The sequence below is a fragment of the Streptomyces sp. GQFP genome (assembly GCF_021545335.1).
In the GTDB taxonomy this organism is placed as follows: domain Bacteria; phylum Actinomycetota; class Actinomycetes; order Streptomycetales; family Streptomycetaceae; genus Streptomyces.
Genome location: NZ_CP089312.1, coordinates 4924423 through 5039765, shown reverse-complemented (window position 1 = coordinate 5039765; position 115343 = coordinate 4924423). Strand labels below are relative to the sequence as shown.

95 protein-coding genes and 4 pseudogenes (2 of these 99 only partly in view) are annotated in these 115343 nt (G+C 70.2%); 51 read left to right on the top strand and 48 right to left on the bottom strand.

Features of this window, described 5'->3' with window-relative positions; all coding sequences use genetic code 11:
* From aspS to LUX31_RS22265, 3 genes are all read left to right on the top strand, one after another.
* On the top strand, nt 1-1156 hold the 3' portion of the coding sequence (gene aspS, locus LUX31_RS22275) for an aspartate--tRNA ligase (RefSeq protein ID WP_235476743.1). 608 nt of this gene lie to the left of the window's left edge; 1156 of the gene's 1764 nt are visible here — the last part of the coding sequence; its start codon lies beyond the left edge, outside the window; it ends in the stop codon at nt 1154-1156.
* Nucleotides 1157-1276: 120 nt separating this feature from the next.
* A complete protein-coding gene (locus tag LUX31_RS22270) occupies nt 1277-2179 on the top strand; it encodes an intradiol ring-cleavage dioxygenase (RefSeq protein WP_235476742.1) in 903 nt (300 codons plus the stop codon).
* Nucleotides 2180-2332: 153 nt separating this feature from the next.
* Nucleotides 2333-3328: an intradiol ring-cleavage dioxygenase gene (locus LUX31_RS22265; protein WP_235476741.1), complete on the top strand. Its 996-nt coding sequence runs from the start codon at nt 2333-2335 to the stop codon at nt 3326-3328.
* A 230-nt stretch (nt 3329-3558) separates the two neighbouring features.
* Here the strand turns inward: LUX31_RS22265 and LUX31_RS22260 are convergent, their stop codons facing one another.
* Nucleotides 3559-3924 (bottom strand): PH domain-containing protein, encoded by a 366-nt coding sequence (locus LUX31_RS22260; RefSeq protein ID WP_235476740.1) that lies wholly within the window; start codon nt 3922-3924, stop codon nt 3559-3561.
* 227 nt (nt 3925-4151) lie between these two features.
* Here LUX31_RS22260 and LUX31_RS22255 point away from each other — a divergent pair, with 227 nt between their 5' ends.
* Nucleotides 4152-4604, top strand: a complete 453-nt coding sequence (locus LUX31_RS22255) for a hypothetical protein (RefSeq protein WP_235476739.1) — start codon at nt 4152-4154, stop codon at nt 4602-4604.
* A gap of 9 nt (nt 4605-4613) precedes the next feature.
* Here LUX31_RS22255 and metG (LUX31_RS22250) read toward each other — a convergent pair whose 3' ends face one another.
* On the bottom strand, nt 4614-6338 hold the full coding sequence (metG, locus tag LUX31_RS22250; RefSeq protein WP_235476738.1) for a methionine--tRNA ligase: 1725 nt from the start codon (nt 6336-6338) through the stop codon (nt 4614-4616).
* 123 nt (nt 6339-6461) lie between these two features.
* Here metG (LUX31_RS22250) and LUX31_RS22245 point away from each other — a divergent pair, with 123 nt between their 5' ends.
* The gene (locus LUX31_RS22245) at nt 6462-6671 is read left to right on the top strand and encodes a type II toxin-antitoxin system VapB family antitoxin (protein ID WP_164312127.1); all 210 of its coding nucleotides are present in this window, start codon (nt 6462-6464) and stop codon (nt 6669-6671) included.
* Nucleotides 6668-7087 carry a PIN domain nuclease gene (locus LUX31_RS22240; RefSeq protein WP_235476737.1) on the top strand — a complete coding sequence of 140 codons (420 nt, stop codon included), beginning with the start codon at nt 6668-6670 and terminating at the stop codon, nt 7085-7087. Before LUX31_RS22245 ends, LUX31_RS22240 begins: the two co-directional genes overlap by 4 nt.
* Nucleotides 7088-7111: 24 nt before the next feature.
* Here LUX31_RS22240 and metG (LUX31_RS22235) read toward each other — a convergent pair whose 3' ends face one another.
* Together metG (LUX31_RS22235) and LUX31_RS22230 are read right to left on the bottom strand one after the other, a co-directional pair.
* Nucleotides 7112-8752 (bottom strand): methionine--tRNA ligase, encoded by a 1641-nt coding sequence (gene metG, locus LUX31_RS22235; RefSeq protein WP_235476736.1) that lies wholly within the window; start codon nt 8750-8752, stop codon nt 7112-7114.
* An 81-nt stretch (nt 8753-8833) separates the two neighbouring features.
* Nucleotides 8834-10480, bottom strand: a complete 1647-nt coding sequence (locus LUX31_RS22230) for a VWA domain-containing protein (RefSeq protein WP_235476735.1) — start codon at nt 10478-10480, stop codon at nt 8834-8836.
* Between the two features lie 322 nt (nt 10481-10802).
* On the opposite strand from LUX31_RS22230, the gene LUX31_RS22225 reads away from it, so the two are divergent.
* Nucleotides 10803-12872: a PhoX family protein gene (locus tag LUX31_RS22225; protein ID WP_235476734.1), complete on the top strand. Its 2070-nt coding sequence runs from the start codon at nt 10803-10805 to the stop codon at nt 12870-12872.
* A gap of 26 nt (nt 12873-12898) precedes the next feature.
* Here the strand turns inward: LUX31_RS22225 and LUX31_RS22220 are convergent, their stop codons facing one another.
* On the bottom strand, nt 12899-13852 hold the full coding sequence (locus LUX31_RS22220; protein ID WP_235476733.1) for a LysR family transcriptional regulator: 954 nt from the start codon (nt 13850-13852) through the stop codon (nt 12899-12901).
* Between the two features lie 215 nt (nt 13853-14067).
* On the opposite strand from LUX31_RS22220, the gene snpA reads away from it, so the two are divergent.
* Complete coding sequence (snpA, locus tag LUX31_RS22215; protein ID WP_235476732.1) at nt 14068-14703, top strand: snapalysin; 636 nt, start codon at nt 14068-14070, stop codon at nt 14701-14703.
* Nucleotides 14704-14795: 92 nt separating this feature from the next.
* Here snpA and LUX31_RS22210 read toward each other — a convergent pair whose 3' ends face one another.
* Genes LUX31_RS22210 through LUX31_RS22200 form a run of 3 tightly spaced genes read right to left on the bottom strand, consistent with a single transcriptional unit; the run spans nt 14796 to nt 18570 of the window.
* Complete coding sequence (locus LUX31_RS22210) at nt 14796-16742, bottom strand: FUSC family protein (protein ID WP_235476731.1); 1947 nt, start codon at nt 16740-16742, stop codon at nt 14796-14798.
* A gap of 30 nt (nt 16743-16772) precedes the next feature.
* Entirely contained in the window at nt 16773-17750 is a 978-nt protein-coding gene (locus LUX31_RS22205) for an endonuclease/exonuclease/phosphatase family protein (protein WP_443045987.1), read from the bottom strand.
* Nucleotides 17751-17778: 28 nt separating this feature from the next.
* The gene (locus LUX31_RS22200; protein WP_235476730.1) at nt 17779-18570 is read right to left on the bottom strand and encodes an alpha/beta fold hydrolase; all 792 of its coding nucleotides are present in this window, start codon (nt 18568-18570) and stop codon (nt 17779-17781) included.
* A 101-nt stretch (nt 18571-18671) separates the two neighbouring features.
* Here LUX31_RS22200 and LUX31_RS22195 point away from each other — a divergent pair, with 101 nt between their 5' ends.
* Nucleotides 18672-20030, top strand: a complete 1359-nt coding sequence (locus LUX31_RS22195) for an aminotransferase-like domain-containing protein (protein ID WP_235476729.1) — start codon at nt 18672-18674, stop codon at nt 20028-20030.
* Here the strand turns inward: LUX31_RS22195 and LUX31_RS22190 are convergent.
* Complete coding sequence (locus LUX31_RS22190; protein WP_235476728.1) at nt 19936-20892, bottom strand: hypothetical protein; 957 nt, start codon at nt 20890-20892, stop codon at nt 19936-19938. The two genes, LUX31_RS22195 and LUX31_RS22190, sit on opposite strands and share 95 nt — an antisense overlap.
* 156 nt (nt 20893-21048) lie before the next feature.
* On the opposite strand from LUX31_RS22190, the gene LUX31_RS22185 reads away from it, so the two are divergent.
* Entirely contained in the window at nt 21049-21480 is a 432-nt protein-coding gene (locus LUX31_RS22185; RefSeq protein ID WP_235476727.1) for an SH3 domain-containing protein, read from the top strand.
* A 74-nt stretch (nt 21481-21554) separates the two neighbouring features.
* On the opposite strand, the gene LUX31_RS22180 is transcribed toward LUX31_RS22185, so the two are convergent.
* Nucleotides 21555-21968, bottom strand: coding sequence for a hypothetical protein (locus LUX31_RS22180; protein WP_235476726.1), 414 nt, complete (start codon nt 21966-21968; stop codon nt 21555-21557).
* 99 nt (nt 21969-22067) lie between these two features.
* Here LUX31_RS22180 and LUX31_RS22175 point away from each other — a divergent pair, with 99 nt between their 5' ends.
* Together LUX31_RS22175 and LUX31_RS22170 are read left to right on the top strand one after the other, a co-directional pair.
* A complete protein-coding gene (locus tag LUX31_RS22175) occupies nt 22068-23255 on the top strand; it encodes a PP2C family protein-serine/threonine phosphatase (RefSeq protein WP_235476725.1) in 1188 nt (395 codons plus the stop codon).
* 95 nt (nt 23256-23350) lie between these two features.
* Nucleotides 23351-24985: a hypothetical protein gene (locus LUX31_RS22170; RefSeq protein ID WP_235476724.1), complete on the top strand. Its 1635-nt coding sequence runs from the start codon at nt 23351-23353 to the stop codon at nt 24983-24985.
* Nucleotides 24986-25188: 203 nt separating this feature from the next.
* Here LUX31_RS22170 and LUX31_RS22165 read toward each other — a convergent pair whose 3' ends face one another.
* Nucleotides 25189-26445 carry an amidohydrolase gene (locus tag LUX31_RS22165; protein WP_235476723.1) on the bottom strand — a complete coding sequence of 419 codons (1257 nt, stop codon included), beginning with the start codon at nt 26443-26445 and terminating at the stop codon, nt 25189-25191.
* A gap of 233 nt (nt 26446-26678) precedes the next feature.
* On the opposite strand from LUX31_RS22165, the gene LUX31_RS22160 reads away from it, so the two are divergent.
* The gene (locus tag LUX31_RS22160; protein WP_235476722.1) at nt 26679-27476 is read left to right on the top strand and encodes a mechanosensitive ion channel family protein; all 798 of its coding nucleotides are present in this window, start codon (nt 26679-26681) and stop codon (nt 27474-27476) included.
* A gap of 112 nt (nt 27477-27588) precedes the next feature.
* Here LUX31_RS22160 and LUX31_RS22155 read toward each other — a convergent pair whose 3' ends face one another.
* A complete protein-coding gene (locus LUX31_RS22155) occupies nt 27589-28449 on the bottom strand; it encodes an NPP1 family protein (RefSeq protein WP_235476721.1) in 861 nt (286 codons plus the stop codon).
* A gap of 409 nt (nt 28450-28858) precedes the next feature.
* On the opposite strand from LUX31_RS22155, the pseudogene LUX31_RS37925 reads away from it, so the two are divergent.
* A pseudogene (locus tag LUX31_RS37925) lies at nt 28859-30070 on the top strand (nSTAND1 domain-containing NTPase); the annotation flags it as partial.
* Here the strand turns inward: LUX31_RS37925 and LUX31_RS37920 are convergent.
* On the bottom strand, nt 30035-30829 hold the full coding sequence (locus LUX31_RS37920; protein WP_443046068.1) for a pentapeptide repeat-containing protein: 795 nt from the start codon (nt 30827-30829) through the stop codon (nt 30035-30037). The pseudogene LUX31_RS37925 and the gene LUX31_RS37920 overlap by 36 nt on opposite strands.
* Before the next feature lie 210 nt (nt 30830-31039).
* On the opposite strand from LUX31_RS37920, the gene LUX31_RS37915 reads away from it, so the two are divergent.
* On the top strand, nt 31040-33127 hold the full coding sequence (locus LUX31_RS37915) for a WD40 repeat domain-containing protein (protein ID WP_443046067.1): 2088 nt from the start codon (nt 31040-31042) through the stop codon (nt 33125-33127).
* Here the strand turns inward: LUX31_RS37915 and LUX31_RS22145 are convergent.
* A complete protein-coding gene (locus tag LUX31_RS22145) occupies nt 33120-34316 on the bottom strand; it encodes a glycoside hydrolase family 64 protein (RefSeq protein WP_235476719.1) in 1197 nt (398 codons plus the stop codon). The two genes, LUX31_RS37915 and LUX31_RS22145, sit on opposite strands and share 8 nt — an antisense overlap.
* Before the next feature lie 191 nt (nt 34317-34507).
* Here LUX31_RS22145 and LUX31_RS22140 point away from each other — a divergent pair, with 191 nt between their 5' ends.
* Complete coding sequence (locus tag LUX31_RS22140; RefSeq protein WP_235476718.1) at nt 34508-34921, top strand: hypothetical protein; 414 nt, start codon at nt 34508-34510, stop codon at nt 34919-34921.
* 46 nt (nt 34922-34967) lie between these two features.
* Here the strand turns inward: LUX31_RS22140 and LUX31_RS22135 are convergent, their stop codons facing one another.
* Nucleotides 34968-35288, bottom strand: coding sequence for a DUF6401 family natural product biosynthesis protein (locus LUX31_RS22135; RefSeq protein ID WP_235476717.1), 321 nt, complete (start codon nt 35286-35288; stop codon nt 34968-34970).
* A 57-nt stretch (nt 35289-35345) separates the two neighbouring features.
* A complete protein-coding gene (locus LUX31_RS22130) occupies nt 35346-35726 on the bottom strand; it encodes an ATP-binding protein (protein WP_235476716.1) in 381 nt (126 codons plus the stop codon).
* A gap of 119 nt (nt 35727-35845) precedes the next feature.
* On the opposite strand from LUX31_RS22130, the gene LUX31_RS22125 reads away from it, so the two are divergent.
* Together LUX31_RS22125 and LUX31_RS22120 are read left to right on the top strand one after the other, a co-directional pair.
* On the top strand, nt 35846-36694 hold the full coding sequence (locus LUX31_RS22125) for a helix-turn-helix domain-containing protein (protein ID WP_235476715.1): 849 nt from the start codon (nt 35846-35848) through the stop codon (nt 36692-36694).
* On the top strand, nt 36654-36941 hold the full coding sequence (locus LUX31_RS22120; RefSeq protein WP_235476714.1) for a DUF397 domain-containing protein: 288 nt from the start codon (nt 36654-36656) through the stop codon (nt 36939-36941). The genes LUX31_RS22125 and LUX31_RS22120 overlap by 41 nt, the downstream gene beginning before the upstream one ends.
* Nucleotides 36942-37128: 187 nt before the next feature.
* On the opposite strand, the gene LUX31_RS22115 is transcribed toward LUX31_RS22120, so the two are convergent.
* Nucleotides 37129-38076, bottom strand: a complete 948-nt coding sequence (locus LUX31_RS22115; protein WP_235476713.1) for an SDR family NAD(P)-dependent oxidoreductase — start codon at nt 38074-38076, stop codon at nt 37129-37131.
* A gap of 117 nt (nt 38077-38193) precedes the next feature.
* Between LUX31_RS22115 and LUX31_RS22110 the strand changes: the two genes are divergently transcribed.
* Nucleotides 38194-38859 carry a TetR/AcrR family transcriptional regulator gene (locus tag LUX31_RS22110; protein WP_235476712.1) on the top strand — a complete coding sequence of 222 codons (666 nt, stop codon included), beginning with the start codon at nt 38194-38196 and terminating at the stop codon, nt 38857-38859.
* 176 nt (nt 38860-39035) lie between these two features.
* On the opposite strand, the gene LUX31_RS22105 is transcribed toward LUX31_RS22110, so the two are convergent.
* From LUX31_RS22105 to LUX31_RS22095, 3 genes are all read right to left on the bottom strand, one after another.
* On the bottom strand, nt 39036-41369 hold the full coding sequence (locus LUX31_RS22105) for an FG-GAP-like repeat-containing protein (RefSeq protein ID WP_235476711.1): 2334 nt from the start codon (nt 41367-41369) through the stop codon (nt 39036-39038).
* 164 nt (nt 41370-41533) lie between these two features.
* On the bottom strand, nt 41534-43789 hold the full coding sequence (gene helR / locus LUX31_RS22100) for an RNA polymerase recycling motor ATPase HelR (protein ID WP_235476710.1): 2256 nt from the start codon (nt 43787-43789) through the stop codon (nt 41534-41536).
* A 4-nt stretch (nt 43790-43793) separates the two neighbouring features.
* Complete coding sequence (locus LUX31_RS22095; RefSeq protein ID WP_235476709.1) at nt 43794-45038, bottom strand: glycosyltransferase; 1245 nt, start codon at nt 45036-45038, stop codon at nt 43794-43796.
* Nucleotides 45039-45291: 253 nt separating this feature from the next.
* Between LUX31_RS22095 and LUX31_RS22090 the strand changes: the two genes are divergently transcribed.
* The 15 genes from LUX31_RS22090 to LUX31_RS22020 all read left to right on the top strand — a co-directional run bounded on the left by LUX31_RS22090 (nt 45292) and on the right by LUX31_RS22020 (nt 66886).
* Entirely contained in the window at nt 45292-46827 is a 1536-nt protein-coding gene (locus LUX31_RS22090; protein ID WP_235476708.1) for an NCS1 family nucleobase:cation symporter-1, read from the top strand.
* Nucleotides 46828-46946: 119 nt separating this feature from the next.
* On the top strand, nt 46947-47612 hold the full coding sequence (locus LUX31_RS22085) for a Uma2 family endonuclease (protein ID WP_443045986.1): 666 nt from the start codon (nt 46947-46949) through the stop codon (nt 47610-47612).
* 103 nt (nt 47613-47715) lie between these two features.
* On the top strand, nt 47716-50034 hold the full coding sequence (locus LUX31_RS22080; protein WP_235476707.1) for a hypothetical protein: 2319 nt from the start codon (nt 47716-47718) through the stop codon (nt 50032-50034).
* 295 nt (nt 50035-50329) lie between these two features.
* Nucleotides 50330-51673: a helix-turn-helix domain-containing protein gene (locus LUX31_RS22075; protein WP_235476706.1), complete on the top strand. Its 1344-nt coding sequence runs from the start codon at nt 50330-50332 to the stop codon at nt 51671-51673.
* Nucleotides 51674-51752: 79 nt separating this feature from the next.
* A complete protein-coding gene (locus LUX31_RS22070; protein ID WP_235476705.1) occupies nt 51753-52790 on the top strand; it encodes a permease in 1038 nt (345 codons plus the stop codon).
* Complete coding sequence (locus LUX31_RS22065) at nt 52787-53539, top strand: TIGR03943 family putative permease subunit (protein ID WP_235476704.1); 753 nt, start codon at nt 52787-52789, stop codon at nt 53537-53539. Before LUX31_RS22070 ends, LUX31_RS22065 begins: the two co-directional genes overlap by 4 nt.
* 77 nt (nt 53540-53616) lie before the next feature.
* The gene (locus LUX31_RS22060; protein ID WP_235476703.1) at nt 53617-54225 is read left to right on the top strand and encodes an RNA polymerase sigma factor; all 609 of its coding nucleotides are present in this window, start codon (nt 53617-53619) and stop codon (nt 54223-54225) included.
* Nucleotides 54222-54890 (top strand): hypothetical protein, encoded by a 669-nt coding sequence (locus LUX31_RS22055; RefSeq protein WP_235476702.1) that lies wholly within the window; start codon nt 54222-54224, stop codon nt 54888-54890. The genes LUX31_RS22060 and LUX31_RS22055 overlap by 4 nt, the downstream gene beginning before the upstream one ends.
* A 117-nt stretch (nt 54891-55007) precedes the next feature.
* A complete protein-coding gene (locus LUX31_RS22050; RefSeq protein ID WP_443045985.1) occupies nt 55008-57071 on the top strand; it encodes a TerD family protein in 2064 nt (687 codons plus the stop codon).
* 102 nt (nt 57072-57173) lie between these two features.
* Complete coding sequence (locus LUX31_RS22045; protein ID WP_235476701.1) at nt 57174-58034, top strand: ANTAR domain-containing protein; 861 nt, start codon at nt 57174-57176, stop codon at nt 58032-58034.
* Nucleotides 58035-58146: 112 nt separating this feature from the next.
* Entirely contained in the window at nt 58147-61353 is a 3207-nt protein-coding gene (locus LUX31_RS22040) for an ATP-binding protein (RefSeq protein ID WP_235476700.1), read from the top strand.
* A 261-nt stretch (nt 61354-61614) separates the two neighbouring features.
* Nucleotides 61615-63228 carry a carboxylesterase/lipase family protein gene (locus LUX31_RS22035; protein ID WP_235476699.1) on the top strand — a complete coding sequence of 538 codons (1614 nt, stop codon included), beginning with the start codon at nt 61615-61617 and terminating at the stop codon, nt 63226-63228.
* A 77-nt stretch (nt 63229-63305) separates the two neighbouring features.
* The gene (locus LUX31_RS22030) at nt 63306-64583 is read left to right on the top strand and encodes a tryptophan dimethylallyltransferase family protein (RefSeq protein WP_235476698.1); all 1278 of its coding nucleotides are present in this window, start codon (nt 63306-63308) and stop codon (nt 64581-64583) included.
* 22 nt (nt 64584-64605) lie between these two features.
* Entirely contained in the window at nt 64606-66000 is a 1395-nt protein-coding gene (locus tag LUX31_RS22025) for a tryptophanase (RefSeq protein ID WP_235476697.1), read from the top strand.
* Nucleotides 66001-66031: 31 nt separating this feature from the next.
* Nucleotides 66032-66886: an SAM-dependent methyltransferase gene (locus tag LUX31_RS22020; RefSeq protein WP_235476696.1), complete on the top strand. Its 855-nt coding sequence runs from the start codon at nt 66032-66034 to the stop codon at nt 66884-66886.
* A 38-nt stretch (nt 66887-66924) separates the two neighbouring features.
* Here the strand turns inward: LUX31_RS22020 and LUX31_RS22015 are convergent, their stop codons facing one another.
* Nucleotides 66925-67932 (bottom strand): hypothetical protein, encoded by a 1008-nt coding sequence (locus LUX31_RS22015; protein WP_235476695.1) that lies wholly within the window; start codon nt 67930-67932, stop codon nt 66925-66927.
* Between the two features lie 173 nt (nt 67933-68105).
* On the opposite strand from LUX31_RS22015, the pseudogene LUX31_RS22010 reads away from it, so the two are divergent.
* A pseudogene (locus LUX31_RS22010) lies at nt 68106-68501 on the top strand (nucleoside hydrolase); the annotation flags it as partial.
* A gap of 357 nt (nt 68502-68858) precedes the next feature.
* Entirely contained in the window at nt 68859-70541 is a 1683-nt protein-coding gene (locus LUX31_RS22005; RefSeq protein WP_235476694.1) for a glycoside hydrolase family 13 protein, read from the top strand.
* Between the two features lie 13 nt (nt 70542-70554).
* Here the strand turns inward: LUX31_RS22005 and LUX31_RS22000 are convergent, their stop codons facing one another.
* Nucleotides 70555-71241: a DUF4142 domain-containing protein gene (locus tag LUX31_RS22000; protein WP_235480008.1), complete on the bottom strand. Its 687-nt coding sequence runs from the start codon at nt 71239-71241 to the stop codon at nt 70555-70557.
* Between the two features lie 276 nt (nt 71242-71517).
* Between LUX31_RS22000 and LUX31_RS21995 the strand changes: the two genes are divergently transcribed.
* From LUX31_RS21995 to LUX31_RS21985, 3 genes are all read left to right on the top strand, one after another.
* Nucleotides 71518-72729: a helix-turn-helix domain-containing protein gene (locus tag LUX31_RS21995; RefSeq protein ID WP_235476693.1), complete on the top strand. Its 1212-nt coding sequence runs from the start codon at nt 71518-71520 to the stop codon at nt 72727-72729.
* Between the two features lie 94 nt (nt 72730-72823).
* Nucleotides 72824-73312 (top strand): hypothetical protein, encoded by a 489-nt coding sequence (locus LUX31_RS21990; RefSeq protein ID WP_235476692.1) that lies wholly within the window; start codon nt 72824-72826, stop codon nt 73310-73312.
* On the top strand, nt 73309-73773 hold the full coding sequence (locus LUX31_RS21985; RefSeq protein ID WP_235476691.1) for a DUF7848 domain-containing protein: 465 nt from the start codon (nt 73309-73311) through the stop codon (nt 73771-73773). The genes LUX31_RS21990 and LUX31_RS21985 overlap by 4 nt, the downstream gene beginning before the upstream one ends.
* Before the next feature lie 324 nt (nt 73774-74097).
* On the opposite strand, the gene LUX31_RS21980 is transcribed toward LUX31_RS21985, so the two are convergent.
* Entirely contained in the window at nt 74098-77442 is a 3345-nt protein-coding gene (locus tag LUX31_RS21980) for an NACHT domain-containing protein (RefSeq protein ID WP_235476690.1), read from the bottom strand.
* Nucleotides 77443-77617: 175 nt separating this feature from the next.
* On the opposite strand from LUX31_RS21980, the gene LUX31_RS21975 reads away from it, so the two are divergent.
* The gene (locus tag LUX31_RS21975) at nt 77618-77812 is read left to right on the top strand and encodes a hypothetical protein (RefSeq protein ID WP_235476689.1); all 195 of its coding nucleotides are present in this window, start codon (nt 77618-77620) and stop codon (nt 77810-77812) included.
* Between the two features lies 1 nt (nt 77813).
* On the opposite strand, the gene LUX31_RS21970 is transcribed toward LUX31_RS21975, so the two are convergent.
* A complete protein-coding gene (locus LUX31_RS21970; RefSeq protein ID WP_235476688.1) occupies nt 77814-78188 on the bottom strand; it encodes an ArsR/SmtB family transcription factor in 375 nt (124 codons plus the stop codon).
* A 535-nt stretch (nt 78189-78723) separates the two neighbouring features.
* On the opposite strand from LUX31_RS21970, the gene LUX31_RS21960 reads away from it, so the two are divergent.
* From LUX31_RS21960 to LUX31_RS21950, 3 genes are all read left to right on the top strand, one after another.
* Nucleotides 78724-78927: a cold-shock protein gene (locus tag LUX31_RS21960; protein ID WP_006373337.1), complete on the top strand. Its 204-nt coding sequence runs from the start codon at nt 78724-78726 to the stop codon at nt 78925-78927.
* 319 nt (nt 78928-79246) lie between these two features.
* Nucleotides 79247-80797, top strand: coding sequence for a DEAD/DEAH box helicase (locus LUX31_RS21955; RefSeq protein ID WP_235476687.1), 1551 nt, complete (start codon nt 79247-79249; stop codon nt 80795-80797).
* 62 nt (nt 80798-80859) lie between these two features.
* A complete protein-coding gene (locus LUX31_RS21950) occupies nt 80860-81147 on the top strand; it encodes an SCO5918 family protein (protein ID WP_235476686.1) in 288 nt (95 codons plus the stop codon).
* A 92-nt stretch (nt 81148-81239) separates the two neighbouring features.
* Here LUX31_RS21950 and LUX31_RS21945 read toward each other — a convergent pair whose 3' ends face one another.
* Complete coding sequence (locus LUX31_RS21945; protein WP_235476685.1) at nt 81240-84368, bottom strand: beta-N-acetylglucosaminidase domain-containing protein; 3129 nt, start codon at nt 84366-84368, stop codon at nt 81240-81242.
* A 95-nt stretch (nt 84369-84463) separates the two neighbouring features.
* On the opposite strand from LUX31_RS21945, the gene LUX31_RS21940 reads away from it, so the two are divergent.
* On the top strand, nt 84464-85375 hold the full coding sequence (locus LUX31_RS21940; RefSeq protein WP_235476683.1) for an NAD(P)-dependent oxidoreductase: 912 nt from the start codon (nt 84464-84466) through the stop codon (nt 85373-85375).
* A 25-nt stretch (nt 85376-85400) separates the two neighbouring features.
* On the opposite strand, the gene LUX31_RS21935 is transcribed toward LUX31_RS21940, so the two are convergent.
* From LUX31_RS21935 to LUX31_RS21895, 9 genes are all read right to left on the bottom strand, one after another.
* Nucleotides 85401-85661 (bottom strand): hypothetical protein, encoded by a 261-nt coding sequence (locus tag LUX31_RS21935; RefSeq protein ID WP_235476682.1) that lies wholly within the window; start codon nt 85659-85661, stop codon nt 85401-85403.
* A gap of 197 nt (nt 85662-85858) precedes the next feature.
* Nucleotides 85859-86497, bottom strand: coding sequence for a YdeI/OmpD-associated family protein (locus tag LUX31_RS21930; RefSeq protein WP_235476680.1), 639 nt, complete (start codon nt 86495-86497; stop codon nt 85859-85861).
* 109 nt (nt 86498-86606) lie between these two features.
* On the bottom strand, nt 86607-87377 hold the full coding sequence (locus LUX31_RS21925; protein WP_235476679.1) for a hypothetical protein: 771 nt from the start codon (nt 87375-87377) through the stop codon (nt 86607-86609).
* A gap of 381 nt (nt 87378-87758) precedes the next feature.
* The gene (locus tag LUX31_RS21920) at nt 87759-90053 is read right to left on the bottom strand and encodes an MFS transporter (RefSeq protein WP_235476677.1); all 2295 of its coding nucleotides are present in this window, start codon (nt 90051-90053) and stop codon (nt 87759-87761) included.
* Nucleotides 90054-90162: 109 nt separating this feature from the next.
* On the bottom strand, nt 90163-90555 hold the full coding sequence (locus LUX31_RS21915; protein WP_235476675.1) for a hypothetical protein: 393 nt from the start codon (nt 90553-90555) through the stop codon (nt 90163-90165).
* A 76-nt stretch (nt 90556-90631) separates the two neighbouring features.
* A complete protein-coding gene (locus tag LUX31_RS21910; RefSeq protein WP_235476674.1) occupies nt 90632-91969 on the bottom strand; it encodes a DUF3500 domain-containing protein in 1338 nt (445 codons plus the stop codon).
* A 202-nt stretch (nt 91970-92171) separates the two neighbouring features.
* Nucleotides 92172-93647 carry a sensor histidine kinase gene (locus LUX31_RS21905; protein ID WP_443046066.1) on the bottom strand — a complete coding sequence of 492 codons (1476 nt, stop codon included), beginning with the start codon at nt 93645-93647 and terminating at the stop codon, nt 92172-92174.
* 5 nt (nt 93648-93652) lie between these two features.
* On the bottom strand, nt 93653-94393 hold the full coding sequence (locus LUX31_RS21900) for a response regulator transcription factor (protein WP_235476670.1): 741 nt from the start codon (nt 94391-94393) through the stop codon (nt 93653-93655).
* 87 nt (nt 94394-94480) lie between these two features.
* The gene (locus LUX31_RS21895; protein WP_235476668.1) at nt 94481-94894 is read right to left on the bottom strand and encodes an SsgA family sporulation/cell division regulator; all 414 of its coding nucleotides are present in this window, start codon (nt 94892-94894) and stop codon (nt 94481-94483) included.
* Between the two features lie 157 nt (nt 94895-95051).
* On the opposite strand from LUX31_RS21895, the gene LUX31_RS37510 reads away from it, so the two are divergent.
* From LUX31_RS37510 to LUX31_RS21880, 3 genes are all read left to right on the top strand, one after another.
* A complete protein-coding gene (locus LUX31_RS37510) occupies nt 95052-96743 on the top strand; it encodes a sigma-70 family RNA polymerase sigma factor (protein ID WP_268828178.1) in 1692 nt (563 codons plus the stop codon).
* A gap of 195 nt (nt 96744-96938) precedes the next feature.
* Nucleotides 96939-98666, top strand: coding sequence for a lysyl oxidase family protein (locus tag LUX31_RS21885; RefSeq protein WP_235476667.1), 1728 nt, complete (start codon nt 96939-96941; stop codon nt 98664-98666).
* A gap of 163 nt (nt 98667-98829) precedes the next feature.
* Entirely contained in the window at nt 98830-99045 is a 216-nt protein-coding gene (locus LUX31_RS21880; RefSeq protein WP_235476666.1) for a hypothetical protein, read from the top strand.
* Between the two features lie 89 nt (nt 99046-99134).
* Here LUX31_RS21880 and LUX31_RS21875 read toward each other — a convergent pair whose 3' ends face one another.
* The 4 genes and pseudogenes from LUX31_RS21875 to LUX31_RS21855 form a co-directional block, all read right to left on the bottom strand.
* A complete protein-coding gene (locus LUX31_RS21875; RefSeq protein WP_235476664.1) occupies nt 99135-100010 on the bottom strand; it encodes a calcium-binding protein in 876 nt (291 codons plus the stop codon).
* 530 nt (nt 100011-100540) lie between these two features.
* Nucleotides 100541-100912 (bottom strand): hypothetical protein, encoded by a 372-nt coding sequence (locus tag LUX31_RS21865; protein ID WP_235476662.1) that lies wholly within the window; start codon nt 100910-100912, stop codon nt 100541-100543.
* A 151-nt stretch (nt 100913-101063) separates the two neighbouring features.
* Nucleotides 101064-101222: pseudogene (locus LUX31_RS21860) on the bottom strand (DUF1152 domain-containing protein); the annotation flags it as partial.
* Between the two features lie 166 nt (nt 101223-101388).
* The gene (locus tag LUX31_RS21855) at nt 101389-101757 is read right to left on the bottom strand and encodes a hypothetical protein (protein ID WP_235476661.1); all 369 of its coding nucleotides are present in this window, start codon (nt 101755-101757) and stop codon (nt 101389-101391) included.
* 365 nt (nt 101758-102122) lie between these two features.
* Here LUX31_RS21855 and LUX31_RS21850 point away from each other — a divergent pair, with 365 nt between their 5' ends.
* The 3 genes and pseudogenes from LUX31_RS21850 to LUX31_RS21840 form a co-directional block, all read left to right on the top strand.
* Nucleotides 102123-102839, top strand: a complete 717-nt coding sequence (locus LUX31_RS21850) for a DUF5919 domain-containing protein (protein ID WP_328285684.1) — start codon at nt 102123-102125, stop codon at nt 102837-102839.
* Complete coding sequence (locus LUX31_RS21845) at nt 102832-103299, top strand: NUDIX hydrolase (protein ID WP_235476658.1); 468 nt, start codon at nt 102832-102834, stop codon at nt 103297-103299. The genes LUX31_RS21850 and LUX31_RS21845 overlap by 8 nt, the downstream gene beginning before the upstream one ends.
* A gap of 42 nt (nt 103300-103341) precedes the next feature.
* Nucleotides 103342-103482, top strand: a pseudogene (locus LUX31_RS21840) (helix-turn-helix domain-containing protein); the annotation flags it as partial.
* A gap of 164 nt (nt 103483-103646) precedes the next feature.
* Here the strand turns inward: LUX31_RS21840 and LUX31_RS21835 are convergent.
* The gene (locus LUX31_RS21835; protein WP_235476657.1) at nt 103647-103985 is read right to left on the bottom strand and encodes a MerR family transcriptional regulator; all 339 of its coding nucleotides are present in this window, start codon (nt 103983-103985) and stop codon (nt 103647-103649) included.
* A gap of 612 nt (nt 103986-104597) precedes the next feature.
* On the opposite strand from LUX31_RS21835, the gene LUX31_RS21830 reads away from it, so the two are divergent.
* Nucleotides 104598-104957 carry a hypothetical protein gene (locus LUX31_RS21830; protein WP_235476656.1) on the top strand — a complete coding sequence of 120 codons (360 nt, stop codon included), beginning with the start codon at nt 104598-104600 and terminating at the stop codon, nt 104955-104957.
* A gap of 105 nt (nt 104958-105062) precedes the next feature.
* Here LUX31_RS21830 and LUX31_RS21825 read toward each other — a convergent pair whose 3' ends face one another.
* The 9 genes from LUX31_RS21825 to LUX31_RS21785 form a co-directional block, all read right to left on the bottom strand.
* Complete coding sequence (locus tag LUX31_RS21825) at nt 105063-105374, bottom strand: SCO5918 family protein (RefSeq protein WP_235476655.1); 312 nt, start codon at nt 105372-105374, stop codon at nt 105063-105065.
* Nucleotides 105375-105488: 114 nt separating this feature from the next.
* Nucleotides 105489-107003 (bottom strand): DEAD/DEAH box helicase, encoded by a 1515-nt coding sequence (locus LUX31_RS21820; RefSeq protein WP_235476654.1) that lies wholly within the window; start codon nt 107001-107003, stop codon nt 105489-105491.
* A 235-nt stretch (nt 107004-107238) separates the two neighbouring features.
* Nucleotides 107239-107442 (bottom strand): cold-shock protein, encoded by a 204-nt coding sequence (locus LUX31_RS21815; protein WP_235476644.1) that lies wholly within the window; start codon nt 107440-107442, stop codon nt 107239-107241.
* Nucleotides 107443-107730: 288 nt separating this feature from the next.
* Nucleotides 107731-108141 carry a hypothetical protein gene (locus tag LUX31_RS21810; protein ID WP_235476643.1) on the bottom strand — a complete coding sequence of 137 codons (411 nt, stop codon included), beginning with the start codon at nt 108139-108141 and terminating at the stop codon, nt 107731-107733.
* Nucleotides 108142-108419: 278 nt separating this feature from the next.
* Nucleotides 108420-109772 carry an alpha/beta fold hydrolase gene (locus LUX31_RS21805; RefSeq protein WP_235476639.1) on the bottom strand — a complete coding sequence of 451 codons (1353 nt, stop codon included), beginning with the start codon at nt 109770-109772 and terminating at the stop codon, nt 108420-108422.
* A gap of 222 nt (nt 109773-109994) precedes the next feature.
* Nucleotides 109995-110528: a hypothetical protein gene (locus LUX31_RS21800; RefSeq protein ID WP_235476638.1), complete on the bottom strand. Its 534-nt coding sequence runs from the start codon at nt 110526-110528 to the stop codon at nt 109995-109997.
* Nucleotides 110529-110580: 52 nt separating this feature from the next.
* Nucleotides 110581-112464 (bottom strand): hypothetical protein, encoded by a 1884-nt coding sequence (locus LUX31_RS21795; protein WP_235476637.1) that lies wholly within the window; start codon nt 112462-112464, stop codon nt 110581-110583.
* The gene (locus LUX31_RS21790) at nt 112461-114686 is read right to left on the bottom strand and encodes a hypothetical protein (RefSeq protein WP_235476636.1); all 2226 of its coding nucleotides are present in this window, start codon (nt 114684-114686) and stop codon (nt 112461-112463) included. Before LUX31_RS21790 ends, LUX31_RS21795 begins: the two co-directional genes overlap by 4 nt.
* Nucleotides 114683-115343, bottom strand: partial view of a hypothetical protein gene (locus tag LUX31_RS21785; protein ID WP_235476635.1) — the final stretch only. Its footprint extends 1979 nt past the window's final position; the window shows 661 of its 2640 coding nt (coding positions 1980-2640); the start codon falls outside the window, past its right edge; the stop codon is at nt 114683-114685. The genes LUX31_RS21790 and LUX31_RS21785 overlap by 4 nt, the downstream gene beginning before the upstream one ends.

Here is a 115343-nt window from a genome sequence, read left to right as displayed (position 1 = left end):
GCTGCTGATGATCTCGGGTTTCGACCGCTACTTCCAGATCGCGCCCTGTTTCCGTGACGAGGACGCGCGCGCGGACCGTTCGCCGGGCGAGTTCTACCAGCTCGACGTCGAGATGAGCTTCGTGGAGCAGGAGGACGTCTTCCAGCCCATCGAGAAGCTGATGACGGAGCTGTTCACGGAGTTCGGCAACGGCCGTGAGGTCACCTCGCCGTTCCCGCGCATCCCGTTCCGCGAGTCGATGCTGAAGTACGGCTCCGACAAGCCGGACCTGCGGGCTCAGCTGGAGCTGGTCGACATCACCGACGTCTTCGAGGGCTCAGAGTTCAAGGCCTTCGCCGGCAAGCACGTACGCGCTCTGCCGGTGCCGGACGTGGCGTCGCAGCCCCGGAAGTTCTTCGACCAGCTCGGCGACTTCGCCGTCACGCTGGGCGCGAAGGGCCTGGCCTGGGTGCGGGTCACCGAGGACGGTTCGCTGTCCGGGCCGATCGCGAAGTTCCTCACCGAGGAGAACGTCGCCGAGCTGACCAAGCGCCTGTCGCTGTCGGCCGGTCACGCCGTGTTCTTCGGCGCGGGCGAGTACGACGAGGTCTCGAAGATCATGGGCGCGGTGCGCGTCGAGGCCGCCAAGCGGGCCGGGCACTTCGAGGAGAACGTGTTCCGGTTCTGCTGGATCGTGGACTTCCCGATGTTCGAGAAGGACGAGGACACCGGAAAGATCGACTTCTCGCACAACCCGTTCTCGATGCCCCAGGGCGGCATGGAGGCCCTGGAGACCCAGGACCCGCTGGACATCCTGGCCTGGCAGTACGACATCGTCTGCAACGGCACGGAGCTGTCCTCCGGCGCCATCCGCAACCACGAGCCCGACATCATGCTGAAGGCGTTCGGCCTCGCGGGCTACGACGAGGAGACCGTCGAGCGCGAGTTCGCCGGCATGCTCCGCGCGTTCCGCTTCGGCGCCCCTCCGCACGGCGGGATCGCGCCCGGCGTCGACCGGATCGTCATGCTCCTCGCGGACGAGCCGAACATCCGCGAGACGATCGCGTTCCCGCTCAACGGAAACGCCCAGGACCTGATGATGGGCGCGCCGACGGAGCTGGAGGAGACGCGGCTTCGGGAGCTGCACATTTCGGTGCGGAAGCCGCAGCCCAAGTAAAAGGGCGGTATTTTCGGGTGGCTCGGAATCGGCGGCGATTCCGAGCCATTCTCATGCGGTGCTCAGGAAACCCGGGAAATCACAGCTCTTTGACAGCTCCCATTCATAATCTCCGGGTCCATGACTGACACCCCCCAGCAAGAATTACGGGAATTGACGCGCCGCAGAGTCGTCGTCGCCGGTGGCGCGACGGCCGTGACGGCCACGGCGGTGGCGGCCCTGGGCGCCGGGCTCGCCTCCGCACAGGGAACGCCCGAGGTGACCGGGGCGCACGGCTCCGGCACCCCCACCGGCACGCCCGAGGCCTGCTACGTACTGACCACGGAGACCACCGAGGGCCCGTACTACATCGACGCCGACAAGCTCCGGCAGGACGTCACCGAGGACGAGGAGGGCATCCCCCTCACCCTCAGGCTCAAGGTGATCGACGCCGAGACCTGCAAGCCGGTGCGGAACGCGGCCGTCGACATCTGGGCCTGCTCGGCGCTCGGCATCTACTCCGGCTACGAGGCCATGGGCAACGGCGGTGGCGGAGGCGGCGGCACCCCGCCCACCGACGCGCCGACGGACATCCCCACAGGTCCGCCCCCCACGGACGGCCCCGGCGGCCCCGGCCACCAGGAGCCGACCGACGACGAGCGCTATCTGCGCGGTACGTGGAAGACGGACCGGCGCGGCTTCGTCACCTTCAAGACGATCTTCCCGGGCTGGTACCGGGGCCGCTGCGTCCACATCCACGTCAAGGTGCACGTGGACGGCACCTGGACCGACGCCGGCTACGAGGGCGGGCACACCTGCCACACGGGCCAGCTGTTCTTCGACGAGGAGTCGGTGCTGCTCTCGGCGGTGGTGGAGCCGTACTCGACGAACACGGCCACCCGGACGACCCTCGACGAGGACACGATCTACCCGGACAACGGGGCCGAGGGCGGGCTGCTGCGGCTGCGCTACAAGAAGACGGACATCGGGCGCGGAGTTCTCGCCGAACTGACGATGGGCGTGGCACCGGAGGAGGAAAATTAATTAGGCAAGCCTTACCTAATTAATGCAGGGGGGCGGGAAATAGACGGTTATTTCTCGCCCCTTTTGCGGATTCTCCGAAGATCCATGAAAAGGCAAAGGAAAGCACAGTCCTTTCCCATGGTCCTGACAGGCGTCTTACCTAGGTTCCGAGCCATGACAGAGAACCAAGGGCCGAAGCACAAACGGGATCTGACGCGTCGCAAGGTCGTCGTCACCGGCGCCGGCGCGGTCGCCGCGGTGGGCGTCGCGGGCGGAGTCGCCGCGGGCGCGTTCGCGGGCGGGACGGGGAAGAAGACCCCCACCCCCAAGGCCTCCAGCACCAGCTCGGAGGTCTGCTACACGCTCACCTCGGAGACCACCGAGGGCCCCTACTACATCGACGCGGACAAGCTCCGCCAGGACATCACCGAGGACAAGGAAGGCATCCCGCTGACCCTGAGCCTCCGGGTGATCGACAACGAGACGTGCAAGCCGATCGTCAACGCGGCCGTCGACGTCTGGCAGTGCGACGCGCTGGGCCTGTACTCCGGCTACGAGAGCCTCTCCAGCGGCGGCGGCGGTGGCAGCGCCCCGACCGACGCCCCCTCGGGCACCCCGACGGGTGAGCCGCCGACCGACGCGCCGTCCGGCGCCCCCTCCGGCGGTACGGGCGGTGGCGGTGGCCACGAGGAGCCCACCGACGACAAGCGCTACCTGCGCGGCACCTGGAAGACGGACCGGCAGGGCCGGGTCACCTTCAAGACGATCTTCCCGGGCTGGTACCGGGGCCGCTGCGTCCACATCCACACGAAGGTGCACGTGGACGGCACCTGGACGGACGCCGGCTACGAGGGCGGCACCACCTGCCACACCGGTCAGTTCTTCTTCGACGAGGAGTCGGTGCTCGCCTCCGCCGAGGTCGAGCCGTACTCGACGTCGACGACCGAGCGTACGACGCTCACCGACGACACGATCTACGACCAGAGCGGGACCACGGGCGGTCTGCTCAAGCTGAAGTACGACAAGAAGAACATCGCCAAGGGTGTGATCGGCTCCATCACCATGGGCGTCGACCCCGAGGCGACCCACACCGGCACGGACGACGCGGTGCAGCCGGGCGCGTCCGAGTCGGCGACGGACACGGCTTCGCCCTCCGCTTCCGCGAGCTGACGGACGTACAGCCCGCGAAGGGCGGCCCGGAACCCTCCCCCAGGTTCCGGGCCTTCGTCGTGACGGGCCCCATCACGGGCCGGGTTCTTCCTGGTCTTCCGCATCGAGGACGCCCGCCGGCTGACTCCGGTCATCCCGCACCCCCAGGTCGCCCTGCTGACCGGCGCCTCTTCACGAACGGCGGCTACACGCTCTCCGCCGCGTCACTGCTCGCGCTGTTCCGCACGTGCCTACTTGGCCACGAACTGCGTCAGGATCGCCTGTACCTCGTAGATGTCGACGCCCTTGGTGAACGTCTTCTGGACCGGGGTCGGGGAGCCGGAGATCCAGATCTTGAGTTCGGCGTCGAGGTCGAAGGTGCCCGCGGTCTCCACCGCGAAGTGGGTGATGCTGCGGTACGGAACCGAGTGGTACTCGACCTTCTTGCCGGTGATGCCCTGCTTGTCGACCAGGAGGAGCCGGCGGTCGGTGAACAGGATGGTGTCGCGGACCAGCTGGTACGCGGCGTGCACCTGCTCGTTCTGGCCGAGCAGCCGGGCGTAGTCCTGCTGGGCGGCCGTCGGGTCGACGGTGTGCGCGTTGCCGAAAAGTGCCATGGCTGTGTCCCCCAGTGGGCAGACGGAAATCTCTGCCCATGTCTCGGTAATTGACTGACTTCACATGATCTTCGGCCTGTATATCCCCCGAAAGAAGCGCCTGCCTAGAGGAGCCGGAGATTCCGGACACCGGAGGTTCGCAGGCGGCGCACAGACTTCTCGTCGGGAGTGCACAGAGGGGGGACGTTCCATGGGGACTGTCGTACTCGCACCCGCTGGAGGAAGCCATGGGAATCGTCGTTCCGCTCACGCTGCTGCTGATTGTCGGAGCGGTGGCTTCCGTTGTGCTGCTGCGCAGGCAGGCGGGGGTGTACGCGGTTCCGTCCGGGCTGTCCGGGCTGGACGCGGAGGTCGAGGCCAACCGGTGGGTCGTACGGCTCGGGGGAAGTCTGGCCGGGCTGCGGCCGGGCGCCGACGAAGCCGCCGCGCAGGCGCTGGCCGAGGCGACCGGACGGCACCATGCCGCCCGGGGCCAGCTGGCCACCGCCCGTACTCCCGCCGAGTACGCGCTCGCACGGCAGACCGCTGTGGAGGGGCTCCAGTACGTACGGGCCGCCCGCGCCGCTCTCGGGCAGGCGTCCGGTCCGCCGGGTGCCGATGTCGATGCCGACGACGAGGCGGTAGCCAGAACCGCCTGTCGACTCCGGGGAGTCCACGGGCGGTTCGGGGTCACCGCGTGACCTGTGCGGTTACTCGGACGCGCCGCCGAAGCGCTCCTTGTACGTCTCCAGGTCCTCGTCCGTCAGCTTCGCGAACAGCACCGGCGGGACCGTGAAGGCGGTGCCGGCGGGGACGGCGGACAGGGACCTGGCCTCCTCGGCCGTGATCCACGTCCTGGTGTCGTCCCCCAGCGCGAACGCGGCGCGCATCGTCGCCGACGACGTCGGGATGAAGGGCTCCGAGACCACCGAGTAGAGGTGGATGAGGTTCATCGCCGTACGCAGGGTCAGGGCCGCGCCGTCCTGGTCGGTCTTGATCTCCAGCCAGGGGGCCTTCTCCTCCAGGTAGGAGTTGCCCGCCGACCAGAGGGCGCGCAGGGCTGCCGCCGCCTTGCGGAACTGGAGCGCCTCCAGCTGGTTCTCGTACTCCGCGAGCAGCTCGGCGATCTGCTCGCCCAGCTTCGTCTCCGCCTCGCCGGCCGCCGCGCCCGCCGGGACCTCGTCGCCGAAGCGCTTCTTCGAGAAGGAGAGGACACGGTTGACGAAGTTGCCGAGGGTGTCCGCCAGGTCCTTGTTCACCGTGGCGGTGAAGTGCTCCCAGGTGAAGGAGGAGTCGTCGGACTCGGGGGCGTTGGCGATCAGGAAGTAGCGCCAGTAGTCGGCCGGGAGGATGGCCAGGGCCTGGTCGGTGAAGACGCCCCGCTTCTGGGACGTGGAGAACTTTCCGCCGTAGTACGTCAGCCAGTTGAAGGCCTTGACGACGTCGACCTTCTTCCACGGCTCGCGGACGCCGAGTTCCGTGGCCGGGAACATGACGGTGTGGAAGGGGACGTTGTCCTTGGCCATGAACTCCGTGTACCGGACGGGGTTGTCGCCGCCGTCCGCCCCGTACCACCAGGACTTCCAGTCCCGGTTCTCCGGGTCGAGGTCCGACCACTCCTTCGTCGCGCCGATGTACTCGATCGGGGCGTCGAACCAGACGTAGAAGACCTTGCCCTCCGCCGCCAGCTCCGGCCAGGTGTCCGCCGGGACCGGGACGCCCCAGTCGAGGTCGCGGGTGATCGCGCGGTCGTGCAGGCCCTCGGTCAGCCACTTGCGGGCGATCGAGGAGGCGAGGTGGGGCCACTGGCCCTCGTGGGCGGCCACCCACTCCTCGACCTCGTGCTGGAGCTTCGACTGGAGGAGGAAGAGGTGCTTGGTCTCGCGGACCTCCAGGTCCGTGGAGCCGGAGATCGCGGACCGGGGGTTGATCAGGTCGGTCGGGTCGAGGACGCGGGTGCAGTTCTCGCACTGGTCGCCGCGCGCCTTGTCGTAGCCGCAGTGGGGGCAGGTGCCCTCGACATAACGGTCCGGGAGGAAGCGGCCGTCGGCGGGGCTGTACACCTGCCGGATCGCGCGTTCCTCGATGAACCCGTTCTCGTTGAGCCGGCGGGCGAAGTGCTGCGTGATCTCGACGTTCTGGGGACTCGAACTCCGGCCGAAGTAGTCGAAGGCCAGCGCGAAACCGTCGTACACCGCCTTCTGCGCGTCGTGCGCCTGCGCACAGAAGTCCGCTACGGGGAGCCCCTGCTCTTTCGCCGCCAGCTCGGCCGGCGTGCCGTGTTCGTCGGTCGCGCAGATGTACAGGACGTCGTGACCGCGCTGCCGCAGGTAACGGGAGTAGACGTCCGCCGGGAGCATGGACCCCACCATGTTGCCCAGGTGCTTGATCCCGTTGATGTAGGGAAGGGCGCTGGTGATGAGGTGTCGAGCCATCGGGGGGCTGCTCCCAGGTTGATTTTCGTGCTGTTTGGCGAACCTTGGAATCGTAGCTGCGAGTGGAGGGTCGCTGCGCCTGCATATACTTGGAGGGCGCTCATCTATATGGGGAGGTCTGTCATGTCGAAGCTGCTCATCGAGGTCGACGACGAGGCTCTGGCGGAGGCTCAGGTCCTGCTGGGCACGAAGACCAAGAAGGACACCGTCAACACCGCGCTGCTGGAAGTCGCCAAGCGGCGCAGCCGGGCCATAGCGCTGGCCAAGCTCCGTGAGAGGGGGGCCCGCGGTGACTTCGACATCCTTCTGGACAAGAGGAACTACCGCCGGTGAGTGACGTCTCGTATCTGATCGATACCTCGGCAGCCGTGCGCCTGCTCACCAGCGATGCGTACGACGAAGGCTGGGGCCAGGCGCTCGACAACGGGTTGGTCGCGCTCTGCGATCTGACCGAGCTGGAGATCCTCTTCTCTGCTCGCGGGCGAGCGGACCGTGAAGGCATTCAGGAGGAGCTGCGGCAGCTGTTCAGCTGGATCCTGATGCCCGACGGCATCTACCAGCGCGCTCGCGAGGTTCAGCAGCGTCTCACCGACAACGGTGAACACCGCTCGGCCGGGCCGGTCGATCTGCTCGTGGCCGCTACGGCCGAGTTGTCGGGCCTGACCCTGCTCCATCACGACCGGGACTTCGAGACTGTCGCCCGTCGTACGGGCCAGTCGACCGTCTGGCTGGCCGGGCCCGAGTCCTGAATCGGTCATCCACTCGCATACGTACTACGCGCTCGGCTTCTCCTCCAGGCGGGGGAAGAGCACCGCGCCCTTGGTGATCGTCGCGCCTGCCGGGAGCCGGCCCCAGGTGGCGGCTTCGGTCACGTTCTGGTCGGGGAGGGCGCCGAGGACGGCGTCTGCGCCGAGGGAGTCCCAGAGCTTCTGCGAGGTCTCCGGCATGACCGGGTTGAGCAGGACCGCCACCGCGCGCAGCGACTCCGCGGCGGTGTAGAGGATCGTCGCCAGGCGGGCCCGGCCCTCCGGGGAGCCCGCTGCGTCAGCAGCATCAGAAAATGCAGTCTTGGCCACCTTCCACGGTTCCTGCTCCGTGATGTAGCCGTTGACCTGCTTCACGAAGTCGAAGATCGCCAGGATGCCGCCCTGGAAGTCCACCTCGTCGCCGATACGGCGGTCGGCCTCGGCCACTGCTTTGACCAGGCCGTCCTGGAGGGCCTGCTCGGCCTCGCCCGCCGCCGTCGCCTCCGGCAGTGTGCCGCCGAAGTACTTGCCGACCATCGCGGCCACGCGCGACGCCAGGTTGCCGTAGTCGTTCGCCAGTTCACTCGTGTAGCGGGCGGAGAAGTCCTCCCAGGAGAACGAGCCGTCCTGGCCGAACGCGATCGCGCGCAGGAAGTACCAGCGGTACGCGTCCACGCCGAAGTGGGAGGTCAGGTCCTGCGGCTTGATGCCCGTCAGGTTCGACTTCGACATCTTCTCGCCGCCGACCATCAACCAGCCGTTGGCCGCGATCTTCCCGGGCAGCGGCAGCCCCTGCGCCATCAGCATCGCGGGCCAGATGATCGCGTGGAAACGGAGGATGTCCTTGCCGACCAGGTGGACGTCTGCGGGGAAGGTGTTCTCGAACTTCTCCGGGTTCTCGTTGTAGCCGACCGCCGTCGCGTAGTTCAGCAGCGCGTCGACCCACACGTAGATCACGTGCTTGTCGTCCCACGGGACCGGGACGCCCCAGTCGAAGGTGGAACGGGAGATGGAGAGGTCCTGGAGGCCCTGGCGGACGAAGTTCACCACCTCGTTGCGTGCCGACTCGGGCTGGATGAAGTCCGGGTTCGCCTCGTAGTGGGCGAGGAGCCTGTCGCCGTACTCGCTGAGCTTGAAGAAGTAGTTCTCCTCCTTGAGGATCTCCACCGGCTTCTTGTGGATGGCGCACAGTTTCGTCGCGGGGTCGTCCTCCGCCGCGATGAGGTCACCAGGGAGTTTGTACTCCTCGCAGCCCACGCAGTACGGGCCCTCGTAGCCGCCCTTGTAGATCTCGCCCTTGTCGTGCAGATCCTGGACGAACTCCTGGACGCGGTCCGTGTGACGCTTCTCCGTCGTGCGGATGAAGTCGTCGTTCGCGATCCCCAGGTGCTCCCACAGGGGCTTCCAGGCTTCGTCGACCAGCTTGTCCGCCCACTCCTGCGGGCTGACGCCGTTCGCCTCCGCGGTGCGCATGATCTTCTGACCGTGCTCGTCCGTGCCGGTGAGGTACCACACCCTCTCGCCGCGCTGACGGTGCCAGCGCGTGAGCACGTCGCCTGCGACGGTTGTGTAGGCGTGGCCCAGGTGAGGAGCGTCGTTGACGTAGTAAATGGGGGTGGAGACGTAGTACGCCTTCCCGCCCCGCTTCTCGGATCCGGTGGCCGCCATGGTCGAAATCCTACTGGCCGGGAGGATTACGGAGACAGGGCCCGGGATACCACCCCGGGCCCTGTCCTACGTGAGGGGTTGCTACGGGCGCCAGTTCGCCAGTACGCCCTCGTACAGCTCTGTGTCCGTCAGTTCGCGTGGGGTCGGGCCCGCGTGGAAGAAGGACGTGTTGTCGGTCTTCAGCTTGCGGAGGTAGTCGAAGGCCTTGTTGTCCTGCTCCCCGAAGGCGACGAAGGAGAAGAAGACGGCGGGGTGGCTCTTTGCCGCGTCCGTGAGGGACTGGGTCGCGGGGGTCTTGGCGTCCGGGGCGCCGTCCGTCTGGAAGACGACCAGGGCGGGGTCGGTGGTGCCGGACTTCTGGTAGTGCGTGAGGACTTCCTCGACGGCCACGTGGTAGCTCGTACGTCCCATGCGGCCGAGGCCGGCGTGGAGTTCGTCGATCTTGTTGTCGTGGTCGGTGAGGGTGAGCTCGCCGGTGCCGTCCAGTTCCGTGGAGAAGAAGACGACGTGGACGGTCGCCTCCGGGTCGAGGTGGGCGGCGAGGGCGAGGGTCTGCTCGCCGAGGGACTGGGCGGAGCCGTCCTTGTAGTACGGGCGCATTGACGCACTGCGGTCCAGGACGAGGTAGATCTTGGCGTGGGTGTTGGTGAGGTTGAGGGTGGTGAGGGTTTCGGTGGCGGCGTTGTAGGCGGTGAGGAGGGTTGCGGGGACGGGGGTCTCGGCCTCGGCTTCGCCATCGGCCGTGTCAGTGTTCCCACCCGCACCGCCCGTGGCGCTTTCGTTGTCGGGTGCGGGTGGCCCCTGTGGGGCTTCCTCCGCGTCGGCGGCTGCCGGTTCCAGGTCGTCGGCAGGCTCAGGCACGGACTCCGGTTCCGTTTCCGGCTCCACCGTCACTTCGGGGGCTTCGGGGGCGGACTCGTCGGCGACCGCTTCGACCTCGGGCTCGGGGGCCGGTTCGACGACCGCCTCCACCTCCACCTCGGGCTCGGCGACCGCTTCGGCCTCGACCTCGGGCTCCAGCTCCGGGGCGACCTCGGTCACCTCGGCCACCGGCTCGGCCTCGGCTACCGGCTCGGCCTCGGCTACCGGCTCAGCCTCAGGCTCGGCCTCGGTCACCGGCTCGGCCTCGGGTTCGGGCTCCGGGGTCGGCTCCTCGGCGACGGGCTCGACCTCCGGCTCAACCTCGGGCTCGGGGGTCACCTCGGCCACCGGCTCCGGCTCCGGCGTCACCTCGGCCTCGGCGACCGGCTCGGCCTCCGCCTTTACCTCGGCTTCCGGCTTTGCCTCAGCTTCAGCCTCGGCTTCCGGCTTTGCCTCGGCCTCAGCTTCCGGCGTCACCTCGGCCTCAGCCGCCGGCTCCGCCTCAGTTGCCGCAGGCTCTGCCTCGGCGGTAACCGGCTCTGCCTCGGCTGCAACCGGCTTCGCCTCGGCCTCGTCCACCGGCTTCGCCGGCTTCGGGACCGTCACGTTGTCGAAGGCCGCCGACACCAGGTCGTCCACCACCGATGGCGGGGCGGCGGGCTCCGGGGCCGGAGTCGGCGCCGGGATCGACGCTTCCGGGGTTTTCGGGGGTTCCGTCAGGGTCGGTTCCGGGGACGGTGCCGGAATCTTCGGCTCGGTGGCCTCCTGCTGAGGAGCCGACTCCGCCTCCCGCGCGGGCGCCGCCTCGGCGTCCCGCCCCTTGCGTGACTTGCCGAACGCGTTCCGCAAGAGAGTGAGAATGCCCATGTGCGCAACCCTTCACGTGAGTTGTAGCCCGTCAATCCCTGGCCAGGACGGACACGTAAGGTTAGCGGGCCGAGCTGGCGATCTTGGGCAGGGTCTTTCACGGAACCCGACGGACGTCAAGGGTGCCACTCCGCCAACCTCGAAATCCCCTCCCCGTCCCCCTCCCCATCAGGCCGCGAGCACGTCATTCGCGTCCCCAACACCCTTACCGCTCCCACAGGTTCACCGTCCGTTCACCCGACGGCCCCACCCCTGCACCCCCGCCCCCCTAGGTTCACGCTGACACCAAGGGCACGTATGGGGACACCAAGGGGAGAGTAAAGTGCGCAAGCTGCTGCCGTTGATCGGATCGCCGTCCGAATCGCATCCGGGTGGCCGGTCCGCGATGACCTGCCGTTTCCGGTGTGGTGACGCCTGCTTCCACGAGGTTCCCAACACCAGCACCAACGAATACGTCGGCGATGTGATCGCCGGCGCCCTCAGCCGCCGTTCCGTGATGCGGGCCGCCGCCGTCGTCACCGTGGCCACCGCGGCCGGTACCGCCGTGAACGTCGCCGGCGCCCAGGGTGCGGAAGCAGCCACCGCGGCCTCCGGTCACCCTCGCCCCTCCAACTCCTCCGTGCCGCGCGGGCTGCGCTTCACCGCCGTCGAGCCCAACACCGCCGACGCCGTGACGATCCCCGGCGGCTACAGCCAGAACGTCGTCATCCGCTGGGGCGAGCCCATAGTCAAGGGTGCTCCCGCCTTCGACCCGGAGAACCAGACCGCCGCCGCGCAGGCCGGTCAGTTCGGGTACAACAACGACTTCCTCGCCCTGCTCCCCCTGCACGGCAACCAGAAGATCCTGGTCGCCAACCACGAGTACACCGACGAGATCCTGATGTTCCGCGGCTACGACGCCGCCAACCCCACCCGCGAGCAGGTCGAGATCGCCTGGGCCGCGCACGGGCTCTCCGCTGTGGTGGTGGAGGGGGACCGGAGGACCGGGAAGCTCACGCCCGTACCCCGCCACCCGCTCAACCGGCGCGTCACCGCCACCACCGAGTTCCGGATCACCGGACCGGCCGCCGGTTCCGATCTTCTCAAGACCTCCGCCGACCCGACCGGGCGGAAGGCCTTCGGCACGCTCAACAACTGCGCCGGCGGCACCACGCCCTGGGGGACCACCCTCCACGGCGAGGAGAACTTCAACCAGTACTTCGCCAACGCCTCCAGTGCCACCGACAAGCGGTACGGCATCGGCACCGGCGCCAGCGAGCGCAAGTGGGAGCGGTTCGACAAGCGGTTCGACGTCGCCCAGGAGCCCAACGAGGTCCACCGGTTTGGGTATGTCGTGGAGTTCGACCCGTACGACCCCTCCTCCACGCCCCGCAAGCACACCGCCCTTGGACGCTTCAAGCACGAGGGTGCCACCATCCGGCTGACCTCCGACGGGCGTCCCGTCGCCTACACCGGCGACGACGAGCGCTTCGACTACTTCTACAAGTTCGTCAGCAGCAAGCGGATGCGGCACGGGGATTCGCGGTCCGTCCGCGAGCACAACCTCACCCTCCTCGACGAGGGCACGCTGTACGTCGCCAAGCTCACCGGCGACTCCCCCGCCATCGAGATCGACGGCACCGGCAAGCTGCCCGCCGACGGTGAGTTCGACGGCAGTGGTACGTGGATCCCGCTGGCGACCGCCACCGCCAACGGCGCCGTCTCGCACGTCGAGGGGATGAGTGCTGAAGAGGTCTTCGTCTTCACTCGGCTCGCCGGTGACAAGGTCGGCGCCACCAAGATGGACCGGCCCGAGGACATCGAGCCCAACCCGAAGACCGGCAAGGTCTACGTCGCCCTCACCAACAACACCAACCGCGGTGTCGGTACGAACGCCAAGGCCGACGAGCCCAACCCGCGCAACGCCAACAAGCACGGCCACGTCCTGGAGCTGACCGAGCGCTGGAACCGGCCGGAGAGCACCTCGTTCGCCTGGCTGCTCTTCCTCGTCGCGGGCGACCCGGACGACCCGGCGACCTACTTCGCGGGCTTCCCGAAGGACGACGTCAGCCCGATCTCCTGCCCGGACAACGTGGCCTTCGACCCGCACGGCAACCTGTGGATCTCCACCGACGGTGCCCAGCTCGGTTCGCACGACGGCCTGTTCGGCGTGGCGACCCAGGGTGCCCGGCGCGGTGACCTGAAGCAGTTCCTGACCGTGCCGAAGGGCGCCGAGACCTGCGGTCCGGTCATCGGGGAGCGCCAGGTGCTCGTCGCCGTGCAGCACCCGGGCGAGATCACCGGCGCGACCGTCGAGGCCCCGGCGAGCACCTGGCCCGACGGCCCGGGCACGTACGTCCGCCCGGCGGTCGTCGCGGTGTGGCGCAAGGACGGTTGCGACATCGGCAGCTGACACCGGCGAGCAGTGTCCAGCGGTATCTAGGGGAGGGCTGGGACCGGGGGGTTCGTACCTGGTTTCGTACCGCTCTGTTCCAGCCACTCCCGGTACGCCGGCGCCTGCCGCGCCACCTCCTCGTACGCCTCCGCCAGCGCCGGATGCACTCCGTCGAGGTCCGTCTCCGTACGGGCCGCCAGCAGCAGTCGTACGCCGAGTGGGTCGCCGTGGAGCCGGCGTACCGCCATCTCGGGGCGTGGCAGGCAGGTCGCCTGGCAGACGGTGACGACCTCGCCGGTCGCCACCAGCGAGGCCGTGGTGTGGTAATCGCCGTGCAGGACACGGGGGTTGAGGCCGGCGGTACGCAGCATGCGCAGTACGGCGTCGAGCTCGCCGTCGACCGTCTCGTCCACCATCCAGCGGTCGCCGGCCAGCTCGGAGAGGTGGACCACCGGTCTCGCGGTGGCCGGGTGGTCGGCGGGCAGGGACACGAACTGGGGTTCCCGGTCGACCAGTACGCGCAGGCACAGGCCGTCGGGGACCCGGAGCGGACAGCCCTCGACCTCGTGCACGAACGCCACGTCCAGCTGGCCGTCGGCCACCATGCGCAGCAGCGCGTTCGCGGAGACGTCCATGCGGAGGGCGGGTTCCTGCTGGCGCTGGCGCAGTCGGCGGAGCCAGCCGGAGAGGGCGCGACTGGCCGTCGAACCTATGCGTAGTTGGGGTCCTTCTGCCGCTGCCGCCCTCGCCTCCGTGACCAGGGAGCGCATCTCCGCCACCAGCGGTCGGGCCCGGCTCAGGACCACCCGGCCGAGCGGTGTCGGACGGCAGCCGGCCCGGGTACGGGCGAACAGCTCGCCGCCCAGCTCCTGCTCTATCCGGCGCAGCTGGGTGCTCAACGAGGGTTGGGCGACGCCCAGTTGGCGGGCGGCGCGGTGCAGGCTGCCGGTGTCGGCTATGGCGCAGAGCGCCCGTAGGTGTCTCACCTCTAGTTCCATGCGGGGGGCTCCGCCCGGGGTGCACGCATGTTCGTGTCCATGTCATCCGACGGTACACAGGGTGCGGGCCGGTGGGGGCTTGTCGCGCAGTTCCCCGCGCCCCTATGGGGCGCGATAGGGCTGGGCTATCGCCACTTGCCATCATCACAGCCGCCGTACAGGCACCGACACTCACGATACGACGATCGACTCACCCCCCACTCAAGGAGTCATCGATGCGCAAGTCCACCTCTGGTGTCGTGGCGGCGGCGTTAGGCCTCAGCCTGGCAACTCTCGCCCTGGGTACGGCAGTTCCCGCCACAGCCAGTCCCACCGTGCGCGCCTCGTACGCCGGGTCGGCCGAGGAGGCCGCCGCCAACAAGGCGTTCTTCGAGGCCGTACTGAAGTCCGTCGCCGAGAAGCGCGCCGCCAACCCGCGCTCGGCCGCCGCAGTCACCGTCGTCTACAACGCGTCCCGCGCGCCCTCCTTCAGCGCCGAGATAGCCCGCTCCACCTCGATCTGGAACAGCTCGGTGACGAACGTGAAGCTCCAGTCGGGCACCGCGGCCGCCGCCGACTTCACCTACCGCGAGGGCAACAGCTCCAACGGCTCGTACGCCTCCACGGACGGTCACGGCAGCGGCTACATCTTCATCGACTACGCACAGAGCGAGCAGTACGACCCGACCCGTATCACCGCTCACGAGACGGGTCACGTCCTCGGTCTGCCCGACCACTACTCCGGCCCGTGCAGCGAGTTGATGTCGGGCGGCGGCCCCGGCACGTCCTGCACCAACGCCACCCCGAACGCGGCGGAACGTGCCCGAGTGAACCAACTGTGGATCAACGGGCTGGCCGCGACCTTGCGCTAGCACCCCGGCACCGCACACCCCAGTAGCCCCCACCCCCCACAGGCGCGGGCCGTCCCTCTGCACAGGGACGGCCCGCGCCCCCCTTCCTCCTCCTACTCGTGCGGTGACGTGATCGCCCGTGCCGCCGCCACCTCCTGCCGCAGCGGCTCCAGCACACTGTCCGCCGGTCCGCTGAGGTCCGTACGCACCGCGTGCAGGGTCTCCACCCGGCGCAGTCCGTCCGACAACTCCCGGAGCTGGAAAGCGACTTGGGTGATCTCGGCGTCGGACGGCGGCTTCGCCCCCTGCTTGATGTGGACCCTGGCGGCGGTCGTCGCGTCGACGATGCGTTCCACCGCGACGACCAGGGGCCACCAGGCCGCCGCCCGTCGTCCGGTGGGCGGCGGTTCGGTCAGGGCGCGCTGGAACTCCGTACGGACGACGGAGAGATCGCGGTAGAGGCGGCGCCGCATACGGGCGCGGGCCGCACCCTCGGTGTCCGGGCGTAGCGCCGATTCCACATAGCGGGCCGTGTCCGCGACCGCGTCGGCGAGGCGGTCACCGACGCGGGTGTGCCAGCTCTCCGGCCAGAGGAGATAGCCAGCGACCAGGGCGATCCCGCAGCCCATGAGGGAGTCGAGGAGCCGGGGCAGCAGCAGGCCGGTGCCCTGGTGGTTGAGGATGTCGGAGAGCAGGAGGATCACCGGGGTGATGGCGGCCGTCTGGTAGCCGTATCCGCGCGGGGTGAACGCCGGGATCAGCGGGGCGAGGAGCAGCAGCACCGGTACGTCCCACCAGCCGCGCGGCACCTGGACCAGCACCGCCGCCGCGACGACCAGCCCCGCGACCGTGCCCAGGGCGCGCAGCAGCGCCCGGGAGAAGACGGAGCCGAAGTCGGGCTTCAGGACGAAGGTGATCGTGAGAGCGACCCAGTAGGAGCGTGGCACCGGGACCGTCGAGACCAGCACCTGTGCGAGGCCGATGCACAGGGCGAGGCGGACCCCGTAGCGCCAGGAGTCGGCGGACAGGACGACGTCCCGGGCGGCGCGAGCGGCCCGTACACGCAGGTCGGCCGGGCGGCCGAGGCGGTCGTCGGCCGCTGCGGTGCGGAGGTCGGGGGAGCGGCTGCCGACCACCTCGGCGGCGTGCCGCAGCGCCTGTTCGACGGCGCGGGCGGTGTGGTCGGTCGGGGCGGGGATGCTCAGCCCTATCGGGCCGCCGTAGCCCGTGTCGACGGCGTCGGCGAGGTGGCGGACCGCCTCCGGGACCTCGGGCGGCAGGGGGCGGCCGGTCTGGTGGGCGGCGGGGGCGGCCTCGACGACCGGGGTGATGGCGTTCAACTGGGCGAGCAGACGCACGAGTTCGGGGCTGCGGCCGTGGTGGCGGGCGCGCCGGGCGAGGACGAGGTCGTACGACTGGTTGAGGGACTGGGTGACGGCCTGGCGGGCGTCCTCGTAGCCGTCGGTGGCGCAGGCGGCGAGCAGTTCGGCGACCGTACGGTAGGTCTGCGCGACCGCCGCCCGCTCCGGCACCCCCGACCGCAGCGGCCAGGCGAGCAGGGCGAGGGCCAGGACCAGCAGGCCGCCGCCGGACATCAGTACCGGCGCCAGCCACCACGACCCCGGCAGCGGCAGGCCCGCCCAGATCACGGAGTTGAGGAGCAGCAGCAGGCCGGACACGGAGGCCACCGCGCCGATCGTCGAGATCATCCCGGAGACGAGGGCCACGCAGGTGACGGCGACGACCGCGGTCCAGCCCTGGCCGTAGACGAGCGAGCCGAGCGTGACGCCGAGGGCGCCGAAGAGCTGGGGGATCGCGATGTTGAGGATGCGCATCCGGTACGCGTCGGCGGTGTCCCCGATGACGCCGGACAGGGCGCCCATGGAGGCGAGGGCGCCGTAGGCGGCGTGGTCGGTGGCGAGGCCGATGGCGAGGGGGAGCGACATGGCGATCGCGGCGCGGGCCATGGCGGGGCGGTTGACGGGCGGGGCGGGCTGGGGCTTGAGGTTCCGCACCAGCCAGTCGGGAGGTGTGAGGCCGATGGGGAACTCGCGGGGCATGGGCCCATTATCGCCGCGGGCCGTGAACTCTCACCGGGCTCGTTCGCGCTGGTGGAGGGCCAGGTCGACGACCAGCGCGCGGTGATCGCTGTCGGCGATGCCGAGGAAACGGGCGCCGCTCGCCGAGAACTCCCCGGAGACGAGCACATGGTCGATCTGCGCGCCGGCCGTCGGCGCGGTACGGGAGGGCCAGCTCGGCGTACGGGCGGCCCCGGCCAGCCGGGCGGAGTCGCGCAGTCCCGTGTCGAGCAGGCGGCGGAAGGCGGCGTGGTCCTGGGAGGCGTTGAAGTCGCCGGCGAGGATGGTGGGCGTATGGGTGGGGTTCTCTGCGGCGAAGTCGTGAAGAGCCCCCAACTCCTTTCGCCAGAGGCCTACTTGGCCGGGGATCGGCGGCATCGGGTGGGCGAGCTGGACCCGTACGGAGTGACCGCTGCCCAAGTCGGCGACCGCACCGGGCATGCCCATCGTGCTGCCCCGAATGCCGTCCGTACCCTCCAGCGGAAAGCGGCTGAGGATGACGGAACCCTCGGAACCGGCCCCCGGGACGGCCTCCCGGTAGGGATAGACACCGTCGAAGGCGGTCGCGAGAGCGTCCTCGCAGTGGTACTCGCACTCCTCGACGAACACGAGGTCGGGCCGCTCCCGCCGCACGACCGGGATCAGCGCGCCGGTGCCCTCCCCGAACTCCACGTTGGCCGTCAGCACCCGCACCTCGGCGACGACCGCCCCACCGGGCTCGCTCCCCGTCCCGTACGGCTGGGTGAACCACCCCGTGACCGCCAGCAGCACCGCGCCCCACACCATCCCGGCCCGCCAGCGCGCGAACAGCGCGAGGAGCAGGCCGGCGGCGGTGGGGGCGAGCAGCCAGGGCAGGAAGGCGAGCAGTTGCGGTACGGGGGTCACGGCATCGGCGTCGACGGCCCGGCACACGACGACGACACTGACCGCACCGAACCCGGCGCCCACAGTCCAGACCGCCGCCGTCGCCCAGCCACCCCGTAGTCCCACGGCTCGACGATACGGGGGCCCGCGAGGCTCAGGCGGCCGTGTCGATGCGCGCCGCCAGGAAGTCGGCGAGGGTCCTGTTGAACTGCGCCGGGCGTTCCAGGTTGGGCATGTGGGCCGAGCGTTCGATCACCTGGAGCGTGGAGTCGGGGAGCGCCGCGTGCATGGCCTCGGCCTCGGCGACCGGGGTGAACTCGTCGTCGGCGCCCACGACGACCAGGGCCGGGACGGTGAGCCGGGTCAGCAGGGGGCGGTAGTCGGGGCGCAGGGCCCGGCCCCGGAGTGCCGCCGCCGCGCCCCGGGGGTCCGTGGCCGTCATCATGCGGTGGACGTGGGCCTTGACGCCCGCGTCGGCGTACGGCGCCACCATCTTCTCCAGCACCTCGTCGGCGTACCCGCCCATGCCCTCGTCGAGCAGCCGGTCCGCCATCGCGTTGCGGGCCGCGTGCCCCTCCGGGGTCTCGGGTGCGGGGAAGGTGTCGGCGAGGACCACACCCCGGACACGCTCCGGGAACCGGGCACAGCACTCCATGACGATCTGGCCGCCCATCGACAGCCCGCCGAGCACACACGACTCGACCTTCGCCTCGTCGAGCAGCGCCTCGATGTCCTGCGCGAACCGCGAGAGCGGGGTGACGGCGTCGGGGGTGAGCGGGGAGGTGCCGTAACCGCGCAGGTCGGGGGTGATGACCTGGCGGGTGGCCGAGAACTCCTCGATCTGCGGGGTCCACATCGTGCGGTCGAAGGGATGGCCATGAATCAGCACAAGAGGGGTAAGAGGGGTAAGGGGCGTATTAGGCGTAAGAGGGGTAAGTGGGGTCATGTGGGCAACCCTAGATCGACTCAACTCCTCGGTGCAATAAGATCTTTGCTCTCGGTGCAATTCCGCCGGGACGGCAATTCGCTTCTGTACGGGGGTACTTGATGGACGACGACTACCGGCGTCTCGCCGACCGCATAGCCGACGACATCGCCAGCGGACGCCTCCGGCCCGGTGAACGGCTGCCTCCGCAGCGGGCGTTCGCTCGGCGGCGCGGGATCGCCGGGTCGACGGCCGGGCGGGTGTACGGCGAACTCGTACGGCGTGGACTGGTCGTCGGCGAGGTCGGACGCGGCACGTTCGTCCGGGCGGCGCCACCCGCGCCGAACGGGCGCGCGCTCGCCGAGCCGGTGGCCGCCGCCATGGCCCCGAGGGTCAACCTGGAGCTGAACTACCCTTCCGCGCCCGGCCAGTCGGAGCTGCTCGCCCCGGCGCTCGCGCCCCTGCTGCGGCCCGATGTGCTGACGGAGGCGCTGCGCCCGGCGCCCGCCGACGGCACCCCCGAGGCCCGGGCGGCGGTCGCCAAGCTGCTCGCCACCCCGGGCTGGCGGCCCGACCCCGACGGCGTCCTCTTCGCGGGCAACGCCCGGCAGGCGATCGCCGCCACCCTCGCCTCCCTGGTCCGGCCGGGCGGCCGGGTCGGCGTCGAGGCGCTGACGTACCCGCTGGTCAAGGAGATCGCCGCCCGCCTCGGCATCGTCCTGGTGCCGCTGGCCATGGACCAGGACGGCGTGCGCCCCGACGCCGTCGCCGCCGCCCACCGCGGCGCTCCCCTGTCCGCGCTGTACGTCCAGCCGACGCTGCACAACCCGACGTCGGTGACCATGGGTGAGGGGAGGAAGCGTGAACTCGCTCGTGTGGTATGGGAGTTGGGGTTGCCGGTGGTGGAGGACCGGATCTGGTCGTTCCTCACCGACAGGGAGGTAGGGGAGCCCCTCGCCGCTCACCTCCCCGAACTGGCCCATGTCGTCGACGGGTTGTCCAAGCGGGTCGCGCCCGGGCTCACCGTGGGCTTTCTCGTCGTACCGCCGGGCCGGGCGGAAGCCGTCGCGGCGGCCGTGCGGTCGGGTGGGTGGAGCGCGGGGCGGTTCGCGCTGGAGGCGGGTGTGCGGTGGGTCGAGGACGGGACCGTGGCGCGGCTCGTGGCCGCCAAGCGGGTGGACGCGGCGCGTCGACAGCGGCTGCTGGCACGGGAGTTGGCGGAGTTCGGGGCGGCCGTGCGGTCCGATCCGTACGCCTACTACGCCTGGTGGGAGTTGCCCGCGTCCTGGCGGGCGGACACCTTCACGGCCGCCGTCGCGGCGCACGGGATCGCCGTCACGCCGGGGGACGCCTTCGCCGTGGGGCCGCAGCGGGCGCCGGACGCCGTCAGGCTCGGACTCGCGTCGGCTCCGGAACCGGAGCTGGCACGGGCGCTGCGGACGCTCGCCGCAGTCGCCCGGCGCGGCCGTACCGGTCGGTGACCCACATGCCGACGGCGACGGCGAGGCCCAGGGCGAGGAGCAGCCAGGAGACCGTGCGGAGGGTGGCCGTCAGGGCGTCGTAGACGGCGCCGGCGGCCGGTGCGGAGACGCCCGGCGGCAGGTCGGAGAGGGTGAGACGGCGGACGATCACGAGCGCGACGCCGAGCAGGGCCCCGCCGAGGGCTGTCCCGAGGGCAGTCGCCGTGATCGCCCGGCGGCGGCGGACGGCGAGTGCGATACCGGTGACGGCGAGGACGCCGGCTGTCACCGGAAGCCAGAAACCGGCGACTTCGAGCACGCGAAAACCCTTCCGGAGCGGTACGAGATCCTGGGCGGGCAGCACCGCGACCTCGGTGTGCGCGATGGGAATGTGGCTCGCCAACGGCACGTGGTCGTCGGTGAGTTGGCGCTTGACCTGGGCGGTGACCGGCGCGAGGTCGATGGTGACGGCGCCCTCGCCGCCGTAAGAGCCGTAGGGGCTTTGTGTGTTGGGGTCGTCGTCGCGCAGGGCGTGCAGGACGGCCTCGTGGGTGGCGCGGTTGGCCGTGTCCCAGGCCGCGCGGAAGGCCTCGGTGCGGGTGAACGAGTGCACCGCGTCCTGCACGAAGTGGCCCGCGCCGACATCGAACGGGCCGGCGTCGAAGGGGCCGACGTCGATCGCGTGCACGATCCCGGCGCCGAGGTTGTCCGCGATGGCGTCCTGGACGTACGGGTTCTCGGCGAGCGGCGCCATCGTGGTGACGTACCGGCCGGTGTCGGCGAGCCCGTACGCCGCCCAGGCCGAGAGCGCGCCGAAGGGCAGCAGCAGGCACGCGAGGGCGATGAGGACGGCCGACAGGGCGCTCCGGAGACGGTGAGGCACTCCCCCAGGCAAGGGCCCGGGGGCGGGAAACGCGAGCCGGTTGACTGCATATGGGCGTGCGGGACAAGCCTCTGCGGTGGAGCCTCCGGTGGAGCGTTCACCCGAACGGGTGTTTCCTGGTTTTGGGGCGAAGGCGGGGGGAGAAGGAGGCGGACCATGCGGACCACCCCGGCCCTGCGGACCCTGACCGCGGCCCTGTTCACCGGCGGAATCCTGGCTGTGCCGGTCGGTACGGCGACGGCGGCCACGCCGGCCGGTGCGGACGGCTCCCGAATCCGGGGCACCGTCGTCTCCGCCGGTGACCTGAACCTGCGGAAGCAGCCGACCACCGACTCGGCCGTCGTCGGGCAGCTCCCACCGGGCAGCCACGGCCACGTCGAGTGCTCGGTCGTCGGACAGACCGTGCAAGGCGACCGGCACTGGTACTGGCTGCCCGGCGTCAACGCCTGGGCCAGCGCCGCCTTCATCGACACCGGAGGCAGGTCGGTGCCCGGTTGCACCGACCCGTGCCCCGAGTGGAAGGACGACGACGGTCAGTGGAGCTTCTCCGGGACGTGGAGCTTCAGCTGGAACGTCACCTTCGGCTGAGGCTTGAGGCTTAAGGCTTAAGGCTCTTAAGGCTCTTGAGGCTCTTGAGGCTCTTGAGGCTTGGAACTGGTTGCTCATTCCACCTTGTGACCGGCCGCGTCCTCGTGCGTGTAGTAGCGGTAGAACAGCACCGCGAGGACGAACCCGGCCACCATCAGCGCGTTCCCCGTCGACCGCAGCACACTCGCCCCGGTCTGGCTGTACAGGAACCCGAACGCGACCCCGGCGAACGAGGCCCACGTCATCGCGTGCAGCTCCCGCTTCAGACGCGGCGCCAGCGTCCGTACGCCGATGAACGCCACCACGAACGCCAGAGCGGTCACAAAGCCGAAGAGGACGTTCCAGCCGGTGATCGGACCGCCGTCGCGCCGGTTGGCCGCGGCCCAGAAGCCGTAGACCAGCCCGAGCAGGACGGGCAGCGTCCGGTTCACGGCCTGGTGGGTCCGGGCGCTGAAGATGTCCGGGTAACCGGGCGTCGCGTGAGCCATGAGAGTGCTCCTCTCTTCTCGCCCCCGCCCTCCAGAGCACACCTGTGAAAGGCCGCTGGCAAGTCGACAGGGGGAGGCGGCCGTGTTTCGCTGAGTTCCATGAAGCCGGTGGGCCGGGTGGGCCCGGTGGGCAGGGTGGGCACGGACGAGGGGCCCGCCCTCCCGCCCGTCCCCGCCGGGCGCGGCCTCGGCTGGGTGCCGCCGCTGGTGCTGCTCATCGGGATCGCGGTCCTCGACTGGAACACCACCGGCGAGTTCCGGATCATCTCCTGGATCGTGCTGGTGCCCGGGATCGCCGCCGCGCTGTGCGGAGTGATCGGCACGTCCGTCTTCGCGGCCCTCTCCCTCGCCACCTACGTCTTCGTCGACGGCGCCTGGCCGCACCAGTACCAGACCGGGCTGCCCGACTTCATCCTCGTCGCCCTCGGCGGGGTCCTGGCCGTCCTCGCCTGCGCGGTCCGGGTGCGCGGTCAGCGGCGCATGCTGCACATGCGGGACGTCGCCGAGACCACCCGCCGTACGGTGCTGCGCCCGCTGCCGCCGGGCTGGGGCGGCCTCGACCACGCGGCGGTGTACCTGGCCGCCGACGCCGTCGCCCGGGTCGGCGGCGACCTCTACGACATCCAGCCTGGCCCGCACGGCACCCGGGTCCTCATCGGCGACGTCCAGGGCAAGGGGCTCGGCGCGGTCGAGGCGGCGGCGGCCCTCCTCGGCACCTTCCGGGAGGCCGGGTACCACGAACCGGCGCTCGCGACCGTCGCGGAACGGCTGGAGGTACGGATGCTGCGGCACGTCCGCTACCGGGCGGCCGTGGGGCGTGACGAGGGGGACCGGTTCGCGACGGCCGTGCTCATCGGTTTCCCCGAGGAGCGCCCAGGGAGTGCCGGGTTCGTCGTCGAGGTCGTCAACTTCGGGCACGAGCCCTCCCTGATCGTGTCCTCCGATGGGGTACGGAGTCTGCCGCCGGGGGACGGACTCCCGCTCGGGCTCAGCGAGTTGACGCTCGGTGGCGACGCGCTGCCGTCCGTGGCGCGGGTGCCGCTGGCCGTCGGGGAGACCCTGCTCCTCGTCACCGACGGTGTCACCGAGGCCCGGGACGCCGACGGGGTCTTCTTCCCGCTGCGCGAACGCGTCGCCGAGGCCGTCGCCGACGATCCGCGCACCGCCGAGCCGCTGCACCTCGTGGCGTTCGTACGGGACGGCACGCTGCGGCACTGCGGTGGTCATCTCGCCGACGACACCACGGTGTTCGCGGTGCGGGCCGTACAAGCCGACCAAAGAGGGTGATAGTCCTCCCGGCAATCCCCCTTCGCAGTCGCACCGGTTACGGTGCTGCTTGGGTACGTGAGTGTCGTGCGGGTTGTGAGGGGAGGGACGGGCCCATGGCTGGAACCACAGGAACCACCGGAACCGCTTTTCTGCTTGCCGCCTCGCCCATGGGCAAGGGCTGTCTCGTGGACGCGGCGTCCGTACTGCCGGTTCTTGCCGCCGTCTCCCCCGCCGTGCTGTCCGGCACCGACACCGCGAACGTCGTCGAACTCGCCGACCCGCTGGAGCCGCAGGCCGTCCTGACCCGGCTGCGGGCGGCTGCGGTGGCCCCTGGTCCCCTCACCATCTACCTCACCGGTCAGCTCCAGCTCGACCGCAAGCAGCACCTTCCGCATCTCGCGCTGGCGCGTACGACGCCCGCGACGGTTCGCTACACCGGGTTTCCGTGGCACTGGATCGGGGAGGAGCTGCGGCTGCGCGCCCCGGGCACGACGACTCTCTTCCTCGACCTGCATGCCGATGCTGCCGCGTGGCAGTACGTCACTGGGCGGCCGTTCGAGGTGGGGCGGGGCGTGAGTGTGTACGGGCGGGTGGCTCCGCCGCCGGGGCGGCGGGTGGTGGCTGTGCCGGCGTACATGCGGACGGTCGCGACGATTCTGCGGAGCGGGTATCGGCCGGATGCGGGGCAGTTGCATCAGCAGGCGCTGGGGCGGTTGTCGTCGGAGGGGGCGGCTCTTGGGGATGTGGTGCTGGCGTGGGACGCGGGGGTGAACGGGGGAGTTTTCTCGCCCCCGCCGCCCCTACCCGTCCCATCCGTACCTGGGGGCTTCGCCCCCAGACCCCCAGAACGCGCTGAACACGCTCGTCCTCAAACGCCGGACGGGCTGGAGAGGCGGGCCGGAGCTGAAGGAGCACCGCAGGGGCTGCAGGTACCAGCCGCAGCCACTGAGCTGTCGGCCGGAGCCAAAAAGACATCCACCGGAGCCGATCAGATCCCGGACGGACTGAAGGCGCTGACCGGAGCCGCTGAGGCGCCGGGCAGGCCGGAGGTGCTGGCCGGGGCCGCTGAGGTGCCAGGCAGGCCGGAGGCGCTGGCCGGCCCCGAAACGGCACCGGGCCGAGGCGAAGCCGCAGCGGGCCGTGGTGTCAAGGTGCCGGGCCACGGCGAAGCCGCAGCGGGCCGGGCCGAGAAGGTGCCGGGCCGAGGTGACAAGGCACTGGCCGGAGCCGAAAAGGCGCCGCACGAGCTGGACATGTTCGTCGCAGCCGAAAACGCGCCGGCCCAGAGCGACAAGGTGCCCCGCGAGCCGGACAGTGACCCCCACACCTTCATCACCTCCGCCGTTCAAGCCGGTCGTCACGGTGACGCCGATGCGCTTGCCGCGCAGTGGGAGCAGGCCGCCTATCTGTCTCACGGTGCCGCCTCCGAAGAGGCGCTGCACTGGACCGAGGTCCGGGCCGATCTCGCCATGTTCGCCGGGGATCCGGCCCGGAGTTGCCGGGCCTGGCTGGCTGTCGCCGGGACGCGGCTCAGCGCCGGGCAGGCTCCGGACGCGCCCGCCGTCGAGGCGGCCGTCGACCGGGCCCACCACCAGTGGACGAGCCTCGGCGAGAGCGCCGACGCCCGTGAACTCGGGCCGGTGGTCGTCGAGTTGAGGCGCCGGGTACCGGGGCGGCGCGAGGGTGCGCTTCGGCACGCCGAGCGCCAGTTGGAGAAACTGGGGTCGGCCCAGCGCGTGCCTGGTTAGGCCACCGTCAACAGCATTGAGGCGCCGCGTGGCACCATGCCGAACGGCGGACCGCCCAGCACGTGCCCGGGGTCAGGCCACCGTCAACACCGCGTGAGGCGCCGCGCGTTCACGCGGCGTGAAGGGGCCCTTCGCCACGCCGAGTGGCGTACCGCCCAGCACGTGCCCGGTCGAGCCGTCACCGTCAGTGTCGCCACCTGCCGTTAAGCCGTCGCCGTCAGTGCCGTCAGTGCCCCCGACACCAGCGTCCGCACCCCCGGCGCCACCGTCGACAGGTCCGGGGCGAACAGTGGACTGTGGTTGCTCGGGACCGCCGCGAGCTGTGTCATCAGGTCGCCGCTGCCCTCCGCCGCGTTCCACGCCTCCGCCGGTGTGGTCGTCACGAACCAGTAGGAGTACGGGAGTTGGTCCACCGCCAGGTGGGCGAAGTCCTCGCTGCCCATCGCCGGGCCGGGGTCGAAGACCGTGCCCGCGCCGAAGACCTCGCGGTGGACCTCGGCGACCTGTTCGTCGAGTGTCGCGTCGTTCACCGTGACCGGGAACGTCGCGCCGACGCGGATCTCCGGCTCGCCGGGACAGCCCGCCGCCAGGCACTCGCCCGCCGCGATACGCCTGATCGACGCCAGCATGCGGTCCCGTACGTCGTTCGACTGGGTGCGCAGGTTCAGGGCGATACGAGCCGTGGTCGGGATGATGTTGTGGCGGGTGCCCGCCTCGATCACGCCGACTGTCAGGACCGCCGAGTCACGGGCCGCCACCTCGCGCGAGACGACTGTTTGGAGGCGCGTGACGATGTACGCCGCCGTCACCACCGGGTCCACCGTCGTCTCCGGGCGTGAGCCGTGGCCGCCCCTGCCGTGCACGATCACGTCCACGTCCGTCGACGCCGACATGATCAGGCCCGGCACGTGCGGGTACAGGCCCGCCGGGCCCGGTGCCGCGTGCTGCGACAGCAGGGCGTCCGGGCGCGGGAAACGCTCGTACAGGCCGTCCGTCAGCATCGCCCGCGCGCCCTCGCCCGTCTCCTCCGCCGGCTGGCCGACCAGGATCAGGGTGCCGTTCCAGGTGTCACGGCCGGAGGCGAGTGCCTGGGCTGCGCCCGCCAGCCATGTCACGTGCAGGTCGTGGCCGCAGGCGTGCATCACGCCGGGGACCGTGGAGGCGTACGGCAGTCCCGTCTCCTCGTGTACCGGCAGCGCGTCCATGTCGGCGCGGAGCAGGACCGTCGGGCCGTCGCCGTTGCGCAGGACGCCCACGACGCCCGTACCGCCCACGCCCTCCGTCGTCTCGTACCCCGACTTCCGCAGGCTCTCCGCCAGCAGCCCCGCCGTGCGGTGTTCCGCCAGGGACAGTTCCGGGTGGCGGTGCAGGTCGCGGTACATGTCCTCCAGCGCCGGGACCGGGAGATCGGCGGTCAGGTCGAGCGTTGTGCGGGCTGCGGGCGAGGGAGTCGTCGTCACGGGGGCAGCGTATTCCCCGGATGTGCAGATCCAGGTTCACTCGTTCGGCTGCGCACCCCCGGCCGTCCCCCGCCTCCGCTGATATCCACGAGGAGAGCCCCGTGCCCCTCAGGGACGCGGGGCTGTGACATTTGCGGCTCCGCCGCGTGGGCGCGACCAGCCCCCACCGGGCCGCAGACAGAACACGACGCATCCCGCGGAGCGCACATCACCTAACGAAGGAAGACCGTCCAATGGTCACCACCACCCCCCACGCCACCACCACGCTCGCCATCGACTTCACCCAGGGCCTCGACGACGCCTGGTCGAAGATCGCCCAGTTCGTGCCGAAGCTCATCGGCTTCCTCGTCATCCTCGTCATCGGCTGGTTCGTGTCGAAGCTGATCGCCCGTGTGCTCGACCGCGTCCTGCGCAAGGTCGGCTCCGAGCGGCTGTCCGAACGGGCCGGTACGGCACGGTTGTTGCGGGACTCCGCGTACGACATGACCGGCATCGTCTGCCGGATCATCTACTACGCGCTGATGCTGATCACGCTTCAGCTCGCCCTCGGCGTATTCGGCGCCAACCCGGTCAGTACGATGATCAACGGCATCGTGGCCTGGCTGCCGCGCGCCATCGTCGCGGTCGTCCTCATCGTCGTGGCGATGGCCATCGCGAACGCCGTGCGCGGGATCGTCGCCGGCGCGCTCTCGTCCGTGTCGTACGGCCGTACGGTCGCCGCCGTCGTCTGGGGCTGCATCGTGGCGCTGGGCGTCATCGCCGCCCTCGGCCAGGCGGGCATCGCCACCGATGTCACCCGGCCGGTGCTGTACGCCGCTCTCGCCACGGTCGCCGGCATCCTGATCGTCGGGCTCGGCGGCGGCATGATCGAGCCGATGCGCCAGCGCTGGGAGCGGATGCTGACGACGGTCGAGCGCGAGACCGTGACCGCCAAGGGCAGCGTCAGCGCCTACCAGGCGGGGCGTGCGGACGCCCTCGCCAACCAGCCGGTCCGGGAGCGGACAGACCTGCCGCGTACGACCGACATGTGATCCATACGGTCATGAGGGGTGCCGCCGGTGGGACGGAGGGGGAGTTGATGTCCCACCGGCGGCCGTTCATGCGGGGCCGGGCGTCACGAACCCGGTGTCGCTGACCCGAGGGTCAGAACGCCGGGATCGCGGACTTGGCCCGGCTGTCGGCCTCGCGGGCCTTGTTGATGTTGGCCTGGAGGTTGCCGGTCAGCGGGAAGTTGGCCTTGCCCCACTTGGAGTTCCACAGGGCGTTGCGCGGCGCGTCGGCCATGCTCTCCATGGTGACCAGGGCCGGGCGGTCCCAGGTGCCGTTGCCCCAGACCTCAGGGCGCTCGCCCCACTTGGCGAAGCGGAAGGCGTGGGTGCTCGCGCCGTCCTTGTGGTAGACGATCTCGACGCGGTTGTAGTTGGGCTCGTTGTTGACCTTGCCCATCGGCACCTCGTTGATGGGGTGGGTGCTGTAGCCGCCGTGCCGGGAGGCGGACAGGAAGCGGGGGCTCTCCTCGCCCTGCTTCTGGAAGACCACGACGGACTCCCAGTCGTGGCGGTGGCCGAAGGCGTCGGCGCCGGCCAGCGTCTGGTCCTTCTCGAAGTAGAGCGCGTAGACGTAGGCGCACCAGCCGTTCTTGCACCAGCTCTGCGAGTACGTGTTGGCCTTGCCGAGGTGGTTGTTCCGGCAGCCGCCGGTGATCGACCCGGAGTTGTTGAGGCCGCCGTTGAGCTTGCCGCTCGCGTCGACCGCCGCGGCCGGGAAGCAGCCGTCCGAGTCGTAGTCGAAGAGCGGCATGTACTTGTTCTGGAACGTGGTCGCGTTCCACGGCAGCGGGTTCAGGACGGCGGCGTTGGCGCTGCCCGTCAGTCCGACGGTCAGGCCGGTGGCGCTGAGCGCGACGAGCGCGGCCTTCGCGAAGCGGGACTTCTTGCGGTTCTTGGCCGCGGGGATCGTCGTGGCTGCCGTGACTGCCGTGACTGCCTGGGTTGCCTGAGACATGCGGGTGCTCTCCACTGGCTCGACTTGCTCGGTGAGGGGCGGTGCTGGACCGACACTGGCAAGCGAGAAGTTGACCGGCACCCCGTTTCATCAGGTCAATCAATTCCCGACGCGCCCGCCCCCGTGATTCCGGGGGCGGGCACCAAGTTGTTCGACACCGCTTTCCATGGCTGTCATCCGCGCCACACCTGCGCCACAGAGTGTTTACGCCGCACAGGCGCCAAACATAGGTTGACCGCCCCGAACGTCGCTGCCATCCGCTGCGTGGGCGTGAACGAAGTGGACGAAAGTGGGTGGTCCCGTGGGGCGTCCAGAACGGCCCGTCGATCCCGAGGCCGGTCCCGTACAACGGCTCGCCCATGAGCTGCGCGAACTGCGCAGGACCGCGGGCGGACCCTCGTACCGGACGATGGCCGAGGCGGCGGGATTCTCCGCGACGACCCTGTCCGACGCGGCGGCGGGGAAGCGCTTGCCGTCACTCCCCGTGGTCCAGGGGTACGTACGGGCGTGCGGCGGCGACCCGGGTGAGTGGGAGACCCGGTGGAAGGACGCCGACGCGGAGGCCGCGGGCGCCCTGCGCGCGGAGACGGAGGACGCGGCGCCGCCGTACCGGGGGCTCGCCCGTTTCGAACCGGACGACCGCGCGCTGTTCTTCGGCCGGGACCGGCTGGTGGACGAGCTGAAGGAACTGGTGTGCTCGCACCGGTTCGCGGTGGTGTTCGGGGCGTCGGGGAGCGGCAAGTCGTCGCTGCTGCGGGCCGGGCTGATCCCCCGCCTCCGGGAGGAGATCGCCGACCTCGGCTGCCCGGCCGTACTGCGGGTGCTCACGCCGGGCGACCGGCCCGCCGCTCGGTACGCGGATCTGCTGACCCCGGCCGAGGGGGAGCCGGAGAGCTGGGTGGTGGTGGACCAGTTCGAGGAGGTCTTCACCCTGTGCCGGGACCGCGCGGAGCGGAACCGGTTCATCGACCTGCTGCTCGCCGCACGGAACCCGCACAGCCGTCTGAAGGTCCTCATCGCCGTACGCGCCGACTTCTATCCCCGCTGCGCCGAACACCGCGACCTCGCGGACGCGCTGTACGGGGCGGGCCTGCTGGTCGGCCCCATGACGGCGGACGAACTGCGGGAGGCGGTCGTCGGCCCTGCCCAGGCCGCCGGACTCCTCGTCGAGCGGGAGCTGACCGCGCGGATCGTGGACGAGGTCCTCGACCAGCCGGGCGCGCTGCCGATGCTCTCCCACGCCCTCCTCGAAACCTGGCGTCGGCGTCGCAGTCGGCTCCTCACCCTCAGCGCGTACGAGGCCACGGGCGGGGTGAGCGGCGCGATCGCCGCGACGGCCGAACAGGTGTACGGACACCTGTCCCCGGCCCAGGCACGCACCGCCCGCCGACTGCTCCTCGGCCTGATCGAGCCGGGCCGGGGCACCGCCGACACCCGGCGCCCCCTCACCCGCGCCGAACTCGCCGAATGGGCCGACCGAGACGTGCCGGCCGTCGTGGAGCAATTGGCCCGCAACCGCCTCGTCACCGTCGACGAGGACGGCGTCCAACTCGCCCACGAGGCACTGATGACCTCCTGGCCGAGGCTACGCGGCTGGATAGAGGAGGACCGCGAACGCATCCGCCACCACCGCCGCCTCACGGAGGCGGCGCGTGCGTGGCTGGAGCACGACCGTGATCCGGGTGCGTTGTACCGGGGGAGCAGCCTGGTCCGCGCGGAGGAGTTGTTCGGGGCGGCGGGGGCGGCTGGGGCGTCCGGGGCAGCCGGGGCAGAGGGGGCAGCGGGGGCGGCTGGGGTGTTCGGGAGGGCCGGGGCAGCCGGGGCAGCCGGGGCAGCCGGGGCAGCCGGGGCAGCGGGGGCAGCGGGGGCGGCTGGGGTGTTCGGGAGGGCCGGGGCGACCGGGGCAGCCAGGGCAGCCAGGGCGGCCGGGGCGTTCGGGAGGGTGAGGGCAGCCGGGGCGACCGGGGCAGCCAGGGCGGCTGGGGCGGCTGGGGCGTTCGGGAGGGTGAGGGCGACCGGGGCAGCCAGGGCAGCCAGGGCAGCCAGGGCAGCCAGGGCAGCCAGGGCGGCTGGGGCGTTCGGGAGGGTGAGGGCAGTTGGAGCGGCTGGGAGGGCCGGGAGCAGCGGCGGGGGAGCCTCTGACCGGCCTCGGGGATGGCGGCCTCGGGGCTGGCGGGTGCGCGCCAGCGCCCCGCCAGGGGCGCGGGGAACTGCGCGACCAGCCCCCACCGGCCCGCAGCGAACGAACAACCCGCCAACCGAAGCGCTCACTACCAGCGCCACGGAACCGACAGTCACGGAACCGACAGTCACGGAACCGACAGTCACGGAACCGACAGTCACGGAACCGACAGTCACGGAACTGACCGCCACAGAACAGGAGTTCCTCACCGCCGCCCTAGAAGCCCGCGAGGCCGAGCGCCGCGCGGCGACGGCCACCGCTCGCCGCTCCCGCACCCTCGTCGGCGCGCTGTCCGCCGTACTCGCCGTGGCGACGCTCATCGGACTCACCGCCTGGACGCAGCACGAGGACAACGAACGCCACCGCACGGACACCGCCGCCCGCCGGATCGCCGAGGTCGCCGACGCGATGCGGACGACCGACCCGCACACCGCGATGCTGCTGGGCGTCGCCGCCTGGCGAGTCTCCCCGCTGCCCGAGGCCCGCCGTGCCCTCCTCGGCTCCCTCGCCCAGGCGGAACACGCCATCTTCACCGACCCCGCCCCGGGCAACGGCCCCTCACGCTTCCTCGCCGACTCAGGCCGGACGCTGCTCAGCGTCGACGGCCGCACCTGGCGTACCTGGAACGTGCTCAAGGGCCGCCGCACCGCCTCCGGACGGCTCCCGGCCGGGCAGGTCCTCGCGGCCGGCCCCGACGCCCGGGTCCTCGCGATCGCCGGGGACGACGGCATCCGCCTGTGGGACACGGCCACCGGCCGCTGGACCGGCGACCCGCGCCCCCTCCCCTTCACCTCCGACGCCGACATCACCACGGGCGGCTACCTCGTGAGCGACATCGACGACGACCGGGTCCGCCTGCGGTCCCTGACCGACGGAGACGTGCTGTACGAGGGTCGGGCGCCGGGCCTGGTCACCCCGGCCGTGAGCACCGACGGCCGTCTCGTCGCCGTCTGCCCCGCCGACGGCTCCCCGCAGGTCTGGGACACCGCCCGCCACCGCGTCCGCCCCGGCCCGTGGGAGCGGGCCCAGGGCCTGTGCGGCGAGGAGGAACAGACGGCCCTGGTGTTCGGCGGCGCGGACGGCGACCGCCTCGCCGCGCTCTCGAAGTCCGGCGCGAAGGTCTGGGACACCGCGTCCGCCCGCGAGGTCGCCGACATCGACGAACCGGGCGCGGAACGGGCCGCGTTCACCAAGGACGGCACCTTCCTCGCGACCGCCGACGGCGAGGAGATCCGGGTGTGGCGGCTGTCCGACCCGGCGGCCCCCGTCTTCCGGCACACCCTCAACAACCAGCACCTGTACGGACTTTCCTGGGACCCCGCCCACCCGAACATCCTGCGCTACCTCGAAGGCGGCGCCGTCCACTGCCTGGAACTGGGCCCGGCGGTCACCCGCTCCTGGCGCGAGCGCCCACTGACGGCGGTACGGACGAGCCCGGACGCCCGTACGTACGCCACCGCCGAACTCGTCGGCGACCGCTACCGTTTCGAACTCCGCGCCACCTCCGACGGCCACCTCCTGAGCACTCTCCCGGCCCCGCCCCAGCCGGTGTCGACCGACCCCACCGACCCGGTGATCCCGGAGCACATGGTGGCCCTCCTCGCCTTCAGCCCCGACGGGAAGACACTCTCGTACGGCGTCTCGGCCCCCGGCAGGAATGCGGCCCCGCAACGCTTCACGGTCTGGGACACCACCCGAGCCCGACCCCGGGCAACCCTGGACCTGGCGACCAGCGAGTCCGCCGCCCCGGTGGTCGCCCTGGCCCTGGGCCCAGCAGGCAACACCCTGTACGCGACCCGGCTCCCGGTCCTGGGCGAGCCGACGAACGAGGCGTGGACGACCGGGACGGGTCCTCGACCGACGGTGATCCCCGGCCTGACCAGCACCCACCTGGCCGTCCGCCCCGACGGCCGCCTCCTCGTCGGCGACAACCGCACCGCACACCTGCCCGCAGCGAAGACCGGAGCCAACGTCACCGCCAAGGTCACCGGCGAGGAGCTGGTCCAGGGCGAGCAGATCGGCGCCCTCGCCTTCGCCGCCGACGGTTCACGCCTCGCGGCGGGTGACCAGACCGGCCGAGTCGCCCTGTGGGACGGCGAGTTGAGCCACCGTACGGGCATCCTGCGCAACGTCTTCCCCGCTCCCCTGGGCCAGGAACCGGAGTCGGTCAGCGCGCTGGCGGTCAGCCCCGACGGCGCCACCCTGGCCGTCGGCGGCAGCACCGGCACACTCCAGCTCTGGGACATCGCCACCCAACAGCCCCTGGGCGGCCCGCTCACCACCCCCGGCGAGACGATCGACTCCCTCGCCTTCGGCGCCGACAGCGGCACGCTGTACGCGGGGAGCGCACATGTCCCGCTCCAGCGGTACGTCGTGGACGCGGACCGGGCGGCCACCCGGGTGTGCGCCCGGGCGGGCGCCGGCGCCGATCTCTCGCGGGAGCAGTGGGAGACGTACGTGCCGGAGGTGCCGTACCGGAAGGTCTGCGTCAGCTGAACGGGTCGAGCGTGATGTACGCCGTCTGCGGGTTGCTGTCGTTGACCAGCGACTCGTGGGCGCCGACATCGTCGAAGGCGAAGGCGTACGCCTTGCCGTCGGCCATCTGCGCGTGGATCGTCCGGGCGTAGTGGTTGGTCACCGAGTCCTGGTAGAAGCCGGCCGAACTCGTGTCGGGCTGGCTGGAGTTGGTCAGGAGCGTGGAGCGGTTGTAGCCGGCGCACAGGGTGCGGGAGATCGGGCCGCGCACCTGGTCGTTCGGGGCGTCCAGGAGCTTGTGGCAGCCGAAGACGCTGTCGGCGTCGGGCTTCTGGAAGGTGGTGACGACCGTGCCGGAACCGTTGGTGAAGTTCATGACGTTGCCGGAGACCCTGCCGTAGTACTTGGTGGCGGGCTGGTCCGCGAAGGGCGTCACCGTCAGCGTGGACGTGGCGTACTTCGTCCACACCCGGTTGATGTAGTCGTCCATGACGGTGCCGGGAAGAGCGCCTGACTCGATGCCGTGGCCGGGGGAGAGGGCACGCAGGATCGTCCCGTCGGAGCGGGTGCGGACGAGGCCCGCCCAGCCGCCGGGTTGCGCCCGCAGGGCGTTGAAGACCCCGGCGTAGCCGCCCGCCTTCAGATGGCCGGTGTTCTTGACGGCACCGGACGTGTTCTTGACGCCGACCGCGTACGGGGCCGAGAACATGTCGACCTGCGTGCTGTTGAGCCACAGGCCGGCGTCGTTCAGCGTGTACTCGGTCCAGTTGAAGAGGATGTTCGCGTTCGGGTCGGAGGGGTTCTGCACGGCGGGCTGCACGAGACCGCCGGTGGTCAGCTTGAAGACCAGCTTCTGGCCGTAGGAGAAGTAGACCCGCCCGGAGAACTTCGGCATCCGGAGCGTCATCGTCTGCCCGTTGGCCGGACCGGCGATCGACGCGTCGGGCGCGGGGGTCGGCGGGTTGCCGCCCACGGGCCAGGCGTGGAACGTGCCGTTGGCGTCGGCCCAGCCCTGCTGTCCGGTCGAGAGCAGGGTCCCGATGTTGTAGACGTAGATCTGGTCGCCGCGCCCGGAGTTGTTCTTGAAGTCGAGCGGGATGGTCGTGGGCACCGCGGCCGCCGCGCGGGTCACGGGCCCGGCGGCCGTGAGTCCCGTGGCGACGGCCGCCGCGGCGACCAGGGGCACCAGCACCTTCCGAGTGGCAAACAAGTTCGTCCTCCTCGTGTCGTCGCATGCGTGCTGTGCTTGCTGCACATTGCTTGAGAGCGCTCTCAGATTGCTCTCGTGAACGGGACACGTCAAGGTCTAGACCAAGATGGCTGGGTTGCTTCTCTGAGCGCGAGCTAGGTTCTGTCTCCGTCACGTGAGAGTGACGCGACGCGATCAGAGAGGCTTCGACCATGAGCCGACCGGCTACTGAGACTCCCCTGCCGAAGGACACGAAGGTGCTGTCCATCGGCCTCCATTCGAGTGCGCTCGACTACAGCCGGATGCCCGACGGTCTCGACGAGGCGACTCTCACCGCCCGGATGGAGGCCGGTGTCGCGGCGCTCCACGAAGCGGGGTTCGATGTGGTCTCCTGCCTGGTCGGCACGTCTTCGGACGGCGCCGAGGCGACCGTCCGGGAGCTTCTCCAGGAGCACACGTTCGGCCTCGCGACGATCGGCGGTGGTGTGCGCATGCTTCCGGAGCACACCCTGCTGTTCGAACGGCTGATCAACGTTCTCACCGAGGCGGTGCCCGGAATCCGGCTGGGCTTCAACACGACTCCGGGGGACACCGTCGACGCGCTGAGGCGGTGGCTCCAGGGGTGAGCGCCGGCGCCCAACGGCAACCAGTGAGGAGCGAACCTTCGACCTTCTAGTCGGCGTTCTCCGTGTTCTCCGCGAGGAGGCTGTGCCGTTCCACCAGCCAGCTGATGGCGGTCAGGCGGCACACCGCGTAGTCGTGGCCGACGGGTTCGCGCCAGTCGAGTTCGTCGAGCGCGTCGAGGAATCCGAGGGCGTAGTCGGTGAGGTCTTCGCGGTGCGGCTGCCGGGGGACGAGCCCGGGGTGGTTGGCTCGCAGTCGCTCCCGTATCTCCGCGACGTGCTGGTCCACGGCGGCCGTGAAGGCAGGCTCGAACACGAACTCCGCGAAACGGGGCGCGAACGCGCTGCTGATCTTGGCCAAGGGGGACATTGCTCCACGGTATGTGGGAGGAGGGGGCCGGAGGAGAGTGGTATGTCATGGTTTCCATCACACCGGCTCCTTGCTCTCGCACTCGAACCAGACGGTCTTCCCGGTGCGTGTGGGATGCGAGGGCAGGCTGTACCAACCCCAGCGGTCGGTGACGGCCTCGACGATCAGGAGTCCACGCCCGCGTTCTTCATCCACAGCTGTGGAAAACTCCGGGGCGTGCGGTTCAGTGTCGGTGACCTCGACGAGGATCCCGGCGGGGCGCCGCAGGATCAGTACGGTGGCGCGCCGGTCGGGAACGTGCCGTACGACATTCGACACCAGCTCGGTCAGGGCGAGGGTGGCGGAGTCGGCGAGGTCGGACATGCCCCAGGCGTTGAGGTACGCCCGCAGGATGCACCGCAGGTGCCGGGCCGAGTGGTCACCGAGGGTGAAGTTCATGCCGTACCTCGGCCCAAGTGGGGTTTCGTCATTCACGTCACCAGAGTGGAGTGCCATGGTTACGCTGGGCTACATCGTGAATCCAACGACGCGAAGCGTCAGCTTGGAGGTGGCCCGCCGTGCCCAACATCCGCGAACTCGACCCGAGTGCCTCTCCGCTGGACTACTTCGGCTTCGAACTGAGGAGGATGAGAGAGGAAGCGGGCCTGACTCAGGGGCAGTTGGGCGGCTGCATCTTCTGTACGGGTTCCCTGATCGGCCAGGTCGAGACCGCGACGAAGGTCCCGACCCGGGAGTTCGCCGAGCGGGTGGACGCGGCGCTGGGAGCGGACGGGATGTTCTCGCGGCTGGTGGGGCTGGTTCTGCGAAGCCAACTCCCGCACTGGTTCCAGGCGTACGCGGAGATGGAGGCGAGGGCAGCATATATCTCCACGTACCAGTGTCAGTTGGTTCACGGACTGCTGCAAACGCTGGACTACGCCACAGCGTTGCTGAGCGTCGACCATCCGGACCGGATCGAGGAAATGGTCGCGGCCCGCATGGAACGGCAGCGCATTTTGAAGCGGGATCAGCCGCCCGTGCTGTGGGTGATCCTGGACGAGTCCGTACTGCTTCAGGTGGTGGGCGGCCGCAAGGTCATGCGTAGCCAACTCGCCCACCTGTTGAGTTTCCGGAACAGCCCATGGGTGCACGTCCAAGTGCTGCCGTTCTCCGTGGGCGCGCACACCGCGATGATGGGCACGTTCAACCTGCTGCGCTTTGACGACGACCCGGACATTCACTACTGCGAGAGCTACGACCAGGGGCACATGACGGCCAACCCGGAAGTGATCAGGGAGCGTTCAGTCGGCTACGCTCGATTGCAGGCCAGGGCACTCTCTGTGGAGGACTCGGCTGACCTGATCGCCCGCGTGATGGAGGAACGCTATGGAGACCAGCCAGCAGCTGACGGCCGCAACGTGGCGTAAGTCCAGCTACAGCGGCACCAGTGGCGGCGACTGCGTCGAATGCGCGCCCCTCGGCAGCGCATCGTGGCGTAAGTCGTCCTACAGCGCTGACACCGGCGGCGAGTGCGTCGAAGTAGCCGTAATAGCCCCCCTGACCCCCCACATCGCGATCCGCGACTCAAAGGCCCCCGCCCTGGGCGCTCTCACGCTCACGCCGGAGGCCTTCGGCGCGTTCGTGCGGGCGGCGGCGCGCACCACCCAGGGGTGACCGGATGGCGCCGGATCGATCCGTCGCGGAGGACGCGACGTTTCTGTGCTGGTGGCGTCCGACGTTCTGGCGCGCGGACGAGCGTCCTGCGGCGCCACCTTCCCTGCCCCAGGACTGAGCCCGGGCCGACTCGGACACCTGGTCGACTCGGCGAGCGCCAGGGGGCAAGACCGCCAAGAACCGCCTGCTACACGGTGATGGCCGGTCCGGCGGGATACGAGTTCGGCTTGGACTGAACGGCGGGGAACCTCACCCCGGTGAGGTCTTCGGAGACGGCCCACAGTCGCTGCTGGACGGCTAGCTCGTACGACTGCGGGCTGGAGGTGACCAGCCGGGGGTGGCCCATGACCTCGTTGCGTCCGCCGGGACCGTAGTACTGGCCGCCGAGCGCGGCGGGGTCGGTGGCGGCGCGCAGGGTCGGCAGCGCGCCCATCGCCGGCGTCTGGGTGATCAGCGGCGCGAGCCAGGTGAGCGGAAGCCGGAGGGCCGCGGGGGTGTTGCGGGCGAGCTCGGTGCTGGACATGCCGGGGTGCGCGGCCACCGCGACGGTGGTGCCGTGCGTGGCGAGCCGGCGCTGCAGCTCGTACGTGAACATCAGGTTGGCCAGTTTGGACTGACCATAGGCGGCGACCCGGCTGTACGACCGCTCCCACTGCGGGTCGTCGAAGTGGATCGCGGCCCGGATGCGGTGGCCGGTGCTGCTGACCGTCACCACGCGCGAGCCGGGCACCGGCAGCATCAGGTCCAGCAGCAGCCCGGTGAGCGCGAAGTGGCCGAGGTGGTTGGTGCCGAACTGCATCTCGAAGCCGTCCCGGGTGGTCTGCTTCGGGGTGTACATCACGCCGGCGTTGTTGATCAGCAGGTCGATCCGGTCGAGCCGGGACCGCAGCGCCGCCGCCGCGGTCCGGACGGAGTCGAGCGAGGTCAGGTCCAGCGCCTGCACGGTCACGTCGCCGGTCATGCGGGCCGCGGCCTGCTCGCCCTTCTCGACGTTGCGCACGGCGAGCACCACGGACGCCCCGCGCTCGGCGAGCGCCTTGGCGGTCTCGTACCCCAGTCCGGTGTTGGCCCCGGTCACCACGGCCACCCGCCCGCGCTGGTCCGGAATGTTCGCCGTCGTCCACTTCTCGCTCATGTCAGGCTCCCGACTGTTCGACTAGCTAACGTACCGAAGGTATCTTGTGTCGACGACGTTAAAGTACTTTCGGTACGTTGTCAACGTACCGCAGGTACCTAAGTTAGGCTGGCGATCGTGACTTTCCAGCGGGCGCGAACCGAGGAGCAGCGGGCGATCCGCCGACGGGCGATCCTCGACATGGCGTCGGCGATGCTCGACGAGATGCCTGTGGCCGCGGTCACCCTGAACGAGCTCAGCCGCCGGGTAGGCCTGGCGAAGCCGAACGTGCTGCGCTACTTCGAGTCCCGCGAGGCGGTGCTGCTGGAACTGCTGGACCGCTACCTGCAGGAGTGGCTGACGGAACTGGCAGGCGAGTTGGCCGCCGGCATCGACGAAAAACTGCCCATGGCCGAGCGAGCGGCAGCGGTGGCCGAGATCCTCAGCCGCTCACTCTCCGGCCGAGTGGTGCTGTGCGACCTCTTCGGCGCACAGGGCGGTGTCCTGGAACACAACGTCTCCGTCGAGGTCGTAGCACGCTACAAGCGCGCCTCCCTGGACCGCCTGACGACCATGACCGCCCTGATCCAGAAGTACCTGCCGGAGCTGGGCGAGAACGCGACACTGTTCAGCCTGCAAACCGTGGTCATGGCCGGCGCGCTGTCGGCATACAGCACACCCCCACCCAGCCTGCGGGCGGCCTACCAGGCCGAGCCCGACCTGGCCCGCTTCCACATGGAGCTGAAGGACTCCTTGAAGCTGGCCCTGACCGCAACCCTCCTGGGCGTGCTGCCCCGCCGCTGACCTGCGTCGCACGGGACAGGCCAAACCTCTGTATCCACCATCGGTGCCAAGGCCGTTCAGCGGACGTGCTCGACGCACAACGACCAGAGATGGGCCTGGCAACACCCCGGGCCCCCTCCGGGCGGGTATTGCCGATCTCGGAGGAGACCCGGGTGTTCGTCAGCTCGGTTTCCGCCTCAGAGGTTTCCGCCTCTGTTGAGCCAGGCGCGGACCGCGCCTCCGTGGTAGACGACGAGGTAGTCGGCCTTTCCGTCGCCGCTGATGTCCTTGAACTGGATGTATTCGCGGGCGTAGTTGGACGCGTTGGCGAAGTTGTGGTGTCCCTCGAAACCGCCCGCGTCCTTGCCGCCCTTGTTGAGGTACGCGTGGACGGTGCCGTCCGTACCGACCATGAGGTAGTCGGCCTTCTGGTCGTTGTCGACATCGGCGAACCGCAGGTTGGCCAGGCCGGCGCCGGAGACTCCCGGCGCCCAGCTCAGCTTCTCCCGCCACGTCGGCTGGGAACTGCCCGACGTCGGTTCGTTGAAGTACGCGTGCACCTTGCCGGTGTCGCTCACGCGCAGGACGTCGTCGCGGCTGTCGCCGTTGATGTCGGCGAAGCGGATGTGGCTGAGCATGGCGTCCTTCATCGGTATGCGCAGGCGCGGCCCGGATGCCCAGCGCGGCCCGCTTCCGTCCCCGAGGTTGAGCCATACGTCGACCAGGAAGGCGTCGTCCAGGGAACCGAGCACGACGAGGAAGTCGTCACGGCCGTTGCCGTCGATGTCGGCGAACCGGACGTAGGGGGAGAAGGAGGCGCCGGAGTCGGTTTCGCCGGCGGGGGCGGACACTCCCGTGCCGCCGCCCCAGTTCTCCCAGGTGGGATGTCCGGGCTCGGCCTGGGTGTTGATCCCGACCCGGATCGAGCCGTCCGTGCGCACCTGCACGTAGTCGGCCCGGTTGTCGCCGTTCATCTCGGCGATCTCGGTACGGTCGTAGGTCTCGGGCAGTTGCATGCCGGGAGCGATGACGCCCAGCTTGCGCCACCCCTCGCCGAGCGCGGTGACATCCGCCGGGTTGTCCGGGGTCTGGCACTGGGGGGCCGGCTGCTGCGGATCGGCTGCCTGGATCCAGTCCTTGTCCACCGCCTCCATGATGCCCTGGTAGAAGTCGTAGCCGAGTTTCGCGTAGCCGCCGTCGTCGGGGTGGGCGTCGTTCTGGAGACCCTCGCTCACCTCGATGTCACTGGTGTCCGTCAGGACCACGTGCTTGCCGTCCGCGCGGAGGCCGGACACGATGCCGGGCAGCGCGGCGTTGAACGCGTCGATGCGGGGTTGCAGGCCGGCCTTGCCGGTCGGGATCACCTCCGCGACCACGATCACCGCCTTCGGCGAGTACTCCAGCGCCTGCGTGATCAGGTTCTTCAGCCGCTGGGGGGCCGACGACAGGTCGAAGTCCTGGTTGAAGTCGTTGGTCCCGGCGTGCAGCGTGATCACGTTCGGCTGGTACTCGGCCACTTTGCAGTCGGAGATCGACGCGATCTGGTCGATGCGCCACCCGGAATGGCCCTCGTTGTCGGGGTCGGCCATCGTGCCTCTCCGCGCCGAGCCGACGAAGTCGACCTGGCCGTAGCCGGCCACGGCGTTCAGGGCGTTGTAGAGCATGCCGCGGTAGCCGTTGCCGTCCGTACTCTCCACACCCGCGGTGATCGAGTCGCCCAAGGGCATCACCCGCAGCTGGGTCCGCAGCCCGCCCCAGTCCCTCATCGCCTCGTCGAGGAGGTCCTCCAGTTCCTCCAGCTCCGTGCCGAGCCTGTCCGCCGCGTCGGCGGTCCGGCTGCCCAGCCAGGAGTCCACCCAGGGCACCCTGGACCTGACCCACGTACCGATGTCCTTGATGACCCCGGGGAGATTCGTCCTCGCCCACGGCTGGAGGTACTTCTCCCACAGGACGCCGATGGACAGTCCGAGCAGCGCCCCGATGATGATGTCCCTGATCGACTCCGGAGAGCCCAGGTCGTTGGCGAACGCGTGCACCATGGTCGCCGTGATGGCGCCGGTGATGGCACCTTGGAGTGGGGTGCAGACCAACGGAATGGTCGCGGCGCCGACCCCGCTGGCCACCAGTGCCGATATGCACAGCATCCGGACCCCGTACCCCGCGGCGTAGCCGATCAGTGTCGCGGCGACGTTCGTCCAGAAACCGGCGGTGGTTATTTCCGAGCCCGGGATGGTGATGGCCAGTCCGGTGCCGCCCGAGGTGAGGTCGACCGTGCCGTCGAAGTTCGGCCACTCCGAGGTGTCGACGGCGGTGCGCACCTCGCTGTCCGCGAGCGCCTGCTTGAGGGCGTTGCCCAGTCCGCCCTGCTCCCTGATGTCCGCCTGCATCTCCGCCACGATGTCCCGTGGGGCGTCAGCGTCCAGGCCCAGGTCCGCGGCGCTGAGGGTGAGGGTGATGTCCTGCTCGGCCGCTCGCGCGGGCGGCGCGGAGACGGCCACGCCTGTGATCATCGCCAAGGACAGCACCAGCACCAACGCGCGGCACCGTCGAAGTAAACCGCTTATTGCGTGATGTCTTTCCATCAACCCGGCTCTCTGCTGAATACGCGTTTATGTTGAATACGCGTTCATGAGGAATGCGAAAGGAATCGCCCGGCAACCTACCGTGGCCGGGACCCCTGCCGGGCCTGCGAGAACTACCTGGACCGATCGTCAATCCGGTTGTCGACGCCCGGTCCCCTCGAATTCACAGAACTGGTCAGAACGACGAGTTGCTGCGTCGCCCGAGTCATCGCGACGTAGCGATCCACCGCCCCCTCGATGCCCTCGCCGAACGACTCCGGGTCGATGACGACCACGAGGTCGAATTCGAGCCCCTTCGACAGCTCCGGGGTGAGTGACCGCACCCGGGATGTCGCCTGGAACCCCGGATCACCGATGACGCACGCGATGCCGTCCGCGTGTGAGGCGAGCCAGGTGTCGAGGACCTCGTCCAGGTCGGACACCGAACCGTGGACGACAGGGACACCGCCGCTGCGGATGGACGTAGGCACATTGGCGTCGGGAAGGGCGGCCCGGATGACAGGCGCGGCCTCCGCCATGATCTCTTCAGGCGTCCGGTAGTTGATGCTCAGCGACGCCATCGTGACCCGGTCGAGCCCGACCCGCGCCAGCCGCTCCTCCCACGACTCCGTGAACCCGTGCCGGGCCTGCGCACGGTCCCCGACGATCGTGAAACTCCGCGACGGGCACCGGAGAAGCAGCATCTGCCACTCCGCGTCGGTCAGTTCCTGGGCCTCGTCCACGACGATGTGCGCGAACGGGCCGGCGAGCAGGTCCGGGTCGGCGGTGAGCAGTTCGGACTCGTCGACCAGGCTGACCTTGGCATCCTGGCCGCGCAGCATCCGCACCAGGCCCACGCCTTCGTCCCCATCGGCGCCGGAGGCGGACGCCGCGTCGATGAGGTTGTCGACGACCTGGTCCATACGCTCGCGCTGGGCGGCGAGGACGGTGTCGTGCCGGCGCTTACGCCGGGCCGCCTCCGGGTCGCCGAGCCGCTGGCGTGCCGCGTCGAGGTACGGCAGGTCGGACACCGTCCAGGCGTGGGAGTCCGCGCGCTGCAGTGTCCGTACGTCATCGGGGCTGAGCCAGGGCGCGCACATCCGCAGATAGGCGGGGACGGACCACAGGTCTCCGACCACGTCGGTCGCTTCGAGGAGCGGCCAGGCGCTGTTGAAGGCGGCGAGCAACTCACCGTCCCGGGCAAGGGACTTGTGGAGCTGGGCGGGCGAGACGCCGAGGTCGTTGTCGGGGTCGGCCTCCTCGTGTTTCTCGGCGAGGATGGTGAGGAGTTCCTCCCAGATCTGGTCTCGGGCCTCGTTGTGGGGCACGCCGGGGGCGGATTCGAAGGCGACGGCCCAGTCTCCGGCGGTCAGCCGGACCTCGGACCAGGGGGTCGTGACCGTGATCCCCCGGGTCGGCGGCTCCTCGTAGAAGCGGACGGCCTTCTCGATCGCCTTCACCAGGTCCACGGACGACTTCAGCCGGGCCACGTCCGGGTCGGCCTCGACCGCCGCCGACGCACCCTCGTCCACGAGGTCCCGCAGGGTGCAGGTCTGCACGCCCTCCTCGCCGAGGCTGGGGAGGACGTCGGCTACGTACGCGAGGTACGGCCGGTGCGGGCCGACGAACAGGACGCCGCCGCCCCGGCGTTGATGACCGAGACGGGGGTCGGCGTAGAGGAGGTAGGCGGAGCGGTGCAGCGCGACGACCGTCTTGCCCGTGCCAGGGCCGCCGTCGACGACGAGCGCGCCCCGCGAACCCGCGCGGATGATGGCGTCCTGGTCGGCCTGGATGGTGCCGAGCACGTCACGCATACGCGGCGACCGGTTGCTGCCCAGGCTGGCGATGAAGGCGGACTGGTCGTCGAGGGCGGCGGAGTGTTCGTCGAACTCGCCCGCCGCGAACACCTCGTCCCAGTAGTCGCTGATCCGGCCGTCGGTCCAGCGGTACCGGCGCCTGCTCGCCAGCCCCATCGGGTTGCCGTGGGTGGCCCCGAAGAACGGCTCGGCGGCCGGCGAACGCCAGTCGAGCAGCAGCCGACGCCCGCTGCTGTCGGTGAGGCCGAGCCGTCCGACGTACACGGGCTGCTCGGGATCGTCCGCGCCGACCATGTTCCCGAGGCAGAGGTCGAGCCCGAAGCGGCGCAGGGCGCGCAGCCGGCCGGTGAGCCGATGGATCTCGGTGTCCCGGTCCATGGCCTCGCGCCCGGTACCGCCGGGCGCCCTGCGTGTGGCGTCGAGGCGGTCGGACAGCTCGGCGATCGTCTGCTCCAGACACTCCGCGATGGCGGCGAAGTGCCGCTCGTCGCGGGAGATCAGCTTCGGGTCGGCCTTGGCGGAGAGCCGCTCGGGAAGGTCGAAAGCACTGGTGGCGGCGGTCAGAGGTGTCACTGGATCAGCTCCGATCCGAGTCGAGCAGCAGCTTCGCGGCGACGGTCGCACCGTCGGTACGGACGGTCGGGGCCAGCGCGGAGGCCCGTTCGCGGGTCTCGGGGGCGAGGGCGGTGGTGAGCGCGGCGGACAGGGACTCGAAGGTCGGCGTGGGACCGTCGTGCACCGCCCCGATGCCCAACTCGGCGATCCGGGCGCCCCAGTAGGGCTGGTCCACGAGTTGCGGCACGATCACCTGGGGCGCACCGGCCCGCGCGGCCGTGGTCGTCGTACCGGCGCCACCGTGGTGCACGACGGCGGCCGTACGGGGGAACAGGGCCTGGTGGTTGACGTCGCCGACGACGAAACAGTCGTCCTGGTCGTCGACGAGCCCGAGGTCGGCCCACCCGCGCCCGACGAGCACCCGCCTCCCCTGCGCCCGTACGGCCTCGACGGCGACGCGGCCGACATCGCTCGCGCCCCGCATGGGCATGCTGCCGAACCCGACGTAGACGGGCGGTTCGCCGTCGGCGAGGAACGCCAACAGGTCGTCGGACAGGGGCCGTTCGTCGGTCAGCAGCCAGGCACCGGTCTGCACGACGTCAAGGTCGGAGGGCCCCTTTTGCTGCTGTGGCCAAGGCGCGAGGACGGGATCGGCGGCGAGCAACGGCCGCCCGGTGAAGACATGCCGGACGATGTCGTCGTCGTCGTCGTCGACGACGGCCTGCCCGACCGCCCGCCGATGGGAGTTGATACCGGGTCCGTAAAGAAGGCTGAAACTCTCGGAGTTGATCTCCCAGAGCACCCGGTTGTCGGTCTCGTCGGGCGGGAACGGCCGCCCGGGCAGCGCGTGCGGCCTGTGGTGGAGGGACGGCAGCATGGTCGGAAAGTAGGCCACGTAGGAGAAGGGAACGCCGAGCTTCTCGGCAACGGACCGGGCGGCGGCCACGGCAGGAACGAGCCCGGTGGCAACGACGGCATCACACCCCTCAGCGCCGGCCAGGACCGCCTCGTACTGAGCGACGGTCATGGCGGCGGCCCGCTGGGGCAGCCCCTCCGGTGTCATCGGAGCGCCCCCGGTCACCACCGCACGCACCGGATCGGCGGCCGGTACGAACTCCACCCCGGCCCCGGCCAGCAACTTCGCGAACTCCTCGTCGGAGGGCGCACACACCCGCACCTCGGCACCGAGCCCGCGCAGCGCGACGGCGAGCGCGGCCATCGGCTGGACGTCCCCGCGAGACCCATAGGTGGACAGCAAAACACGCACTACAAGACTCCCCGTTTCCGCAGTTCCACGGCCTAGACCGGAGATTCTGCGGGACAACGGGGGCCTTGCCGCAAGCCCCCCTGTGCGCTATACCTTGAGTATGACAAGGGGTTCAGAACTCCTTGCCTTTGCTTTTTGTGGCCGGCTTGCGTTGACGGGCCGGTTACGTCTGCGGCATTTGGGAGAAACACCCTGCCCGTTCTCTTTACGCCATCCGGCGCCATCGTGGCGACCCGCGCAGGAAGAGAACGCGATGACGGACACGGACAGAGACACAGGCGGGGACCTGGAGGGCACAGGCACGGAGGGCTACTCCCCCCGGCTCTACAACGAGGACCTCGCCCCGGCCACCGAGCGCAAGTGGGGCGCGTTCAGCATCTTCAACGTGTGGACCTCGGACGTACACAGCCTGTACGGCTACTTCCTCGCCGCGAGCCTGTTCCTGGTCGCCGGTAACACCTTCAAGTTCCTGGTCGGCATCGCTGTCGGATCGCTGATCATCTACTACCTGATGACGCTGATCGGCAAGGCGGGCGTGAAGACGGGCGTCCCGTACCCCGTCCTCGCCCGTGCCTCCTTCGGCACCTTCGGCGCCAACGTCCCCGCACTCGTACGAGCCGTGGTCGCCACCTTCTGGTACGGCGCCCAGACCAGCGCGGCGGCGGGCGCGATCGTGGCCTTCCTGATCCGCTACGACGGCCCGAAGGACCTGCACGAGACGAGCCGTCTGTTCGACCACAGCGGCCTGGAAGTGATCTGCTACCTGGCCGTCTGGGCGGCCCAACTCCTCATCATCAGCAAGGGGATGGAGACGGTCCGCCGGTTCCAGGACTTCGCGGGCCCGGCGGTCTGGCTGATGATGCTGGTGCTGGCGGTGGCCCTGTCGGTGAAGGCGGGCACCCTGTCCCTCTCCATCGACATGCCGGCCAAGGACCTGGCCGCGCTGGCGAAGAACGCGACGGGCCTGGACGTGACGCCGGGTTCGTTCGCCGCGATAGCGGCCATCGCGGCGACCTGGGTGACGTACTTCGCCGCGCTGTTCCTGAACTTCGGCGACTTCGCCCGCTTCACCCCGGACGAGAAGACCCTCAAGAAGGGCAACGTCTGGGGCCTGCCGGTCAACCTGATCCTGTTCTCGCTCGTGGCCGCACTCACAACGGCCTCTGCCAGCAAGGTGTATGGCGAGGTCATCCTCGAACCGGCCGCGATCTCCGCCAAGTTCGACAGCGCGTTCCTGGTCCTCCTGGCCGCCCTGACCTTCGCGGTGGCAACGCTCGGCATCAACGTCGTCGCCAACTTCGTCAGCCCGGCCTTCGACTTCGCCAACGTGGCCCCGAAGCACATCAGTTTCAAGCGAGGCGGCCTGATAGCAGCGCTGATCGCCCTCCTCCTCTACCCCCTCCACCCCTGGGACAACGCCCCGAGCTTCGTCAACGCCATCGGCTCGACGATGGGCCCGATCTTCGGCGTGGTCGTCGTCGACTACTACCTCCTCCGCAAGGCCCAACTGAACGTCCCCGACCTCTACAAGGAGGACGGCGAGTTCCGCTTCCAGGGCGGCTGGAACGTACGGGCTTTCGCGGCGGCGGCAGTGGGCGCGATCTTCTCCAGCCTCCTCCCGACGTACGGCCCGTCCGGGTACGGGGCGGCACTCGGTCCGTACTCCTGGTTCATCGGGGTGCTGGTCGCGGGGACGATCTACTTCGGGGTGAGCGGAGGGAAGAGCCCGCTGACGGGGCGGCCGGGAGCTTCGGCGGCTCCGGAGACTTCGGCGACGCCTGCGGCCTGAGGAGGGCGGGCGGCCTGCGGAAACGTAACAGCACACTCGTTCGAGTGAATGGCTCCGGGTTTCGTATCTGGGCCGCCCGTCTACTCTGGGACTGTCGCGCTGAGCGAAGGAGGTCTGACATGGCGACGGCAGAGCCGATCATCATGCCGGGTTACCAGGGCGAGGCCATTCACGGCCCGTACGACGATCCTGATGATCCCGACGGCGAGCGCTACGAGAGGCGTATGCGCGAGTACCTGGGCGGCGCAAGCGTCGAGCAGGCCTTCGAGCTGTTCAGTGCGGCGGCCCCTGAGGGCTGGCGCGTAGAGCTGGTCGAAGGGGAGATCTACGTGGTGCCACCGGCGAATGGGGAGCACGAGGAGATCGTGGCGGAAGTCGCGGACCAGGTGACGGAGCGCCGTACGGACCGTGCCCTGCGCAGCTACACGGGTATCGGTCTGAACGTTCCTGGTGCCTCCGAGACCGGCCATGTCATCCCCGACCTGGTCATCGCGCCCAAGGGCAGCTTCCACGACGAGGAGGAGTGGCACGATTCGGCCTCCGTGCTCCTGGTCGCCGAGGTCACCTCCACCTCGACCGCCGCACGCGACCGTGACAAGAAGATCCTTGGGTACGCCCGTGCCGGTATCCCCGTCTACCTGCTGATCGACCGGGAGGAGGGCGAGGTCCTGGTGTACTCCGAGCCGTCGGCCGACGACTACGCCAAGAGTCTGAAGCACAAGCTGGGCTTGACCGTGCCCTTGCCCGCGCCCCTGAGGTTCGAGCTGGACACGGCAGAGTTCTGAGCGCGGGCGCGGTGCCGTTGCTGCTCCGCTCGCCGCCTTCAATCAGCGGATCGATCAACCCAGTTATGGAATTGTGCCTCCGGCGGATGCTCTCATTGGTCTCATGCGCAGATGGGGGGCCAGCCGCGCCGGCTGGTGGCTGCTTGTCATTGTTGCCGTCGGTGCCTCGACGGTGTCCTGGGCGTCCCGCCTGTTCCCGGACTGGGTGGGAGCGGCGCTGATCGCTCTGGGGGCGGCGGTCGGTGCGGTGTTGTCGCAACGCGGCAGGCAACTCGTCGACGAGGGCGCACAACATGCCCTGGAGATGAGAGAGAAGCTGCTGCGCGACCGGCGTGGCCGGGTGCCGAGGACCCGTGATGTCGATGACTTGATCGCGATCGGCGTTCACCCCGTGGCTCCTGGCGGGGACTCCCGTACGAACTCTGCAAGGGTCACTCCGTTCGTACGCCGGGACCGGAGTGACGAGATCGAGGTGGCGCTCCGCACGCACGACTTCGTACTGATCGTCGGAGAGTCGACCGCAGGCAAGTCACGAGCGGCTTTCGAAGCCGCGCAAGCGGTACTTCCCCAGTACGCGTTCATCGCGCCCGATCCCGCCGATCGGACGTCGCTGCGGGCCGCGACCGCCGCGATCCAGGGAGAGCGCAGTTCCGTTGTCTGGCTCGACGACATCGAGCGGTATCTCGGGGCCGACGGCCTGACCCCGCATGCTCTGCGAAAGATGACACGGCCGGGAACGGGGCGCCAGATCGTCGTTCTCGGAACGATCAGAGCCCAGGAACGAGCGCGGTACAGCGGTATGCAGGACATGGCGACGGAATCAACCGGCCACTTCGATCAACGGTCCGGAAGAGACGTCCTCTTGCTGGCGCATGAAATCCGACTCGATCGGAAGTGGACGGCCGGTGAGGTGGAACGAGCACGCGGGCTCAGGCGGGACGGACGCATCGCTCAGGCGATCGGCAGCTCCGGGCGATACGGCATCGCGGAGTTCCTCACCGCAGGCCCTCAGCTGCTGACGGCCTGGCAAGACGCGTGGGCTCCGGAAGGACGGCACGCACGCGGAGCCGCGCTCGTCGCCGCGGCGGTCGAAGCACGCCGCGCGGGGTGGACCCAGCCGCTTCCCCTGGCACTCCTCCGCGACCTCCACGAACGGCATCTCGCGGCGCGCGGCGGGCCCGCACTGCGGCCGGAAAGCTGGGAAGAGGCGGTGACGTGGGCGACCACCCCGCTGTACGCCACCAGCAGTCTGCTCATCCCCACGGATGGGTCCGGGGACTCCCATTACGTCTTCGACTATCTGCCGGACGCGGTCGGCGCCGCCTCTCAGGAGATCCCTATTCGGGAGGACACCTGGGCGCGGCTGATCGCAGAGGCCGATCCGGACACATGTGAGGCCATCGGCTGGGAGGCAATCAACCACGCGAGACACGCGGCTGCCCAAGACGCTTTTCAAAGGGCGCTCGATGCAGGCGTGATCACTGCCGCGATCGGACTCGCCGAAGTTCTGGGCCAGGCGAGGCATATGGAGGAGGCGTGCCGAATCCTGCGCACAGCTTTGCAGTCCGTTCCGTCCGATACCGACCCTGAGGTCCCCTTGTCCCTCCGGTGGGAGCTGTCTTGGTGGACCGGAGGGGCAGGCAACAATGAGGAGGCCCTCGCTCTGACAAGAGCCATCCATATGGAGTGCCGGAGCAGGTATGGGGATGAGCACAGAGATACCCTCCGCGCCGCGCTGAGCGTCGCTCGATGGACCGGCGACACCGGCCGGACGGCCGAGGCACTGAGATTGGCACTCGAAGCGCAGCAGCTTTCCTCGCGGTTGCTCGGACCCGACCACCGCATGACCCTGGGCTGCCGGTTCGAGGTCGCGGCATGGACGTCGGACAGCAGCCGGGCGGCTGAGGCCGCTCGGCTCTGGGGCGAGTTGGACCGCGATGCGAACAGGCTGCTGGGAGCCCACGACAGACTCGCGAACGACACTCGCTGGAACCGTGCCGCCGCGGTGGCGAAAGTTGGCGATACCGCACTCGGCCTGCGCCTTCTCTCCAGTGTCGTCGAAGGCCGGGCTGCCATTTACGGTGATGACCACCTGTGGACCTTGGCCGGCCGCCTTCAACTGTCCGGACGGACCGGCGAGACCCAACAGTGGGATGCGGCGCTGGAACTCTCCGTAGCTGCCACCTCGGACAGTGCGCGCGTACTGGGGCACGGCCACGTGCTCACCCTCGCCGGGAGGCATCAGCAAGCTCTCTGGACTGCTCGGTCCGGTCGACCTGACGACGCGGCCGAGCAGTTTGCGGCGTTGCTCACCGACTGCGAGCAGTTCCTTGAGCCGAACCACGCGCTGACCGAGGACTGCCGGGCGCAGATTGTCCGGCCAGGACACTCGGTCTGGTACTACGTACCGCCGTCATGGTGATGATTCCGCTGCCGAGGCAGCGCTCCAAGTAGCGCCCACCGTCGGCTCGCGCGGCTCCGCCGCCCGCGCCGGCCACGCGTTCGCTGCGACGATGAGTGTGGCGGCGGCGACGATCGCCGCGCAGATCGCTCTGGTGTGTGAGAGCACGGCAACCTCGCAACAACAGCGACGACAGCGATTCCAGCGATTCCAGCGATGTACAGCGATAACAGCGATGTATTAAGCGCGTTTAATCCGTGGCTTAACGTAGAGCTTGGCGGACCTCAACGGCAAGTAGGCGCAGGGGAGTTGGGCGATGGTGGAGCGCGACGACCCGGAAGTCATCGGGCGCAGGGTGCAGCGGCTGCGTATCGAGCAGGGGCTGACGCAGAGGCAGTTGGCGGAGCCCGCCTACACCCCCGCGTACATCTCCACGCTGGAGGCGGGCCGCGTGCGGGCCTCCGACGAGGCGTTGCGGCACATCGCCGAGCGGCTCGGGGTGGCGTACGAGGAACTGGTGACCGGGCGTCCGGCCCATCTGGCCACGGATGTTCGGCTCCGGCTGACCGACGCCCAGCGCACCCTCGCCACCGGCGAGACCGAGGCGGCGGCCAAGCAGTACGGCGAGTTGAGGGAGGAGGCCGCCACGCTCGGGCTCCTCCCCGAGGAAGCCGCCGCCCTGCTCGGGCTCGGCGAGTGCGGGGTGGAGACCGGCGATCTCGGCGCCGCCCAGGAGTACTTCGAGCTGGCGGAGAGGTGTCTGGCCGATGGGCCGCTCACCGGGAGGGTGCCCGCCTTGCGCGGGCGCGCCGTCGCTCACTATCTCGCCGGTGAACTCCGTTATTCCGTATACCTTCTCGAGTCCACCATCGACGAGTTGAACCGCAGCGGGCTGCACGATCCCGATGCCCTGCTGCCCCTGTACGCCAGCTCCATCGCCCCCTACATGGACATGGGCGCCCAAGCCCGCGCCGCCCAGGCCGCCGAACTCGCCCTCGCGCTCGCCCCGCAGGTGAGCGACCCGGCGCTGATCGCCCGCATGCACCGGCAGGTCGCCCGGACGATGCTCGCCGAGGGGCGGTACGCCGAGGCCGACGCCTCGCTGGCCAAGGCCTCCGAGCTGTACCGGCAGCTCCAGATCCGTACCGAGCTGGCCAACTGTCACTGGATGCGCGGGTACTTGTACGCCCAGCAGGGCGAACTCGCCCGTGCGGAAGGTGAGTTGCGGGAGGCGCAGGCCATGCTCTCCGCCAAGCGTGCCGCCCTCTACAGCAGCCAGGTCGCGGTCGAGCTGGCCGACGTACTGCACCGGCGCGGCAAGTCCGAGGAGGCGGCGGCGCTGCTGCACGACGTACTCGGGGACTTCTCGTCGGAGCGCGGCGCCATGCACTCGGCCGCCGCCCACCGCCTCCTCGGCATCATCGCCGAGGACGCCCGGGACACGGAGAAGGCGGAGGAGCACTACGTCCGCGCCCTGAGTGTCCTGGAACGCGCGGGCGCCGCCGGTGACCTCGCCGACCTGTGCCGACTGCTCGGCGATCTGCTGCGCCGGACGGGACGCGTCGAGGCCGCGCTCGACGCCTATCGGACGGGACTGGGCCACCGTACGGCCCCCGGCACGACCACCCTCGGGCCCGCGCCCGCACAGCCTCCTCTCTGACGAAGGTCGGGTGGCGCACAGTCCCGGGGGTTAGCCTGCGGCCGGACCTCTGCACATTTCACCGGGACGGTACGAGCGCGTGGACAGCGAGCACGGCGGCGGGTACGGCCAGTACGGCGGCGGGACTCGTGTGGTCGACGGGCTGCGGTTCGCCGTCCGCGCCGTCGCGTACGCCGTCGTCGCCGGGCTCGCGCTGATCGTCATCGCGACCGTTGCCTCCGTCCTCGGACCGACCCTCGCCCTCGACCTGTACACACCCGCCGTGGCCGCCTGGTGGACGGTGTTCACGGCGGTCGTCGTCCAGGCGGTGCCCTTCCTGCTCCTCGGCACGGTGGTGTCGGCGGCGATCGCGGCCTTCGTACCGGAGAAGGTGTTCACCCGGCTGCTCCCGCGCAACCAGGCGCTCGCCGTGCCCATCGCGGGCGCCGCCGGGGTCGTACTCCCGGGGTGCGAGTGCGCGTCCGTGCCCGTGGCGGGGAGTCTCATGCGGCGGGGGGTCGCTCCGGCCGCCGCACTCGCCTTCCTCCTCTCCGCCCCGGCCATCAATCCCGTGGTGCTCGTGGCGACCTCCATCGCCTTCCCCGGGCAGCCGGACATGGTGCTCGGGCGGCTGGTCGCCTCCCTCGCCACGTCGGTGATCATGGGCTGGCTGTGGGCGCGGTTCGGGCGTGACGAGTGGCTGCGGAAACCGACCTCGGCCGGCGGGGCGTCCGACTCCGGCTGGCGGGGCTTCCTGCCCGGGCTCCAGCACGACTTCCTGCACGCGGGCGGCTTCCTGGTGCTGGGCGCGGGCGCGGCGGCGACCTTCAACATCGTCGTACCGAGATCCGTGCTCGACGTGTTCACCGGCTCGCCCTGGCTGTCCGTGCTGCTGCTCGCCGTACTGGCGGTGGTGCTGTGCGTGTGCAGCGAGGCGGACGCCTTCGTCGCCGCCTCGCTCAGCGGCTTCTCACCCACGGCCCGGCTCGCCTTCATGGTGGTCGGCCCGATGGTCGACCTGAAACTCTTCGCCCTCCAGGCGGGCACCTTCGGCCGGTCCTTCGCCGTCCGGTTCTCCTCGGCGACGTGGGTCGTCGCGGTCGCCAGCAGTGTCGTCGTCGGGTGGTGGTTGCTGTGAGGCGGTACGGGGCTGCCGTGCTGTTGCTGCTCACGGGCGGGGCGGTGCTGCGGATCTCGCTGTTCAGCGAGCTGTATCTGCGGTATGTGCAGGCGGGGTTGCGGCCTTACCTGGTGGTGTCCGGGGTTGTGCTGGTGGTGTTGGGGGTGGTGGCCGCCTTGACCCAGCGGGCCGAGGCGGAGGCGGACGGCCACGTGGACGACGGTGGCGAGCACGACGGCAACGAGCAGCACGGTCATGGTCATAGTCATGGTCACGGACCCCGGATCGCCTGGCTGCTCACCCTTCCCGCCCTCGCGCTGCTCCTCTTCCCGCCGCCCGCCCTGGGCTCGTACAGCGCGGACCGGGAGGCGGCGCAGCAGGCCGCGCAGGGTGTGGGCGCGTTCCCCGCGCTGCCCGCCGGGAATCCACTGAAGCTGACGGTCGGCGAGTTCAGCTCACGCGCGATCTTCGACAGCGGACGGTCCCTGAAGGGCCGTACCGTCAGCCTGACCGGCTTCGTCACCCACGGGGACGACGGCACCTGGTACGTCACCCGCCTCCTCGTCTCCTGCTGCGCGGCCGACGCGGCGGCGGGCAAGGTCGAGATCCGCGACGCCGACGCCCCGGTGACGGACACCTGGGTCACGGTCACCGGAACGTGGGTGCCCAAGGGCAAGCTGGGATCGGACGCGGCGTGGCCGCCGGTGCTGGACGCGGGGTCCGTGAAGAAGGTCCCGGAGCCGTCGAACCCGTACGAGAAGCGGTGACTGTCACTTGGAACCGACGTAACTGAGCGGCGGTGAAAGGATCCCCCCTGTGCCGGACAAGGCAGGTCGTGGAATCCATGACGGACACGGAACAGAGGGCTGCCCGGGATCAACGGGTTCGCTTCGAGGCGTTGGCGCAGGTCGTGACGGAGCCGCTGCACCGCTATCTGCTGCGGCGCGCCGACGCCGACCAGGTCGACGACATCCTCTCGGAGACGCTGCTGGTGCTGTGGCGCAGGATCGAGGACGTACCGGGCCTGGGGGCACCGGGGCACGTCCTCGACCCGGACGCCGTACTGCCCTGGTGCTACGGCGTGGCCCGACGCTGCCTGGCCAACGCCCGCCGCGCGGACCGGCGTAGACGCTCCCTGCTGGAACGCCTGACGTGGACGGCGCCGGGCGCGGCGAGGGAGAAAGGGGACCCCGACCACACCGCCCTGCACGCGGCGCTCGCCCAACTCCGCGCGCTGGACCGGGAGGTGGTCCTCCTGTGGGCGTACGAGGAGCTGACCCCGAGCCGGATCGCCGAGGTGACCGGCCTGAGCGCGAACGCCGTGAGCATCCGGCTGCACCGCGCGAAAAAGAAACTGGCGGCCCAACTGGAGCGAAAGACCGCCCCACGCCCCAGACATGAGACGGACGAAGGACAAGAAACCGGAAACGGAAACGGAAGGAGCAGTCGATGAACGACGACGAGTTGCTGGCCCACCTGAAGGCCACGGACCCGGCACTGACCTCGAAGGCTCCGCGACCCGACGTCCCCCGTCTTGTGGAGGCCACGATGAGTACAAGTACAAGCACAAAGGCAACTGCGGCCAAGAGCCCCGTACGAGGAGTGCCGCGCCGCCGCCTCGTACCGGCGATGGCGTTCACCGCACTGCTGCTGGCGGTGGGAGGCGGTGTCACCTGGGGCGTCGCGCAAGGCGGAGAGGGTACGGCGGACAAGGCGGGGGCAGGTGCGGCGGCGGAGGGCGGTCAAGTGCCCGGGCTTCAGCCCCAGACCCTGATCCTCGCGGACGGCGACTCGGCGGCGGTGAAGTGCGTGGCGCCCACGCCCGACTCCCTGCGCCGCCACGACCTCGCCTTCGAGGGCACGGTGACGGCCGAACAGGGCGACCTCGTGGTCCTCCGGGTCGACCACTGGTACCGCCTCGACCCCAACCTGGCCAACCCTTCCCACGAGGTCCGCCTCAGCAGCGACAACGGCAACTCGGAGGCACCGGACTTCCCGCTCGGCGCCCACTACCTCGTCACCGCCGACAGCATCAACGGAATCGTCCCGATCTGCGGCGGCACGACCGAGGCGACGGACGAGGCGAGGGCCATGTTCCGGGAGGCTTTCGAGAAGTAGCCAGGAGTGGTCGCTTTCTGCCATTTGGGGTCATTGGTCGTTGTGCGGCGCTAGGGTTCCCTTGATGCGCGGGGTGTGGTGCGCGTCACATGTCACTGCGGTGCATCTGGGGGCCTCATGCACGAGATGGTCAAGGGCGCCAACGTCGGTCTGTCGGCGCTGAGCGAGGACGTCGGCTCGGTGATGGTGCGGCTGAGCTGGAGCAGCCCGTCCGGGGAGGGCGACGCGGATGTGTCCGTCCTGCTGCTGACCGCCGACGGCAAGGTGCGCGGCGACGGGGACTTCTACTTCTACAACAACCCCGTCGCCGCCGACGGCAGTGTGCAACTGCTGGGCAAGGCACCTACGGCCGACGGCAACGAGGACCGCATCACCTTCGACCTGACGGCGATCGCGGACGACGCCGAGCGGATCGTCGTCGCGGCGAGCCGTTACGAGGGCGCACGCTTCTCCGACCTGCACGACCTGTGCCTGACGCTCGCCGACGGTGCCGGCGAGAGCCTGCTGCGCTTCTCCATCGAGAACCCCGGCGAGGTGGGCGCCCTGCTCTTCGGCGAGTTGTACCGGCGGGGCGGGGACTGGAAGTTCCGGGCGATCGGCCAAGGGTACGAGTCCGGACTCGCGGGCCTGGCAACGGACTTCGGGGTCGACATCGACGACGAGGCGGAGACCGGGGAGGAGGCGGCTGCGGCGGCGCCGGAGTCGCAGGCCGAGCCCCTGCCCGCCATCCCCACCCAGGCGACGAGCGAACGCCCCGTGGAGTCCGTACTGCCCGTGCCGTCGGTGTCACCCGTATCGCCGGATCAACCGGTGGCGGCCAAGGCCCCGTCCCGCCCCCGTACCGCGAAGAAGAAGGTCACCCTCCCCAAGGTGGCCAAGAAGTCCCTCGCAGAGAACGACTCCTGGCGGGTGGCGAGGCTCTTCCCGGCCTCCGCCCTCAAGAGCGACCGTGAGCGCGAGACCCGGGCGACCTCCGTGCTGCTGTCGGTGATGACCCAAGTCCCGGAGTTCGGGCGGCGGTTGACGGCGGCGTTCGGGGCGCCGTCCGGCCGGATGGAGACGTTCACGGAGGTCAGCCTGCCCAACGGAGACACCCCGCGCCGCCCCGACGGTGTGATCCGGGTCGAGCGGGCCGGCAAGCTCTGGACGGCGCTCGTCGAGACGAAGACGAACGGCAACTCCCTCAAGCCGGACCAGGTGCAGGCGTACGCGGACATCGCCGCCCGGCGCGGCTACGAGGCCGTCATCACCCTGTCCAACGACGTCGAACTCGACGGCAGCCCGCTGGTCGAGGTCAAGATGGACGGCCGGCGCAAGCACAAGGTCGCCCTCTGGCACCTCTCCTGGGCCGAAGTCGCCCACCAGGCCCAGATGCTGATCCGTCACGAGGGCGTCGGCAACGCGGCGCACGCCTGGCTGCTCCAGGAACTGCTGCACTACCTCCAGCACGAGAACTCCGGCTGCCACGGCTTCCAGAACATGGGCCCCGCCTGGGTCCCCGTACGCAACGGCATCGACGACGAGACCCTGTGCCAGGGCGACTCGCGCGCGGTCGACGTCGTCGAGAGCTGGGAACGGCTCGTCCGGCAGGTGTGCCTGCGGCTGGGCGGCGAACTCGGCCAGAAGGTACTGCCTGTGCAGCGCGCGAAACGCGGCAGCGACCCGCGCACCCGTCGCGCCGCCCTCGCCGACCGACTCTGCACCGACGGCCGGCTGGAGGCCGAACTCCGGATCGACGGCACCCCCGGCATCCTCGCCCTCTGCGCCGATCTGCGCACCGGCAAGCTGCGTACGTCCATCGAGATCGCGGCGCCCGAACAGGGCTACCCCCTCACCTGGTCCAAGCGGCTCGTACGCCAACTGTCCGACGCCCCGGCCGACTTGCACGTCGAGGCGCTGCTCGCCGGCCAGGCGCCCGGTCCACGCGGCACCCTGGAACGCCTCCGCCCGGAACCGGCCGACCTGCTGCCCAAGGACGGCACGCCGATCACCGGCTTCCGCCTGTCCCTCTTCCGCGGCATGGGCAACACCCGCGGCAACGCCGAGTCCGGCTTCATCCGCAGCGTCGACGAATCCGTGGACCGCTTCCACGCCCACGTCGTCGTCCACCTGGACCGCCGTACACCCTCGTCACCCGCCTCTTCCCCGGCCCGTACACGAGAAGCGGTCGCCGCGGGCTGAGCGACGACACCGGAACGCAAAGTAATCGTCGCGCTACGGCGTGTGCATGGCGTAAGGGTGCTGTCCTGGGTACTCGGAACCTCCGAAGGGCCCAGGGAGGCGATGACCGTGCGATTCGGGGACGGTCGGAGCGACGGACCGACCGGCGGACCGACCGGCGGACCGACCGGCGGACCGACCGGCGGACCGACCGGCGGACCGACCGGCGGACCGACCGGCGGGCCGGGTGGCGGACCGACCGGCGGGCCGGGTGGCGGGCCTGGTGATGGCCGCGACGGCCGGACCGCCGAGACCATCGTCGAGCGCGTACGGGACTCCCGCCCCGGTGAGATCCCCGCGCGGCTGTGTGCCGTCGCCGTCGAACTCCTGCCGGTGACCGGCGCGAGCGTGTCGCTGCGCGCCGACGGCGTGCCTCTGCGGCTGACCGCCACCGACGACCGGGCCGCCCAACTCGCCGACATCCAGACGACTTTGGGCGACGGCCCCTGCCCCTGCGCCGGCGCCTCCGGCACCCCCGTGCTCGCGTCCGACCTGACCGCCGGCCGGGACGCGCGCCGCTGGCCGGTCTTCGCCCAGCAGGCGACGGCCGCGGGCGTGTGCGGGGTGTACGCGCTCCCGCTCGGCAGCGGCCGGGTCTGCGTGGGCACCCTCGACCTCTACCGCGACACCGTCGGCGAGCTGACCTCCGACGAGCTGTGGACGGCCGGATGCGTGGCGAGGCTGGTGACGGTGTCGCTGACGGATCTGTCCCGGACGGCCCGGCTCGACGGACGGGACGGACTGGTGGATCTGGCCGACCACGACGAGATCCACCAGGCCGCCGGGATGATCATGGCTCAGCTCGGCATCGGCGCGGACGACGCCCTGGCCCGCCTGCGCGCGCACGCCTTCGCGCACGGCCGCACGGTGCTCGCGGTGGCACGGGAAGTGGTGGGGCGGCGGAAGCGGCTCGACCGGGAGTAGGCGTCTGGAGCAGGAGTCGGGCGCGCCCCTCGCCGATCCGCGGATCCCCCAACGGGTGACGGGCGGCCGTCTCCGCCGTCGACGATCACACGCGTCGTTACTCTCTGTGCCAGTGACCCCACCTGGTGTTGATGCCGCCGATTCCCGGAACCGTCCCCTGCCCGAGCTGCTCGGCCGCGAGTGGTGCCTGCGGTTGCTGGAGGACCGGTTCGAGGCGGCTCTGGCGGGGCAGGGCGGGCTGGTGCTGATCACGGGCGAGGCCGGCATGGGCAAGACCTCCGTGGTGCGGTGGGCGGTCCGGGAAGCGGAACGGCACGGTATGCGGGTGCTGCGCGGAACGTGCTGGGAGGCGTCCGGCACACCGGATCACTGGCCGTGGATCCAGGTCGTCCGCGCGCTGTGCCGCAGCCGGCCCGCGGATCAGCCGGAACGGCTGTCCGGCGCCGGCGACCCGGCGGTGCGGGTACTCCTCGGCGAAGGGACGGGCGGTGAGGAGGTGACGAGGTTCCAGCTCTGCGCCACGGCCACCGAGCTGCTCAGCGCCGCCGCCCGGCAGCAGCCTCTGCTGGTGGTCTTCGAGGACGTCCACTGGGCGGACACCGCCTCCGTCGAACTGCTGGAGTTCGTCGCCCAGCACGCCTGGTCCGAGCCGCTGCTGCTGGCGGTGACGTGCCGGGACACGGAGACCGAGCGACCGGGCCACCGCCTGGCGTCGTTGCTGCGCTCGCTGGCGGCCCGTGCGACGGCGCTGCCGCTGAGGGGGCTGGACCGGGCCGACGCGGCGGAGCTGATGGCCCGTACGGCGCGGCGGTCGCCAGGGGCCGACGTGGCTGTCCAGGTGCACCGGCGTACCGGTGGCAATCCCTTCTTCGTCGAGGAGATCGCGCGGCTGTGGGCCGCCGGCCACCCGATGGACGGAATCTCCCCCGGTACTCGCGCGGTGCTGGAGCGCAGGCTGGCCCTGCTCGACCCGGCTGTCCTGCGGTGTCTGGAGGCCGCGTCGGTGATCGGTCGCGCGTTCGACCCGGGGACGCTGGCCGCGGTGCTGGACGCGGCGCCCGCGCAGTGCGAGAGGTGGCTCGCCGCCGCGCGGGACGCCTGCCTGGTGGAGCGCACCGAGGACGGCGACGCGGTGTTCCGGCACGACCTGCTGCGGGAGAGTCTGTACGGCACGCTGGACGCGGCGCGGGTCCGGAGCCTGCACGCGGCGGCCTTCCACGCCGTGCGTCGCCGGCCGGGGGCGGCGGGGTCCCGTGTGACGGAGTCCCGTGTGACGGAGGCCGCCCGCCACGCCCACCTCGCGGGCGCGGAGCTGAGCTGCGACGACGCACTGGAAGCGCTGGTGTCCGCCGCCCGGCACGCGGACGACCGCATGGCCCACGAGGAAGCGGTACGGAACTACTCGCGCGCCCTGGAGCGGCTCGGCACCCGACCTGTCCCGCGGCGCGTCCTGCTGGCCCTCGACCTCGGCCGGACGCTTCAGCTGAGCGGCGATCACGCCGCGTCCTGGCGGGTGTTCGACGAGGCCCTGCGGCTGGCGCACGAGCTGGGGGACGCGCTGCTGACCGGCCGTACGGCACTGGTCCTGTACGCGATGGACGGGCGTGGAGACGCGTACGGGCTGAAGTGGCGTGGCCTCCGCGCGGCCCATGAGTTACTGCTGCCCGACGCGGCCGTGCCCGCGACGCAGTCCGGCATGGCGAGCCGTATCGCCCGGGAAGTGGTGGAGACGGCCCGGAGCACGGGCGACGACGACAGCCTGCAGATCGGGGTGTGGACGCGGCTGCGCGCGGAGTGGGGACCGGAGACCGTGCCGGAGCGGAGGGCACTCGTACGGGAGCTCGTGGAGGTGGCCCGGCGCAGGGGCGACCTGTGGACCGCGCACGTGGCGATGTCCGAGCGGTGGGTGGCGACGCTGCAGGCGGGAGATCCGGCCTACCTGGAGGAGATGCACGCCATGGCGGCGGCCGCGACGGCCGACGGATCCCGGCGCACGCGCCTGACGTCGTTGATCGACCGCAGTGTCGTGTACGCCGCGACGGGCCGCTTCGACCGGGCCGAGCAACTGCTCCAGGAAGCGGTTCCGCTGATCGGGACGCATCCGAACTACTACCGGGTGTTCCTGTTGCAGCACCGCTGGTCCCTGTGCGTGTACCGGGGCCGGTTCGACGAGGCCAGGGCTCTGGACCCGGCCCTGCGGGACTGGAACCACTCGCACGCCGAACTGCTGCAGGCGATCACCGCGCTGGAAGCCGGGGAGGAGCCCGTACTGTCGGCCCCCCGCGCGGGCCCGGGGGCAGCGGGCGGCGACACCGTGCTGTACCGGAGCCTCACCCCCCTGTGGCTGCGTCACCAGTCGCTGGCGGCGGCGGCCTCGGGTGACCCGGACCTGTGCGGGGAGGCCCTCGACGCGCTGGAGCCGTACGCCGGACAGTGGCTGATCTCCCTGTTCGGCTGGGACGTCGGCGGGCCCACCGAGCTGTGGGCGGGGCTGTGCGAGGCGGCGCGCGGGCGGCGGGACGACGCCGTACGGCTGCTGACCGAGGCATGGCGCAGCGCCGAGCGGCTGCGGGCCGGGCCCTGGTCGGTGCGGGCCCGGCTGGAACTCGCCGACCTGCTCTCCGGTGCCGGGAGCGGGCCCGTCCCCGGCCTTCCCACAGCGCGCGAGCTGCTCGACTCGGTGGCCGCGGACGCGCGCCGGATGGACATGCCGCATCTGGCCGAGCGGGCGGACCGGTCGAGGTCCGCCGCGACACCGGCGGTGGCCGACGCGCCCGCGAACGAGTTCCGTCGGCACGGCGAGGTGTGGCGGCTGACGTTCGGGGACCGCACGGTCCATCTGCCGGACGCGAAGGGACTGCGCGACCTGCACTGTCTGCTCGGCCGGCCCGACCGGGAGGTACCGGCACTGCAACTCCTCAGCCCAGGGGACGACGAGACAGCGGCGGCCGGTTCGATGGGCGCCGATCATGTACTGGACGACGAGGCCAGGGCCCGTTACCGACGCCATCTGGACATGCTGGAGGCGGAGACCGACCGGGCCGCCGCGCGCGGCGACGACCGCCGCGCGGCAGCACTCGACCGCGAGCGCGCCGCGGTCGTCGGGGAACTCCGGCGCGCGGCGGGCCTCGCGGGCCGGCCGCGCCGGCTCGGCGACGCGAGCGAACGCGCCCGCAAGAACGTCACCGGCCGCATCAAGGACACCCTGCGGCGCATGGACGCGCACCATCCGGAGCTGGCGGCTCATCTGCGCGAGACGGTCTCGACCGGGGTGATGTGCCGTTACGCCCCCGGCCGGGAGATCCGCTGGCGGCTGTGAACGCTTCCCCCCTCCGCATATCCCTCCGTACGTCATGTCCCTCCGTACGCCTTCCGCGCATCCCTCCGCGCATCCCTCGCCTGCCGGGCGCGTGATCGGATCCGGCGGTCGCGGGATCCGATCACGCGCCCGGAGGGTCGGGGCGTGTCCGCCGGGGCACGGCGGACGTTCCCGGTGCGGCATCCGGAAGTGACCCATAGGAAGGACCCCACGGTGCGGATCGAAGAAAGGCACGGGAGGCACGGCAGGCACGGAGGGCGGGTGGCCGCGGCGGGCGTACTCGCCGTGATCGCGACGCTGGCCTCGCTGTCCCCGGCAACCGGCAGTGTCACGGGCGGCACCACCACGGACGGCGCCGACGGGCCGGTCGTACGGACGGAGACGGGCCTGGTGCGCGGCGTCCGTGAGGACGAGCACACCCTCTACCACGGCATCCCCTACGCCGGCCCGCCCACCGGCAGCCACCGCTGGGCCGCCCCGCGGCCGGCCGCCCACTGGGCGGGGGTCCGGGACGCCACGAAGCCGGGCCCGCTGTGCCCGCAGGTGCCGGCGCCGCACGCCCCGATCTCCGGATCGGACGAGGACTGCCTGGTGCTGAACGTCACCGCCCCGTCCTCCCGGCCGCGCGGCGGCGCGCCCGTCCTGGTGTGGATCCACGGGGACGGCGCCGTGGGCGGTGGCGCGTTCTACGACGGCCGCCGCCTCGCCGCCCAGGGCCTGGTCGTCGTCACCGTCAACTACCGCCTGGGCGTCTTCGGCAGCTTCGCCCACCCGGGACTGGAGGGCTCGGGCACGTTCGGCCTTCAGGACCAGCAGGCGGCCCTGGCCTGGGTGCGGCGCAACGCCGGGGCGTTCGGTGGGAACCCGCGCAACGTCACCGTCGCCGGGGTGTCGTTCGGCGCCTCCGCCATCGCCGGCCATCTGACCTCCCCCGGCGCCCGGGGCCTGTTCGACCGGGCGGTCATGATGAGCGGCGCGGGCATGATGGACATGCCGGCGGGGGCGATGGGCCCCGAGGTGCCGGGCTACCCGTGGTTCGTCTGGCGGACGGGCCGTCAGATGCGCGACATCGGCGCCGCGATGACCGCTCCGCTCGGCTGCCGCCACGAGGACCCGGACCGCGCCCTGGCCTGTCTGCGGGCCCTGCCGGTGCGGATGATCCTGGATGTGCCGGCCATCATGAACGCCCATCAGGGCTTCGCGTTCGGCAACCGCACGCTGCCCCGGCTGCCGGAGGCGGCCCTGCGCGAGGGGCGCTTCCACCGCGTCCCGGTGCTGTCCGGGGCCACCCGCGACGAGCACCGGCTGTTCGTCGGCGCCAGGTACGACGCCGTCGGCAAGCCGTTCACCGAGGACGACTACCGCAAGGCCCTGGACACCGCGTTCGGCGACCTGGCCGGCCAGGTCCTGGCCGCCTATCCGGCAGCCGCCTTCGCGTCCCCCGCGCTGGCCTGGGCGACGGTGGTCACCGACCGGATGTGGGCGCGCGGCACCTACCGGCAGCACACGGCGCTCGGCCGCCATGTGCCCGTGTACGCCTACGAGTTCGCCGACCGCGAGGCACCCATGTATCTCCCCTTCCCGGGGGGTTTCGACTTCGGCGCGTACCACGCGGCCGACCCGCCCTATCTGTTCGAGGACGATGCCGCCGAGCCGCTGTTCACGCCCGGGCAGAAGCGGCTGTCCGCGGCGATGGCCCGGTCCTGGGCGGCGTTCGCCCGCACCGGTGACCCGAACGTGCCGGGCCTGCCGGCGTGGCGCCCCTACCGGCCCGGCGACCCGACACCCGTCACACAGTCCCTGGCCCCGCACCGCACCGGCCCCGTCGACTACCACCGAGAGCACCGCCTGGGTTTCTGGAACCGGCTGCGCTGAGGCACCGCGGACTCGAGATCAGCCGATGGTGCTGAGGCACCACGGACCTGTGAACCACCCGATGGGAGAGGAGACCTGTGAACGCGTACACACGACAGTGCGCCGGACGGCCGGGCGGGGCGGTGGGCACGCCACCCCCGGTCTGCGGCCTCCCGGCGGGAGACAACGGGCCCCGCACGAGGACCGCGGAGTGCTCCGAGTCCGGCCGGCTGGGCGGGTTCACCGCCGGGCAGCTGGGACGGCTCTGCGACCTGGTCGGGATCGACGGAGCCCGGCGGACGGCCCACCAGCGGGCGCTGGCCGAACTGCTGGGTCCGGCCGCCGCACGTCCCCTGGCCGAACCGCCCCCCTCGCAGTCGTCCGTCTCCGACGATCACACGCCGGTGGAGTTCTCGCTGACGTTCCCCACCGGCACCGCCGCCGCGCTGCGGGTGCTGGCCGACCCGGGGTGCGCCGCCGGGACACTGCGGGACAGTGCCTGGACGGCATTGGCGGCCGTGGAGCGGCTGGCGGCGCAACAGGGCCTGCGCCTCGACGAGTTGAAGGACCTGAGCGACCTCTTCCTCCCGCCGGTGCCGCACGGGCCGCTGACCCTGTGGTGCGCCCTGGAGCTGCGGCCGGGCGACGCACCGGGCCTCAAGCTGTACCTGAACCCGGGCGCGCGGGGCGTCGAGCGGAGCATGGAGACGGTCGGCGAGGCCATGGCGAGGCTTGGCCACGGACGAGCGTACGAGCCCGTGCGGCGCTACGTGGCGTCCCGCTTCCCTGAGCGGGCCGCCTTCATGTTCTTCGCCCTGGACGTGGGCTCGTGGGCCGAGCCGCGGGTGAAGGTCTACGTCGTCCACCACCAGGCCACGGCCGCCGACGCCGCGGAGGCGGCCCGTCTCGTCCCCGGGGCGTGTCCGGAGCGGGTGGCGGAGCTGTGCCGCCGGATCGGCGGGGACGAGCCCTTCGGCCGGCTTCCCCTCATCTCCTGCTACTCGTTCACCGGTGCGGACGCCGGCCGCCCCACCGGCCACGCCATCCATGTCCCCGTCCGCGCCTACGTCCGCGACGACCGGGCGGCCCACGACCACGCCAAGTGGCTCCTGCGGCGGTACGGCGTCCACAGCGCCCCGCTCGACCGCGCCCTCGCCGCGCTCACCGCCCGGCAACTGGGCGCGGGGGTGGGCCTCATCCCGTACCTGAGCCTGGTCCAGGCGGGCCGGCGGGCACCGCGGATCACCGTCTACCTCTCCTCGGAGGCGTACGGCGTCCTCCCGCCACGGGAGGACGCCGTACCCGGCGTCCCGGCCGACGGCGGTCACTCCGCCGCAGCGCACACCACCCCCGACGGCCCCTCGGCCGACGGCTAGCAGGAAGGAACACCGGGCAACCATGGAGCCGTACCGGATCAAGGTCGTCGAGCCGATCCCCGTCACCACCCGCGAACAGCGGCAGGCAGCCCTCGCCCGCGTCCACCACAACCTCTTCGACCTGCGGGCCGACGAGGTCACCGTCGACCTGCTCACCGACTCGGGGACCGGCGCCCTGTCCGCCGCCCAGCTGGCCGCCGCGATGGAGGGCGACGAGTCGTACGCCGGGTCGCGCTCCTTCCACCGTTTCCACGACACCGTCCGGGAGCTGACCGGCTGTCCGCACATCCTGCCGGTGCATCAGGGGCGCGCGGCCGAGCGGATCCTCACCTCGACACTCCTCAGCCCTGGCAAGGTCTTCCTGAGCAACACGCACTTCGACACCCTGCGGGCAAACATCGCGCTGTGCGGGGGCGAGGCCTGGGACCTGCCCTGTCCCGAGGCACAGGACCTGGACAGCGCGGAGCCGTTCAAGGGGAACATCGACACCGCCCGGCTGAAGGCCGTCCTGGACGGGCCGGACGGCTCCCGGGTCGCCGCGGTGATCATGACGCTCACCAACAACGGCGGCGGGGGCCAGCCGGTGTCCATGGCCAACCTGACGCTGACCTCGTCGCTCTGCCGGGAGCACGGTGTGCCCCTGATCCTGGACGCGGCACGGTTCGCGGAGAACGCGTGGCTGGTCACCCAGCGGGAGCCCGGGTACCGCGACCACAGCCCCCGGCAGGTCGCCGAGGAGGCGTTCCGGCTCGCTGACGGCTGCGTGATGAGCGCGAAGAAGGACGGTATCGCCCACATCGGCGGCTTCCTCGGCCTGCACGACACCGATCTCGCCCGGCGCTGCGAACTGCTGCTCATCGCCACGGAGGGCTTCCCCACATACGGCGGTCTGGCCGGACGGGACCTGGACATGGTCGCCCAGGGCCTGACCGAGGTCACCGATCCGGAGTACCTGCGCGCGCGGGCGGAGGACGCCGCGTACCTGGCGGACCTGGTGCGGTCGGCGGGCGTCGACATCGTCGAGCCGCCCGGTCTGCACGCGCTCTACCTCAACGCGGGGCGCCTGCTGCCGCACATCCCGCCGCACCGGTTCCCCGGCCAGGCCCTGGCCTGCCGGCTGTACCTGGAGGGCGGCATCCGCTCCGTTGAACTCGGCTCCCTCTACCTGGGCACGGAGGACGAGCACGGCAACCCGCTCACCAGCGCGCCGTACGAACTGGTGCGACTGGCGCTGCCACGCAGGACATACACCCGCGGCCACTGGAACCACGTCGGGCAGGCACTCGCCCGCACGGTCCGCGACGCCCACCGGATCCCCGGCCTGCGCATCACCGAACAGCCCGGCGTCCTACGGCAGTACCGCTCCAGGTTCGTCCTGGACACCCTGGACACCCCGGACGCCCCGGTCACCCCGTAAGGCCGATCCCTCACGAAAGGAACACGGGCGCATGGGAATGGGACACGAACAGCAGGTCCGCGCCTTCTACGACTACGCCGGACCCGCCTACGAGGCGATCATGGACGACGTCTGGCACCACGGCGATCCGGCGGCCGAAGCCCGCGGTCTGTCGTCCCGGCAGGCCGCTCTGGCACTGGAGGAACGGCTGGTCCGGCTGGCCGGGCTGCGACCGGGCGACCGGGCGCTCGACTTCGGCAGCGGTGTGGGCGGGGCCGCCCTCCACATGGCCGCCTTCTCGGGGGCGACCTTTGTCGGGCTCTCCAACAACGAATGGCTCTCGCAGCGCGCCCGCGCTCTCGCCGCCGAGCGCGGACAGGCCGACCGGGTGCAGTTCCTCACCGTCGGAGACGAGGACTACACCACGCTCGCCGCGTGGCCCGACATGAGCTTCGACGCCGTCACCTTCTACGAGTCCGTGTGCCATCTGCCGCGCAAGGAGCGGTTCTTCCAGTCGGCCTACCGGCTCCTGAAGCCCGGAGGTGCCCTCGTCGGCGTCGACTGGCTGCGACGGCCGTACGGCGCTCACCGGTCGCCGGAGGAGATCGCGCGCTTCATCGACCCGGTCAACGAGACCACCTGTCTCGCCGGCCTGGGCACCGTCCACGAGTACCGGGCGATGCTGGAGGGCGCCGGATTCCGGGTCGGCCTCGCCGAGGACCTCTTTCCCGGCGTCCTGTGCTGGGGCAGCACCCCACCGGAGGAGCGGCCCATGTGGCTCGGCTACGACGGCCCCGAGGGCACACTGATCCGGGCCGGCAAACAGGCCCTCGACGCCGCGCGCGGCGCCGGCGTCTTCACCGCAGGCGCGTTCGCCGCACACCGCCCGGGCACCCCGTCGTCCTGAAGAAGGCCAGGGACCGTAGGAGGCCGTGGAGCGCCGGGTCAGGAAACGTCCTGCTCCGGGTCCTGCTCCGGGTCATCCTGGTCCTGGTCCTGGTCCTGGTCCTGGTCCTGAGCCTGCTCCCAGTCCGGCTGCTCCTCCTGGTCCGACTGCTGTTCCTGTTCCTGCTCCTGCGGCCGGACCGGCGCCTGTGTCGGGCTCGAGCTCTGGCCCGGTGTCGGGCTCTGGCCCTGCACCGGGGTGTGCGGCGGGGCCGACGTCTTGTTCCTGGTCTGCTTCAGGCGCTCGGCGCCCACCTGGAGCGCGTGGACCGTGTACTCCGTGCGCGGCTCTGCCAGACCGCCGTTGGTGACGAGGATCGCGTCGTCACCGACCCGTACGGCGGCCAGGTCCAGGGTGAGCGTGGCCGGGGCGCCGTCCAGCTCGCCCCGCGTCGACAGCCGCAGGCCCTGCCTGGCCTCCCCGGTCTCCGGCAGCCCGACCTCCGTGACCCGTACCTCCTGCTTGGCGCCGCGCGGGCTCGTCGCCGTGAACCGCGCGCACTTCTGCGGCATCGTCTTCAGCCAGGCGAGCCCCTTGTCGACGTCGGCGCGGTGGGCGGCGGTGACCTGGTAGCGGAGCTGGGCGCCCTCGTCGTAGTCGTCGAAGCCGGCGACGGCCCGGGCGCCGGTCGGTTCGCCCAGCAGCTCCTCCGTGTACACGGCGTCGAGGAGGCGGCGGCAGTCGGCGTTGTCCGTCGTCGCCTTGAGCAGCGCGTCCCGCCAGAGCGCCGCGCCCTCCGTACGGGTCCACGGCGCCCCGAGGTCGGCGTCGGTGAGGAGCGCGCTCTGCGCCTGGACGTCGGTGAGGGCCGAGGGAGCGGTCGCCGCCTTCGCGATCGGGGACGGAGCCTTCGGGGACGCGGCGGCGGGCCGGGCCTGCCGGCGTTCCGTGGTGTCCCCGGCGCCGCCGTCCCCGTCGTGCATGCACGCGGCCATCGTCAGCAGGGTGCCCATCCCGAGGGCCGAGGCGAGCAGACGTACCGCACGGGGAGAGGGCCGACGGGTCATCAAGGGGTTCCTCCAGAAGTGCCGGTACGTCGGATTCCTCCTCCGACGGCACCATCTCCCGCGCCCTCCCACCAGCGGGCCGGGCCGTACGGGTGAGTCACCCCAGGGGACACGTGGCAGCCTGTGCAGCCGGGAAAGGAGCCCTCACTGTGACGACCGCCCAGCCCAACCCCCTGGCCCAGCAGGCAGGTTCAGCCGACCCCATCCCGGTCATCATCGACTGCGACACCGGCGTCGACGACGCCCTGGCCCTGCTGTTCGCCGTACGCCACCCGGGGCTCGACCTCCGCGCGGTCACCTGCGTCGCCGGGAACACGGACGTCGACCAGGTCGTACGGAACACCCTCACCGTCCTCGACCGGGCCGGCGCCCCCGATCTGCCCGTCGCGCGCGGCGCCGAACGCCCGCTGATCGAGCCCGCGCGGCCCGCCTCGCATGTGCACGGGCGGGACGGCATGGGCGACCTCGGGCTGCCCGCGCCCACCAGCCGTACCGCCGTCGACGTGGACGCGGTGACCCTGCCGCGCCGCGAGATACTCGGCTCGCCCTGCCCGGTCACCCTCATACCCAGGCGCAGCGCGGTGAGACGTCTCGCTATGGACGTGCGGATCCCATTCTTCGCGTGGGCGAGAACCCGGGCACGGCGAGAGGGCAGCACGATGCGGCCGGGCCGTACCGGGGGAATGTGGTCGAAGGAACGCCGGGCCCATTGGTCAAATGCGCCACAGCGTTCGCACATCGTCGATCTTGCGGACCGGAGTGTCAACTCAGGGAACTGCAAAGGGCGTTCCCGGGTCATCACAAATCCGCCACACAAGGAAGGGTGTGTTCCGGGGGCGCGTGCGTTCACCTTCCCGGCGAATTGGACAGAGTTGGGCTTGTCGTAGTCCGCCCGTGCACCACCGGTCGCAGCAAGGAGACAACGAGTGCCCGAACCGACTCCGGACCTTTCCTCCCAGGACCCCGACTGGTGGCGCCAGGCCGTCATCTACCAGGTGTATCCGCGTAGCTTCGCCGACGCAGACGGCGACGGACTGGGTGACCTGAAGGGCATCACCCAGCGCCTCACCCACCTGGCCGCCCTCGGCGTGGACGCCCTCTGGCTCAGCCCCTTCTACCCCTCCGAACTCGCCGACGGCGGCTACGACGTCGCCGACTACCGCGACGTCGACGCCCGCCTGGGCACCCTCGACGACTTCGACGCCATGGTCGCCGAGGCGCACCGGCTCGCCCTCAAGGTCATGGTCGACATCGTCCCCAACCACACCTCGCGCCGGCACGTGTGGTTCGAGGAGGCCCTGCGCTCGGCGCCCGGCTCCCCGGCCCGCGACCGCTACGTCTTCCGCGACGGCAAGGGCGAGCACGGCGAACTCCCGCCCACGGACTGGCAGTCGGTGTTCGGCGGCAGCGCGTGGAAGAGGGTGGAGCCGGACCAGGCCCCCGACGGCCAGTGGTACCTCCACCTCTTCACCCCGGAACAGCCCGACCTGAACTGGGCCAACGAAGAAATCCGCGCCGACTTCCGCACCACGCTCCGCTTCTGGTCCGACCGGGGCGTCGACGGCTTCCGCATCGACGTGGCCCACGCGCTGACGAAGGACCTGACTCCTCCCCTGCGCGACCTCGGCGCCCCCGAACTGAGCGCCGAGGCGGCCCTCGCCACCCTCCCGCCCGGCACCCACCCCTTCTTCGACCGCGACGAGGTCCACGAGATCTACCGCGACTGGCGCAAGATCCTCGACGCCTACACGCCACCCCGCATGGCGGTCGCCGAGGCCTGGGTCCCGGGCGCCCGCCGCGCCCTGTACGCCCGCCCGGACGAACTCGGCCAGGCCTTCAACTTCGAGTACCTACAGGCAAGTTGGGATGCGGCCGAGCTGAAGCAGGTGATCACGGACTCCCTCGCGACGGCCCGCTCGGCGGGCGCCTCGGCCACCTGGGTCCTCTCCAACCACGACGTCGTACGCCACGCCTCCCGCCTGTCCCTCCCCCCGGGCACCGACCCCAACACCTGGCTCCTCTCCAACGGCACCACCCCACCGGTCGAAGAGCGGGCGGGCCTGCGCCGCGCCCGTGCGGCCACCCTCCTGATGCTGGCTCTGCCGGGTTCGTCGTACGTCTACCAGGGCGAGGAACTGGGCCTCCCCGAGGTCGCCGACCTGCCGCCCGAGGCCCTCCAGGACCCGATCTGGGAACAGACGGCCCACACGAGCAAGGGCCGCGACGGCTGCCGGGTGCCGCTGCCCTGGACGACCACCGGCCCGTCGTACGGCTTCGGCGCGGGCGCGGCCTGGCTGCCGCAGCCGCCGCACTTCGCGTCGTACGCCGTCCAGGCACAGGACGGCATCGAGGGCTCGACCCTGGAGCTGTACCGCACGGCCCTGGCGCTGCGCCGCCGCCTGCTGTCGGGCGAGGACCTGACCTGGACGCCGGAACCGGCGCCGGGCGTCCTGGACTTCACCCGCACGGACGGCACGGCGGGCTGGCGCTGCGTGACGAACCTGTCGGACGCGCCGGTACCGCTTCCGCCGGGCGAGGTGCTGCTGAGCAGCGCACCGCTGGAGGACGACGGAAGCCTCGGCCCGGACACGACGGTCTGGCTCAACTAGGACCAGGGATTCCTCACCCCGCTGTCGGACTCGGAGAAGCGTTCGGCGGCGGGGTGAGGACGACCGTCGGGGAGCCCGGCACCGGGACGGGCGGGGTCACATCGGAGGCGGGCAGTTTCGGTGGGGTGGTCTCCTGGAAGAGCACCTGGTCGAAATCGACGAGCCCGGTCTTCTCCATGACCGTGATGTGGTCCAGGACGGTGGTGTTGGCCTGATCGGCGAGGGCGCGTACCAGCGTGTTCTTGGTGGTCGACCGGATCTTGGCGACGGTGTTGAAGATCGTCCCGTGGGTGACGCGCAGGATGTTGGCGAAGTCGCTGTCGAACTGCTTCCCTCTGCTGTCCGCGTTCAGGGTGTTGATGAACCCCTGCTGCTGCGGACTCGGCAGGTTGGGGATGGTGACCCCGAGCTGCGGGGCGATCCGCCGTACGGTCGCGTCGAGGGCGGCGTGCCCGGCGACGAGATGCTGTCCGGCGGTGACGACGGCCGGCGAGGTGCCCTTCGCGATGGCCATCTGCCCGACCGGGTACTCCCAGAGCCCCGCCGCCCGCACCTTCACGACGAAGTCCCGGTCGGCCTCCGTCAAGGGCCCCGTGGAGGTCTCGGCGACGATCCGCGAGGGCGAGCTGGACACGTTCTGGACGCCGAGCATCGCAGGATAGGCAAGCGCGGCCAGCGTCAGCGCCAACGCGCCACCCACGACGAGGGTGCCGGTCAAGCTCCGGTTGAAGCGCACGTTGCCTCCTGTTGCGACGGGGGGTCGTCGAGGAGGAGTACGGGTGGGCGGGGCCGCCAGAACCTTTGCTCTCCGTAAGGCCTGCGCAAAAGGTGGGCCATGAAAACAGATGGTGCGGGTGGTGCGGGTGTGGCCGAACTGTCCTTCTTTTCCGGCTGTTTCGTTCACCCCGGGCTCTTCGGCGCCAGGCCCTACCATCGAAGCGAAGCCACTGAGCCTGAGCTACCCACCGAGGTGATCGTGAGCAACTGGGCCGACCTTACGAACGGTAAGCGCATCAAGCACTTGCGAGGTTCCGATCTGACTCAGCAAGGGCTCGCAGAAGCTGCGGACGTCTCGCTCGCCCTGGTGCAGAAGGCCGAGCAGGACCGTGGCGAGTTGTCCGTGGGTTCACTGCTCAAGCTGGCCGGCGCGCTCAAGACGGACGTCGCGGTGATCCTCGGCCAGCAGGCTCCGCGCCGTGGCATGAACCGGGACGACCGTGCCGCACTGCGCCACCTGTCCGACGCCGTGCACGAGAGCGCGCTCGGCGAGTGGGACGGCATCGACGATCCGAGCACGCTCGACGAGCTGACCGAGGTCCGCGACCTCGCGTGGGCCGCGTATTGGGCCAGCGACACGGCGAAGGTGAGCAGCCTCGCCTCGAAGGTCCTCATGGAAGGACAGGTCCGCTACGGCAGTGCCACAGGGGTCGAGCGTGAGCGGCTGGCGCTGGTCCTGGCGAGCACCTACCGGGTCGCGGCATCGTGCGCGACCGGCTTCGGGCAGCGTGACCTCGCGTTGAGCGCGCTCACGTCCGCGAAACTCCTCGCCAAGGAGGCCGACGATCCGGTGATGTCGGCGCTGCTCGAATCCACGCTGTCCTGGATCTACCTGCGTGGTGCCAAGACACCCCGGGCCGTGGCCGTGGCCGAGCGTGCGGCCATGGCGATCGAACCGCCGTTCAGCAGTGCGTCTCGCCCCGAACTGGTCGCGTACGGCCGCCTGATGATCTCCGCGGCCGTCGCGGCATCGCGAAGCGAGGACGAGCGCGCGGCGGACGACTTCATCTCGCAGGCGCACGCCGCAGCGGCGAGGCTCGGCCGGGAGGAGAAGCTCTACGGGACCAGCTTCGGCCCAACAGCGGCGAAGACAGAGGCTGTTGGCATCCACGTCGCGCTGAAGAACTACGGGCGTGCGCTCAAGCTCGCCAATCAGCCCGACATGCGGAAACTGCCCAAGGGCATGTCGAAGGTGGCCCGCAACCGCTACAAACTCGACGTAGCCCTCGCCCAGTGCGCGACCGGCCTGCACGACCAGGCCGGGGACACCCTGATCGAGGTCGGTCTCGACGCCCCGGAATGGGTCAAGCACCAGGCATTGCCCGGCGTCATCGGCAAGCGTCTCGCCAAGGTGTCCACGGCACGCGTGCGGAACATCAGCGAGCTGATCGGCGTACCTCTGATCGCGTAACCCCTACGGAGCGTAGGAGTCGGTGCCGTACGACCTTGCCCGGTCGTACGTCCCGTCACTTCACTATGCGTGACCGCGCCGACACGATTGATGCATGGTCAGCATCGAGAGCGGGAAGCGGCAGGGACCGACCACGGCCCGTCGAACCGAAGGTGATCTGTCGCGGCGTCGGGCACTCGCGGAAGCGGCGGCGGGCGTCCTGCCGGGCGAGGCGGCGGCGACCGGTGTCGCGCGGATACAGCGGTTCCGCTGCGTGATCTATCTGTGCGGCGCCCCCAACTCTGACATCGGAGCGCCCCGCAAGGAGTGCACCGAGTACGCCGAGGCGTTCGGGTGGGAGATCGCCGGTGTGATCGAGGACCGCGTGGGTCTGCTGCCGCCCGACGACCGCGAGGGGTTGAGGCAGGCCGTCGAGCGGGTCAAGGGCGGCGAGGCCGGCGCGGTGCTCACGGCCTGGCGCTCGATGATCTCGCCTGTGCCGCAGGAGTACGACCGGATCGCGGGCGAGATCGAGAAGGCGGGCGGTTTCCTGCACGTCAAGGTCTCGGCTCGCGGCGCGACGGAGATCAGGCGGACACGATGAGCACGCCCGACGACGGCACGAGCCGTCCACCTGTCCCCGCCCCCGGCTGTACGACATGTACGGGTCTCGCCGGGCAACGCGAAACGGCGCGGGCACGGTTCGACCGCAGCGCCGAGACCGACGCCAACGTGCTGATGCGTCAGCACCAGCGACGGGAACACCCGGAGCAGCCGCGAGCGACCCGGAGGGTGTTCCGGTACGTGCCGTTCACGATCGTGCAGGACGCCATGGCGGAGCCGGAGTACGCGACGAGGTGCGTCTCGGGGGACGAGTCCGAGTGCGGCGCGGAGTCGGGTGCGCGGAGCCACCCTGCGGACGTTGAGGAGTGGCAGCGCAAGCACACCCAGGACACCCGGCACACCCGCTACCGCCGGACGTTCGCGGACTACGCGGTCATGGAGCCCCCGGACGGGATCGCGGTGCGAACGTCCGGGGCGTGGGCATCAACCCCGGAAGGCTGAAGACGTGCACGCGAGTATCGCGGCCGTCCTGACCCGGGCTCTGTGCCCGCGTCCGCTGACACGGCTGTTCCTCTGCCTGTTCCCGCCCGCGACCGGCAGACGGCGAAGGCCCTCGGCAACGCTGTCGACGGCGAGCCAGGTCGGCGAGGCTATGAGCCGAACGGAACTGTGTGCGGATCGAGTTGCCCGGATCCCCTCGCCGCGTCGCTCCCCGTACAGCACCGACCGGGGACCTCTCGACGGTGCGGCTTCTCCCCTGTCGCGCCCGTACTTGCCCGCTCTCGTGGACCAGGAAATCGCCGCCTGACCATCCGTACGAGAGCCCTAGAACTGGATGCGGGTGAGGCGGAGGATCTGGTTGGGGCGGGGGCCGTTTGCGGAGGCGTCCAGAGCGGCGAGGCTATGCCAGACCATGTACAGGTGGCTGGTTCTGCTGTGATGGCGCCAATCCGGCTCGTCCAGATCGGCCATCGCGGCTAGGAGGGCCGTGCGGACGGAGGACAGTGCTCGGGCGTCGCAGGGGATGGTTCGGTCGCGTATCGCTGTGAGCAGTTCAGTGGCTTCCTCCACCAGTCCCTGCGCTTGACCAGTCGGGATGTCCGCGGCTGTTGACCGGAGGATGTCGCGCTGAAGGCGTATGACAGGGGTCGGATCCTCTTGCGCCTCTGAACCGAAACGGCCGTACGCCAGCCCTGCCTCAGTTGCCTGCACCTCCAAGAAGTCGTCCAGGGCGGTGAGTCTGGGACGGTCCGCGCCATCGGCGGCGCCAAGTGGCCAGCCTCGCAACTGGCGTTCGAACAGGGAACGGAAGGCGTTGAGGGAGAGCGACAACACCTGCGCGTGCGGGTCGCGGGTGAGACCGACAGCGAGGTTGACGGCGAGATCGAGGTCGTAGAGGAAGGGGTGGGGCGGGGAAAGCGAGAGGGCGTCGCTCAGGGCACTGACAAGGCCGGGATCGAGGTCGAAGATCGCGGCGGCTTCGAGTACGAGGTCCAGGGTTTGCGTCAGCGATTCGTCGAAACCCTGGGCGTGTTCGAGGGCGCGGTGGAGGTCGAGGGTGTGGATATGTGAGACCGCGCGGCTGAGGGCGGGGTCGATGCCGAGGCCTCGGGCGAGCTGCTGAACGCGGTCGGGACCGAGGTCAGCGTCGAGGATCGCCGGGGCATAGGCGCCGACGACCGAGTGGGCCCGTTCGAGGGCATGGGCGAGGACGGGGTCCAAGTTGTGAGAGAGCTCTTGGACAGGGACGGTCTCGACGGCGCGAATGAAGGAGCGAGCGAGGTCCAGTGCTCGCAGGAAAGGGACGGCGAGCTCTCGGTTGTCGGCGAAGGCCTCCGTATACAGGCGGAGGTGGTCGAGCGCGATCGCCATGGCCAGGAGAAGAGGGAGTTTCAGCGGGGACAGTGCAGGGGCTCCGCGATGTGCTGGAGCGTGTGTGAGCGCGGTGGCGAGGACTCCGGTCCAGGCCGCCACCTGCCTGCGCTGTGGCTCCAGTGTGGCCACGAGCCGCAGATAGAGGGTGATCCGTTCCCGGTCGGCGGCGACGGTGGAGCCGACCTGTTCGGGCGGGTAGGTGTAGGGCCAGTCGGCTCCCGGCGGCTGATGAAGGACCGTCCTGGTGCCGTCATGAGCCCAGACGGTGTGGCGGGCGAGGTCGGCTGTCAAGGCGGCAGGGTCGCCGAGTTCCTCCGGGGTCGGCAGCCGGTAGGCGGACTCGCCGTCTCCGGTGAGGGTGTTGACCCAGTCGACGAAGCGTTCGGCGTCACCGGCCTGCATGCCGACCGCCGCGCCACTGCCACTCTCCGACGAGTCCAGGAGGACGGGATGATGACGGCCCGCCGCTTCCTCCTCGATCACGAACGCCATGTACAGGGCATAGGGAACAGGCCGCGCGCACAATGCGGTCGTGTCGTCGATCCGGATGGTCTCGCGCAGGGCACGCGTGGCCAGGATCCCGGCCACGAGGCGTGTGCGGGCGGGATCGCGAGGCTGACCGGCGACGCGCGGGGCGAGCAGGGCTTCCAGCCGGGCCCGGGTGTCCGGGTCGACGGTTCTTGCCTCCTCGGCGCAGTCGAAGGCCAGAGCCAGGGTGCGGACGGTGCCGCTGTCGAGGCAGGCGGCGATGACGGGCGTGGCGTCGTTGCCGGCGGACCAGAGCAGGATCGTCTCGCGCCACCACGGGTCGTCGACGTTCGCCGTCAGGACGGTGGTGTCGGCGTGCGGGGCGCTGAGCTGGGCAGCGGCCAGGTACTCCTGCAGCGTGAGGTGGGCGAAGCCGTGCACATCGTGCTCGCGTTCGACCAGCAGGCCGCTCTTGCGGGCCTCCCTCAGGAACACCTCGGCGGTCACCTGTCCCGGGACCTGCCGAAGGGCCAGCCGGATCGCCCTCGCGGCGTCACGCACCGGCCAGTCGCGGACCCTGGCCTTCATCATGGCCAGGGCCAGGTGCTGGGCGACGTGCTGCTTGTGCGGCCCGGCAAGGCCCGTGGCGTCGGTCAGACCGCGGGCCTCGGAGCGGCGGTGGAGCAGTACGTCGCACATCTCGGCGTACAACGCGGCGCGGCTGCCGGGCAGTTGTCCTCGATAGCGGTGCACGTTCGCCGTCATGGTCAGCAGTAGGGGGTTTGCCGCCAGGTCGTACAGGGCCGCTTGTGTGCGCAGACGGGCCAGCAGGTCCGTGGCGGTCCTGACAGCGGCTGCTCGTACCTCGTGGCCGGTGGCACCCCGGGCGCGGCTCTCCGTCGCGTACGACCACTGGCGCAGGAAGCGCTCGACCTGTTGCCAGGTGAAGCGGCGTACCTGGAGGACCTCCGCGCCCGGCAGCGGATTCGACTCGTAGCCGTGCGGCCGGGACGTCACGACATACGTGTTGTGCGGATGCCGTTGGATCTGACGAGCGACCCAGGCCACCACCCGGCTGCGTTCCGCCGGGTCGGCGACCTCGTCCAGGCCGTCCAGCAGGACCACGCAGCCTCCTCGGTCGAGACGGCGGGCCAGCCAGCGTGCCGACACCTTGCCGTGCAGCCAACCCGCCGAGACCGCCACCGTCTCCAGCGGCGGGGGTTCGGTGGACAACAGGGACGTGGCGTGGTCACGGAGGTAGAGCAGTACCGGCAAGCGTCTCTTCCACGGACGCCGGCGGCGTGCGCACAGCTCCAGAGCCGTGTTGCGGGCCAGCGTCGTCTTGCCGGAGCCCGGGCCGCCGATGACCGCCAGGACCCGGGGCGCCTCGGCGCGCTCGGCATCCCGGAGCACCGACGCCAGGCTTCTGCGTTCTCCGCCGCCCACCGATCCGAGGTACGGCTCCCTGGCCGCCGCGTGCAATACCTGCGGTACGACACTGACATCGACGTACACCTGACGCATCCGGAACACGAACTCGCTCTGCGTGGCGATGCCGACGGTCTCCATGTCCTGGACACTCGCCCGCAGTTGCCGCAGGTACACCCGGCGGCCGCCGTGCGCGATACCGGTGTTCCCGCTCTCGGCGGGGGCGGAGGTGGTTCCCGACTCCGAGAAGGCGAGGCTCAGTGCCGATACGCAGAGCGAGGCGTACAACCAGGTCCAGCTGAGTCTGCCGTCGTTGAGGACCTGGTTCGTCGCCACGCCTACCGTGACCAGCAGACCCGCCCCCGCCACGACGCGTAACGCACCGCTTGCCCCCGTCATCCCCTACCCCCATTTCGGATGTGTCGCTCTCCAGCCAAGCGTGAGAGTGTCCTTGCCGGAAGCGCAGTTGACAGATTCGAGATCTTCTGGATCGTCCAGGCATGGCATCACGATCGATGTGATGAGCTGACAAGATGTCGCGGATCGTGCATCGAGGGGATCGAGGGGGAGGAACGTGGAGATAGTCGTGCTGAGCGGCATCCTGGCGCTGGTCGTCGGGGGATGCGTGTGTGTCGTGTGGGCGGCGCGGGGTGGGCCGCGGTGGGTGCGTGGGGTGGCCCGCGTGACGCTGTTCGCGGGGGAGTTGCTGCGCAAGGCCGATTCGGGCCGGAAGTCGGGCGGTCGGACCTCGTCGGACGACGGTTCCTGACTCAGACGCCGGACGGGCCGGAGGGTGTCAGCAGTTGGCCCATCGCCGCCACCACCGCCGGCTCGACCCGGTAGTACACCCACGTCCCGCGTCGCTCGGACGACAGCAGGCCCGCCTCTCTGAGCTTCTTCAGGTGGTGGGAGACCGTCGGCTGCGAGACGCCCACGTCGGAGATGTCGCACACGCACGCCTCGCCCCCCTCGTGCGAGGCGACCAGCGAGAACAGGCGCAGCCGCACAGGGTCGCCGAGCGCCTTGAACATCGCCGCCGTCCGCTCGGCCTCCTCAGCGGTGAGCGGACGCTCAGTCAGGGGAGGACAGCACGCCACGACCGTCTCCGTGCCCCCGGTACTCGGCGCGCTCGGCATATTCGACATACGTCTATGTTCACACACGTCGAATCAGGCGACGGGACCCCGCCCACCCAGACTCTCCGTGATCGTCACCGCCGTCGCCGGTTCGCGAAGGACACGGCCGATCGGGTGGTTTTCATGGACGGTGGGGTGGTCCTCGAACAGGGACCACCGGACCAGGTGTCCGGCAGTCCTGTCGAGGCACGTACTCAGCAGTTCCTGCACCGGGTGCTGGACGTGTAGTTCTTCGCCGGGGGCTGAGAAACCGTCCGGCGTCGGCGTCGTCCGGGCTGTTGCTGGGGTGGCTGGTGGGCGCGGTTACCCTGGGGGGCCGGGACGGTGTCCCCGTGGTCTTCGGGTGGGGTGACCTGGGGAGACTATTCCCGCCGGACGTGTGACATTGCCGCACGTCCGTGGGGGCGGGTTCTGTGCTAGCGTGGTTTTCAGTTGCAGTTGTGGTTCCCAAAGATTTCCGGTGTTAGTTCCGGCGGGGCAATCATTGCGGCGACGCGGGGTCCGCACGGTGCGGGCCCCCGAGCATGCCCCAAGGAGATTTGACATGGCCACCGGTACCGTTAAGTGGTTCAACGCGGAAAAGGGCTTCGGCTTCATCGAGCAGGACGGCGGCGGCGCCGACGTCTTCGCCCACTACTCGAACATCGCCACCCAGGGCTTCCGTGAGCTCCACGAGGGCCAGAAGGTGACGTTCGACGTCACGCAGGGCCAGAAGGGCCCGCAGGCGGAGAACATCCTCCCCGCCTGATCCGCGTGAACCTGCCGGTCCACTAGTCAGCTAGTCAACCTAGTCAGCTGGTAGATCGACAACACACGTGATTGTGGCCGGGGCCCGCACCTTGGGGTGTGGGCCCCGGCTCACAGTTTTTTCGGGACGGTTCCGCACCGGACTCCACCGGACACCGGTCGCCGTCCCTCATTCTTGGGGTGTCTCAGAATCCCCTTCACTGCTCGTTTCCTTTCGGCCCGTCCCCACGGCCTTTCTGTCCTGTGTGCCGCCGCTGTCGCGGCGGACGCTGAGCGCTGCCGTGTTCTCTGCCGACGTGCCGCATTGAGGAAGGTTCTGCATGAACCGGTCGTTCGCCGACCTGGGCCTGCCGCCCTCGCTGCTGGCCTCCCTCACCGCCGAGGGCATCACCGTCCCCTTCCCGATCCAGGCGGCCACGCTGCCGGACACCCTCGCGGGCCACGACGTCATGGGCCGCGGCCAGACCGGCTCGGGCAAGACCCTGGCCTTCGGCCTGGCCATGCTGGCCCGGCTCGCTGGACAGCGCGCCGAAGCGGGACGCCCGCTGGCTCTCGTCCTCGTACCGACCCGTGAACTCGCCCAGCAGGTCGTGGACGCGCTCACCCCGCACGCCCGCGCCATGAAGCTGAAGATGACCACGGTCGTCGGCGGGCTGCCCATCTCCCGTCAGGCCCGTGCGCTCGGCGCCGGCACCGAGGTCGTCATCGCGACGCCCGGCCGGCTCCGCGACCTCGTCGACCGCCGCGACTGCCGCCTCGACCGGGTCTCCGTCACCGTCCTCGACGAGGCCGACCAGATGGTCGACATGGGCTTCCTGCCGCAGGTCACGTACCTGCTCGACCAGGTGCCGCGCAAGGGACAGCGCATGCTGTTCTCGGCCACGCTCGACGCGGACGTCGGCCGGCTGGCCCGCCGCTACCTGCACGAGCCCGTGGTGCACCAGACCGACCCGCACGCCGGCGCCGTCACGACGATGGAGCACCACGTGCTCTACGTCGACGACGTCGACAAGAAGACGGTCGCCACCGAGATCGCCGCCCGCGACGGACGCGTCCTGATGTTCATGGACACCCGGCGCAGCGTCGACCGCCTCACCAAGCACCTGCTGAAGAGCGGTGTCCGTGCGGCGGCCCTGCACGGCGGCCGTTCCCAGCCCCAACGTACGCGCACACTCGCCCAGTTCAAGACCGGCGAGGTCACCGTGCTGGTCGCCTCCGACGTCGCCGCACGAGGCATCCACATCGACGACCTCGACCTGGTCGTCAACGTGGACCCGCCCGGCGGTGCCAAGGACTACCTCCACCGCGGCGGCCGTACGGCCCGTGCCGGAGCCTCCGGCAGCGTCGTCACCCTGGTCCTGCCCGAGCAGCGCCGTGAGATGCGGAGCCTGACCCGGGCGGCGGGCGTCAACCCGAACACCGCCAAGGTCTCCCCCGGCGCCGCCGAACTGACCCGTATCACCGGCTCCCGTACGCCGTCGGGCATACCCGTCGTCATCCCGGTCCCGGCCCCGACCCCGCCGTCCCCGTCGAAGGGCGACGGCTCCGGCCGGTCCAGGTCCTCGCGGTCCCGGTCCGGCTCCCGCTCGGGTTCCGGCTCGGGCACGGGTTCGGCTGCGGGTTCCTCGGGCACGCGGTCGCGCCGTGGGGGTGCGGAGGGTGCCGGTGGCGGTGCCGGATCACGTACGTCGGGTGGCGGCAGCGGCAAGAAGGCGTCGCGTCCGACCGGTGGCGGTGCCAAGCCGCCACGTACGCCGGGTGGGAGCACGTCCGCCCGTACGGAGCAGGACGGCTCCGGAGAGCCACGCAGCCGTCGGCGTCGGGCGCCCCGCAACCGGCGTCCGGGTACCGACGCACGTCAGAGCAGCTAGCACCAGCTTCAGCACGAGCACCTGTACAGCACCCGTAACCCTTCCCGACCTGCGGAGGCACCATGCGTTGTGTGATCGCACGATTCCCGTTCGACCTGATCATGAGTGAGGTCACGCACAAGATGGACGGGGTTGCTCCCGAGCCCATCACCAGTGCGGCCGTCGTCATCGGTGGAGTTGACTACCCGGTCAAGCAGGTCGGTGCGGTTATTACTCGGCTGGACCGGCGTGACTTCACCGAGAAGGAGATGATCGCTGCGTTGAATCGGCTGGGGTTCACTTGCCGGGCGACTGCGGCGCCGGCGCCTGCCCGTCCGGCGGTCATTGATCCCTGGGCCGAGATGCAGTAACCGTCGGACGGGTGGCGTGTTTCGTCTGCGGGTGCGTTGTGGCTGGTCGCGCAGTTCCCCGCGCCCCTAAAAGCAGGGCGTTCCTGCCTGCCTCAGTTGATAGGCACCCCCGTTACCGCCGCCGCCAGTGGGTACGCGCCTGTCTTCAAGGGCGTGCCCACTGTGCCCGTCGCCGTTGTCACCGGGATCAAGGTGCCGGCGTCGGCCGTGGTGACGTAGGCCGTGGTGCCGTTCCAGTTGAGGGCTATGTCGAAGGCCGAGCGGCCGACGGTGGTCGGGGTGCCCGGGGCGCCGGTCACCGTGTCGAGCGGGGTGATCGTGTCGCCGTTGCTCGCGCTGACCCAGAGGGTGCGGCCGTCCGGGGAGAGGGCGAGGCCGTACGCCTGGCCGGTGACCAGGTAGGTCGGGCGGGTGTCGTTCGTGGCGGTGTCGATGGGAGTGACCGTCGAGCCGCCCGAGTTGGACACGTACACCGTCTTCCCGTCGGGCGCCGCGACCACGTTGAACGGGTTCGGGCCGACGGCAACTGCCGTTTCCACCTTGCCCGTTGACAGGTTCACCGGGCTCACCGTGCTGTCGTGGATGTTCGCCACGTACAGGGTGGTGCCGTCCGGGGTGATCGCCATGTTCTCCGGGCCGTCGCCCACCGCTGTCTTCGCGCCCGCCGTGCCAGTTGCCAGGTCGATGGGCTGGATCGCGTCGTCGGAGTAGTCCGCGACCCAGAGCGTGCGGCCGTCGGGGGTGAGGGTCAGGCCCGCCGGTACGTCCCCGACCGCCACGGTCGCCGTGACCTTCGACGTGCCTACGTCGATGACGCTCACCGTGTCCGAACCCTGGTTCGCCGCATAGGCGGTACGGCCGTCCGGGCTGATCACGACCTCACCCGGGTTGTTGCCGACCGGGATTTCGGTGGAGCTACCGGAGGTCAGGTCCACCGAACTGACCGACGCGCCACTGAAGTTGGCGGTCAGGGCTCGTTCGCTGCCGCCGACTGCGGTTATCTGCACCGGGATTGCCCGGCTCACCAGTCCATCTCCGGTGACTGCTACCGATCTTGTGCCCGCCGCAGCCTCACTCTCCGCCTTGAAGGTCAGGGTTGCGGTGACCTTTCCGCCCGCCGGGACGGTCACCGTGCCGGAGGACGGGGTGACCGTCAGGCCGTCAACCTCCTTGATCTTCCAGGTTGTTGTCCTGGTGGTTGTGGAGCGGTTGTCGGTGATTGTCAGGGTTGAGGTGGCGCTGTCGCCTGGGGTCAGGGACAGAGACGTAGGCGTGAAGGATGCGTCCGGGCCCGGGTCCGGGGCCGCTCTCAGGGTCGCGTCGAACAGGAAGCGGTCCAGTACGCCGGGGGCGATCTGCTGGGGGACCGAGTCGAGTTGCTTGCGTTGCGACTGGAGGCGGGCGTAGAGGGTTGATACCGCTTCCGTGTCGCCGTTCTTCTGCGCCAGCATCAGGTCTACGGCTGTCGTGCCCGCCTCGCCGTATGCGCCGAGTTTGTCCAGCCAGGGCGAAGTCTCGGTCAGGAACTGGGCGTTGGCGAGGTTCGCGCGGAGGTCTGCTGGGGCCTCTGTCATCGACTTGAAGTAGGCCGTCAGCGCGTCGGCCGCCTTGTCCAGGCCCTCTCCGCTCTCGTACGCCGTCGTGAACGCCTTGAGGAGGGGAGTCAGGGTCGGGGACTCCGTGGCGTCCAGGAGGGAGGAGTAGTTGTTCTCCGCGAAGACCCGGAGGGAGGCTGCCGTCGATCTGGGGGCGTTCGCCGCGAAGTCCTTCACCGAGGCCAGGAACGCTGCCCGGGGGTCGTACGCCGTTGGGTTCCAGGCGTAGGACGCCGAGGTGAACAGGGCGAGTTTGCTGGCCTCCGCCTGGATCATCGGGTTGGCGGTGATGCCCGTGACCTGGGTGGGTACGCCTGCCTCGCGGCCCGTGTAGGGGCCCAGGAGGAGGCGGCTGGTGGTGTAGTCGTTCACCGGGTAGTTGTCCCAGATCAGGATCGGGTGACCGAACAACTCCCTTGCCTGACGGGCCTGGTCAGTGGTGATCGTCGGTGCGATGACTCCTACGCCTGTCCACTCGACGACAACCGAGGGGTTCAGCTTCTCGCGCAGCGCCGTTTTGTACGGGGAGTCGGCGAGGTCGGAGTACTCGGTCGGGACCATCTCCAGCGGGGTCACGTCCGTGTGGGCGGCGACGAAGTCCTTGGCCACGTTGTTGAGGAGGGCCGACTGGGCGGCGCCCGCCGCTCCGCCTCCCGTGCCGAACTTCTCCTTGTCCGCCGCGCAGTTCCACGCCGTGTAGCTGATGTCGTCCAGCGGTACGGCGAACGAGCGCACGCCGATCGCGTACAGCGACTCGAACTTGGTCACCAGTGCCTTGACGTCGGCGGCCGAGGAGTAGCAGACCGACAGGCCGGGGGAGAGGGCGTAGGTGAAGCGGACGTGGTTCTCGGCTGACCTGTCGACCAGTTGTTTCAAGGTGGCCAGCTGGGCGGGTGGGTACTCGTCGCGCCAGTTCGCGCGCAGGTACGGGTCGTCCTTGGGGGAGTAGACGTACACGTTCTGCTTCGTACGGCCGTAGAAGTCGAGTTGGGAGAGACGGTTCTGTTGGGTCCAGGGGGCGCCGTAGAAGCCCTCGATCACTCCTCGCAGGGCCGTTGTCGGCCAGTCCCGGACCGTTGCGGAGGGGATCGAGTTGTGGGTGATCAGTTGGCGGAGGGTCTGGGCCGCGTAGAACGTGCCCGTCGTGTCCACTCCGGACAGGGCGACGGTGCCCTTGCCGGTGGCCAACGTGTAGCCGCCGGAGGGGAGTTGGGTGGGGGGTTTGGCGCCGAGCTTGCTGAGCGCCTTTGCCGTTGCCGGGTTTTCCGTGGGGCCGCCCACGTAGACCGTGAGGGCGGCGGGGGGTATCGGGCGGCCCGCTGTGACCGTACGGATGGTGTGGGCGCCGGCGTCGCGCAGGACGCGTTCGACGAGGGTGCGGGCCGCCGGGTCGGTGGCCTTGCCGATGACCTCGACGACCTGCTTCGGGACCGGTTGCGGGTGGGTGCCTTGGCCGGGGCTCAGCTGCTGGGGGGTCGGCCAGATGTGGGGGAGGTGGGGGAGGGGGGATGCAGCCGTGGCGGAGTGCGGGGTCGCCGTCGCTGCGGGGGCCGGGGCTGTGCCCAGCACACAGAGGGTCAGGGCCGCGGCGAAGGCGCCGCTCGCTGACTTCAGCGCCGGGGTCACGGCCGGCTCCGGTTCACTATTTTATCCATCGGGCGGAATCTTGGTGGATGGATTCACCGGCTGGCAAGACCCAGTCCACTTGGTTAACTGACTTCATGACCGACACCGACAGCAAGAGCAGCCCCTCCCTCGCCGTCGCAGTCCTCGGCACCGGCATCATGGGCGCCGCCATGGCCCGTAACCTCGCCCGGTCCGGGCACACCGTCCGGGTGTGGAACCGGACCCGCGCCAAGGCCGAGCCCCTGGCCATCGAGGGCGGGATCATGCTCGCCGACACGCCCGCCGACGCCGTACGGGACGCCGATGTCGTCCTGACCATGCTGTACGACGGCGATGCCGTCCGGGAGGTCATGCGTGAGGCCGCGCCCGCGCTCCGGACGGGGGCCGCGTGGGTGCAGTCGACGACGGCGGGAGTGGATGCCATCGGTGAACTGGGTGTGATGGCACGGGAGTTGGGGCTTGTCTTCTTCGACGCGCCCGTCCTCGGTACCCGGCAGCCCGCCGAGGCCGGGCAGCTGCTCGTGCTCGCCGCCGGGCCCGCCGAGCACCGGGCGGCCGTCGCGCCTGTCCTCGACGCGGTCGGCGCCCGTACGGTGTGGACCGGTGAGGAGGGCGGGGCGGGGAGCGCGACGCGGCTCAAGCTCGTCGCCAACAGCTGGGTGCTGGCCGTCACCAACGCGACCGGTGAGGTGCTGGCCCTCGCGCAGGCACTCGGCGTCGAGCCGCAGAGCTTCTTCGACGCGATCGAAGGCGGTCCGCTCGACATGGGCTATCTGCGGGCCAAGGCCGGTCTGATCCTGAACGACGGGCTGACTCCGGCGAGTTTCGCGGTGTCCACGGCCGCGAAGGACGCCCGGCTGATCGTCGAGGCGGGCGAGCGGAACGGCGTACGGCTGGACGTGGCCGCCGCGAGCGCCGAGCGGTTCCGGCGGGCCGCCGAGCAGGGGCACGGGGACGAGGACATGGCCGCTGCTTACTTCGCCTCCTTCGAGGAGAAGCAGCAGTAGCAGCAGTAACCGGGGCCGGTGAGGGTCAGCCCACGCGTACCTTTCGGCTGCCGCAGGTGGCGCACACGGCGTCGGTCAGCGGGGAGCGCATGGCGCGGCCGTCCTCGTCGACGTACTCCAGGGGGTTGAGGCAGCCGGCCGGGTCGGGGAGGACGATGACCTCGAAGGTGCGGTTCCAGGCCGTACCGCAGTCGAGGCAGGTGAAGGCGAAGGTCTCGGTGAGGGCCCCGGTGGGGTCGTGGGTGAGGTTCCGGGGCCCATGGTCCTTCTCGTTCTCGCCGGACATGCGGTACTCCCTAAGCGCTCCGCCGGATGTGCCGTGATGGTTGTCTTTCGGCTGCAGCGCCGTCGTGGCTGGTCGCGCCCACGCGGCGGTAGCCGCAAATTCAGAACAGCCCCGCGCCCCTTGGCGGCGCCGCCGAACCGCAGTCGACTTCACCGGGTCCGTTTGGCGAGGTGATGAGCGGCAGCCGCGCCGGTCGGTCACGGGTGGAGCTTCTCGCCCTTCGCCAGCATCGCCACGTACGTCTCGATCCTGCGCGCCCGGGTCTCGGGGCGCTTGGCCTCGTGGATCCGGTACAGGATCGCGTAGCGGTTCTGCCGGTCCAGGGTCTCGAAGAACGCCGCCGCGGCCGGGTCGGCGAGCAGGGCCGCCGCGAGATCGTCCGGCACGGTGGCGGTCTTCGCACTGTCGTACGCGGCCTCCCAGCGGCCGTCCGCCTTGGCGCGGTCGATCTCGGCCTGCCCGGCCGGGCGCATCCGGCCCTGTTCGATCAGGACGGCCACCTTGCCGCAGTTGATCTTCGACCACTTGCTGCGCGGCCTGCGCGGGGTGAACCGCTGAAGCCACCACTGGTCGTCGAGGCCTGCCTTCTGGCCGTCGATCCAGCCGTAGCAGAGGGCCACGTCGAGGGCCTGGGCGTAGTCCAGGGCGACGGTTCCGGTGGCTCCGGTGGCTCCGGTGGCTCCGGTGGCTCCGGTGGTTCCGGGGGTTCCGGGGGTTCCGGGGGTCTTCTTGCGGAGCTTGAGCCAGATGCCGGGCGAGGTCGTGTGGTTCTCGCCGAGCCATGCCTCGAATGCCTCGGCGGATTCGAACGCGAGGGTCTCCAGGTCCTGAGTCATTCAGGCAGCGAACCACATCGGGGCCAGTCCTGACCCGCCCTGACCTGTCCCGCCCTGCCTCGGATCAGGCTGAGCGGGGCGAGACGGGTCGTAGGGCTCTACGGGGTCGTCAGCGGACCGGGTCCGCCACGCTCCCCGCCGCCGGAAGCGCGGGCACAGCAGGCACAGCAGGCACAGCGGGTACAGCGGGTACAGCGGGTACAGCAGGCAGCGCCGGCAGTGCGGGCGTCGCCGGTACCGCTGCCGCCGGCGGCAGTTCCAGTGGCGGGAGTTCGAGCGGGGGCAGTTCCACCGGCAGGGGCGGGAGGCCGCCCAGCAGGCCTCCGAGGAGGCCGCCGAGGGTGTCGAGGATGCCGCCCAGGAGGCCCGTGACCGTGTCCAGGAGGCCGCCGACCAGGCCGGTCACCGTGTCGAGGAGGCCGGCGAGGGTGGCCGAGAGCTGGTCCAGGAGGTCCGAGATCGGGTCGGCCAGGGCGGCGGCGCGGACGGTCGCGGCCCTGTTCGACGTGCCGATCCGGTCCGCCAGACGCTGCTTGAGGGAGGCGTTCGCCGTTTCGACCGCCTTCGCGAAACCGGCTGCCTGGGGCGCGGTCATACGGCCGGTGCCCGTCTGCTCGGTGAGGTCGGTCAGGACGTTCAGGACGGGGGTGAGTACGTCGCTGCGGTCGGCGCGCTCCAGGGCGCCGAGTCGCTGCAGTACCCGGTCCGCGTAGGTGGAGGACGTCGTGTCGGCGCCGACGGAGGCGTAGACGTCCCGGCTCGCGTCGGTGACGGCGACGGCCGCGCCGACCGGGCCGAATATCAGCGCGGCACAGACGACGGACGACGGGAGGAGGAGCCCGCGGGAGCGGGGGCCGGAACGGGAAACGAGGGCGCGCATGCGCAGTCCTTTCGAGAGCTGCTCTCTTTGGGCCCACGGTGAGAACCCCGGCCACCGGCCGCAACCGCTCGCTGGCGTTCAGTAACCGTCCCGGTTCACTGTGACGCGCCTCTGACCTGCATCTTTCGCCCGTGCGGCGGCTTGCTCCGCCGCCCGCCGCCATTCGGCTGTCAGGGGAGCTTCTCCCCCTGCACTGCCTGTACGTCCAACTCCACCCGCCGTGACTGACGGAGGTGCACCCCTGGGCGGGGTTCCCGGTGGCGGGGTTCACGGCCGTCCCCTGCCGTCCCTTGCCGCCTGCCGGGGGTCCTTGCCCGACCGGTCCGCGCGCACTGCCTCCGCTCTGAGCGCCCGCACGCGAACCGGGGGTCAACTGGTCAACTAGTCGCGCTGGTGGGCCAGTTCGACGTCGTGGTCGTCGACTCCGGCGCCGGAGACCGTGACCTGCCTGGCCTTCGGCGGGTAGCCCGTCGCGATGACCGTGTAGTCGCCGGTGTCCAGGTCGGAGAAGGCGTACACCCCGTCCAGGCCCGTGGTCGTCGTGGCGACGACGTTGCCGGCCGCGTCCATCAGCGTGACGCTCGCGTCCGTCAGGGGGAGCCCGGCACCCCGTACCGTGCCCCGGACGTTCGCGCCCGGCTTCAGCTCGACCTCGACGCGTGTGTTCCCGGCGCCGCCGATCTCGACGGGCAGGGCCAGCGGGCGGTGCTTGGCCGAGTTGACGGCGAGGGTGACCGGGCCGGGGACCAGGTCGCCGATCGTGAACTCGCCCAGTACGTCGGTCTGTCCACCGGCCAGTACGTCGCCCCGGACGTCGGTCACGATCACCACCGCCCCGGAGACCGGCGTACCGCTGTCGGCGGAGCGGACCACCCCGACCAGGCCGCTTGTGCCGCTCAGCAGCACGTCGTACGACACCGCCTGCTCGGTCACGGTGACCGTCGAGGCCTGGGGCTGGTAGCCGTCGGCGGAGGCGATCAGGACGTACGAGCCCGGGGTGGGCGCGTGTACGGCGTAGGTGCCCTCGGACTGGGTGGCCGAGCGGCTCAGCTGGCGGCCTTCGAGGGAGATGAGGGTGACGGCGGCGCCCGGTACCGGCACGCTCTCCGCGCCGCGGACCCGGCCGCGCACGGGGATGCCTTCCTCGGACGACGAGTCGGACGTACCGCTGCCGACAGCGGCTGCCACCGGGGTTGGTGCCTTCTCGGCGGGCGCCTCCGGCAGCGGCTCGGGAGCCGTCGCGCCCGCCGCTTCCGTCGCCGCGCGGCGGCCCGGGATGAAGGAGGCGATGGCGAAGGCGACCAGGGCGGCGCCGGCGCCGATGGCCAGGACCGTCTTGAAGCCGTTCTCCGACGGGAGCGCGGTGCCGCCGAAGTCGGTCGTCATCTGGGCGAGGACGACACCGGCGACGGCGCTCGCGGACGACGTACCGATGGACCGCATCAGGGTGTTGAGGCTGTTCGCGGAGCCCGTCTCGGACGCGGGCACGGCGCCCATGATGAGGGCGGGCATCGCGCCGTAGGTGAAGCCGATGCCGGCGCCGATGACGCACGAGACCACGATGAAGTGCCACAGCTCGGTCATCAGCACGATGTTCAGGCCGTAGCCGGAGGCCACGATCAGGGCGCCGATCATCAGCGTCACCTTGGGGCCCTTGGCCTTGGAGACGGCGGCGGAGACCGGGGCCGTGGCCATCATCACCAGGCCTGAGGGGGCCATGACCAGGCCGGCCGCGAGCAGCGACTGACCGAGACCGTAGCCGGTCGCCTCAGGCAACTGCAGGAGCTGCGGAAGGGCGAGGGACATCGCGAACATGGCGAAGCCGAGGGCGATCGAGGCGAGGTTGGTGAACAGGACCTGGCGGCGGGCGGTGGTGCGCAGGTCGACCAGCGGCTGGCTCGTGCGCAGTTCGAAGAAGCCCCAGGCCAGCAGGATGACGACGGCTGCGGCGAAGAGGCCGAGGGTCGTGCCGCTGGCCCAGCCCCAGTCGGCGCCCTTGGAGATGGCGAGGAGCAGGGAGATCAGCCCGGCCGCGAGACCGGCGGCGCCGATCAGGTCGAAGCGCCCGCCGGTGCGGACCCTCGACTCCGGTACGAAGGCCAGGACCAGCACGAGGGCCACGACGCCCATGACGGCCGAGCTCCAGAACAGTACGTGCCAGTCGAAGTTGTCGGCTATGAGCGCGGCGGAGGGCAGACCGAGGGCGCCGCCGACCCCGAGCGAGGCGCTCATCATGGCGGTCGCGGAGCCGAGCCGCTCGGCGGGCAGTTCGTCCCGCATGATGCTGATGCCGAGCGGGATGACACCGGAGGCCAGACCCTGCAGGGCCCGGCCGACGATCATCGGGACCAGGGAGTCGCTGAGGGCGGCCGTGACGGAACCGGCGACCAGCAGGACGAGGCTGACGAGGAGCATGCGGCGCTTGCCGTACATGTCTCCGAGCCGGCCCATCATCGGCGTGGCGACGGCGGCGGCCAGCAGGGTCGCGGTGACCGCCCAGGCGGTGTCCGAGGACGGGGCGTCCAGGAGCTTCGGCAGCTCGGGGACGATCGGGATCACCAGCGTCTGCATCAGTGCGACCACGATGCCGCCGAAGGCCAGCACCGCGACGACGGCATTGGGCCGCGCCGGTGCGGACCTTCCGACGTCGGCGGGGCGGGGGATTGCGTGGGTCATGGTCGGGCCTCCGTGGGGACGTACATCTACACCCTCACAATAAAGTCCTTGCCTAAGTCAAGCAATACGGTGCAGGTAGTAGTTCGTGGATGTCCTGTGGGGGTGTGGGTCATGGGCGGCACCGGCGGGCCCAGGGGTGCGTCCTCTGGGCCCGCCCGTACTTCGCGCCGGCTGCTTGGGCTACTTGGGGGCGGCGATGGCGTGGAGTACGGCGTCCGCCATGCCGCGTTCGCCTTGGGCGTTGGGGTGGACCGGGGCCGCCGATGCCGATCGTGACCAGGCGGGTCTCGTCCGACAGGGCGGAGAGCTGGGCGCGGTTGACGCCGTTGTCGGTGGACTGGGGGGAGGTGAGGTCCGCGATGGTGGCGCCGGTGCAGCTCATGTCGCTGAAGTCGGCCGGGCCCAGGGCCAGTTGCTCGGCGAGGAGGCCCGGCAGGTCGACGTTCCGTTGCTGTTCCTGTTGCAGTGGGACGACGAGGGGAACCGGTTCTTCGGTCGTCACCTGAAGTGAGACCTGACGTACGAGGGCCGCACCCACGAAGATCCATGGGTGCGGCCCGCGCCATGACAGAGAAAACTCAGTGGTGGTGAGGTGATGTCAGGTAGTGCTGCCTCAGCAGCTCCTTTCCGTAGTCGTTGCCGTTCGGGGTGCGGATGATCGAGTGGACGTGCTTCTGTGTCGCCCCGCTCCCCTGCGTGGCTCCATACGCGCCCGCCAGCGGGCCCGGGCTCTGGCAGTCGACCTCGACCCAGACGACGGGGCTGTGGACGCGGACGTAGAAGGCGGCGTCGTCGGCGGTGCCGCCCGCCCAGGTGACGTAGGTGTCGGAGAGGTGCTTGCTCACCTCGGACATCCGCACCTTCGCCGCGTCGGCCTTCGCGCGGCCGACGAACGCCTCGACAATGCCGAGCAGCTTCTTCCGCTGGACCGACGTGAGCGCGTTGCCGCGCAGGCCCGTGTACTCCTGGACCGTGTTGTCGGCGAACGCGCCCGCCTTCATCGACTCGTTCGACTTCGTCGTCGACTCGATCGCGATCGACTGCTGCGCCGTCGTCAGGGAGTTGATGAAGGCCAGGCTCGCCACGACCTCCTCCTGGCAGACCGCCACCGTCTCGCCGTCGATCTCCATGGACGTCGGTTCCGAGCCCCAGAAGCAGGGGCTCATGACGACCTGGTCGCCCAGGACGAAGTAGTTGACGACCAGGTGGTGGCCGTCGAACTGGAAGCCCCAGGGCTCGGTCGCCGACGGGGTGCCCATCACCGTCCAGTAGAAGGCGTCCTCGTTGAAGGCCGTCGTGTTGCCGATCGCCTCGCCCGCCGCCTGGTTGATCCTGCGGATCTTTTCTGTGGTCTCCAGGCCGTCCGCGCTCAACGCCGCCTTCAACAGGGCTGTGCCCAGCGCTTTTTGAGTGTCCGTCAGGTCCGCCAGCGAGACGCCCTGGCGTTCGTACGAGTCGATGTTGCTCCACAGTCGCCACTCCGTGGAGTGGACCGTGAACTGCGTCGACGTCTTCTGAGTGTCCGTGAGCCCGGCCAGGAACGCGTTCGCGGCGCTGATGACCGGGGCCGTGGCGACCTTGGTCGAGTGGATCGTGAACAGGTCGTCCACTCGCTTGCCGTCGGTCGTCAGGCCGAAGAAGTCCTCGGTGATCGTCATGTTGCCGGGGCCGCCGGTACCGCCGCCCGGGGCGCCGCTCGGGGCCCCGCTGGGAGACGCCGACGCGTCCGCCGTCGCCGTGCCCGTCGTCTCGTCCGCGAGGGCGGTCCAGGCGCCGGCGCCGCCCATCGTCACCACGGCCGTGGCGCCGCTGGCGAAGAACACCTTGCGCATGAAGTTGCGCCGGTTCGCGAGTGCGTGACGTGCGGTCTCCGGTGCTGCCGACTCCTCTGGCTGCCCGGTCTCGTGCTCGCTCATCGCACTGGTTCCCTTCGTCGTGGCCGCGTCCCCGATGACCGGCCGGCCGCACGTCGACAACCCTGGTCCAGCCAACTGAGGCAGGGCTGAAGCGGACCCCGCGGGCGGGCCGGAAAAGGTGTGCTGGGCGTCGTACGCACCGGCTCCGAACTGGCTTTCTGTGGACACCCTTAGCGTTTGCGCAACCTGAGGGGGAGGAGGCTCAGACGTTGCCCTCGGCCGGCAGTGTCACCGTGAACTCCGTACGGCCCGGTTCGCTCTGTACGTCGATCCGGCCGCCGTGCGCCCGGGTGATCGCCGTCGCGATGGCCAGCCCGAGGCCCGAGCCGCCGTCGCGGTCGTGGCCTGCGCGGGAGCGGGACGCGTCGGCGCGGGTGAAGCGTTCGAAGACCGTCGGGAGGAGGGCGGGCGGGATGCCGGGGCCGTCGTCGCGGACCCGGATCACCCGGTCGGTGGCGGTGGCCTCCACGACGACCGTGACCTTCGTGCCGGCGGGCGTGTGCACGCGTGCGTTGGCCAGCAGGTTGGCCACCACCTGGTGGAGCCGTGCCGCGTCGCCCACGACCGTCGCGGGGGCCGCCGGGCCGTCGAGCCGCAGCGCCAACTGCCAGTCGTGGTCGGCGCCCGCCGCCCGCGCGTCCCACACCGCCTCGGCGACCAGCGTCGCCAGGTTCACGGGCGCCGACCGCAACGGCCGCCCCTCGTCCAGCCGGGCGAGCAGCAGCAGGTCCTCCACCAGCCCGGTCATCCGCGCCGACTGCGCCGACACCCGCCGCCAGGCCAGGTCCGGCTCAAGACCCCGCACCTTCTCGTCGCCGCTCATCAGCTCGGCGTACCCGGCGATCGACGCGAGCGGGGTACGGAGTTCATGGCTGGCGTCGGCCAGGAAGCGCCGCATCCGCACCTCGCCGCGCTGCCGTTCCGCGAGCGACGACTCGACGTGGTCGATCATGCGGTTGAGGGCCGCGCCGACCTGCCCGGGCTCGGTCCCGGGGTCGGTGTCGTACGCGGGCACCCGGGTCAGCGCGGCCACCTCGCCCCGGTCAAGGGGCACCCGCGAGACCTCGACCGCCGTGGCGGCGACCCGGTCCAGGGGCCGCAGCCGGCGCCGTATGACCACCGTCGAAACACACCCCGCCACCCCGAGACTGACGACGGCGATGGCCGCCTCGACCACCACCAGCCGGTTGATCGTGTTCTGTACGTCGCCCATGGGCAGCCCCGCGAGCACGGGCACGCCGTCGCCGCCGATGGCCGTGACGCGGTAGGTGCCGAGGCCCGGGATCGTCCGGGTGTGCAGGGTTCCGTCCGCCGTGATGCCGTCGAGGGCGGCCCGCTGGGCGGTGGTGAGAGTGCGCTGGCGTCCGTCGGCGGTGACGACCTCGGCCGCGATCACCCCGCCGTCCGTGTCCCCGCCGGCGAAACGGGCGGCGAGCGTACCGGCGGGCTGGCCGCGCTCGTTGAGGAAGCCCAGGTCGGTCGCGCCGCCCGTCCGGCGCTGCAGTCCGCCCTGGCTGCGATTGGCCGCGTCGGTGACGCGCTGGTCCAGGTCGCCCAGCAGATAGGCGCGTTGGACGAGGACCGTGGCGAGCGCCATCACCGTGCAGACGACGACCAGCGTGCCGGAGATGAACAGCACGAGCCCGGTCCGCAGCGACCGTTGCCGCCGTACTCGCACGACACTCAACCGCCGTTCTCCGGAGCCCTGATGGTGTACCCGGCCCCGCGCACCGTGTGGATCATCGGCGCCCGGCCCTTGTCGAGCTTCGCGCGCAGACCGTAGATGTAGACCTCGACGAGATTGCCCTCGCCGTCGAAGGAACTGTTCCAGACGTGGTCGAGGAGCTGGGCCTTGCTGAGCACCTGACGCGGATGTTCCATCAGGAAGCGGAGCAGGTCGAACTCCTTGGCGGTGAGCGGGATCTGAACCCCGCCGCGCTGCACCTCACGCGTCTTCTCGCCCAGTACGAGATCGCCGAGCACCCGTACGGACTCGTCCTCGGCCGCCTCCTCCGCGCCGCTCCGGCGCAGCAGTCCGCGCAGCCGCAGCATGACCTCTTCGAGGGAGAAGGGCTTGGTGACGTAGTCGTCCGCGCCCGCCGTCAGACCGTCGATGCGGTGTTCGAGGGCGTCCCGGGCGGTGAGCATGAGCACGGGCAGTCCGGCGTGCTCCTGTCGCAGGCTGCGCAGCACCTGGAGCCCGTCCACGTCGGGCAGCATCCCGTCCAGCACGACGGCATGCGGGGCGCAGCCGCGCGCGATCCGCAGCGCACTGTGCCCGTCCGCCGCGAGAAACGGCTGCCAGCCGGCTCCGGCCACGGCCACGGACAGCAACTCGGTCAGCTCCGGCTCGTCGTCGACGATCAGCACACGTACGGCGCCTTCGGGGGCCACTGCCTTGGGGGTGTCAGTCGTGCCAGACATGTGCCGAGCATTCCTGAGCGGGCTGTGAGCAGGCTGTGTGCGGGCTGAGCCGGGTCGAGGTGGATGTGGGTGTGGGTGTGGGGTTTCTCAGACCCCGCCGAGCAGCAGGGCGAGTCCGCGTTCGACCTCCGCCGCCAGGTCCTCCGCGCCGGGTGCGACAACGGCGTACGAGCGGTGCAGGAAGCGCTGGAGCTGTGCCGTACGGAAGCGGACCACGGCCAGTCCGTACGGCGAGTGGAGTTCCACGACCGTGCGGGTCGGGCCGCAGGGCCACAGGTGGACCTCGCCTATCCCGGCCGGGTGCTCGAGTCCCTCGCCCAGGAGGGACCGGGAGAAGGTCCAGGTCACGGCTTCCCCGTCGACCGAGACATCGACGGGGAAGTCGATGTTGACGGCGAGCGGGTCCGCGGAGTCGTAGCGCAGGGTGACGGTGAGGGGGAGCTCCTGGTAGCCGGGAGTGATCAGGCGGGCGCGGGCGGAGTGTTCCAAGGTTCTGTACATGCCCCCTCGACTCCGGGGAGGGCTCCGGCATTACGCCGTTACGGGAGTCACTGCATGTGACGTGTGTCACTTCCTGTAATTACTTGAGATTTTTGCCATCTAGCCTTACAAACTCATCCCCAATACCCGTCCGCAGGTAACTGGAGCGTTCCTGCTCATGATTGACAACACCGCCACCGCCACCGCGACCGACGCGTACGCCCGTATCTACGAGGAGCAGCAGCCGCGTCTCGTTGCATATGCGCGTTCGCTCACCAAGAGCAGCTGGGCCGCGGAAGACCTGGTCGCCGAGGCGCACTTCCGTGTGTGGCGACGCCTGTCGGCAGGGCACGAGATCGACAACGTGCCCGCGTACCTGATGACGACGGTCCGGCACCTGGCGGCCACCGTGGGCAGCAACTCGGCGCGCGAGACCCCGCAGGATCCGCAGGACGGGCCGGAGCGGCTGGAGCGGTCGGAACGGGTCGTGTCCCAGGGGCGTCACGTCGACGACCCCGCCGAACAGGTCTCCTCGGTCGACCTGTTGGTACGGGTGCTGGGCCAACTCCCCGACCGCTGGGTCAAGGCGCTGTGGCTCGCGGAGGCGGAGGGCCAGCCCCTGGCGGCGATCGGCCCCCAGATCGGCACCGGCATCAAGGAGGGCGCCACCGCGGTACTCCTCCACCGGGCCCGCGAGGGCATGCGCCAGGCCTTCCTGCGCGAGCAGCCCGGCGTCCCCAACAGCACGGCCTGCGAGCCGTACTGGGTCCGCATGCCCGCGTACGTACGCGGCACCGCGACCCGCCGCCAGTCCGATCAGCTCCTCGCCCACGCGGACACCTGCGACGACTGCCGCCACCGCCTCGCTTTGCTGATGCGCACGAACGACCGGCTGCCCGCGCTCGTCGGCCCGGCCCTGCTGGTGCTCGTGGTGGGCGGTACGGGGAAGTACCTGCTGTCGTTCGCGGCGGGCTCCGTCGGCGCGTCGACCGCGCTGGGCGCCGTGGCCGGTCAGGGCGGTGGGGTGCTGCACGCGGTACGTCATGTCGTGGCCGGCGGTTCGAAGATGCCGAAGGCGATCGCGGTGAGCGCGGGGGCGGCGGCAGCGGCCGTCGCGGTCACCCTCGCGCTGACCTCCCCGCAGGTCCAGCTGCAGGAACCGTCCCGGGTCCCGCTGGCGGACAAGCCCTTGTCCCCGGCACCGGTGGCGGAGGTACCGGCGACAGTGCCTGTGCCGTTGAAGGCGACTCCGGCTACCGTGCCGGCCTCGGAGAGGGGGGCTGCGGCGGTTCCGGAGGGGGTGTGGGAGGCGGTACGCGAGGCGGTGCGGGTACGGGTACGGGTACCGGTCGCTTCGGTGGTCACGGTGACTGGGGGGAGCGGTAGCGACAGCGGTGTTGATACGCCCAGTGCTTCTACGACTCCGAGTGAGCCCAGTACTCCCAGTACTCCCAGTACTCCCAGTGCTCCGAGTGAGCCCAGCGCGCCGGTTGAGCCCGTGCCGGATCCTCCTGTTGCGGAACCCGAGCCTGAGCCCGAGCTCAAGCCGAAGCCTTCGGTGCCGGAACCTCCGGTCGAGGAGCCGGCGCCGCCGGTGAGCGAGGAGCCTGGGACGCCTGAGACTCCGGATGTTCCGGTGTATGTGCCGCCGGAGACTCCGGAGAGCCCGGAAACTCCGGTGGTGGAGACGCCCGTTGAGGAGACGCCGGTGGAGGAGCCCCCGGTGGTGGAGACGCCGGAGCCGCCGGTCACCGAGACCCCCGAGACCCCTGAGACTCCGGAGGTTCCGGTCCCGGACCCGGTCACTCCAACTCCCGTGGATCCCGCCCCTGTTGAGGAGACCCCGGTTCCTGACCCCGGGGCCTGCTGACCGGACGGTCGGGGAGCCGCATTCGGTTGAAGTTTTCCTCGCCAGGCAACCTGGGCAGCGCTTCTTCTGTCTCACAGGTTGCTCACAGACATGGCCTGGGCGCGTGGGGTGCGTCCGTACGTAGGTCGGCCGGTCGTGGGCTGTGTCCAGCCCGGTGCCACTTGACCATGGCACCGGCAGACAGACGAGGAACCGATGACCACTCAGCAGGACAGCAGTACCAAGACCAGCAAACGGATGAAGCACTCGGCGCTGGCGGCGGGGGCCGCGCTGGCCGTCGTCGTGTCGGTGGCCGGAGCGGCGCCCGGTGCCGGGGCCGCTTCGAGCGCCGCGCCCACCAAGCCGAAGCTCAGACTCGTGGCCGCGACGGACTCCGTGACGGCCCAGCGCTGGCAGGGGGAACCCGGCGTCTACCTCGACCTCGGCACGTACGTCACGGTGGACGACGTACCGCTGGAGTTCAAGGTGACCCGGAAGTCGTACAAGGACCCGGTGGTCGCCCAGCAGATCATCCGCAAGGGCGGCAAGGTGCAGGCGAAGCGGCTGCCCGCCGGCATGGTGAAGGACTTCGAGGGCCTGCCGGGCTTCCTGGAGGTGTCGTTCCGGAACGCGGCCGGGGAGGAGGTCGCGAAGAACAAGGGCACGTTCTGTCCGAACAACGCCTCCGGACGTATCCGCCCGGACGCCCCGGCGACCTCGCACTTCCCGGAGAGCTGCTCCAGCAACCCGTTCACGCTGGGCGGGGTGTGGGGCGTGGAGAAGGGCTGGGCCGCCAACGCCAGTTCGATCGACTACGACAAGCCGGTGGATCTGCCGGTGGGCGATTACACGGCCAAGGTGTCGGTCGGGAAGGCGTACCGCGACCTGTTCGGCATGCCCGATGACCAGCCGACCATCAAGGTGTCGGTACTGCCCGAGAGCGAGGACGGCGAAGGCGAAGGCGGCGGCGGAGCCGGCCTGACCGCCCGTTCCTCCGCCCACCACGGAGGGGGCCATGACAGTCATGGGACCCACGGGACCCATGGGGCCCCGCTCGCGTCGTCGCACCACTACGGCCCGCGCGGCGCGGACGCGCCCACCATCCCGGCCTTCCCCAACGCCCTCGTCGACCGGGGTACGGCACACCACCTGGGCGACGGTCCGGGCCACACCGACGGTTCGCGCGTCGCGCCCGCGCTGAAGGCCGCCGCGAAGCGGCCCACGGGCAGGGCGGGCGTACCGGCCAACGTGCCCAAGCCCGACCTGCGTTCACTGCCGGCGTGGGACATCGCCATCACGGACGGTGAGGACGGGGACGTAGCCGGAAAGGACTACCTGGCGTTCAGCGCGAACGTCTGGAACGCGGGCCCCGCGCCCCTGGTGGTGGACGGTTTCCGTCAGCAGGGCAAGGACCTGATGGACGCCTACCAGTACTTCTACGACGCGAACGGCAAGCAGGTCGGCTACACGCCCACCGGCACCATGGAGTGGGACCCCCGGGTCGGCCACGAGCACTGGCACTTCACGGACTTCGCGAGCTACCGCCTGCTGAGCGCCGACCAGACCAAGGAGGTGCGCAGCGGCAAGGAGGCGTTCTGCCTGGCCAACACCGACGCGATCGACTACACGGTGAAGAACGCCAACTGGCACCCGTACAACACGGATCTGTCGACGGCGTGCGGCGAGAAGAACTCCCTCTCGGTACGTGAGGTCCTGGACGTCGGCTCCGGCGACACGTACACCCAGTACCGCCCCGGCCAGTCCTTCGACGTCACGGGCCTGCCGAACGGCACGTACTACATCCAGGTCATCGCCAACCCGGAGAAGCGCCTCCAGGAGACCGACCTCAACAACAACGTCGCCCTGCGCAAGGTGATCCTCGGCGGCACGGAGGGCGCCCGGACGGTGACGGTACCGCCGCACGACCTGATCGACGTCAAGTAACCAAACCCGTTCCTGGCGTGTGTCGCACCTCCGAGGGGGAGAACAGCCCCTCGGGGGTGCGGCCAGCTACACCCCCGATCGGGTGGGTCGCTCCATGGTTGGGCCGCCCGGGCAACGGCATTGTTGAACCCAACGAACCGAAGCCCCGCGAAAGGAACCAGGGATGCCTACCGAGACCGACCTCACCCCGCTGCTCACGGCCTGGGACCAGGCACACCCGGCCGTGACCGCCGTCACCGTCGCGGACATGAACATGGGCACGAATATGAAGATGAACATGAGCACGAACATGGACGCGGACTGGCGACACCTCCTTGACGAGATCGCCCACCCTCACACCACTCAGGCCTTCCACCGCCTGGCCGTGGCAGCCGCTTGATCCCCCCGGTACGTAGTGATCGGCCGGCCCGAACACCAGAGAGGCCCCGGAGACGGAACTCCGGGGCCTCTGGCTGTTGCCGCTGACCGTCAGTCCTGACGTACGACGTTCTTGCCGGTGCCGCCCGAGAGGATGTCCTTGGCGGGGCCGCCGTACAGCTTGTCGTTGCCGTTGTTGCCCCACATCTGGTCGATGCCGCTGTTGCCCCACATGACGTCGTTGCCCGCGCCGCCGTACATGTGGTCGCCGCCGGTCCCGCCGTAGAGCGTGTCGTTGCCGTTGTTGCCGCTCAGGTCCTGGTCCCCGGCGCCGCCCCGGATCACGTCGTTGCCCGCGCCGCCCTCCGCGATGTCGCCGGTGGTGGTGATGGTGTCGTTGCCGTCACCGCCGCGCACGAACGACGCCGGGCCCGCAGTGATGGTGTCGTCGCCGGCCCCGCCCTCGACGAAGTTGGCGTCGACGCTGCCCCGGTCGGTCAGCTTGTCCTTGCCGGCGCCCAGGGCGATCCAGTTGCCGTAGTAGGCCTGGTCGGTCTTGTTGGTGAAGTCGAGCACGTCGTTGCCGTCACCGAGGTTCATCGACAGGATGTTGTACGGGCTCTGGCTGTCCACGGTGACGACCGTGCACAGGACCTTCGTTTGGTCGGCGGAGTCGGGGTAGCTGCATCCACGCCCGACGCTGACCGGGACGACGTCGTCGATCGCGAAGGTGATGTTCGTGTGGTCCGTGGCGTCGGCGTAGGCCTCGGTGACGGTCAGCTTGTTGGTCTGGCCGGCGGCGGCCGTGTAGCTCAACTCGCGGTCGTTGAAGCTGACTTCGGCCTTCGCGGACGGCGTCGCGGCACCGGCCGTACCGGCCAGCGCGAGCGGGACGGCCGCGAGTCCGGCGCCGAGGGCCAGCGTCAGGGCCAGTGCCGATGCCGATGCGACGCGAGGCGTCCGACGGCCGGTGGGGGATGAGGACATGAACGTAACCTCCGGGGTCACATGGGCACTTGGGGCCTTTGGGCCTTGTGGTGTTTCAGAGTTCGGTGACGCCATGTGAGACGGCCGGGGGACGGCTTGGGTTGTGGTGACCTGCCCAAGCGGACGGCCAAGCGTTCGGGCAGGCGGGGCGGGTATCCCCCTCCGCTGAGGCCCGCTTCCGTACGAGGCTGAGCATCGACAACACCGAGCGCCACTTCAACCTCGACGGCGGCACGTCGGTTTTCCGTGACAACGAGTTGTGCCGCAGCGCCACCGGCACGAACGACCGGATCATCGGCGACTCCGATACGTCGAACCAGTGTGGTGTTCGGGAGGTAGGGACGGGTGCCCTGCCTCGGGCACCTTCTGGTCGGTGACCTGGGGGTGCCCGGATTCACGCATCGAGCGCCCGGCGCCGTGGCGTTACTAACATCGAGGTTACTAACATCAATGTTAGTAACCTCGATGTTAGTAACCATGGGTTGGTCGGGCACCTGCCTGTTGGCTGGTTGCGCCTTCGTCAGGGCCGATCAGGTGACGGGCCGATCGGTGACGCGGAACTCCATCCATTCGATGCCCGGGACGCTGAAGCGGGCGCCGATGTTGGCAGCGGCGATGCCCTCGAACTCGTGGTGGGTGCTTGACCCTTGACTGCTGAGGCTCCATGGCGTCGCGATCTTCCACGCACACTCAAGGACGGTCATCAGCGCATGCTCTGGGGCGGGACACCGGAGCGGGGAGACCAGCCGCAACACGGCCAGCTCGGGAAACTTGCAGTACCGCTCGTAGTTCTCGATCTCAAGCGGACGATCCAACCGAGCCACGAGACGCCCGACCACCCGCTCGGCGCTGCGGCGATCGTTCGCGTGTACGTGACACCGCCATTGGATCGTCTCGAACATGCCGGAACCATACGGGCCAGGTGCGGTGACTCGTAAGTGCCGTGCGGTGGCCGAAATCAGCTTCGGGTCTCGGGGGTTGGCGACTCACTCAATCACCAGAGGTCCCCCAGAAGCGGATCTCCTGAGGCTTGTCCTCATGGTCGTGCAGCACCGTGTACGGGAGTTCCGCCGCAAGTCGGGGGAGCGTGGACCCCGCGGGAGTGACCGGTCGGGCTTCCGCCGGTACTGCCCACACCGCCGGGGCGACCTGTTCGAGGCCCACGAAGTCGTCCGGCCCTCGTGGACCTGGTACCGGGTCGATCGATGCCCGAGCCTCACCACCGGATCGGCTCCAACTTCCCTTCGCTGCAGGACGGACAGGCCACCGCGTACGTGTGCACGCAGGTCCAGCAGCCCTCGAACCCGCAGCAGTCAGGGCACCAGATACGGCGTGTGCCTGTGCACGTCCCACAGAGGGTGCCGCGCTCGGGAGGTTGTCACCCGACAGCCTCAGTTGGCTCTGCGGAACTGCCGTAGTCCCCGTCGTCATCGTCAGCCAGGTCGGAATCGTCCCAGGAACGAACGGACAGGCGCGCGCCCCGGCTCTCCGCGACGCGGTGCACGTTGGTGAGGGCCTCGGTCAACTCAACGGCCAGCAAATGGAGTTCACCCGGCGTCCAGTTGCGGCCGTCGAGCATGATGCGGGCTTCCTTGATCAGGCTGCCGGCCAGACCGAGTTGCATCGACTCCATATTGTCCGCGAGTCGCGAGACGTACCCGCCGGAGCCGCCTCCGGCCAGAAAACAGGGCTTGCCTCCGGAGCCCACCCACGGCAGAAGCCGTACTACGTCGAGGTGTTCCGTCACGCCGACAGCTCCCGTCCGCGAGTCAGACTCCGCCCGATGACCACTCTGTGCTCAGTCGGCCACGGCGTTCGCTGCCAGGCTCGCCGGCGTCGTGCTTCCTGGCGGTCGTGGGTGGTGTCGATGGGTTGGCTCACTGCGTCAACCTCCTGCGGCAGATGGCCACCGCCCCGGGCCGTACGTACAGCACGACGGTCGGCGTCGGCGATGGTGGGATGGTCGACAACCACACTTCCTCCTCTGACGGGGCGTTCCTACTGCGTTCGGCGACCGTTAGGCATGGAGCAGGGCTACCGTGAAAAGCGTGCCTAACGTCCCCGGGGGCATCCGTGAATGAACCGCTACGCCGCGCCATGCTGCAAGCCCGAATGACCGACCGTCAGTTGGCGGAGAGCTGCGGCGTGGACATCAAGACCGTTGGCCGATGGATCACGGAGACCGGGCGGGTACCTCGTGCCCGCCACAGATGGGCCGTCTGCGAAGCACTCGGGGAGGACGAGTCGGTGTTGTGGCCAGTAGCCGCGAAGAAGGCGATAAAGGTCGGTCCGGACCGTGAGGTCGTGTCCGTCTATCCCTACCGGTCCGGCTGTCCGGCCTCCGTGTGGCGTTCGTTGATCACCAAGGCCCAACGAGAGCTGACCTTTGCCGGGTACACCAACTACTTTCTCTGGCTTGAGCAGGCTCGATTCGGTACCGCGCTGAAGCGCAAGGCCGCTCAAGGGTGCCGAGTGCGCTTTCTGCTCGGCGCCCCTGACAGTGACCTCACTCGCGCACGCGAACAGGACGAAGACGTTGCGCTGACCCTGTCCACCCGCATCCGCGTGACACTCGCGGAACTGGAGAAGATCAAGGAACAGCCGGGCATAGACGCGAGGTTCAGCGATGGGCACGCGTACCTGTCCGTCTTCCGCTTCGACGACGACATGATCGTGACGCCCCTGCTGACCCACAGCGTGGGGCACGATGCCCCTACGCTGCATCTGCGTCGGCACCAGAACGACGGCATGTTCGACCGCTTCGCCTCCCATGTCGACGAACTGTGGAACCGGGGCACTCCGGTATGGGAAGGAAACGGCCGTGGGTAGGCGCGACTACGAGGACGACCCGAACGCTCCGGCCGCACAACGCCTGGTCCCGGCCGCGTCCGTGGTCGTCGTCGACGACTCCGGCCGCATCCTGCTGCAACGTCGTAGCGACAACGACATGTGGGCGCTTCCCGGCGGTGTCATGCACATCGGCGAGTCACTGCCGGACTGTGCCGTTCGGGAGACCCGCGAGGAGACCGGTTTCGACGTCGAGATCACCGGGATCGTCGGCACCTACACCAACCCCCGTCACGTCATCGCCTACGACGACGGCGAGGTACGGCAGGAGTTCTCCATCTGCTTCCTGGCACGCCCTGTGGCGGGGCAACTTGCCGTGTCCGAGGAGTCCACCGATGTCGGCTGGTTCCTGGCCGAGGAGGTCGACGCGCTTCCGATGGTCCCGAGCATCCGAAAGCGAGTAGACGACTGGCGGGACGGGAACATGCCGGCTGCTCGGTAGCTGAGAGGTGCGGGGCTCTGAACTCCGCCGCACCGTCTCGGCCTCGCTGCCAGCGTCCGCGTGCACGCTCGCGTCCTCGTGCGGGAGAAACACACTGCCCAGGCTGTGAACATGGTGCGCCACACCGCCGACCACCTCATCGGTTCCTACGACCAATGCTCACCCCAGTACCTGGCGGCGGTCTGACTGCCGCTGCTCCGAGGGGCGACCTCCGCGCACAGGGACCTCCACCCCCGCGAGGCCTTCTGTGCAGCGCTGACGCCGGGGCGGACCCGGTAGAGGGGTCCGCGCCCGAGTAGCACTCCTTCGGCGACCGAGGGCCGCCGATCCCGACGGGCACACTCGGTTCAGGCCGAGGGCGGCGGCGTGGATGATTCGGCGGCGCGGCGGTATTCGGCGTTGATGCGCTGAGCTTCCTCGAGCTGGTCCTCGAGGATGATGATGCGGCAGGCGGCCTCGATGGGGGTGCCCTGGTCGACGAGTTCCCGGGCGCGGGCGGCGATGCGCAGCTGGTAGCGGGAGTAGCGGCGGTGGCCGCCCTCGGAGCGGAGCGGGGTGATCAGGCGGGCCTCTCCGAGGGCGCGGAGGAAGCCCTGGGTGGTGCCGATCATGTCTGCCGCCCGGCCCATGGTGTAGGCGGGATAGTCATCGTCGTCGAGACGGCCGAACGAGTCGTCTGCTGTCATTGAACCTCTCTCATGGAACGCGGGGAGGGGCCCTGGTGCCGTACGGCACCAGGGCCCCGAAGGAACTACTACACCATCTGTCGGCCCTGATACTGCGCCGACCCTGTGTTTCCGCTGCCCCGGCCGATATGCCGCCGGGTGTGCGGGGATCGCGGTTGCCTGACCGGAGACCACCTCACTATCGATGTCCTGCGGTACCCGGGCTCAGCCTTTCGGCCCGGGCGATCCTGATGGCGGTTGGATCCTCCGTTCGTCCCTCGGTGATCAACTTCTTGCCTGGTACTGCTGACGGCGGCTCCTGATCACTGCGAGCCACCCGGTCCGGTCGTCAGTCCCGTCGCCGTCCTGCTACCAACCTGGCTCCGGAACTCCACCACCACACCGTCATACGCACTGCAACTGCGGGTACTGCGGCCGGCAGTTCGTCTCTGCCAGGCCTTGCGGTCTCTCTGGGCTACGAGAGAAACCATAACCACGCCACCACCCAATGTCTACTCCGGCCGTCATAGATTTTCGTGCTCATCCAGGAGAGCATCGAGGGGACAGGGCGAGAGGACGGGGCGAGGGGACGGCGCGAGGGGACGGGGCGGCCGGTGCATAGGATTGGCTCCCATGTCGAAGCCTGACGAACTGCTCGTTGAGGTTGCCGCCCTGGTGGAGTCCGGGCAGAGCAATCAGATGTCCCTGACCGTGGTCACCGGTGGCGCTGTCGTCACCGGTCGGCTGGCTCCCGAAGCCGTGTGGAGGCAGCGGGTGTCGGAGGTCCTGACGGACTCCGCCCGGCTGGGCGAGTTCGCCGCCGTCTTCACCGCGATGACGCCGCAGGAGGGGCCTCCCACGCATCTGCACTTCCATGTGGCCCGCATCCTTCAGGGCGCGGTGGGGATCCCGGAGACGGGCGGGATGTATCGCGTCTCGATCGCGGATGTGAGCGCCTGGACCGTGGGCGACTTCAGCTACTCCGACCACTGATCCGGCGCCGCGCAGGAAACCCCTGGGTACGCGGGAGGGCCCGACCGGTGCGTGCCGGTCGGGCCCTCCTCGCGGTTCGGTGTCGGCTCGCGCCGGTCCTGTCCGTCAGACGGTCACCGGGATGCCGGGCAGCGCGGAGGCATGCTGGAGCGGGCCGGGGACGCGCGTGGGCATGGCGGCCCGGGGAAGGCCGCGGCAGGTGAACCCGAGCCGGGTCATGGCCCGGAGGACTTCACCGGTGCTGAAGTCGCGGCGGTCCTGACGGGTGATGACCTGACCGACCTGCTTGACGGGGTAGATGCGGCGGCCGATGATCACGGACTCGCCGGTGACCTGCTCGGGCTTGACGCCCTTCATCGACTCCAGGACACCGCTCTTGGTCAGGTCGAACGGGAAACGGGCGATGACACAGCGCATGGTGCCTCACAGGAGGAAGAACAGGAGGAAGAAGGGGACGGTCTTGTCGTTACACCTGTGGACCGCCGCCCGTGTCTCCTGCGGAGCTGGGTCGGCTTCCCGATCACGTGGTTCTCAGGCCGCCGCGTTGGAGGCGGACCGCTGCCCGCTCCCGCGCCGGGCCTTCGAAGCGGGCCGGCGCCTGCCGCGGGAGGTCGCGCCGCGCTTGGCGCGTTCGACGACGGGGGCGGTGATGACGACGGGGATGCCGGAGGGTGCCTGGGCGCCGGTGATGCGGTTCAGGGCCTCTTCGCCCGAGCGGACCTGGGTGGTCTGCGGGGTGATGCCCGCGGCCGCCATCAGGCGGGTCATGTCGCGGCGCTGGTTCGGGGTGACAAGGGTGACGACGCTGCCGGACTCGCCGGCGCGGGCGGTGCGGCCACCCCGGTGGAGGTAGTCCTTGGGGTCGGTCGGCGGGTCGACGTTCACGACGAGGTCGAGGTTGTCGACGTGGATGCCGCGCGCCGCCACGTTCGTCGCGACCAGCACGGTCACGTGGCCGGTCTTGAACTGTGCGAGGGTCCGGGTGCGCTGCGGCTGCGACTTCCCGCCGTGCAGGGCGGCGGCCCGGACACCGCTGTTCAGCAGGTCCTGGGTCAGCCGGTCCACGGCGTGCTTGGTGTCCAGGAACATCATGACCCGGCCGTCGCGCGCCGCGATCTCCGTCGTCGTCCGGTGCTTGTCGGCGCCGTGGACGTGCAGCACGTGGTGCTCCATCGTGGTCACCGCACCGGCCGAGGGGTCCACCGAGTGCACGACCGGGTCGGTCAGGTAGCGACGGACCAGCAGGTCGACATTGCGGTCCAGGGTGGCGGAGAACAGCATCCGCTGCCCCTCGGGACGCACCTGGTCGAGGAGGGCGGTGACCTGCGGCATGAAGCCCATGTCGGCCATCTGGTCGGCCTCGTCGAGGACGGTGATCGCGACCTGGTCCAGGCGGCAGGCGCCCCGGTCGATGAGGTCCTTCAACCGGCCGGGCGTGGCTACGACGACCTCCGCGCCCGCGAGCAGCGCTCCGGCCTGCCTGCCGATCGGCATGCCGCCGACGACCGTGGTCAGGCGCAGCCGCACGGCGCGGGCGTACGGGGTGAGGGCGTCGGTCACCTGCTGGGCCAGCTCGCGGGTGGGGACGAGGACGAGAGCGAGCGGCTGCCGGGGCTCGGCGCGCTGTCCGGCGGTACGGGCCAGCAGCGCGAGGCCGAAGGCCAGGGTCTTGCCGGAGCCGGTACGGCCGCGGCCGAGCACGTCACGGCCTGCGAGGCTGTTGGGCAGGGTGGCACCCTGGATGGGGAAGGGCACGGTCACGCCTTGCGCGCCGAGGGCGGCCAGCAGCTTGGCCGGCATGTCGAGGTCGGCGAAGGCATCGACGGCGGGCAGCGCGGGAGTGATGGTCTTCGGCAGGGCGAACTCGCCCTGGATCGCGGCGGGTCGGCGGCCGTGGCCGCCCGAGCGGCTCGGACCGCCGGAACGGCTCGGGGTCGACGAGCCGAACCGGCTGCCCCGCTTCGCACCGGCGCCAGCGCCGAAAGCGGGGGCGCCGGTGCGGCTGCGGGTGCGGGAGGAACGGTCGTTCGTACGTGTGCGGTTCATTCAGAACCTTCCTTGATACGGCACGTATCAAGGAATTCTCGCAGCGGAAAAGCGGCGCAGAGAATTACAGGAACGGGCCGAATAGAATGCGAAAGCGGTTGTCGCCTACAGGGCGCGAAATGAGACTGTGACCCTGAATGCTTCGTCCCGCAGGTGACGCCACTGCGGGAAATGCGTGCAGCTGGGGGCCGCACCCCGAGGGATGCGGCCTCCAGCTACGAAATGCGCGTCAGCGTCAGGCGAGAACGATGTTCTCGGCCGTCGGGCCCTTTTGGCCCTGCGCGACATCGAAGGTGACCTTCTGGCCTTCCAGTAGCTCGCGGAAGCCCTGGGAGGCGATGTTCGAGAAGTGGGCGAACACGTCAGGGCCGCCACCGTCCTGCTCGATGAAGCCGAAACCCTTTGCCGCGTTGAACCACTTCACGGTGCCAGTAGCCATGTTCATATCTCCTTTGGGGCAGTGCATCGGAATCCGCACGGTACGGATACCATGTCGCCGCGATGATGCCCCGCCGGAAAATGGATTTGGGTACCAAAACTGCAACCGAGATCGACAGTAGCACGCTGCAGAGGTGCGAAAAAAACTCTCCCTGCGAGGTCCATTAAACTCTTCGACCGCGAGGACAGATATTGATTCCCCCCGAGTATAGAGTTTCGGGAGGGACGGCGGCCGGCCCGCCGCGCGTGCCGCGATGTCGCGGGGTTCGCAGCGGGCCGTCGTCGGGACCTACTTGAGGTTCAGGGTCTGGGTTTCCGTCGTGCCCGCGGGCCTCTGGATCTTGAAGCTCTTGCTGAAGGTGTGCGTGTCGTCCTCGCTGTCCACGCAGTTGACCGTGGCGTTGGCCTGCCAGCTCTTCGGGAGCTTCGGGACGCCCGTGAAGGTCAGCTTGTACTTCTCCTTCGTGTCCTCACCGGAGAGTTCGGCTGTCTTGGCGTCCTTGCCGGCGGGGGTTATGGACACATCGGTCACTGACGAGTCCTCGAATCGCTCGCAACTCGCGGTTCCCGAGACGATGACCCTCGACTTGTCCGGATTGGCCTGTGTCGCACTGGTCGCTGTCGCGGAAGCCGCGACCACCAGCGAAGCCACTGCTGTGGCGGAGGCGAGTTTCCTTCCCCTGCTACTGAAATCCCGCATTGCGGTCTCCACTCGTCTGCTTCGGGCCATGGGTTGATGCGCCTGCGCGTTCGCGGGGCCCGTCGGCATGCGTACGGGCTGGCGCTGAGTGTCAATTGGGCCGGTGCGTTCCGGCTTCCGGCGTCCGGCAGCCTGCTCGCCGACTGAGACTTCTGTGGCTGTGGCGCCTGTGATTCGACCGTATCGAGCCCATGGTGCTATGTCCACTTATGGGCTAATCGGTGGCTGATTGACTCCTCAACTGTCGTCTCGCACCCCTCACTCACCCGCTCGCGCACTCACGGCAGGACCGGCAGCACCCCGCAGTTCGACCTCGCCGGCTCCCCCGACAACCGGTCCGTGAGCCAACTCACCGCGCTGCCCTGGTCCGTGAGGAGTGGGGCGAAGTGGTTCAGGAGGGGGCTGATCACGTTCGGGAGGATCACCGGGCGGTACGTGACGTTCGCGCCCTTCGCGCACCAGTCCGCCGCCAGGCGGCGGGCCTGGCCGTGCGGTACCAGGTTGTCGCTGGTGCCTGTTGCCACGCGTACCGGGCTTGCTGGTTTCAGGTTCCCGATGCGCTGGCCGTTCAGGAACGTCTGGAGGGCCGGGGTCGACGCGATGATGTCGGAGATGGACTTGCCGTCCGTCGTCCACTTCGTGCTCTTCGTGTAGCCGTAGCCCAGGAGTGCGTCCCCTACGCACATCGTCGACAGGTCCGTCAGGGCTGCCTTGCCCGCCGTGTTCAGGTGGGCCTCCGCTATCGGGCGGAGGGTCGGGTCCGACTGCAGGAAGCCGTTCAGGGACCAGCCCAGGGCGCCGGTCAGTTCGCTGCCGTCGATCGCCTTCGTGACCGCCGTCAGGTCTGCCGGTGGGGCGCCCGCGTACGTGCCGGACAGGGTGATGTCGGGGGCGTACGAGGGTTGGAGTTCCGCCGCCGCCGCTGTCGCTCCGCCGCCCTGGCTGTAGCCGAACAGGCCCACCCGGGAAGCGGATGTGACCGACGTGCTCGGCAAGTTGCGGGCCGCGCGTACAGCGTCCAGTACCGCGTGGGCCTCGTCGAGGCGGTTGACGTACGTGTGGAGGCGGTCCGTCGCGCCCAGGCCGGCGTAGTCCGTGACGACCACCGCGGCGCCGGTCGCCAGGAGGCGGTAGATCGCGATGTCCTCGTAACCGACCGACACCGTACGGCCGTTGAGGAGCAGGGGGTGCTCCAGGCCCAGAGACGCCGCGCACTGGTCGCCCTGGCCCATCGTCCCCGGGGCTACCGCCACCAGTGGACGTGCGCCGCCGCCCTTCCAGCTCGCCGTCGGTTCGATGTACGCGCCGGTGACCGCGACCGGGGCGCCGTTCGAGTCCGTGGACTTGTACATCAGGCGGGTCGCCCGGCCGGGCAGGGGGCCGTCGAGGGTGGGGAGGGCGAGGGCGAGGGGGAGGGGTTCGGTGCGGATCAGCGCGCCGTTGGGGGTGGGGAGGGGGGTTGTCGGTGGCGTGTAGAACGCTGGGATCTCTACGCCCCGGGACACGACCTTCTCCGTGGAGGAGGCGGTCGTTGCCGCCGTGGCTGTCGTCGTCGCGTACGAGAGTGTCTGAGCGCCCAGACAGGTCGCAGCGGTTACTGCTGCGGCCAGGAGCCGTCTGCGTGCGGGCATGGCGAACCTCCTGTGAAGCGGCTGGCAGGAGCAGGGGTGAGGGTGGGGGGAGTGGCGACCTGCCCCGCCCGCGTCCCACGGGTGGAGGCAAGTCGCCGTCTCTCGGCACCTGTTGCTCGGCGGTTCGCCTGGACCGTACCTACTGGTCGGTTACCTCGGGTAGCAGTCGGTGGGTTACGGTTGAGTAACTTGACTCGCTGTCTAATTGAGGGGAGCGGCGGGTTACGGAGTGCAGCCGGGGGTGGTGGTCTTCGGGGCGAAGCTGAGGGGGGCGTGGTGCTCCGCCGCGACGGCCTCGTCGTAGGTCGCGCTCGTGACCTCGTACCAGACGGCGTCCTTGGAGGTGTCGCCGTTCACGTCGTCCAGGCTCACGCACCAGAGTTCCTGGCGGACCACCCGGGTGTACGTCTCCGTGCCGCTGCGGACGGTCTTGCATGTCCGGGTGCTCCTGCCGGACTTGCCGGACTTGCCGGACTTGCTGGACGTGGTGCACTTCCTGACCGTGTGCGGGCGGGTCGCCTTCGTCGTCTTGCGGGGGAGGTGGCGTACGGCGTTGCGCAGGCCGGAGACCGTGGGCGGGGCGTCGTCCACGCCCTCGTCCGTGCCCTCGTCGTACTGGTCGCCTGCGCTGTCCCCGCTGACCTTGGAGTCCTGCCACGGGTTGTCGTCCTGCCCGCCTTCGCCCCCGCACGCGCCGAGGCCGGCCATGAGGATCACTGTCAGGCCGGCCACGATCAGACGTCTCTTGCTGGACATGTCTCTTTCCCCGCCCGTCTCTGTCTCAAAAAAGACGGTCAGCCTACCTCCGTCACATCAAGATCAGCACAGTCGTGACCAGCACGAAGAGCACCGTCAAGGCCGCCCCGATGACACAACCCGGTTTGTCCATCAGGTCGGAGAGGCGGGTCATGGCGGTCGGTGCGGGCGGCGGTGTCGTGGCTGGTGAGGGGTGGGACGTGGTCGGCTGTGGTCCGTTCGGGCGGGTCAGCAGGACGTGCAGGATCTGCTGCCACACCGTCGGCGGGAGGTCGGGGACCTCGCCGTTCGGCGGGGCGATGACGGTGTGCCGGAGCCAGTTGCCCGCGGTGGGATGGGGGTCGCGGCACATTCTGGCCAGGAGTTCCTGGAGGTCGAGCAGATAGCGGTCGTCGCGGGCCAGGGGGGCCACGGCCCAGGTGAAGAGGTCGGCCGCCCGGTCCGCCAGAGCCGCTCGCGACGTGAGTTCGCCCGGCTGCCCGTGATGGGTCAAGTAGAGGTTGTTGTGCAGTACTTGGGCGCACAGGGTGTGCCGCATCTCCAGGGGGCGGGTTCGGCGGCGCTCCTCGTCGCCCAGTTCGGACAGCACCAAGTCCAGTGCGTCCGGCGGCAGTTCGCCCGAGCGCAGCTCCCGCAGGAGCACCTCGTCGGGCAGTGGGCGCAACATCGCTTCCAGGATGGTGCGTTGCTGGAGATCCCCGCGCCGGTGGTCGCACAACTCCTCGTGGAGTCCGTACGGTTCGCGGTCGGGCGTACGGCGCGGCTGCGGGGGAGTGACCGTGGGCGCGGGCTCCAAGTACGGTGCCGGGTACGGGGGTTCGGGCAGCGGGGGCTCGACGGACAGCCGGTCCCAGTCCCCGTCCACGTCGGTCGACTCCTGGAACGGGCGCTGCGCCGGCGAGCCATTCACACGGCTCCGAACCTCGTACGGATACCCGCCCCGGCCCTCGGCGTTCAGGATCCTCCCCAGCAGGTCCCGTCGCCGCGCCCAGTCCAGCGTCGCTCCGTCGCTCATGTTCTCCAGCAGCTGGGGTACGCCCGCGGCCGCGTCCGGGTGGGCCAGGAGATGATCGACCAGGTGGATCGCCGCTCGGTGTTCGAACTGGGGGTTGGCCGGTGTACGGCCCATCACCACCCGGGCCAGTGGGCCCGAGCCGCCGGTGTCCTGTTCCCAGCGCGGGACGGACGTGAGGCGCAGGGGGTGGGTGTCGACCGTGTCGTACGTCGCGAACGACCACTCGTGGCCCGGCCAGGAGCCGAAGAGGAGGAACAGGCCGAGGTAGACCAGCGGGGCGCCGTCCCGGTCCGGCCAGCCGGGCGGGCTCGTCTCCTCCACGAGCAGCGACACCCGCTGCGCCGGATCGCGCAGCCACTCCGCCGCGACCAGGATCAGGGCGCGCCGTACGCTCTCCAGCCGCCCCAGCATCTCCGGCAGCCGTTGCCTCGCCAGGGCGTCGAGTTGCGCGCACTCGACCGTCGACAGCGTTCCGCTCGCCTGCTCCGCGGACTCCCGGGGCCCCCAGCCGCCGTACGCCAGACCCAGGCACTGACGGGTCTTCAGGGTGCCCGGGGCGCCGACCAGGACATGGCTGATCGTGCTCGGGCGGCCGTACGGGTCCTTGGTGGGCCAGCGCCGGGCCAGCAGGACCTCGCCGTCGCGGGACAGGGTGCGTACGACGCTCGGGCGGGCCGCGCCCGGCCCTGACACCCACAGCAACGGGCCCAGTTCCCGGCCCAGTTGCTCGGCCCGCTCCGCCGAGCAGGAGTGGGCGACCGCCTTCATGCCGGTGCCCTGTCTGCCGTGGTTGCCCTCCCACCGGAAGACCAGCTGATGCACCGACGGAACTGGATGCGCCGAAGACGCCGATGCCGCCGAGGACACCGAAGGTGCCGAATCCGCCGAGGACACCGACGGCATCTCCTGGAACTCGTTCACTGCTCTTCCTCTCCCCGTTCCGGTTGCCGCTCCCGCTCCCGCTCCCGTTCTCGTTCGCGTCCGGGACCCCCGGCTCCCCGCGCCCCGGGCACACCGAACTGCCCGGGTCCCTCCCCGCCCTCCGCCGGCACCGCCTCCCACGCCGCCGCCTCGCCCCGCGCGAACGCCTCGGGGCCGCCCGGGACGTCGATCAGGCCGTGCATCGCGAGCAGGGAGAGGAGGGGTTCCAGTACGCGCCGGGGTGCCGCGCCCGCCGGATAGCGGCCCTGGTCCTCCTGGCCGCCGGTGGCCGACGCGACGTGCAGGGTGCACCGGCGGATCGCGTCGAAGGGGCGCAGCCAGGCCTGTCCCGCGTGCCGGCGCAGGAACGCGTGGACGTCCTGGCTCTCCTCGCGGATGAGGGTGGCGTCCAGTGAGGCGGCCGTCGGCCTGGCCAGCCAGCGGTCGACCGGGGACTGGAAGCGCAGCAGGTCCGCCTTGCCCAGCACCATCGTGGCCGCCACCTCCAGGTACTGGCCGGTCTTCGGGAGCCGGTCCAGGACCGTCGCGAAGGCGAGGTCGCCGTCCCGGTTCACCTCGACCCCGCCGCGTTCCCTCGCGTGGTCCAACTGCGGGAGCGGCAGCGCCAGTACGGGGTCGACGACGAACACCAGGGCGTCCACGCCGAGCAGGAAACGCAGGGCCGCGTCCGTCCGTACGAGGTCCTCGCCGCCCAGGTCGAAGAAGGCGACCGGACGCACCTGCCCGTGGGCGTCGGTGATGAGGAGGGACTCGACGAAGCGGGCGAAGCCGTCCAGGCCCAGGGCGGTGGTGTGGTCCAGGACGCGGCCGTTGCGCAGGGGCTGCACCCGTTCCCGTACGAACCTGGCGTGCTGCTCGGGGTTGACCGACTGCCAGCTCAGGCCGAAGGGTTCGAGGCCGCCGTCGGTGATCTCGGCGATCATCTGGGTCAGCAGATGGCTCTTTCCGGTGGAGGACTGGCCGACCATCGCCACCGTCAGCGGACGGCCGTACGTCAAGTACGGCACGGGGATGAAGTGTTCGGGGAAGTCCGGGTCCGCCGTGCACTTCTGGACCGCGCCGCGCATGACGTCCTGGCGGCGCAGCTTGCCGACGCCCGCGAGGTTCAGGGGCTGGTACTGCATCCGGCTGTCGGTGACGTACAGCGCGCCGAGGTCGAGCTGGATGGTCTCCAGGCAGTACGGGCAGATCACCTCGCTCTCGGTCAGGGCCGTGCCCGCGACCGTCGTCGAAGGGGCCACCGGTGCCTGCCGTTTGGCGCGCATGGCCTGTTCGAACACCTGGCGGTCCTGGTGGGTCTCGTCGGCGGGTGCGAGGAGGGCCGCGCGGCCGGACGCCCCCGGGGACAGCAGGTCGAGAAGCTGGGCCGGGGTCGGGCGGCCGGTCGCCCGGGGGGCGAAGGCGTCCCTCAACGTCTCGGCCAGGACCCGGTGTTCGTCGAGGTCGGCCGGTGCGTGGTCGGCGTGGCCGGGGCGGCCGGTCACCAGCCGGTAGAGCACCTGGGCCGCGCTCCACACCGCGTCCCGGGAGTCGGTCACGCCCTCGTTGCGACGCTGTTCGGGCGAGGAGTACGGGGCCCGGCCCCACGCGGACCGGGGTCGGCCGACTCGGGCCACGCCCTCAAGTCCCCAGAGCTGCAAGGACGTTCCGTCCCAGAGGACGTTGGCGGGCGAGATGCCGCGCGGCACCAGGCCCTGGCCGTCCAGCAGACACAGGGCGAGCATCAGGTCGCGGGTGAGGACGCGTTGGTCGGTCGACGACATGACGTGGGTCTTGGCCGCGGTGGCGCCGCGCGGTGGGTCGTACAGGAGGAACGGCTCGTCCGTGTCCAGCTCGTAGCCGATGAGCCGGGGGAACAGCGGGGCGAACTCGGTGCCGTCGACCAGCCGGTGCAGCCGCAGCGCGGTGCCCGCCTCGGTGTCGAGGAGGGCGCGCGCGACCGGTTCCGTCGCGTCGGGGGTGGCGAGCCGCACCTGTACGCAGCGCTGCCCCTGGCCCCGGTCGTCGAGCAGGGCGTTGCGGATCAGCGGGGGCAGTTGGGGGTCGCGCCGGGACTCGGGGCCGAAGCGGGCGCGGGCGACGTGGCGTCGCCCGGAGGGGGCGGTGAAGCCGAGCTTGGCGTCGGCGGGTCCGTCAGGGACCCCAGGCCCCGATCCCGATCCCGATCCCGGTCCTGGCCCTGGATGCGTGGTGCGGGTCACCAGCTGTCGCCGTCCCCTCGGTCGTACGGGCTTTCGTACTCGTAGCCGTGTCCGTTCCTGGGCCCGTCGCCCTCGCCGTCTCCGTCGTCGTGGCGGGGGCGGAAGGTGTCGACGACTCCGGGGCGCAGCGGGGTGAGCCGGAGCAGGCCCGCGTACCGTCCCGACGACGTCCACTCCACCTCCTCCGGGCGGTCCGTACCGTTCGTACGCCAGACCTTCTCGACCTCGTCGCGTACGGCGAGGGGCGCGAACCTGATCCACACGGCCGCCGCCGGGTCGCGGCTGAGCAGTGCGCCCTGGTCGGGTGAGGACAGCTGGACCACGGACTGGCGGTCGGTCTCCGCGCCGACCAGTCCGGCCAGTGCGTGCGGGTCGGTGCCCAGCAGGCCGGCCGAGTTGGCGCGGGTGCGGCGGGGGGCGGCGAAGGGGGGCGCGGCCAGAACTCCGTTGTGCCGTAGGTGCCTTCGGGCCGTGGAGAGGAGTTCCGCTACCCGTCCCTCGATCCGGGTCGCGGCGAGCGTGCCGGCCTGGCCGCGTTCCACGGCGCCCCAGTAGGTCGCCATCGCCTTCAGGGCTGCGTCGGTGAGGTCGCGGGCGAGGGTGGCGACCAACTCCGGGCCGCCCTCGGCGGTCTCGCGGTCCAGCCAGCGGGGGGTG

Coding starts and splice junctions, on each gene's coding strand:
- LUX31_RS22025 (WP_235476697.1), top strand. CDS start 64,606: ATGGAGCCGTACCGGATCAAGGTCGTCGAGCCGATCCCCGTCACCACC.
- LUX31_RS21895 (WP_235476668.1), bottom strand. CDS start 94,894: ATGTACAGAACCTTGGAACACTCCGCCCGCGCCCGCCTGATCACTCCC.
- LUX31_RS22120 (WP_235476714.1), top strand. CDS start 36,654: ATGGAGACCAGCCAGCAGCTGACGGCCGCAACGTGGCGTAAGTCCAGC.
- LUX31_RS22175 (WP_235476725.1), top strand. CDS start 22,068: ATGAAGCCGGTGGGCCGGGTGGGCCCGGTGGGCAGGGTGGGCACGGAC.
- LUX31_RS22130 (WP_235476716.1), bottom strand. CDS start 35,726: ATGAACTTCACCCTCGGTGACCACTCGGCCCGGCACCTGCGGTGCATC.
- LUX31_RS22155 (WP_235476721.1), bottom strand. CDS start 28,449: ATGTCTCAGGCAACCCAGGCAGTCACGGCAGTCACGGCAGCCACGACG.
- LUX31_RS21880 (WP_235476666.1), top strand. CDS start 98,830: ATGCCTACCGAGACCGACCTCACCCCGCTGCTCACGGCCTGGGACCAG.
- LUX31_RS22255 (WP_235476739.1), top strand. CDS start 4,152: ATGGGAATCGTCGTTCCGCTCACGCTGCTGCTGATTGTCGGAGCGGTG.
- LUX31_RS22135 (WP_235476717.1), bottom strand. CDS start 35,288: ATGTCCCCCTTGGCCAAGATCAGCAGCGCGTTCGCGCCCCGTTTCGCG.
- LUX31_RS22185 (WP_235476727.1), top strand. CDS start 21,049: ATGCGGACCACCCCGGCCCTGCGGACCCTGACCGCGGCCCTGTTCACC.
- LUX31_RS21885 (WP_235476667.1), top strand. CDS start 96,939: ATGACCACTCAGCAGGACAGCAGTACCAAGACCAGCAAACGGATGAAG.
- LUX31_RS21985 (WP_235476691.1), top strand. CDS start 73,309: ATGAGCACGCCCGACGACGGCACGAGCCGTCCACCTGTCCCCGCCCCC.
- LUX31_RS22180 (WP_235476726.1), bottom strand. CDS start 21,968: ATGGCTCACGCGACGCCCGGTTACCCGGACATCTTCAGCGCCCGGACC.
- LUX31_RS21990 (WP_235476692.1), top strand. CDS start 72,824: ATGGTCAGCATCGAGAGCGGGAAGCGGCAGGGACCGACCACGGCCCGT.
- LUX31_RS21850 (WP_328285684.1), top strand. CDS start 102,123: ATGACCGACCGTCAGTTGGCGGAGAGCTGCGGCGTGGACATCAAGACC.
- LUX31_RS22055 (WP_235476702.1), top strand. CDS start 54,222: ATGAACGACGACGAGTTGCTGGCCCACCTGAAGGCCACGGACCCGGCA.
- LUX31_RS22050 (WP_443045985.1), top strand. CDS start 55,008: ATGCACGAGATGGTCAAGGGCGCCAACGTCGGTCTGTCGGCGCTGAGC.
- LUX31_RS22195 (WP_235476729.1), top strand. CDS start 18,672: ATGGACGACGACTACCGGCGTCTCGCCGACCGCATAGCCGACGACATC.
- LUX31_RS21980 (WP_235476690.1), bottom strand. CDS start 77,442: ATGACGGGGGCAAGCGGTGCGTTACGCGTCGTGGCGGGGGCGGGTCTG.
- LUX31_RS21910 (WP_235476674.1), bottom strand. CDS start 91,969: ATGAGCGAGCACGAGACCGGGCAGCCAGAGGAGTCGGCAGCACCGGAG.
- LUX31_RS22085 (WP_443045986.1), top strand. CDS start 46,947: ATGGCGACGGCAGAGCCGATCATCATGCCGGGTTACCAGGGCGAGGCC.
- LUX31_RS21955 (WP_235476687.1), top strand. CDS start 79,247: ATGAACCGGTCGTTCGCCGACCTGGGCCTGCCGCCCTCGCTGCTGGCC.
- LUX31_RS22265 (WP_235476741.1), top strand. CDS start 2,333: ATGACAGAGAACCAAGGGCCGAAGCACAAACGGGATCTGACGCGTCGC.
- LUX31_RS22140 (WP_235476718.1), top strand. CDS start 34,508: ATGAGCCGACCGGCTACTGAGACTCCCCTGCCGAAGGACACGAAGGTG.
- LUX31_RS22115 (WP_235476713.1), bottom strand. CDS start 38,076: ATGAGCGAGAAGTGGACGACGGCGAACATTCCGGACCAGCGCGGGCGG.
- LUX31_RS21820 (WP_235476654.1), bottom strand. CDS start 107,003: ATGAACCGCACACGTACGAACGACCGTTCCTCCCGCACCCGCAGCCGC.
- LUX31_RS21875 (WP_235476664.1), bottom strand. CDS start 100,010: ATGTCCTCATCCCCCACCGGCCGTCGGACGCCTCGCGTCGCATCGGCA.
- LUX31_RS21960 (WP_006373337.1), top strand. CDS start 78,724: ATGGCCACCGGTACCGTTAAGTGGTTCAACGCGGAAAAGGGCTTCGGC.
- LUX31_RS22160 (WP_235476722.1), top strand. CDS start 26,679: ATGGTCACCACCACCCCCCACGCCACCACCACGCTCGCCATCGACTTC.
- LUX31_RS21800 (WP_235476638.1), bottom strand. CDS start 110,528: ATGTCCAGCAAGAGACGTCTGATCGTGGCCGGCCTGACAGTGATCCTC.
- LUX31_RS21865 (WP_235476662.1), bottom strand. CDS start 100,912: ATGTTCGAGACGATCCAATGGCGGTGTCACGTACACGCGAACGATCGC.
- metG (WP_235476736.1), bottom strand. CDS start 8,752: ATGGCGGCCACCGGATCCGAGAAGCGGGGCGGGAAGGCGTACTACGTC.
- LUX31_RS22230 (WP_235476735.1), bottom strand. CDS start 10,480: ATGGGCATTCTCACTCTCTTGCGGAACGCGTTCGGCAAGTCACGCAAG.
- LUX31_RS22045 (WP_235476701.1), top strand. CDS start 57,174: ATGACCGTGCGATTCGGGGACGGTCGGAGCGACGGACCGACCGGCGGA.
- LUX31_RS22090 (WP_235476708.1), top strand. CDS start 45,292: ATGACGGACACGGACAGAGACACAGGCGGGGACCTGGAGGGCACAGGC.
- LUX31_RS21940 (WP_235476683.1), top strand. CDS start 84,464: ATGACCGACACCGACAGCAAGAGCAGCCCCTCCCTCGCCGTCGCAGTC.
- LUX31_RS22270 (WP_235476742.1), top strand. CDS start 1,277: ATGACTGACACCCCCCAGCAAGAATTACGGGAATTGACGCGCCGCAGA.
- LUX31_RS21970 (WP_235476688.1), bottom strand. CDS start 78,188: ATGTCGAATATGCCGAGCGCGCCGAGTACCGGGGGCACGGAGACGGTC.
- LUX31_RS21925 (WP_235476679.1), bottom strand. CDS start 87,377: ATGCGCGCCCTCGTTTCCCGTTCCGGCCCCCGCTCCCGCGGGCTCCTC.
- LUX31_RS22020 (WP_235476696.1), top strand. CDS start 66,032: ATGGGAATGGGACACGAACAGCAGGTCCGCGCCTTCTACGACTACGCC.
- LUX31_RS22075 (WP_235476706.1), top strand. CDS start 50,330: ATGGTGGAGCGCGACGACCCGGAAGTCATCGGGCGCAGGGTGCAGCGG.
- LUX31_RS21815 (WP_235476644.1), bottom strand. CDS start 107,442: ATGGCTACTGGCACCGTGAAGTGGTTCAACGCGGCAAAGGGTTTCGGC.
- LUX31_RS21805 (WP_235476639.1), bottom strand. CDS start 109,772: ATGCCCGCACGCAGACGGCTCCTGGCCGCAGCAGTAACCGCTGCGACC.
- LUX31_RS21900 (WP_235476670.1), bottom strand. CDS start 94,393: ATGTCTGGCACGACTGACACCCCCAAGGCAGTGGCCCCCGAAGGCGCC.
- LUX31_RS21835 (WP_235476657.1), bottom strand. CDS start 103,985: ATGACAGCAGACGACTCGTTCGGCCGTCTCGACGACGATGACTATCCC.
- LUX31_RS22015 (WP_235476695.1), bottom strand. CDS start 67,932: ATGACCCGTCGGCCCTCTCCCCGTGCGGTACGTCTGCTCGCCTCGGCC.
- LUX31_RS21830 (WP_235476656.1), top strand. CDS start 104,598: ATGTCGAAGCCTGACGAACTGCTCGTTGAGGTTGCCGCCCTGGTGGAG.
- metG (WP_235476738.1), bottom strand. CDS start 6,338: ATGGCTCGACACCTCATCACCAGCGCCCTTCCCTACATCAACGGGATC.
- LUX31_RS37915 (WP_443046067.1), top strand. CDS start 31,040: ATGCGGACGACCGACCCGCACACCGCGATGCTGCTGGGCGTCGCCGCC.
- LUX31_RS22245 (WP_164312127.1), top strand. CDS start 6,462: ATGTCGAAGCTGCTCATCGAGGTCGACGACGAGGCTCTGGCGGAGGCT.
- LUX31_RS21920 (WP_235476677.1), bottom strand. CDS start 90,053: ATGACCCACGCAATCCCCCGCCCCGCCGACGTCGGAAGGTCCGCACCG.
- LUX31_RS22170 (WP_235476724.1), top strand. CDS start 23,351: ATGGCTGGAACCACAGGAACCACCGGAACCGCTTTTCTGCTTGCCGCC.
- LUX31_RS22220 (WP_235476733.1), bottom strand. CDS start 13,852: ATGGAACTAGAGGTGAGACACCTACGGGCGCTCTGCGCCATAGCCGAC.
- LUX31_RS21935 (WP_235476682.1), bottom strand. CDS start 85,661: ATGTCCGGCGAGAACGAGAAGGACCATGGGCCCCGGAACCTCACCCAC.
- LUX31_RS21810 (WP_235476643.1), bottom strand. CDS start 108,141: ATGCGGGATTTCAGTAGCAGGGGAAGGAAACTCGCCTCCGCCACAGCA.
- LUX31_RS21930 (WP_235476680.1), bottom strand. CDS start 86,497: ATGACTCAGGACCTGGAGACCCTCGCGTTCGAATCCGCCGAGGCATTC.
- LUX31_RS22200 (WP_235476730.1), bottom strand. CDS start 18,570: ATGACCCCACTTACCCCTCTTACGCCTAATACGCCCCTTACCCCTCTT.
- LUX31_RS22060 (WP_235476703.1), top strand. CDS start 53,617: ATGACGGACACGGAACAGAGGGCTGCCCGGGATCAACGGGTTCGCTTC.
- snpA (WP_235476732.1), top strand. CDS start 14,068: ATGCGCAAGTCCACCTCTGGTGTCGTGGCGGCGGCGTTAGGCCTCAGC.
- LUX31_RS22260 (WP_235476740.1), bottom strand. CDS start 3,924: ATGGCACTTTTCGGCAACGCGCACACCGTCGACCCGACGGCCGCCCAG.
- LUX31_RS21825 (WP_235476655.1), bottom strand. CDS start 105,374: ATGCGCTGTGTCATCGCCCGTTTCCCGTTCGACCTGACCAAGAGCGGT.
- LUX31_RS21950 (WP_235476686.1), top strand. CDS start 80,860: ATGCGTTGTGTGATCGCACGATTCCCGTTCGACCTGATCATGAGTGAG.
- LUX31_RS22210 (WP_235476731.1), bottom strand. CDS start 16,742: ATGCCCCGCGAGTTCCCCATCGGCCTCACACCTCCCGACTGGCTGGTG.
- LUX31_RS37510 (WP_268828178.1), top strand. CDS start 95,052: ATGATTGACAACACCGCCACCGCCACCGCGACCGACGCGTACGCCCGT.
- LUX31_RS22080 (WP_235476707.1), top strand. CDS start 47,716: ATGCGCAGATGGGGGGCCAGCCGCGCCGGCTGGTGGCTGCTTGTCATT.